The 113,089-nt window shown below is 48.1% G+C and carries 123 protein-coding genes, 1 tRNA gene, 1 pseudogene, 1 CRISPR repeat array, 1 riboswitch and 1 other annotated feature (2 of these 128 running past the window's edge); of the genes and pseudogenes, 14 read left to right on the top strand and 111 right to left on the bottom strand.

The features are described 5' to 3' along the window. The 10 genes from LAJLEIBI_RS12235 to LAJLEIBI_RS12280 all read right to left on the bottom strand — a co-directional run. Positions 1–349, bottom strand: partial view of a response regulator gene (locus tag LAJLEIBI_RS12235; RefSeq protein WP_040434815.1) — the 5' end (the start) only. The gene continues 1,241 nt to the left of window position 1, outside the view; the window shows 349 of its 1,590 coding nt (coding positions 1–349); it begins with the start codon at positions 347–349; its stop codon lies beyond the left edge, outside the window. 189 nt (positions 350–538) lie between these two features. Then, positions 539–1,405, bottom strand: coding sequence for a YitT family protein (locus LAJLEIBI_RS12240; protein ID WP_006442395.1), 867 nt, complete (start codon positions 1,403–1,405; stop codon positions 539–541). Then, complete coding sequence (locus LAJLEIBI_RS12245; RefSeq protein WP_006442396.1) at positions 1,392–3,059, bottom strand: BCCT family transporter; 1,668 nt, start codon at positions 3,057–3,059, stop codon at positions 1,392–1,394. Before LAJLEIBI_RS12245 ends, LAJLEIBI_RS12240 begins: the two co-directional genes overlap by 14 nt. Then, positions 3,025–3,573, bottom strand: coding sequence for a YcxB family protein (locus LAJLEIBI_RS12250; protein ID WP_006442397.1), 549 nt, complete (start codon positions 3,571–3,573; stop codon positions 3,025–3,027). Before LAJLEIBI_RS12250 ends, LAJLEIBI_RS12245 begins: the two co-directional genes overlap by 35 nt. Positions 3,574–3,595: 22 nt before the next feature. Beyond that, the gene (locus LAJLEIBI_RS12255) at positions 3,596–5,032 is read right to left on the bottom strand and encodes an FGGY-family carbohydrate kinase (RefSeq protein WP_040434816.1); all 1,437 of its coding nucleotides are present in this window, start codon (positions 5,030–5,032) and stop codon (positions 3,596–3,598) included. Positions 5,033–5,116: 84 nt separating this feature from the next. Further along, positions 5,117–5,893 (bottom strand): SDR family NAD(P)-dependent oxidoreductase, encoded by a 777-nt coding sequence (locus LAJLEIBI_RS12260; protein WP_006442399.1) that lies wholly within the window; start codon positions 5,891–5,893, stop codon positions 5,117–5,119. Positions 5,894–5,911: 18 nt separating this feature from the next. Then, the gene (locus LAJLEIBI_RS12265; RefSeq protein ID WP_006442400.1) at positions 5,912–6,850 is read right to left on the bottom strand and encodes an electron transfer flavoprotein subunit alpha/FixB family protein; all 939 of its coding nucleotides are present in this window, start codon (positions 6,848–6,850) and stop codon (positions 5,912–5,914) included. Then, complete coding sequence (locus tag LAJLEIBI_RS12270) at positions 6,840–7,640, bottom strand: electron transfer flavoprotein subunit beta/FixA family protein (RefSeq protein WP_040435410.1); 801 nt, start codon at positions 7,638–7,640, stop codon at positions 6,840–6,842. Before LAJLEIBI_RS12270 ends, LAJLEIBI_RS12265 begins: the two co-directional genes overlap by 11 nt. A gap of 16 nt (positions 7,641–7,656) precedes the next feature. Continuing rightward, a complete protein-coding gene (locus LAJLEIBI_RS12275) occupies positions 7,657–8,901 on the bottom strand; it encodes an MFS transporter (RefSeq protein ID WP_243132947.1) in 1,245 nt (414 codons plus the stop codon). Between the two features lie 38 nt (positions 8,902–8,939). Next, positions 8,940–10,409 (bottom strand): FAD-binding oxidoreductase, encoded by a 1,470-nt coding sequence (locus LAJLEIBI_RS12280; protein ID WP_006442403.1) that lies wholly within the window; start codon positions 10,407–10,409, stop codon positions 8,940–8,942. 245 nt (positions 10,410–10,654) lie between these two features. On the opposite strand from LAJLEIBI_RS12280, the gene LAJLEIBI_RS12285 reads away from it, so the two are divergent. Continuing rightward, positions 10,655–11,386: a MurR/RpiR family transcriptional regulator gene (locus LAJLEIBI_RS12285; RefSeq protein WP_006442405.1), complete on the top strand. Its 732-nt coding sequence runs from the start codon at positions 10,655–10,657 to the stop codon at positions 11,384–11,386. Positions 11,387–11,402: 16 nt separating this feature from the next. Here LAJLEIBI_RS12285 and LAJLEIBI_RS12290 read toward each other — a convergent pair whose 3' ends face one another. Continuing rightward, complete coding sequence (locus tag LAJLEIBI_RS12290; protein ID WP_006442406.1) at positions 11,403–11,987, bottom strand: TetR/AcrR family transcriptional regulator; 585 nt, start codon at positions 11,985–11,987, stop codon at positions 11,403–11,405. Between the two features lie 173 nt (positions 11,988–12,160). Between LAJLEIBI_RS12290 and LAJLEIBI_RS12295 the strand changes: the two genes are divergently transcribed. Both LAJLEIBI_RS12295 and LAJLEIBI_RS12300 read left to right on the top strand, forming a co-directional pair. Beyond that, entirely contained in the window at positions 12,161–12,928 is a 768-nt protein-coding gene (locus LAJLEIBI_RS12295; protein WP_006442407.1) for an SDR family NAD(P)-dependent oxidoreductase, read from the top strand. A gap of 50 nt (positions 12,929–12,978) precedes the next feature. After that, complete coding sequence (locus LAJLEIBI_RS12300; protein ID WP_006442408.1) at positions 12,979–13,752, top strand: SDR family NAD(P)-dependent oxidoreductase; 774 nt, start codon at positions 12,979–12,981, stop codon at positions 13,750–13,752. 269 nt (positions 13,753–14,021) lie between these two features. On the opposite strand, the gene LAJLEIBI_RS12305 is transcribed toward LAJLEIBI_RS12300, so the two are convergent. The 27 genes and pseudogenes from LAJLEIBI_RS12305 to LAJLEIBI_RS12435 all read right to left on the bottom strand — a co-directional run bounded on the left by LAJLEIBI_RS12305 (position 14,022) and on the right by LAJLEIBI_RS12435 (position 36,970). Continuing rightward, a complete protein-coding gene (locus tag LAJLEIBI_RS12305; protein ID WP_242654902.1) occupies positions 14,022–14,396 on the bottom strand; it encodes an SdpI family protein in 375 nt (124 codons plus the stop codon). A 48-nt stretch (positions 14,397–14,444) separates the two neighbouring features. Then, a complete protein-coding gene (locus LAJLEIBI_RS12310) occupies positions 14,445–14,789 on the bottom strand; it encodes a hypothetical protein (RefSeq protein WP_006442410.1) in 345 nt (114 codons plus the stop codon). Positions 14,790–14,818: 29 nt separating this feature from the next. Beyond that, on the bottom strand, positions 14,819–15,346 hold the full coding sequence (locus tag LAJLEIBI_RS12315) for a GNAT family N-acetyltransferase (RefSeq protein WP_006442411.1): 528 nt from the start codon (positions 15,344–15,346) through the stop codon (positions 14,819–14,821). Between the two features lie 39 nt (positions 15,347–15,385). Then, positions 15,386–15,730, bottom strand: a complete 345-nt coding sequence (locus LAJLEIBI_RS12320) for a hypothetical protein (protein ID WP_006442412.1) — start codon at positions 15,728–15,730, stop codon at positions 15,386–15,388. 253 nt (positions 15,731–15,983) lie between these two features. Next, positions 15,984–16,094: pseudogene (locus LAJLEIBI_RS19790) on the bottom strand (IS66 family transposase); the annotation flags it as partial. Between the two features lie 97 nt (positions 16,095–16,191). Further along, positions 16,192–16,410, bottom strand: a complete 219-nt coding sequence (gene tnpB / locus LAJLEIBI_RS19795; RefSeq protein ID WP_416390384.1) for an IS66 family insertion sequence element accessory protein TnpB — start codon at positions 16,408–16,410, stop codon at positions 16,192–16,194. 31 nt (positions 16,411–16,441) lie between these two features. Next, positions 16,442–17,548: direct repeats of the CRISPR family, unit length 33 nt; unit sequence GCTTCAATCCACTCTACCCAAATGGGTAGAGAC. A gap of 255 nt (positions 17,549–17,803) precedes the next feature. Further along, a complete protein-coding gene (gene cas2, locus LAJLEIBI_RS12335) occupies positions 17,804–18,094 on the bottom strand; it encodes a CRISPR-associated endonuclease Cas2 (protein ID WP_040435412.1) in 291 nt (96 codons plus the stop codon). Positions 18,095–18,102: 8 nt separating this feature from the next. Next, positions 18,103–19,134, bottom strand: a complete 1,032-nt coding sequence (cas1c, locus tag LAJLEIBI_RS12340) for a type I-C CRISPR-associated endonuclease Cas1c (RefSeq protein WP_006442416.1) — start codon at positions 19,132–19,134, stop codon at positions 18,103–18,105. A 1-nt stretch (position 19,135) separates the two neighbouring features. Next, positions 19,136–19,798 carry a CRISPR-associated protein Cas4 gene (gene cas4, locus LAJLEIBI_RS12345; protein WP_334291267.1) on the bottom strand — a complete coding sequence of 221 codons (663 nt, stop codon included), beginning with the start codon at positions 19,796–19,798 and terminating at the stop codon, positions 19,136–19,138. Beyond that, the gene (gene cas7c, locus LAJLEIBI_RS12350) at positions 19,788–20,648 is read right to left on the bottom strand and encodes a type I-C CRISPR-associated protein Cas7/Csd2 (RefSeq protein ID WP_006442418.1); all 861 of its coding nucleotides are present in this window, start codon (positions 20,646–20,648) and stop codon (positions 19,788–19,790) included. Before cas7c ends, cas4 begins: the two co-directional genes overlap by 11 nt. Position 20,649: 1 nt before the next feature. Further along, positions 20,650–22,614 (bottom strand): type I-C CRISPR-associated protein Cas8c/Csd1, encoded by a 1,965-nt coding sequence (gene cas8c / locus LAJLEIBI_RS12355; protein WP_006442419.1) that lies wholly within the window; start codon positions 22,612–22,614, stop codon positions 20,650–20,652. Continuing rightward, on the bottom strand, positions 22,598–23,347 hold the full coding sequence (cas5c, locus tag LAJLEIBI_RS12360; protein WP_006442420.1) for a type I-C CRISPR-associated protein Cas5c: 750 nt from the start codon (positions 23,345–23,347) through the stop codon (positions 22,598–22,600). The genes cas8c and cas5c overlap by 17 nt, the downstream gene beginning before the upstream one ends. Positions 23,348–23,361: 14 nt before the next feature. Beyond that, on the bottom strand, positions 23,362–25,779 hold the full coding sequence (locus LAJLEIBI_RS12365; RefSeq protein ID WP_006442421.1) for a CRISPR-associated helicase/endonuclease Cas3: 2,418 nt from the start codon (positions 25,777–25,779) through the stop codon (positions 23,362–23,364). 213 nt (positions 25,780–25,992) lie between these two features. After that, positions 25,993–26,664, bottom strand: a complete 672-nt coding sequence (locus tag LAJLEIBI_RS12370) for a YesL family protein (RefSeq protein WP_006442422.1) — start codon at positions 26,662–26,664, stop codon at positions 25,993–25,995. Positions 26,665–26,672: 8 nt separating this feature from the next. After that, positions 26,673–27,653 carry a hypothetical protein gene (locus LAJLEIBI_RS12375; RefSeq protein ID WP_006442423.1) on the bottom strand — a complete coding sequence of 327 codons (981 nt, stop codon included), beginning with the start codon at positions 27,651–27,653 and terminating at the stop codon, positions 26,673–26,675. Between the two features lie 11 nt (positions 27,654–27,664). Then, positions 27,665–28,510: a sugar phosphate isomerase/epimerase family protein gene (locus tag LAJLEIBI_RS12380; protein WP_006442424.1), complete on the bottom strand. Its 846-nt coding sequence runs from the start codon at positions 28,508–28,510 to the stop codon at positions 27,665–27,667. Continuing rightward, on the bottom strand, positions 28,511–29,332 hold the full coding sequence (locus LAJLEIBI_RS12385) for a carbohydrate ABC transporter permease (protein WP_006442425.1): 822 nt from the start codon (positions 29,330–29,332) through the stop codon (positions 28,511–28,513). It abuts the gene before it with no gap. An 11-nt stretch (positions 29,333–29,343) separates the two neighbouring features. Next, positions 29,344–30,225: a carbohydrate ABC transporter permease gene (locus LAJLEIBI_RS12390; protein WP_040434819.1), complete on the bottom strand. Its 882-nt coding sequence runs from the start codon at positions 30,223–30,225 to the stop codon at positions 29,344–29,346. A 56-nt stretch (positions 30,226–30,281) separates the two neighbouring features. Beyond that, entirely contained in the window at positions 30,282–31,577 is a 1,296-nt protein-coding gene (locus tag LAJLEIBI_RS12395) for an ABC transporter substrate-binding protein (RefSeq protein WP_149301922.1), read from the bottom strand. 29 nt (positions 31,578–31,606) lie between these two features. After that, positions 31,607–32,494 carry a PfkB family carbohydrate kinase gene (locus LAJLEIBI_RS12400; RefSeq protein WP_006442429.1) on the bottom strand — a complete coding sequence of 296 codons (888 nt, stop codon included), beginning with the start codon at positions 32,492–32,494 and terminating at the stop codon, positions 31,607–31,609. Positions 32,495–32,690: 196 nt separating this feature from the next. Then, the gene (locus LAJLEIBI_RS12405) at positions 32,691–33,419 is read right to left on the bottom strand and encodes a GntR family transcriptional regulator (protein WP_006442430.1); all 729 of its coding nucleotides are present in this window, start codon (positions 33,417–33,419) and stop codon (positions 32,691–32,693) included. 87 nt (positions 33,420–33,506) lie between these two features. Beyond that, complete coding sequence (locus LAJLEIBI_RS12410) at positions 33,507–34,220, bottom strand: flavodoxin family protein (protein WP_006442431.1); 714 nt, start codon at positions 34,218–34,220, stop codon at positions 33,507–33,509. After that, the gene (locus LAJLEIBI_RS12415) at positions 34,220–34,792 is read right to left on the bottom strand and encodes a TetR/AcrR family transcriptional regulator (protein ID WP_050765481.1); all 573 of its coding nucleotides are present in this window, start codon (positions 34,790–34,792) and stop codon (positions 34,220–34,222) included. Before LAJLEIBI_RS12415 ends, LAJLEIBI_RS12410 begins: the two co-directional genes overlap by 1 nt. A 183-nt stretch (positions 34,793–34,975) precedes the next feature. After that, positions 34,976–35,425, bottom strand: a complete 450-nt coding sequence (locus tag LAJLEIBI_RS12420; protein WP_006442433.1) for a hypothetical protein — start codon at positions 35,423–35,425, stop codon at positions 34,976–34,978. Between the two features lie 17 nt (positions 35,426–35,442). Next, positions 35,443–35,763, bottom strand: a complete 321-nt coding sequence (locus tag LAJLEIBI_RS12425; RefSeq protein WP_006442434.1) for a GNAT family N-acetyltransferase — start codon at positions 35,761–35,763, stop codon at positions 35,443–35,445. A 102-nt stretch (positions 35,764–35,865) separates the two neighbouring features. Continuing rightward, positions 35,866–36,399: a flavodoxin domain-containing protein gene (locus LAJLEIBI_RS12430; protein WP_006442435.1), complete on the bottom strand. Its 534-nt coding sequence runs from the start codon at positions 36,397–36,399 to the stop codon at positions 35,866–35,868. Then, a complete protein-coding gene (locus tag LAJLEIBI_RS12435) occupies positions 36,377–36,970 on the bottom strand; it encodes a TetR/AcrR family transcriptional regulator (RefSeq protein ID WP_006442436.1) in 594 nt (197 codons plus the stop codon). The genes LAJLEIBI_RS12430 and LAJLEIBI_RS12435 overlap by 23 nt, the downstream gene beginning before the upstream one ends. A gap of 326 nt (positions 36,971–37,296) precedes the next feature. Here LAJLEIBI_RS12435 and LAJLEIBI_RS12440 point away from each other — a divergent pair, with 326 nt between their 5' ends. Beyond that, a complete protein-coding gene (locus LAJLEIBI_RS12440; RefSeq protein WP_006442437.1) occupies positions 37,297–37,755 on the top strand; it encodes a GNAT family N-acetyltransferase in 459 nt (152 codons plus the stop codon). Between the two features lie 383 nt (positions 37,756–38,138). Here LAJLEIBI_RS12440 and guaA read toward each other — a convergent pair whose 3' ends face one another. The 4 genes from guaA to LAJLEIBI_RS12460 form a co-directional block, all read right to left on the bottom strand. Beyond that, complete coding sequence (guaA, locus tag LAJLEIBI_RS12445; protein WP_006442439.1) at positions 38,139–39,431, bottom strand: glutamine-hydrolyzing GMP synthase; 1,293 nt, start codon at positions 39,429–39,431, stop codon at positions 38,139–38,141. A 64-nt stretch (positions 39,432–39,495) separates the two neighbouring features. Then, the gene (locus LAJLEIBI_RS12450; RefSeq protein WP_006442440.1) at positions 39,496–40,692 is read right to left on the bottom strand and encodes a coenzyme F420-0:L-glutamate ligase; all 1,197 of its coding nucleotides are present in this window, start codon (positions 40,690–40,692) and stop codon (positions 39,496–39,498) included. Between the two features lie 156 nt (positions 40,693–40,848). Further along, complete coding sequence (locus tag LAJLEIBI_RS12455; RefSeq protein ID WP_147570448.1) at positions 40,849–41,724, bottom strand: helix-turn-helix domain-containing protein; 876 nt, start codon at positions 41,722–41,724, stop codon at positions 40,849–40,851. 147 nt (positions 41,725–41,871) lie between these two features. Next, positions 41,872–42,519, bottom strand: a complete 648-nt coding sequence (locus LAJLEIBI_RS12460) for an HAD family hydrolase (protein WP_006442442.1) — start codon at positions 42,517–42,519, stop codon at positions 41,872–41,874. Positions 42,520–42,775: 256 nt separating this feature from the next. Between LAJLEIBI_RS12460 and LAJLEIBI_RS12465 the strand changes: the two genes are divergently transcribed. Continuing rightward, complete coding sequence (locus LAJLEIBI_RS12465; RefSeq protein WP_006442443.1) at positions 42,776–44,011, top strand: hypothetical protein; 1,236 nt, start codon at positions 42,776–42,778, stop codon at positions 44,009–44,011. 24 nt (positions 44,012–44,035) lie between these two features. Here LAJLEIBI_RS12465 and LAJLEIBI_RS12470 read toward each other — a convergent pair whose 3' ends face one another. From LAJLEIBI_RS12470 to LAJLEIBI_RS12495, 6 genes are all read right to left on the bottom strand, one after another. Next, positions 44,036–45,139 (bottom strand): glycerol dehydrogenase, encoded by a 1,104-nt coding sequence (locus tag LAJLEIBI_RS12470; RefSeq protein ID WP_006442444.1) that lies wholly within the window; start codon positions 45,137–45,139, stop codon positions 44,036–44,038. Positions 45,140–45,295: 156 nt separating this feature from the next. Then, complete coding sequence (locus tag LAJLEIBI_RS12475; protein WP_040435422.1) at positions 45,296–47,038, bottom strand: NADH-dependent [FeFe] hydrogenase, group A6; 1,743 nt, start codon at positions 47,036–47,038, stop codon at positions 45,296–45,298. Positions 47,039–47,053: 15 nt separating this feature from the next. Continuing rightward, a complete protein-coding gene (gene nuoF / locus LAJLEIBI_RS12480) occupies positions 47,054–48,841 on the bottom strand; it encodes an NADH-quinone oxidoreductase subunit NuoF (RefSeq protein ID WP_006442446.1) in 1,788 nt (595 codons plus the stop codon). Positions 48,842–48,860: 19 nt separating this feature from the next. Continuing rightward, entirely contained in the window at positions 48,861–49,235 is a 375-nt protein-coding gene (locus LAJLEIBI_RS12485) for a (2Fe-2S) ferredoxin domain-containing protein (protein WP_040434822.1), read from the bottom strand. A 22-nt stretch (positions 49,236–49,257) separates the two neighbouring features. Continuing rightward, the gene (locus LAJLEIBI_RS12490) at positions 49,258–49,815 is read right to left on the bottom strand and encodes a sensor histidine kinase (RefSeq protein WP_006442448.1); all 558 of its coding nucleotides are present in this window, start codon (positions 49,813–49,815) and stop codon (positions 49,258–49,260) included. Positions 49,816–49,817: 2 nt separating this feature from the next. After that, the gene (locus LAJLEIBI_RS12495; protein WP_006442449.1) at positions 49,818–50,312 is read right to left on the bottom strand and encodes an NADH-quinone oxidoreductase subunit NuoE family protein; all 495 of its coding nucleotides are present in this window, start codon (positions 50,310–50,312) and stop codon (positions 49,818–49,820) included. Between the two features lie 274 nt (positions 50,313–50,586). On the opposite strand from LAJLEIBI_RS12495, the gene LAJLEIBI_RS12500 reads away from it, so the two are divergent. From LAJLEIBI_RS12500 to LAJLEIBI_RS12520, 5 genes are read left to right on the top strand one after another with little or no spacing between them, the layout of a single operon-like run. Beyond that, positions 50,587–50,931, top strand: coding sequence for a DRTGG domain-containing protein (locus LAJLEIBI_RS12500; RefSeq protein ID WP_006442450.1), 345 nt, complete (start codon positions 50,587–50,589; stop codon positions 50,929–50,931). A gap of 3 nt (positions 50,932–50,934) precedes the next feature. Then, positions 50,935–51,357, top strand: coding sequence for an ATP-binding protein (locus LAJLEIBI_RS12505; RefSeq protein ID WP_006442451.1), 423 nt, complete (start codon positions 50,935–50,937; stop codon positions 51,355–51,357). Positions 51,358–51,378: 21 nt separating this feature from the next. Next, positions 51,379–52,761, top strand: coding sequence for a [Fe-Fe] hydrogenase large subunit C-terminal domain-containing protein (locus LAJLEIBI_RS12510; RefSeq protein WP_040434823.1), 1,383 nt, complete (start codon positions 51,379–51,381; stop codon positions 52,759–52,761). 2 nt (positions 52,762–52,763) lie between these two features. Next, positions 52,764–53,093 carry a hypothetical protein gene (locus LAJLEIBI_RS12515; RefSeq protein ID WP_006442453.1) on the top strand — a complete coding sequence of 110 codons (330 nt, stop codon included), beginning with the start codon at positions 52,764–52,766 and terminating at the stop codon, positions 53,091–53,093. Further along, positions 53,090–53,866: a PHP domain-containing protein gene (locus LAJLEIBI_RS12520; RefSeq protein WP_006442454.1), complete on the top strand. Its 777-nt coding sequence runs from the start codon at positions 53,090–53,092 to the stop codon at positions 53,864–53,866. Before LAJLEIBI_RS12515 ends, LAJLEIBI_RS12520 begins: the two co-directional genes overlap by 4 nt. A 203-nt stretch (positions 53,867–54,069) precedes the next feature. On the opposite strand, the gene LAJLEIBI_RS12525 is transcribed toward LAJLEIBI_RS12520, so the two are convergent. The 34 genes from LAJLEIBI_RS12525 to LAJLEIBI_RS12690 form a co-directional block, all read right to left on the bottom strand. Then, positions 54,070–54,762 (bottom strand): response regulator, encoded by a 693-nt coding sequence (locus LAJLEIBI_RS12525; protein WP_006442455.1) that lies wholly within the window; start codon positions 54,760–54,762, stop codon positions 54,070–54,072. After that, the gene (locus LAJLEIBI_RS12530; protein WP_242654903.1) at positions 54,759–56,177 is read right to left on the bottom strand and encodes a sensor histidine kinase; all 1,419 of its coding nucleotides are present in this window, start codon (positions 56,175–56,177) and stop codon (positions 54,759–54,761) included. The genes LAJLEIBI_RS12525 and LAJLEIBI_RS12530 overlap by 4 nt, the downstream gene beginning before the upstream one ends. A gap of 26 nt (positions 56,178–56,203) precedes the next feature. Then, the gene (locus tag LAJLEIBI_RS12535) at positions 56,204–56,857 is read right to left on the bottom strand and encodes a potassium channel family protein (protein ID WP_040434824.1); all 654 of its coding nucleotides are present in this window, start codon (positions 56,855–56,857) and stop codon (positions 56,204–56,206) included. A 16-nt stretch (positions 56,858–56,873) separates the two neighbouring features. Then, on the bottom strand, positions 56,874–58,214 hold the full coding sequence (locus LAJLEIBI_RS12540) for a TrkH family potassium uptake protein (protein ID WP_006442458.1): 1,341 nt from the start codon (positions 58,212–58,214) through the stop codon (positions 56,874–56,876). After that, positions 58,211–58,687: a hypothetical protein gene (locus LAJLEIBI_RS12545; protein WP_040435425.1), complete on the bottom strand. Its 477-nt coding sequence runs from the start codon at positions 58,685–58,687 to the stop codon at positions 58,211–58,213. The genes LAJLEIBI_RS12540 and LAJLEIBI_RS12545 overlap by 4 nt, the downstream gene beginning before the upstream one ends. Positions 58,688–58,797: 110 nt before the next feature. Then, entirely contained in the window at positions 58,798–59,271 is a 474-nt protein-coding gene (locus LAJLEIBI_RS12550; protein WP_040434825.1) for a precorrin-2 dehydrogenase/sirohydrochlorin ferrochelatase family protein, read from the bottom strand. 4 nt (positions 59,272–59,275) lie between these two features. Next, positions 59,276–59,923 (bottom strand): precorrin-8X methylmutase, encoded by a 648-nt coding sequence (locus LAJLEIBI_RS12555; RefSeq protein ID WP_006442461.1) that lies wholly within the window; start codon positions 59,921–59,923, stop codon positions 59,276–59,278. After that, positions 59,920–60,903 carry a bifunctional adenosylcobinamide kinase/adenosylcobinamide-phosphate guanylyltransferase gene (locus LAJLEIBI_RS12560; protein WP_006442462.1) on the bottom strand — a complete coding sequence of 328 codons (984 nt, stop codon included), beginning with the start codon at positions 60,901–60,903 and terminating at the stop codon, positions 59,920–59,922. Before LAJLEIBI_RS12560 ends, LAJLEIBI_RS12555 begins: the two co-directional genes overlap by 4 nt. A 27-nt stretch (positions 60,904–60,930) precedes the next feature. Next, on the bottom strand, positions 60,931–62,553 hold the full coding sequence (locus LAJLEIBI_RS12565) for a peptide ABC transporter substrate-binding protein (protein WP_006442463.1): 1,623 nt from the start codon (positions 62,551–62,553) through the stop codon (positions 60,931–60,933). Between the two features lie 11 nt (positions 62,554–62,564). Then, on the bottom strand, positions 62,565–64,397 hold the full coding sequence (locus LAJLEIBI_RS12570; protein WP_006442464.1) for an ABC transporter ATP-binding protein: 1,833 nt from the start codon (positions 64,395–64,397) through the stop codon (positions 62,565–62,567). A gap of 7 nt (positions 64,398–64,404) precedes the next feature. Continuing rightward, the gene (locus tag LAJLEIBI_RS12575; protein ID WP_167534343.1) at positions 64,405–65,226 is read right to left on the bottom strand and encodes an ABC transporter permease; all 822 of its coding nucleotides are present in this window, start codon (positions 65,224–65,226) and stop codon (positions 64,405–64,407) included. Continuing rightward, positions 65,223–66,143 carry an ABC transporter permease gene (locus LAJLEIBI_RS12580; RefSeq protein WP_006442466.1) on the bottom strand — a complete coding sequence of 307 codons (921 nt, stop codon included), beginning with the start codon at positions 66,141–66,143 and terminating at the stop codon, positions 65,223–65,225. Before LAJLEIBI_RS12580 ends, LAJLEIBI_RS12575 begins: the two co-directional genes overlap by 4 nt. 33 nt (positions 66,144–66,176) lie before the next feature. Continuing rightward, positions 66,177–67,718 (bottom strand): uroporphyrinogen-III C-methyltransferase, encoded by a 1,542-nt coding sequence (cobA, locus tag LAJLEIBI_RS12585; protein ID WP_006442467.1) that lies wholly within the window; start codon positions 67,716–67,718, stop codon positions 66,177–66,179. Continuing rightward, positions 67,702–68,598, bottom strand: a complete 897-nt coding sequence (gene hemC, locus LAJLEIBI_RS12590; protein WP_006442468.1) for a hydroxymethylbilane synthase — start codon at positions 68,596–68,598, stop codon at positions 67,702–67,704. The genes cobA and hemC overlap by 17 nt, the downstream gene beginning before the upstream one ends. Beyond that, positions 68,586–70,112: a cobyric acid synthase gene (locus tag LAJLEIBI_RS12595; RefSeq protein WP_006442469.1), complete on the bottom strand. Its 1,527-nt coding sequence runs from the start codon at positions 70,110–70,112 to the stop codon at positions 68,586–68,588. The genes hemC and LAJLEIBI_RS12595 overlap by 13 nt, the downstream gene beginning before the upstream one ends. 15 nt (positions 70,113–70,127) lie before the next feature. Beyond that, positions 70,128–71,261 (bottom strand): pyridoxal phosphate-dependent aminotransferase, encoded by a 1,134-nt coding sequence (locus tag LAJLEIBI_RS12600; protein ID WP_006442470.1) that lies wholly within the window; start codon positions 71,259–71,261, stop codon positions 70,128–70,130. Position 71,262: 1 nt separating this feature from the next. Beyond that, entirely contained in the window at positions 71,263–72,228 is a 966-nt protein-coding gene (gene cbiB / locus LAJLEIBI_RS12605) for an adenosylcobinamide-phosphate synthase CbiB (protein ID WP_006442471.1), read from the bottom strand. After that, entirely contained in the window at positions 72,225–72,830 is a 606-nt protein-coding gene (locus LAJLEIBI_RS12610; RefSeq protein WP_147570452.1) for a histidine phosphatase family protein, read from the bottom strand. The genes cbiB and LAJLEIBI_RS12610 overlap by 4 nt, the downstream gene beginning before the upstream one ends. Continuing rightward, on the bottom strand, positions 72,827–73,588 hold the full coding sequence (locus LAJLEIBI_RS12615) for an adenosylcobinamide-GDP ribazoletransferase (protein ID WP_006442473.1): 762 nt from the start codon (positions 73,586–73,588) through the stop codon (positions 72,827–72,829). The genes LAJLEIBI_RS12610 and LAJLEIBI_RS12615 overlap by 4 nt, the downstream gene beginning before the upstream one ends. Before the next feature lie 10 nt (positions 73,589–73,598). After that, positions 73,599–74,687, bottom strand: a complete 1,089-nt coding sequence (cobT, locus tag LAJLEIBI_RS12620; protein ID WP_187120280.1) for a nicotinate-nucleotide--dimethylbenzimidazole phosphoribosyltransferase — start codon at positions 74,685–74,687, stop codon at positions 73,599–73,601. Between the two features lies 1 nt (position 74,688). Then, positions 74,689–76,080 carry a cobyrinate a,c-diamide synthase gene (locus LAJLEIBI_RS12625; protein WP_006442475.1) on the bottom strand — a complete coding sequence of 464 codons (1,392 nt, stop codon included), beginning with the start codon at positions 76,078–76,080 and terminating at the stop codon, positions 74,689–74,691. After that, complete coding sequence (gene cbiE / locus LAJLEIBI_RS12630; protein ID WP_006442476.1) at positions 76,080–77,312, bottom strand: precorrin-6y C5,15-methyltransferase (decarboxylating) subunit CbiE; 1,233 nt, start codon at positions 77,310–77,312, stop codon at positions 76,080–76,082. Before cbiE ends, LAJLEIBI_RS12625 begins: the two co-directional genes overlap by 1 nt. Further along, positions 77,305–78,036, bottom strand: a complete 732-nt coding sequence (gene cobJ / locus LAJLEIBI_RS12635) for a precorrin-3B C(17)-methyltransferase (RefSeq protein ID WP_006442477.1) — start codon at positions 78,034–78,036, stop codon at positions 77,305–77,307. The genes cbiE and cobJ overlap by 8 nt, the downstream gene beginning before the upstream one ends. Then, a complete protein-coding gene (gene cobM, locus LAJLEIBI_RS12640; RefSeq protein WP_006442478.1) occupies positions 78,029–78,802 on the bottom strand; it encodes a precorrin-4 C(11)-methyltransferase in 774 nt (257 codons plus the stop codon). The genes cobJ and cobM overlap by 8 nt, the downstream gene beginning before the upstream one ends. Before the next feature lie 5 nt (positions 78,803–78,807). Continuing rightward, a complete protein-coding gene (cobI, locus tag LAJLEIBI_RS12645) occupies positions 78,808–79,545 on the bottom strand; it encodes a precorrin-2 C(20)-methyltransferase (RefSeq protein WP_006442479.1) in 738 nt (245 codons plus the stop codon). After that, entirely contained in the window at positions 79,546–80,700 is a 1,155-nt protein-coding gene (cbiD, locus tag LAJLEIBI_RS12650) for a cobalt-precorrin-5B (C(1))-methyltransferase CbiD (RefSeq protein ID WP_006442480.1), read from the bottom strand. Between the two features lie 21 nt (positions 80,701–80,721). Beyond that, a complete protein-coding gene (locus tag LAJLEIBI_RS12655) occupies positions 80,722–81,504 on the bottom strand; it encodes a sirohydrochlorin cobaltochelatase (RefSeq protein WP_006442481.1) in 783 nt (260 codons plus the stop codon). Further along, entirely contained in the window at positions 81,501–82,367 is an 867-nt protein-coding gene (locus LAJLEIBI_RS12660; protein ID WP_040434830.1) for an energy-coupling factor ABC transporter ATP-binding protein, read from the bottom strand. Before LAJLEIBI_RS12660 ends, LAJLEIBI_RS12655 begins: the two co-directional genes overlap by 4 nt. Continuing rightward, positions 82,364–83,137 (bottom strand): cobalt ECF transporter T component CbiQ, encoded by a 774-nt coding sequence (cbiQ, locus tag LAJLEIBI_RS12665; RefSeq protein WP_006442483.1) that lies wholly within the window; start codon positions 83,135–83,137, stop codon positions 82,364–82,366. The genes LAJLEIBI_RS12660 and cbiQ overlap by 4 nt, the downstream gene beginning before the upstream one ends. Before the next feature lie 22 nt (positions 83,138–83,159). Further along, complete coding sequence (locus LAJLEIBI_RS12670) at positions 83,160–83,483, bottom strand: energy-coupling factor ABC transporter substrate-binding protein (protein ID WP_006442484.1); 324 nt, start codon at positions 83,481–83,483, stop codon at positions 83,160–83,162. A 1-nt stretch (position 83,484) separates the two neighbouring features. Then, positions 83,485–84,234: an energy-coupling factor ABC transporter permease gene (locus LAJLEIBI_RS12675; protein ID WP_006442485.1), complete on the bottom strand. Its 750-nt coding sequence runs from the start codon at positions 84,232–84,234 to the stop codon at positions 83,485–83,487. Between the two features lie 100 nt (positions 84,235–84,334). Continuing rightward, positions 84,335–84,525: riboswitch (cobalamin riboswitch) on the bottom strand. A 23-nt stretch (positions 84,526–84,548) separates the two neighbouring features. Beyond that, the gene (gene cobK, locus LAJLEIBI_RS12680; RefSeq protein WP_006442486.1) at positions 84,549–85,322 is read right to left on the bottom strand and encodes a precorrin-6A reductase; all 774 of its coding nucleotides are present in this window, start codon (positions 85,320–85,322) and stop codon (positions 84,549–84,551) included. 15 nt (positions 85,323–85,337) lie between these two features. Beyond that, on the bottom strand, positions 85,338–86,480 hold the full coding sequence (locus LAJLEIBI_RS12685; protein WP_006442487.1) for a cobalt-precorrin 5A hydrolase: 1,143 nt from the start codon (positions 86,478–86,480) through the stop codon (positions 85,338–85,340). Further along, positions 86,464–86,916, bottom strand: a complete 453-nt coding sequence (locus LAJLEIBI_RS12690; RefSeq protein WP_006442488.1) for a superoxide dismutase family protein — start codon at positions 86,914–86,916, stop codon at positions 86,464–86,466. Before LAJLEIBI_RS12690 ends, LAJLEIBI_RS12685 begins: the two co-directional genes overlap by 17 nt. A 142-nt stretch (positions 86,917–87,058) precedes the next feature. Between LAJLEIBI_RS12690 and pdaA the strand changes: the two genes are divergently transcribed. Continuing rightward, complete coding sequence (gene pdaA, locus LAJLEIBI_RS12695; RefSeq protein WP_006442489.1) at positions 87,059–87,877, top strand: delta-lactam-biosynthetic de-N-acetylase; 819 nt, start codon at positions 87,059–87,061, stop codon at positions 87,875–87,877. Between the two features lie 82 nt (positions 87,878–87,959). Next, a complete protein-coding gene (locus tag LAJLEIBI_RS12700) occupies positions 87,960–88,313 on the top strand; it encodes a hypothetical protein (RefSeq protein WP_006442490.1) in 354 nt (117 codons plus the stop codon). A gap of 63 nt (positions 88,314–88,376) precedes the next feature. On the opposite strand, the gene LAJLEIBI_RS12705 is transcribed toward LAJLEIBI_RS12700, so the two are convergent. The 4 genes from LAJLEIBI_RS12705 to LAJLEIBI_RS12720 all read right to left on the bottom strand — a co-directional run bounded on the left by LAJLEIBI_RS12705 (position 88,377) and on the right by LAJLEIBI_RS12720 (position 91,624). Next, positions 88,377–89,321: a TDT family transporter gene (locus tag LAJLEIBI_RS12705; RefSeq protein WP_187120281.1), complete on the bottom strand. Its 945-nt coding sequence runs from the start codon at positions 89,319–89,321 to the stop codon at positions 88,377–88,379. 13 nt (positions 89,322–89,334) lie between these two features. Beyond that, positions 89,335–89,808, bottom strand: coding sequence for a C-GCAxxG-C-C family protein (locus tag LAJLEIBI_RS12710; protein WP_006442493.1), 474 nt, complete (start codon positions 89,806–89,808; stop codon positions 89,335–89,337). A 143-nt stretch (positions 89,809–89,951) separates the two neighbouring features. Continuing rightward, entirely contained in the window at positions 89,952–90,368 is a 417-nt protein-coding gene (locus LAJLEIBI_RS12715; RefSeq protein WP_040434837.1) for an aconitase X swivel domain-containing protein, read from the bottom strand. 2 nt (positions 90,369–90,370) lie between these two features. Continuing rightward, positions 90,371–91,624: an aconitase X gene (locus LAJLEIBI_RS12720; RefSeq protein WP_006442496.1), complete on the bottom strand. Its 1,254-nt coding sequence runs from the start codon at positions 91,622–91,624 to the stop codon at positions 90,371–90,373. A gap of 150 nt (positions 91,625–91,774) precedes the next feature. Here LAJLEIBI_RS12720 and LAJLEIBI_RS12725 point away from each other — a divergent pair, with 150 nt between their 5' ends. Then, positions 91,775–92,653, top strand: coding sequence for a LysR family transcriptional regulator (locus LAJLEIBI_RS12725; RefSeq protein WP_006442497.1), 879 nt, complete (start codon positions 91,775–91,777; stop codon positions 92,651–92,653). An 83-nt stretch (positions 92,654–92,736) separates the two neighbouring features. On the opposite strand, the gene LAJLEIBI_RS12730 is transcribed toward LAJLEIBI_RS12725, so the two are convergent. The 19 genes from LAJLEIBI_RS12730 to LAJLEIBI_RS12820 form a co-directional block, all read right to left on the bottom strand. After that, positions 92,737–92,807 (bottom strand) — tRNA-Trp (locus tag LAJLEIBI_RS12730). Between the two features lie 80 nt (positions 92,808–92,887). Beyond that, complete coding sequence (locus tag LAJLEIBI_RS12735) at positions 92,888–93,121, bottom strand: hypothetical protein (RefSeq protein WP_006442498.1); 234 nt, start codon at positions 93,119–93,121, stop codon at positions 92,888–92,890. 113 nt (positions 93,122–93,234) lie between these two features. Then, positions 93,235–94,974, bottom strand: a complete 1,740-nt coding sequence (locus LAJLEIBI_RS12740) for a sensor histidine kinase (protein WP_006442499.1) — start codon at positions 94,972–94,974, stop codon at positions 93,235–93,237. Beyond that, positions 94,958–95,737, bottom strand: coding sequence for a response regulator transcription factor (locus LAJLEIBI_RS12745; RefSeq protein ID WP_006442500.1), 780 nt, complete (start codon positions 95,735–95,737; stop codon positions 94,958–94,960). The genes LAJLEIBI_RS12740 and LAJLEIBI_RS12745 overlap by 17 nt, the downstream gene beginning before the upstream one ends. 123 nt (positions 95,738–95,860) lie before the next feature. Next, entirely contained in the window at positions 95,861–97,006 is a 1,146-nt protein-coding gene (msrB, locus tag LAJLEIBI_RS12750; protein ID WP_006442501.1) for a peptide-methionine (R)-S-oxide reductase MsrB, read from the bottom strand. A gap of 161 nt (positions 97,007–97,167) precedes the next feature. Continuing rightward, the gene (locus LAJLEIBI_RS18235; RefSeq protein WP_242654905.1) at positions 97,168–97,359 is read right to left on the bottom strand and encodes a hypothetical protein; all 192 of its coding nucleotides are present in this window, start codon (positions 97,357–97,359) and stop codon (positions 97,168–97,170) included. 120 nt (positions 97,360–97,479) lie between these two features. Then, positions 97,480–97,830, bottom strand: coding sequence for a hypothetical protein (locus LAJLEIBI_RS12760; protein ID WP_006442503.1), 351 nt, complete (start codon positions 97,828–97,830; stop codon positions 97,480–97,482). Between the two features lie 19 nt (positions 97,831–97,849). Then, positions 97,850–98,308, bottom strand: coding sequence for a VOC family protein (locus LAJLEIBI_RS12765; protein WP_040434839.1), 459 nt, complete (start codon positions 98,306–98,308; stop codon positions 97,850–97,852). A gap of 52 nt (positions 98,309–98,360) precedes the next feature. Further along, positions 98,361–98,774, bottom strand: coding sequence for a DUF3788 domain-containing protein (locus tag LAJLEIBI_RS12770; RefSeq protein WP_006442505.1), 414 nt, complete (start codon positions 98,772–98,774; stop codon positions 98,361–98,363). A gap of 62 nt (positions 98,775–98,836) precedes the next feature. Beyond that, complete coding sequence (locus tag LAJLEIBI_RS12775; RefSeq protein ID WP_006442506.1) at positions 98,837–99,295, bottom strand: efflux RND transporter periplasmic adaptor subunit; 459 nt, start codon at positions 99,293–99,295, stop codon at positions 98,837–98,839. A gap of 166 nt (positions 99,296–99,461) precedes the next feature. Continuing rightward, positions 99,462–99,914, bottom strand: a complete 453-nt coding sequence (locus LAJLEIBI_RS12780) for a GNAT family N-acetyltransferase (protein WP_243132951.1) — start codon at positions 99,912–99,914, stop codon at positions 99,462–99,464. Positions 99,915–100,055: 141 nt separating this feature from the next. Continuing rightward, entirely contained in the window at positions 100,056–100,460 is a 405-nt protein-coding gene (locus LAJLEIBI_RS12785; protein ID WP_009273575.1) for a hypothetical protein, read from the bottom strand. Between the two features lie 222 nt (positions 100,461–100,682). Further along, positions 100,683–101,246 (bottom strand): YdeI/OmpD-associated family protein, encoded by a 564-nt coding sequence (locus tag LAJLEIBI_RS12790; RefSeq protein ID WP_040434841.1) that lies wholly within the window; start codon positions 101,244–101,246, stop codon positions 100,683–100,685. A gap of 110 nt (positions 101,247–101,356) precedes the next feature. Further along, complete coding sequence (locus LAJLEIBI_RS12795; protein ID WP_006442512.1) at positions 101,357–101,620, bottom strand: DUF3795 domain-containing protein; 264 nt, start codon at positions 101,618–101,620, stop codon at positions 101,357–101,359. Positions 101,621–101,702: 82 nt separating this feature from the next. After that, on the bottom strand, positions 101,703–102,533 hold the full coding sequence (locus LAJLEIBI_RS12800; protein WP_040434842.1) for a DUF6597 domain-containing transcriptional factor: 831 nt from the start codon (positions 102,531–102,533) through the stop codon (positions 101,703–101,705). A 36-nt stretch (positions 102,534–102,569) separates the two neighbouring features. Further along, positions 102,570–102,773: a hypothetical protein gene (locus LAJLEIBI_RS12805; protein ID WP_006442515.1), complete on the bottom strand. Its 204-nt coding sequence runs from the start codon at positions 102,771–102,773 to the stop codon at positions 102,570–102,572. A 49-nt stretch (positions 102,774–102,822) separates the two neighbouring features. Further along, complete coding sequence (locus LAJLEIBI_RS12810) at positions 102,823–103,110, bottom strand: DUF1905 domain-containing protein (protein WP_006442516.1); 288 nt, start codon at positions 103,108–103,110, stop codon at positions 102,823–102,825. After that, the gene (locus LAJLEIBI_RS12815) at positions 103,091–103,504 is read right to left on the bottom strand and encodes a DUF2200 domain-containing protein (protein ID WP_006442517.1); all 414 of its coding nucleotides are present in this window, start codon (positions 103,502–103,504) and stop codon (positions 103,091–103,093) included. Before LAJLEIBI_RS12815 ends, LAJLEIBI_RS12810 begins: the two co-directional genes overlap by 20 nt. A gap of 198 nt (positions 103,505–103,702) precedes the next feature. Next, entirely contained in the window at positions 103,703–104,524 is an 822-nt protein-coding gene (locus LAJLEIBI_RS12820; protein ID WP_006442518.1) for a MerR family transcriptional regulator, read from the bottom strand. 84 nt (positions 104,525–104,608) lie between these two features. Between LAJLEIBI_RS12820 and LAJLEIBI_RS12825 the strand changes: the two genes are divergently transcribed. Continuing rightward, positions 104,609–105,940 carry an MATE family efflux transporter gene (locus LAJLEIBI_RS12825; protein ID WP_006442519.1) on the top strand — a complete coding sequence of 444 codons (1,332 nt, stop codon included), beginning with the start codon at positions 104,609–104,611 and terminating at the stop codon, positions 105,938–105,940. A 48-nt stretch (positions 105,941–105,988) separates the two neighbouring features. Here LAJLEIBI_RS12825 and queA read toward each other — a convergent pair whose 3' ends face one another. From queA to LAJLEIBI_RS12855, 6 genes are all read right to left on the bottom strand, one after another. Further along, positions 105,989–107,014 (bottom strand): tRNA preQ1(34) S-adenosylmethionine ribosyltransferase-isomerase QueA, encoded by a 1,026-nt coding sequence (gene queA, locus LAJLEIBI_RS12830; protein ID WP_006442520.1) that lies wholly within the window; start codon positions 107,012–107,014, stop codon positions 105,989–105,991. 29 nt (positions 107,015–107,043) lie between these two features. Continuing rightward, the gene (locus tag LAJLEIBI_RS12835; RefSeq protein ID WP_006442521.1) at positions 107,044–107,784 is read right to left on the bottom strand and encodes an RDD family protein; all 741 of its coding nucleotides are present in this window, start codon (positions 107,782–107,784) and stop codon (positions 107,044–107,046) included. Beyond that, positions 107,765–108,742 (bottom strand): signal peptide peptidase SppA, encoded by a 978-nt coding sequence (sppA, locus tag LAJLEIBI_RS12840; RefSeq protein ID WP_006442522.1) that lies wholly within the window; start codon positions 108,740–108,742, stop codon positions 107,765–107,767. Before sppA ends, LAJLEIBI_RS12835 begins: the two co-directional genes overlap by 20 nt. 17 nt (positions 108,743–108,759) lie before the next feature. Then, a complete protein-coding gene (gene pheT / locus LAJLEIBI_RS12845; protein WP_006442523.1) occupies positions 108,760–111,180 on the bottom strand; it encodes a phenylalanine--tRNA ligase subunit beta in 2,421 nt (806 codons plus the stop codon). Between the two features lie 18 nt (positions 111,181–111,198). After that, on the bottom strand, positions 111,199–112,218 hold the full coding sequence (gene pheS / locus LAJLEIBI_RS12850; RefSeq protein WP_006442524.1) for a phenylalanine--tRNA ligase subunit alpha: 1,020 nt from the start codon (positions 112,216–112,218) through the stop codon (positions 111,199–111,201). A 66-nt stretch (positions 112,219–112,284) separates the two neighbouring features. Further along, positions 112,285–112,516, bottom strand: a binding site (T-box leader). Between the two features lie 54 nt (positions 112,517–112,570). Next, positions 112,571–113,089: the 3' portion of a YihY/virulence factor BrkB family protein gene (locus LAJLEIBI_RS12855; RefSeq protein WP_006442525.1), read on the bottom strand. The gene runs 333 nt beyond the window's last position; the window shows 519 of its 852 coding nt (coding positions 334–852); its start codon lies beyond the right edge, outside the window — the gene reads right to left on this strand; its stop codon occupies positions 112,571–112,573.

The following is a 113,089-nucleotide window of genomic DNA, read 5'->3' on the forward strand; positions in this document are numbered from 1 at the left end:
TTTCCATGAGCTTCTCGTCCGCGATCGGTTTTAACAGGTAAGCGTAAGCCCCCAGGTCACACGCCTGCTGTGCGTACTCAAAATCCCTGTACGCGCTGAGTACAACAAACAGGCAGTCCATTCCAAGATTTTCTATCTCTTCCATGACCATAAGACCGGATATCTTTTTCATCCGGATATCAGTCAGAACTACATGGGGCCGCTTTTCTTTTATGACCTCTATGGCCTGCTCTCCGTTCCTGGCGCTTCCCACTACCTCAAAGCCCATCCCGTTCCAGTCGAATGTTTTAAGGAGCCCCTCCAGTAAGATTGGTTCATCATCTACGATCACTAATTTTAATAATTTCATATACATCTCCATTTTTATCGTTTATCACTCGCAGCTTCTGCATTGGCTTGACTACCTCTATCATAACATATGCTCAGAACTTCTACACAAAAAATGTTGTCCGGACAGGTACGTCTGCGCGGCAGTCTGACCGGACAACGCAAAAGCCGGCGCCCTGAGGCGCCGGCCGCATCCATACATTCCTTTCCATTACAAATTCTCATCCGCCAATTTATGAAAGTCCGCATGCTTTCCAAAGACATACATTAAAGGAATCACTCTTATAAAGCAGTCATGATCGTTCCGAGTAATGAACTCCTTTAGCTTAATATATTCCGCCGATGTACACACACAATCCATCTGTACCTTGTTTTCTCCGGAAAACCCTCCCTTTACTGTGTGCAGCGTTAAACTTTTCTGTATATTTTGAATCACAAAGCTCTCTATATCCTCCGTCCAGTCGCTCACGATCTGGATTTCATACATCTTTGGACCCCAGTTAAAAATTACATAATTCATACTATTGACAAAAATCAGCTGGCCAACAAAAGAATAGGCGAGTGAATCGAGCGAATACGCGGACAGCATGATCAGCATGATGACACTGTCCGCCAGGAGCATGATCGTTCGCAGCTCCCATGTTTTAAAGACAGACTTCCTCAATATTTTTCCAAGCGTATCCATTCCGCCATAAGAATAGCCGATCCGGTATGTAATTCCTGATCCAACACCATATATGAGGCCAAACAGCGCCACGGCAATCAGTTTCTCTTCAAAAACAACAGCCAGTCTCACATGGCTGACCGCCCATAATACCGCCGGATAAAGTATTGACAGAAATATAATATTCGATATTTCGCCTCGTCCAAGTACGATCAGCGCTGCCACTAATATTAGAAGGGCAATAAAATACGAAACGGCCGCATAATGTATTCCTGTCAGCTTCTGTACCGTCATTGCCAGCCCGGTGACTCCCGTAACCGCAAATTCATTTGGAACTGCCACCCAGTTTACCGCTATGCTGCACATAATACAGCTGAACAGCAGCGGCACATATGTATGCTTAATCTTTTTCACCAGTTTTACTCCGCTTACCAAATATTTTTTCTAAGAAACTTTTTTTGTCAGGATTATAATTCTCCTCCAAAAGCCTCTCACTTTTGATCGGCCTTCCATCCTCCTCATAGTCCATTTTATTCAAATCATATTTTTTCGGATTTCTCATGATCTTGATCCATCCGACGATACAGAAGATCATTAAAAAGGCAGACGGGAATCCGCCCAGATTAGAAAGTTTCTTTAAACCTTCGACATCAAAGGCAACCAGCATGATGATACACAATGCGCCAATCGTAAGTCCCCACACAATTTTGAGTATCACCGGAGATTCCGTGTCGTCTACAGTCAGTCCCTCGGTACACAATCCACTCATGGCATTCGTATTGGAATCCGCCGCTGTTACAAATGACACAAATACGATCAGGAGAAACAACGGAATCATTATGATCTGCAGAGGCAGACGTTCAAACACTGCATAAGTAGCGGCAGCTGTTCCGCTGTTGACCATCGCTTCGTTCACGCCATATCCGGCCAGCTCGAAATTGATCGCTGTTCCCGAAAAGATAACAAGCCAGATAAAACTGAAGACCGAAGGAAAGAAGAAGATCACTTCAATCGTTTCCTTTACCGAATATCCCTTTGACATTCGTCCGATGAACACTGCAGAAACCGGCATCCATGCCAGCATACAGCACCAGTAGAACGTGGGCCAGTTTTGTGACCATCCGTCTCCATAGCTCGTGGATGTCCATAAACTGAGCTTAAGAAAATCATTTAAAAACAATCCTGCGCTCTCCACCATGAAATCGAGCAGATATGCCGTCGGCCCTGCCAGAAACACAAAAGCTCCCATGATCATATATATTCTGGAATTCACGGTCGATAAAATACGAATACCGTTCATAACTCCTGAAGCCGCCGAGACTACAAATGCCACGATAATGACGATACCGCAGACGAGCCATACACCTGCTGATGATTGAATACCGCCGCCGGAAAGACTCTCCAGGCCGCCGCCAAGCAGTAATACCCCTGATCCAAGAGATGCCGCCATTCCCGCGCACAGAGCAAACAGACAGATGCTGTCTACGACGGGTGTGATCTTTTCCGCCCTTTTTGTTCCGATCGTCGGCGCCAGCATCGAACTGATTGCAAATTTCTGCTTCATATTATAAAATACAAACGCAAACAGCAGCGCCGGCAACGCATAAATTGCCATCGGTGAAAAGGTCCATTCCAACAGAACCGTCTGCATTGCCCATACTACCGCGTCTCCTGAGCCCGGACCGCCGGCTACATTGACCGGAGGCGCATAGAGATGATACATCGGCTCCGCACAGGCCCACAAAAGAATCCCCGCAGCCAGGATCGTACAGAGTATGATCCAGATATAGTTGGTATATTTCATCATTGGCCGGCACTTTGAGCCGCCGAACCGTACATTTTTGATCGGTGTTATATAAGAAATCACGATCACGGCTACTGCTATAAAAGTAACTGAATTAAACAGCCAGGAAAAATTTGTTAAGATCCATTTCGTAATCTTATCCATAACTAAAATAAAAGTGTCATAGTTTGTCAGATTTAAGACCAAAAGTGCAATCAGTAACAGCCACGGTGGTAAGAATACTGCCCATCTAATCTTCTTTACAGTTGTCTGTGCCTCTCTCATAAACTCCCTCTTTCCTCTGAAAATGTTTTATTTTTAGTTTCAATACTTCACGGACAAAAATTATTTCATCAGCATTCATAATTCGTTTCGGGATGCAGAATGTCATCTCCCGATTGGGCCGGATCGCGAAAACCAGCTCTGTTTCACACGCCCGGACATCTTTGTCTCCGTTCAAATAAATCTTCTGTCCTTTTTTTAATTCCAGATATCCCTCTTTTCTCAGCTTTAATTCATAATTCCCGCCTGTGCGGCTGACCTTTCCAGCCCCCTTTTTTGCTTTTAATACCGGAACATACCAGACTCCAAACATCATAAGTACGCATAAAAGGGCCAGGAAAGAGTAGCCGATATACTGTGGCTGCCTGGCATACATCACTGTCGTGCTGGCGGCGCAGACCGCCAATAATAAAAATACAATTATTTTTGACGTTCGGCTTCGGCGGTCCAGTATTGCGTAAAATGTATCATATGCCTCCTGATAATTAATATCATATCGAAACTTTACACTATCCATACCGGCAGACTCTCCTTCCCTGTTATTTATTTAAGATTTCATATGTTGCCTTTAACACTTCATCTGTGTGTTTTGTGATATTACAGTACACCTGTTTATTTAGTCTGTGGTACAGCTCCACATTCTCCTTGATGGGATAAAACACGTCGCGTACTTTTACCATATGTTTTACCGCCTCTTCATAATTGCTGTACTCACCTATGGCGACAGCTGTATTAATGGCCGCCCCGATTCCCGCGGAACCATTCATTACGTTTCTTTTTGCCGGTAGGTTAAACACATCTGCAAAGATCTGCATAAACAGATCGCTGCCGGAGCCTCCTCCTGATATGACAATTTCATTTAGTTCTTTTCCAAGCTCTTCGCACATGGCATCACAATTATTCTTCATCGTATACGCGATCCCCTCCAAAATAGAGCGGTACATAAACGCTTCATTCATATGCGCTCCAAACCCGATCATAACACCTCTTTTATATGGTTCCCATGCGTTAGCAAGCCAGTCCAGAACAGTCATAAGTCCATCGCTTCCCGGCGGGACGGCCTCTGCTTTTTTATTCAGAAGCTCCTCCGGGGTCAATCCCTGTCCGGCAGCTTCCCGGATCAGCCCTTCACCAAATAAGTCTCTGAACCAGCTGACCGTCCACATTCCTCTTCTGATTCCATAGCTTTCGTAAATATATTTATATGGTATGGAGGACAAAATTGCCCAAAGCGCCTTCGGATCCTCCGGCATCTTCTCTCCCTGGATCATAAGCGTAATATATGTCCCGAGAGAGATCACCGCAGTCTCATCGTTGACGAGACCTGATCCCAATCCTTCCACTGCCTTATCACTTGTAGTGCAGACAACAGGGATCCCCTTCGGAAATCCGGCTGCCTTATGTGCTTCTTCTGTCACCATCCCCAGTACACTGCCGGGGAGAACCGGATCAAACAACATCTTACGAGGCAGATTATATTGCTTTTGCATGTCTTCATCTTCCGACCAGTCCCATTTATCATAATCCACTGGCCACTGGCCAAAATTATTTCCGATACAGTCTTTAAAAGCTCCCGTCAGCCGGCATCCGAGATACCCCGACACTGATGTCACATATGCCACGTCAGGATCCGCATGTTCGTACGGTCTTGACGTCCGGTCATCCATCCAGCTGATAACAGGTGCCGCCAGCATTCCGTCCTCTTTTAGTAAAACTCTGCAGCACCTGATCCCACCCAGACCTATCCCGATTATACGGTCAGGACGCCCTGTGAATTTTTTCATGACTTTTTGTCCTGCCGCACAGAGCGCATCCCACAAATCATCATCCGGATGCTCTACGATCCCAGGATCGCTCATATACATTGCCCTTAATTTTTCTCTTCCTTCAGCGATAACGTTTCCATCCAGATCAAATATATAAACTTTCGCACTTTGTGATCCTACATCTATTCCGATGATATATTTCTCCTGCATTACAACCATCCTTTCTATATCCTAATTTACCCTGGCCAGCCTTTACGCTGACCAGGGTTATACTACAAAACAGGTATTGCTTTCTTATCTAGTGAGGAATCCGCCGTCGACAGCAAGAATATGGCCATTTACAAACTGTGACGCCTGGCTTGCCAAAAATACAGTTGTTCCCATGAGATCATGAATTTCTCCCCATCTTCCTTCCGCTGTATGGTCCACGATCCACTTATCCCTCACCGGATCACTTGCGGATACTTCTGCAACCTTCGTTTTAAAATATCCCGGGGCAATACCATTCACCTGAATGTTATACTGTGCAAGTTCGTCACAATACGCTTTTGTCAGTCCTGCTATCCCATGTTTACTTGCGGCATAGGCCGGTGACCATTGTCCTCCGAGAAAGCTGAACATAGAACATATATTGATCATTTTTCCACTTCGCCGGGGTATCATCACCTTTGCACACTCATGGCTCATTTCAAACGCGGCCGTAAGATTAATGCGGATCATGGGATCCCAGTCTTCCCGGCCAAAGTCGAGAACATCTTTGCAGATTACGATGCCGGCACAGTTTACAAGAATGTCGACGGAGCCCAACTCTTTCACACACGCTTCAACTACTTTTTCAGGAACACCCGGCTTCGTGATATCAGCCTCCATATATACGGCTTTTCCGCCTTCTGCTTCGATCAGTTTATTGTACTGCGGGTCATCCGGCATGATACTGGGCATAAAGATATTTGCCCCGCCTTTTGCCAGAGCCAGAGAAAAAGCCTGTCCGAGTCCTGTGTTTCCGCCTGTGACAATTGCGTTTTTACCTTTTAATGAAAAATAATCCATATTAAAATCTGTGATCTGCATAACAAATCCTCTCTTTCTTTATTCCTTTTTTATACGTTCCAATAGCTTTGTTACAAATTCTATCGCGTCTCCTTCTACCACAATATCTGACAGACTGCATATAGGAGCATTTTTGTTTATATTTACAGAAATGATATATGGTATATCTTTCAGCCCTTCAATGTGCTGCATGGAACCATAAATACCAAGTGCAATATACAGCTGCGGACTGACGATCTTACCTGACTGTCCGACTTGTATGCTCCGTGACGCCATACCGCTGTCCACACTCTTTCTGCTGGCGGACACCATTGCGTTCAGACGTTTTGACAGAGGGTACAGCTGGTCAAATCTCCTGCCCACGCCTCCGCCTCCTGAAATAAGGACTTCCGCTTCTCTGATATCTGCCGTCTGTTTCTTGTCTTCTCTCCCCAGCTGTCTGATTCCCGACCGGATCGGTTCCTGAAAAAGATAAGGCTCTGTCTGCATTTTTTTCTGCTGCAGTCCGGTGTACGAAAAAGCGCCGAGCCTTGCACTCATCATGATCACTTGTGAATCCTTACTTGTGATCTTCGCCATTACCTTCCCGCTGAAAGCCGGCCGGATCATCAGTAATTTATCATCCAAAGTCTCAATATCCGTAATGTCGGCAGTGAGTCCGGACTCAAGTTTGACCGCAAGCAGCGGCGCCAGCATTCTTCCTGTCCAGGTAGACGGAATGATCACACAGCAGAACTCATGCTCACGGCACATCTGTTCCAAGACAGAAGCCATCCAGCGGGCATCGTACCGGCTTCTTTCATCCGGCGGCAGCAGCAGTAAATGGTCAAACCAGCACGGCACCTGCTTTTCTTCCACCCACCCGGCCGCATATGTGATCATCTCGTTTTTGTTATATGCTTTTTCAATAATTTCCAGAAGTTGTGCCGATTCATTCGGATATTCCTGATCAAGATAAATCATTATTTTATTCTTCATCGACAAACCCCTTTTCTTTTAAAAACTGATAAACATATTCAATTCCTTCGTCATCGGTACTGACAATGGTCCGCTGTCTTGTTTCCAATGCTTTTGTATAGGTATCAACAACGCGGGTCCTGGAACCTTTGAGCCCGATTCTCTCCTCATGTATGTTCAGCCCTGCATTCGTGACTACCTCTATTTTATCGTCTACATACCGGTCTAAGTCAGCATAACTGACATACGGGGGAGAATATCTGCTCTCTCTGCTGACAGCCAGAAGAGCCGGTAATTCAAGTGAGTAATGTAAGATACATTCATCTGATTCCACACTGCATAAGATTGTATGATCTTTCATGCACTGTTCTTCTAGCTTTGTAATTCCGGAGAGAAAGCTGTAATCGATTCTTTCAGCTATTTGCGCCGGTACATGGGCTGTATCGCCATCGATCGTATGCGTTCCTGTCAAAATGATGTCCGCTTTGGCCTGCCGCAGATAATCTCCAAGAATCAGGCTTGTAGCATAGGTATCGCTGCCAGAGTACGCCGCATCGGAGATCAGCACCGCCTTATCGGCTCCGATCCTGATATAGTCTCTGAGCTTAGGCTTAACTGATACAGGTCCCATAGTGACCAGTTCAACAGAAAGGCCATACTGTTTTTTTAACCGCAGTGTAGCCGCCAGGGCGCTTGCATCATCCGGATTTATTATGGTTTTTACGTTTTCCCGGATCAGCTGTTTCTTTTCAGAGTCGTATTGGAACGCCTCTACATCCGGAACGAATTTAACTAAACAAATAACTCTCACTTGTATCACCAACCAATTATTTCTTTTTGCCTGTCACCTTCATGAATAATACCAACAATACTGCACCGACTGCGCCGGCGATCGCAATACTGATAAAAAATCCGCTGTAACCGCCTTTGTCCCCATATGCTGTAAACATGAAACTGCTGATCATCGGCACAAATATTTCCGGCAGATATCCTATTAATGAAGAAAATCCAATGGCAGTACCGGTTATTTTTGTCTCCACGCCACAGTCTCCTAACAATGACCAGTATGTTCCCCGCACAGCATAAATGAAGAATCCTAATATAAAGATCAGGGCGCAAAAGACTGTCTGTCCGGATGTATATGGTATGACAGAGATCACAACGAGCAGCGCTGACGCACATAGCAGTGTCAGAAGCACGGTTTTTGCCTTCCCAAACTTATCAGCGATAAATCCGCCGATGATACCGCCGATCGGTCTCATCCAAAGCAATACTGTCGCGATCGTACTGACAGCTACCGGACCCACTCCAACATTTGTCTGCAGAAAACCGCTGAAATAGTACACAGTATAGGTAACGGCATATGACATAAAGATGATTCCTGCCATTATAAAAATAGATTTGTTCTTAAATAATGTCCCCAGATCACTGAACCGGAATTTTTCGTTTTCTGCTGCTTCCTTTACTTCGTTATCTGCAGAAGTGTTTTCCTTTACAAAGACCGCTACAAGTATTCCTATTACCAACGCAACGATGCTATAAAGGTAAATGACCGCCACCATAGCACTGCGCTTATCTGCGATGGCAGTTGCGCTTCCCAGAATCCTTGCAAAAATAAATACTGCAACACTGGCAAGTATTGCTTCTACAACACCCCGGCCGCCATCGAGAATACCGAAAAATCTGCCTTCCTCTCCTTTGCTTGCCAACATCTTTACAACCTTCATATGTGCACTCCAGAAAGTCAGCACCGCTGAAAATCCCCAGATCGCATAGATGATAATAACACTGGTATAGCTGGGGATCTGAGCAAACCAAAATCCGCCCACAGCAATCCCGAACAGGGACACTAAAACCAATTTTTTTGCCGAGAATTTATCTGCGATGATCCCGCTTGGAAGATATCCAATGGTGAACGCTATGCCAAGCGCTGACATCACAGTGTTCAGCTGCGGAAGCGTCATATTGAATACTTCCAGCATCGTTTCCTGATAGTTCGTTCTCAAATAGAGCATTGGATAAACAGCTCCTGCCGCCAAGACCATCAGCATAAACTGTAAGTAACGATCCATTTTTTCTTTTTTCATTCCCATACCCCGCATATGTAAAATTATTGATATTTTTTCCCTTCTTCTTGTGGGAAAATAGTTCCAAAATTCATAATTCCATTCGGATCAAATGCTTCCTTTAACTTTTCAAGCATATAGTAAGCAGAGCCATGTTCCTCCTTTGTCCATTCATTCCGGTATTTTCCGATACCGTGGTGATGGCACATAGAACCGCCTTCTTTGAGCGTTTCCTCAACGATGATCCTCTGCAGAGGGTGGTGATATATCCGCATCTCATCTTCCGGATTGCAGTTGATATTATAGTTATAGACAAAATACATGTTAGTACCATTGATATAACTATGTGATGAATGACCGCCCAACATAGTAAGGTCATCTACCCGCGGAAATTCTTTCTTAATACGTTCGATAACGTTATAGTAAATCTTCGGTATTGTTTCCCAATCAGCCGAAACTTCTGTGGTGAACCCATCATGCCGGTCGTTGTCGATCATACTCTGGCGCTCGTCGTCCAGATCCTGCTGTGACCAATTCAAATGATTGAACCATTCCTCTATCAGCGATGCATCTACCGGCTCAATGATTCCGGACTGGTACTTTTCAACTGCCTTTTCAATTTCAGCCCCCGTGGCCTCAACAATACCGGCCGGTCCCTCTGCCATGAAAAGGAGTACACATTTCCCTTTATGGAAATGATAAAAATGCTGCCTTGCATCTTCTTCTGAATAGACTCTGGCCACTGACGGCTTAAACCCATTCACAACTACTTCTCTTAAAACTTTGATCCCGGTATCGATATCCTTTACCAGATATCCATAAAATTTATTATTTTCCGGATAAAACTTGAAGATTTTCACAGTAACTTCTGTGATATAACAGAGAGTTCCTTCATTTCCGATTACAATGTGCCGGATATCCGGTCCTCCTGCCCGCCTGGAAACATTCTTGATCCTGCTGATGTGCCCGTCAGGAAAGACACATTCCAGGCCAGCCACCATATCCTCGATCCCGCCGTAAAGCGTGGAAAACTGGCCAATACTTCTGGTAGCCACAAGCCCTCCAAACTCCGCAACCGGTTTTGACTGCGGGGAATGGCCGGTCGTATATCCCAGCTTTCTTAATTCATCCTCGAGAGTCTGGAGCTGTACTCCTGCCTGAACAGTTGCCTGCATATTGTATGTATCGATCTTTATGATTTTTTTCATTCTGTTTGCATCCACAACAACGGTACATTCTTTCCAGTTTTCCAGGCCACCCTCTGTTGCTGTCTTCCCGCTCCTTGGAATCACATTTACTCCATTGTTATTACAGAACTGCAGTATCTTTTTCACTTCATCCGTTGTATCAGGATAGACAATTGCCATCGGAATCGGAACATCCAGCACTTTTTTTGCCTTTGCATATTTTTTATACCTGTCTGCGGCAGCGTCATACAGCGCCTCTTCATCTAAGTTGATCTGATCTTCCTCCAGAATGCCGCGAAGTCCTTCCAGTAGTTCAGTTTTAGTCATAAAGCCCTCCTTGAATTATCATTAAATAGTTTGCAATTGTTCCACAATTATACTTTAGCCGGCTAAACGCAGTATAATTTGTTTCTTAATCTATTTTTTACTATACATTTCCTGAATCTCCTTGTCAATAATTTTTTGGAAAATTTTTCGCTTTATTTGATATTTATTGTTTTATATGGAAAATTTTCCTTTTCATTGACAGGCAGAAAAAAGTAAGATATAGTTAAGATATCAGGAGAGTCAAAATGCAATATTTTAATACGGATAATCTAAATGAATTTGAAAAAAGAATATTAGAAACTCTTAACTTAGAGTGTAAAAAGAATAAAAAACTGCGTATCATCAACGCAGCTGAGCTTTGCGGATGTTCCACCTCAAAAATATCTAAAACCGTTAAAAAGCTGGGATTTAACAATTATAAGCAATATGTCAACTTTATAAATGACGAATATATCCCGGAGAAACCGGCCTCAAATGAATTTGACAGAATCAGAGATTTTCTGGATAATTTTGATTTGACAATGGTAGATAAGTTTATAGAATTACTGGATAAGCACGACAAGATATTACTGTTTGGTTATGGTCCTTCTCTTTTTTGTGCGCAATATCTGGAATTCAAGTTAAGGCTCTTTATTAATAAGACAGTTATAACCATCACGGATGAATTTTCCGCCGCCTCATTAATTGACGAGAAAACGCTGCTTATCATATTTTCTGCAACCGGCGGGTTCTCTTCTTTTGATAACCTGAAAAAGATCGCCCGGGAGAAAGGCGGCGATTTATTGCTCCTGATCGAGGAATACAATACATCTGCACTGTCTGATGACTGCCAGGTTCTTTTTCTTACAGATACTTTCCAGACTTTCACTACTGTACCATATCAGAAGTCCAGAATTGTCTTCTTCATATTCATAGAAGAAGTGATACAGCACATTATTAAAAGAAATGAGAATAACGCTGTCTCCTCCGGCAAATAGTGTAAAATGCGCCGGCTCACATATTCTTGTCCGGATCAGAGAGGAATATACCCATATATCCTTTACAGATCAGCGTCCCGAGCAGCTTAGACAGCTGCGCGGCAGACATTCTGTCGTCATCCATGATCCAGTTTTTGATGACGCTTGTCCCCCCGCAAGTCGCAAAGAGATATGCTGTTTTTTCTGCGTCGGGATCTGCGCTTCCAAAGCTGCTCCATTCCCGGATGACTGCCTCATTTGCCGCAATCATTTTTTCGGAGAACGCACGGTCACCGTGTTCGCCGAGCAGCGCACGGAAACTGTCTATATTTCGTTCTACGTAGCGGAGGCATGTGCGGACAGAATCAATCACCTCCTGCAGGCCTGTCTCAGGGCTTAGATTCTGGAAACGTACGATCAATTCCTTCAGAATATCATCTTCAATTTCTTCCAGAAGTTCATGCTGGGTGTCATAATATGTATAGAAGGTGCTGCGGTTGATCCCCGCTGTCTCACACAGCTCTTTAATGCTGATCCTGTCCATGTCTTTTTTCTGAAGCAGTTCGATCAGGGCTTGCTTTAGAAGTTCGACGGATAATCTCTTTCTCTTATCATCTTTCATTTTTAATCTCCATTTACCGATAATTTTCTATCAATTCCAACAATTGAGTTTTCTTTTGTCTTAAATCATACATAATTCTGATATCTGATGGTATACATGCAAAGTTATTCTATTTATAATTATAATATAACAAGTACATAGTGTGTCAAGTTGTTCGTACAGGAGGGAACGATATGGAAAAGAAATTAGACAATAAAGTTGTACTTCTGACAGGTGCCAGTAAAGGGCTGGGAAGAGAAATGGCGGTATATCTGGCGTCGGAAGGAGCAAAGCTGGCAATCTGCGCCCGTACACGGGATCAGCTGGAAGAGACTGCAAAAATGTGCACAGATGCGGGCAGTGAAGCGGTTCCGGTAGTCTGTGACGTATCGGACAGAGAGCAGCTTCGTAATTTTGTAAGCACGGCGGCAGAGCACTTCGGCAGGATCGACGCATTGATCAATAACGCGGCTTATAAATATTCTAATGCACCGTTTCTGGAACAAACAGAGGAGGATCTGCTGAATGCTTTTTCCTCAGGTTTATTCGCTGTCTGGGATTCTATGAGGCTCTGTTTTCCATATATGAAAGAAAAGGGCGGGGCCATTGTCAACATACTTTCGGCGACCTATGCAGAAGCGATCTACGGTGAAGCGTCATCCAATGCCGACAAGGGCGGGATCCGTTCACTGTCCATGGCCGCGGCCAGAGACTGGGGAAGACATAATATACGGGTCAATACAATAGCTCCGGACCTCAGAAAGACATTTTATGAAAATGTACCTGAAGAGTTTAATGACTGGGTTCAGACAAGGGAAACTCATTTCGCTACAGCGGCGGGAATAGAAGGAAATCCAAAGAGTGTAGGAGCTGCGGCCGCGTTTCTCATCTCTGATGATTCACAGTGGATCACCGGACAGAATATCACGGTGGACGGCGGCCGGTGTATCCTTTTTATCTGACAGTTGTCTGCTGCCCGAAGTCCGATCGATCAAGTAAGGAGGTTAAGAATATGTTTGAAGATTTAAAGGGAAAGGTTGTTCTGCTCACTGGCGCCAGTATGGGACTGGGCCGCCAGCAGGCTATTTATTTTTATAAGCTTGGAATGAAGGTTTCTATTTGCGCAAGGCGGGAAGAAAAATTGCTCGAGGTTGTGGAGCTGTGCAAGGAGACAGGCGCGGACGGTGAGATCATGGAAGTGCCATGTGATATCAGTAATTATGATCAGTTAAAGAATTATGTGGATAAAACGGTGGAGCGTTTTGGAACTATAGACTTTCTAGTCAACAACGCTAATAAAGAAGCTCTTCTTATGCCACTTGACGAACAGCCGGATGATATACTGAAAAAAGATATATTTGTGGGATGTATGGCCCATTGGAGGCTGATGAAGCTGTGCGTACCTTATATGAAAGGAAAGAAGGCATCGATCATCAACTATGCTTCCGGCAATTACCAGCTCGGAATGGACGGGATGGCTTCTTATGATGCGGATAAAGGCGCGATCAGAGGGCTGGCAATGGTTGCGGCGAGGGAACTGGGACAATACGGGATCCGTGTAAATACAGTAGGTCCCGCGGCGGTCACAGACACCGTGCTCAACAACACCCCGCCGGAGTACAGAGACTGGGTAATACGTTGTTCTTCCTGCAATTCTCTGCGCCGTGTCGGACTGCCGGAGACGGACATACCGCCGGTAGTGGCATGGCTTATGTCTGAGACAAGCGGATGGGTGTCCGGACAGAATATCAATATAGACGGCGGCTCCTGCATCTATGGAATGTAAGCGCTAAAGCGCCGCGCCTTATCTGGCCGCATGTATTTTACGTATAACAAAGAAAAAGTGGAAAAGCTTTGCTATAAGCTTCTTCCACTTTTTCTCTCTCTTGTCTGTATCATCTCTTTTTTCTTTGTCTTGTAGCCTTTGCCTGTGCGTCTGCGTCCATCCCCATCAGAACACCTGCATTACAAGCCTAAAAGTATCGTTCATAAAAGGTTTTTTCACTTTCTTTCCAATATCTTAACTTTTCTGTCACATTTAATAGTTTAATCTCTTCAGCCGTTCTGTTTTCGCCCCCCTTTCTTAGTAAATGTTTTATTCAGTTTAATTTCTGTTGGTATAATCGTAAGTGCCATGATTGCTATCTGGATAAAAACCAAATAAACTATCCATGTCTCAAAATCTGACCAGTCTTTAATATATACAATAAACGCAAATGAAAGCACTGCCAATGCAATACCTGTGGTAAAATTTATTTTCCCCCAAAGTTTATGAGCATAAGACCACGTATCTTGATTTAATCTTGACATAGTGCTTCGGTATCCTGACAGTCCGTTCCTGTCTGCCGGTGGTTTTTTCTCCCACCGTTTACCTAATACAATCATAGAAATTGGAACTAATAGTGAACAGACAAGTAAAAATGCAAACATTCTAATACCTCCTCGTAAACAACTTCAAATGCAAGCTGGAAGTTGTCATCAACTAAAGCCTGCCCATATTCCAACTACTATAAGTAACATACCCAGTATTCTCCCTATAAATTTTGACTTTCGGTATCCAAAAAAAGCAATCGTATCGGGAGTTGTAAACGGCAATAAAACAACAACTATACCCATTAGTATAATTCCAGTTCCTGTTATGAAGTCACTGTTTGATAAAATGCCATAAAGCATAACTAAAAATGCAACAATAATTTCTAAAATAAAATATTTAATTTTGCGGTTATCTTTCTCAACTAACTGTCTAAAATTGTTTTCACATTCGTTACAACAAAATTCAATATGAATATTTAGTTTTTTGCCACAATATCTACATTTTTTCATTAAAAATATACCTCTGCAACTTCAAATTGTCAAAATACACATTTATAAAATCTTCCAGTAGTAATTATATCTCCACCACTACATTCATATGGGACATCCTTCACATAGACAAATCCAAGATTTTTAATAATTCGTCCCGAAGCAAGATTTTCTGTTGCATGAATGGCAATACATTCTTTCACTTTTAATACTTCTTTCGCATATTTCATTACTGTACTCATAGCTTCCGAGATGTACCCTTTACCCCAGAACTTTTTACCGAGATTGTAGGAAATATCCCAATTATTTTCATCCTCATTAAAATATATAAGACAAGTACCTATAATCTTAGATGTTTCTTTTAATATGATGATCCATCGATTCCATTTATCATCCGCTATTTTGCCTAATTCAAATTCTACAAATTTTTTTGTGTCACTTATATCGTTGCTTGCTTTCCAATACATATATCTCGAAACATCTTCATCCTGCATCCAGCAATTAAAAATTTCATTTATATCATCCTGATGAATTTTTCTTAAAATTAATCGCTCCGTTTCCAAGTTAGGTGTATCCATTTTCCCCTCCACAACTTCAAATTTTCTGTTAACCTGCTGTTATTTATCATCTTTTCGTCTTACAAACTCAACAAAGGCGAAGATGATAGATATTACGGTTAAAACGGAAACTATGAGTTCTGACATGTTATCTGCATATTCTGCTTGTGCAGGAACTATGATCCCTAAAAGAAGAAAGTAAGTACACCAAAGTAATCCAATCACAAGCAGCGTAATTGTGCTGTATTTTAATACAACTGCAAATTTATTGAGTAATCTTCGCATAAACTCTACTTGCTTTTGTGAAGGCGCTTTCTTGCGAAATATAGCTTTCAAACCACCAAATATTATACCAACGACTATGCCTATTGATATTGCAATAAAAATATTACGTAAACTGTTCACATCTACTCCCCTTCCTCAAAAATCAAGTTTTATCCTCTTTTGCAATCTTAATATCTCTGCTAGTTGTAAATCTATTGGTTTATCTATGTTAAACATTAAAATTTTGCCTCCGTGTAAAATTGCTGCTATACAAATGGATATTAATTGTTAAAGTTAATTATATCACTCTTATTTGATCACCGTCAAATATGACGGTGTATAGACCCCCATACCCTTCTGTTATTGTTGAAAGGTATGGGGGCGACACATTTTTTGAATGGTTGATTTGCCAGTTCTTACGACCTATGGTAAATGGACGGATACCGTTTTCTGCAAGATTGTTTGGAATGGAGCAGTTACCATCCCAAAGATAATTCATCAGACCGGAGCTTTTCTTCTTCCCTCCTCAAAAAGCACCCTGGACAGGTGTTTCATCAACATGAGGGGATTTCTGTTCCAGCGGTTTTTCTTTCAGCAGCCGGCTACAGAAGAAAACGATTCCCTTTCCAATCAAATGCTTTTATACGATTATATTTACGTCCGCAGAAAAGAGACAGGTTATTTGAAAAAAAATCCAGTTTGAAGTTGTACTGAACGATAGCGGCTAACCCATTGATCACCCTGCCCATATCGGTATATCCCCAGGTCAGATAGAACCTTTCGGCCCGTAAAATGCCACATACAAAAATGGGAAGAGACAATGGGTAAGCCTCAACCAGCTCTAGCTAGAGCGCTTCTATCCATTTTATCCAGATGGATAGAGACCATATCTCACTAGTTTGATAAACACAAAGGTCATGCTTCAATCCACTCTACCCAAATGGGTAGAGACAGCCTCTATGGATATGTAACGTGATGCTTTCAGATGCTTCAATCCACTCTACCCAAATGGGTAGAGACGGCTCCATAGGTGGGGCTGTCGGTCATAGTATCTTCGCTTCAATCCACTCTACCCAAATGGGTAGAGACGTCTCGGATGCTCCTTTTTTCCTAATCCGGTTGTGCTTCAATCCACTCTACCCAAATGGGTAGAGACGGAACGCTGGAAAGAATCCATGTCTGAAGGAGTTGCTTCAATCCACTCTACCCAAATGGGTAGAGACAGAGGAAAAGCAGATATTTGAGCTTACATATCTCGTGCTTCAATCCACTCTACCCAAATGGGTAGAGACAAGAGCACAGTTAGCGTCAGTCAATGCATATGAGTTGCTTCAATCCACTCTACCCAAATGGGTAGAGACACCAGTGAAGAGAGGGTGAGGCTGGCTTATTATGCTTCAATCCACTCTACCCAAATGGGTAGAGACCGGTTAATTCAATGGGGTCACTACCTTCTGAGAAGCTTCAATCCACTCTACCCAAATGGGTAGAGACCAAGGGAATTACGCGAAGAACCAGGGTGAATATGCGCTTCAATCCACTCTACCCAAATGGGTAGAGACACTACTGTGAGAGTGTATGGGACGTGGATCCGGTGCTTCAATCCACTCTACCCAAATGGGTAGAGACTTCCAACTAATGACTTAGATGATTTTGAGAATGGCTTCAATCCACTCTACCCAAATGGGTAGAGACAATGACTTGTTTTAATGGAACACAATTTTTGATGCTTCAATCCACTCTACCCAAATGGGTAGAGACGGAAAAAATTTATTTAAGTGAAAGGGATATTATGCTTCAATCCACTCTACCCAAATGGGTAGAGACTTATAACAGGTTTATTTCCGTCGTAATCCTTGTGCTTCAATCCACTCTACCCAAATGGGTAGAGACACAGGCTGCAATATTTATGAAGGCAGTATGATTGCTTCAATCCACTCTACCCAAATGGGTAGAGACAGCAATTATGCACATTATTCCTCAACATACTATCCGAATACTTGTCACAATTGCATACTATTTGGTAGTAAAATAATATTTTCTATTACATTTTCACTTTTTTATCAAAAATATCTAATACATTTCGGTGCGAATCTCCCGGCATTTTTATGTTCACATACGTTTCGCACCATAGTTACTCTCTCAACAGATTTTGCGCCGCCAGCCACACAACTTATGCCTATACGCGGTCAAAAAGTTTTACTCCCTGATAAGTTAAAAAATCAAAGTATCTGTCACATCGAAGCTTTTCTTTGCCCCGATATGTTCAACCTTGTTTTTATATTTATCTCCCAGATTATAAAATCGGAGGCTGTCTTTACTTTTATCGACAATATCCTCAAGAATTGCCTTTACCTGCCGATATTTCGCCGCATCAAGATTACACTCGAATACGGAATTCTGCACCCGCTGTCCATAATTTACACATTGCTTTGCAACTTTTCTTAATCGCCGCTTTCCAGCTTCTGTTTCCGTATTCACGTCATATGTAATTAAAACAAGCATCTTTTCACCTACTTCCAAAGAAACGGCGGATACTCATCTAAGTCCCCTCGTATATACCTTGCCAGTAACATTGCCTGTACATAAGGAACTAATCCCCATTCCATCTTTTCTGCCAAAAACGGATGTGTAATTGTCTCTTTCTTTTTGTCCTGCCAATGGGACAGAAACTGCCTGCGGGTATCATCATCCATAATCACTGCCCCGCTTTCTTTTTTGGAAAAGCCGGAGGCACCTATGATTTTCTTGTTAATTAATGTGAGAACAAATCTGTCGGCCATTACACTCCTAAGCTCTTCCATAAGATCCAGCGCAAGCGACACTCTTCCAGGGCGGTCCGTATGGTAAAATCCGACATAGGGGTCCAGTCCCACCGACTCTAATGCCGATGCACACATTCCTGTCAGTAATGTGTAAGCAAATGAGAGCATTGCATTAACATTATCAAGCGGCGGCCTCTTATTTCTGCCCCCAAAGGAAAACTCGTCTTTCTGCTGTAATATCAGTTCATCAAACACAGAGAAATATAGAGATGCTGACTCACCTTCAATACCTAACAGTCTCTCTGCATCTTCACATTCTCTGATTTTGGGAAGATTTCCGGACATGAAAGCAGATTTTTCTTTTATTCTGTCCACATCCAGACGCAGCGGATAATCCCTCGCCGCACGTTCCAGAACCCATTTTGCATTATAGACCTTCCCTGTTATAAAATTACGCGCTATCTTTATGCTTTCTTTCTTCTGCTCGCTTATACGGTACTGCTCTTTCCGAAGTGTAACATTTCCTCTGACTTCTCCGGACACACGCGCCAGGAAACGGCCATTACCGCTCATAAAAGACAGATCAATATTTCTTTCTGCACAAGCTCCCATAAGCGCGGGACTGGCGCCTGTATAACCAAATGTCACAATACCTTCCAGATTATGCAGAGGCACCCTCCCGATCTCTTCCTGGTCCTCTAAGATCACTACATTCTCTCCATCTAAAAATAGGTAGCGGTTTGTTGACGTAACATATAAGGTGTTCAATAATTTTTTCACTTTAGTCCTCCTGAGATAACGCTTTATCAATATATGAAGACGCTGATTTTCCAACACCAAGCACCGGAAGACAGAAATCTTTTAAAGAACACGCATTACAGCTTCTTGTCCTTTTTACCCTCGGCGTATACCGCCGTTCATAATATTGATGCATTTCCCGAAATGAGTCTCTGACCTTTTGGCGGATTGATTCCTCAAATACAACCTTGCTCCTGTGCCTTGTCTCCCCATAATAAAGATATCCATACGGTATCTCGCAGCACAACATTTCTTCCAGACACATCGCCTGTGCAGTCAGCTGCAAAATATCAACATCATTTTGTTTGGGACTTCCCCTTTTATATTCTATAGGTACTGCCTCATATGTACCGTCTCTTCCTGACAGGGTAATCCCCGTCCCGCTCCGGTGAAATTCCACAATATCACATTCCCCGCTCACTCCCAGCTCTCTGGAATGTATCGGCATGGCACGGCTGATGATCAAATCTCCCCGTTTCTCTTCACTCGTCACGTCATGTGCTTTTTCATGGAGCAGTTTCCCTTCTACCGTCCTGACATTTTCCGACCATTGCAGTTCAATATATGCAAGCGCCCACTGGCGCCTGCAAAATGCAAAGTGCTGGATCCCTGATAATTGAAGATACTCCTCCTCATTATACAAAATGATACTCCTCCGCTTTTACGCAGCCCTCTGCCGGTTCCAGAGTGATTTTATAATCTGCATATGATTTCGGTCTTTCATTTAATGCTTCTACTTTGACACTACGATGTATCTTCGCGCTGGACACAGCCGGTGTCTTAGCCTCATGCTGCCACCAATATAGATCACATACCTCCATACTTCCTTCCGGTCTGGCCGACGACGCATCATTTTCAAACAAAGTTTTTAAAGATTCCTTCAGGATATCTGCATCTTCCTGAGAAAACCCTGTTTTTTCAGCAAGCTGTACATTAACGCTCCCTTTGATCAAATACAGCCCGAATCCGATCCGGTGCTTCATCCCCATTGTATCTGACGCCTTTCCGCCTTTCCCCGGCTCACTGTTCACACTTTTAGTGATCTGTGTGCTGATGATGTCTACCGGAGAACAGCTGACTGCCTGATGTATGGAAACAGGGCCCCTGATGCCGAGAGAGACATCATTTCCCTTAAATGCAAACACCTGCCCGAATGCTCTTACATCCAGCCATTCTTTACAGGCGATCTCTGCACAGGCTTCTCTGTCAGCGCCTTTTCCATTTTTTATTTCCTTCGCTAACTCTTCACACCCATCTGCACGTTCTTTCAGGCTTTTAAAACCATCATCGGAGCGTTCATCGGACTGAACAAATACTTTTTGTCCCAGATCCTGAAAGCGGTTGCGTATTTTTCTCTTAATACAGACATCCGATATTTCGCCAAAGCCATCATAATTTTCCCTTGGTCTGTTACCATTTAACGGATCCCCATTTGGATTGGCATCTGTTGCTGAAACGACTGCTACAAAATCAATTTTCCCTTTTAAACTACTCATCTTAATCCTCCTTTATCTCTTCCGTTTTCTGATATCTCATTTCATTCAACTGGCTGTGATAGCCGAGCAGATAAATACCTTCCAGCCTGCTATTGTCCGCAAAGCTGTCTATATTAAACATCTCACAGATTTCATCCAGCATCTTTTTGTAATAATTTCTTTCTCTGATATCCAGCTTCTTTAAATATGGATGTATCCTCTGTTCTATCGTCTGCCATGTCCGATATGGATGTTGTGAAAAAGCATTCATCAGTCTGTCCGCATTGGTTTCCCTTCCCGCATCCTCCTCCCGGTCAAAGGTTCTCCGCTCTATCCTGTCTGCAACCGCCAGCAGCCTGCCATAAAGATAATCTCTATTTTTGCACTCCTTATCCAAAGCCATATTCCAGTCCTCCTTTTTCTGCTCCCTTCGTTCCTTCTTCACCATCGCACAAGCAATCCCAAGCACCGCTTCCCAGTTGTACCTTTTCTCATAAACAACCGGAGAAGACGCCTTTTGAACCGCCTGTCTTACCATATCAACCGGTATCTTTCTCCGCTCTGAGATACACGGCAAAATCCTTTTGCAGACCTGGGCATACATTCTTTTATTATTTAATGTAAGTTTCCCATTCTGCTCCGTTCCATAAAGTGCTTCTGCAATTTCATTCACTCCGGCCATCCCCAGGTAGTCATACTTATGGCCTTCTTTATATTTTACCTGCTGCCACCTGCAAGTCTCATACCAATATGTCAGATTCTCCAGGAAACGGCTGCTCTCAAAGGTCTTATACTCTGTCATTGCCAGTCTTCCGGTCGTGGCCGCATCAAACGCCAGAAACACGATCCGGGATGTATCACCAAACTTCTTCCCGTATCCCCTCATTGCACTGCAAAAACCGGACGCCTGGACTTCTCCCGTCTCACTTTCCGGCAGTTCATCTTCATCCCAGTCTTTCTGGTTAAAATATTCATCTGTTATTGTATCTGTATCAGCGCTCCATGTGGGAAGCGGATTCATACCAGACTCCCATATCACGGCATAGAGACCGTCCCAACTGTACCCTTGCTTTCTGATGATCCACTTCAGCGCATTGTGGATTTTCTGCGAGGTTTCGTATCCAATCGCAAACGCCTGTGTTTTATCAGAAAAACGTCCCCTGAACGTAAAATTTGATTCATCGTTTGCTGATATGAGCTTTGCCCCGTCACCCTCATTTCGTATTTTTTTAGGCTGCAGATAAGAAATGGCTTCTCTTTTCCCGGTCAGATAGCATAAGTCTTTTTCCGGAAGCATAGACGTATAATACTGAATATAAGCTTCCTGCAAAGTCTTGTCCAGCCAGCACTCCGCACAATATTGTCCACTGGTATCTGCCAGAATATCTGCGCCGGCATCCAATATGCTTTCTACACGGAAACGCACAAAGGCGTCTGCCTGGGCTACATTCTGAATTTTTTCATCTCCCGTCATCTTTCCTTCATCATCAAGCGCCATAACTCCCTGCGTTGCAAGATCTTTTATCATGCATCCTTTACACACATATGCATAAATAGCATCCACCTTTTTATGAGTAAAAGGTGACTCATGCCATCTCTGAAGCGCCTCCATATATAACCGATAATTCTCCGAATAGTCTTTTTGCTTTTTCCCCTGCCGGTAATATACCATATAATCCCCTGCCAAATATTTCAGGTTGTCACAAAGCGGGTGGGGTTCTGTCCCCGCTGTACGGCTCAGCGATTTTTCTGTGACCGGGATCATCGTAAGATTCTCCGCCTTATCAACCGCCTTTGCACTTAAAAACTCACCGCTCTCGTCGATCGTAACCTCAATCTGTGCCGTAACTGTCGTATGAAAAACCGGCAAAAGGATCAGCGGAATATGTTCTTCTCCTTTTTTCCCTTTTATCGTCTTGTATGTTACTTCTCCGGCAATATCCTGATTTTTCTCATACAGATCAAGCAGCTCATTTGTCCAGTTCACATGCTCCCTCCTCTCCTTCAAATTCTTTTAGCCCTGTAAAATTATGCATATCTTCACCGAAAGATTTCATTTCCATTTCTTTTAAATGACGTTTCTCGGCACATTCTTCCGGCCTTACAAATTCAATGACGCCCTGCTTCATTACTGGATACCAGAACCGCGCCGTCATCTTTCCTTTATCTTCTTCACAGACTGCTTCGTCCGCGTAAGTGATCCCATGATACATAAATCCATATCCGATTTCCCCCGGCACATCATCATAATACCCTTTTCCTTCTCCAAACACGCAAGTGGACACATACCCCTGGCACTCCCTGACGCCCAGGAAAACATCTCTTCTCCCTCCTCTTTCTATCATCCGCTTTGCAATGTTATGATGCTTGTGTTCATTTCGGTCATTTGTAAGCTCCGGGCGGTTCTCATTCCACTCAAAATGTGCTCTTACCTGGTATTTCACCTCTTTCAGATAAGTGTAATAAGACAAATCATTTCCGCCGTTATAATTAATTGGCTTTCTCCCCTTTGTCTCAGTCTGAATGGGATTTAATACGCGCACCGCATCTATGACCCAGATCAGCGTAGGTTTCCAGTATATACTGTGCAAAATCCCTTTCAGCGCTTCATACGTGGGAATGTGATACGAACATTTCTCTCCTCCTACCCTTGTTATCGGGTCTGCAAATAATGCGTAAGCTCCCTCCACTTGAAACTCAACCGTATTTCTGTACTTCATCCTTCTCACCACCTTTAATAATTGATAAATTCCATTACCGGCTCTATAGAAACTCCTGTTTCATGGCTGTAATAGTTCTCACTTAAAACCAATATCTTTCTCTTATCATCGCAGACAGTTGTGACTGCATTACTTAACTGCTGCCTCATCCGATCCGAAATGCCTACGGTATACTTCTGTAACTTTCTCACAGCCTGCTGCTGTTCATCCAGCGTAACATATTGACCGCAGAGTATCCTGATCTGCTCTTTTGCGGCCGTATCATATTCTACGACCACGTCCACCTTCCCATCCTCAGGTATCACTTCAAACAGGTCGCCCGCTGTTTTAAATGCCTGTCTTAAAAAAGTATGTCCGTCTTTATTGTTTCTTTTTACGGCAGACCATACCTTGGAATTAGTGGATAACAGATTCAACAGCGTATCACTCCTGCCGTCTGCCGAAACCAAATAGCTCATTTCTTCTTTCCTGCTGCTCATGTATAAACTATAATAGAGCTCGATCGCTTTTCCTGAGTCCAGGCGGTCATTAAAAGATGACGGCCGCATTTCAAATTGATACAGTACGCTTAGCATAGCTTCCTGCGCCTTTACAATATCCCTCAGCCCCGATACGTTCTCTGCTTCTTTTGACATCTTAATGACGTATACATTTCCATTTTCCACTTCCTTGTTGCGGTTACATCTGCCCGCCGCCTGTACGATACTGTCCAATCCGGCAAGGGAACGGATAACACACCGAAAAGAGATATCCACCCCTGCCTCGATCAACTGAGTTGTGACGCAGATGATCTTCCTGTCTGCCTCAAACAGCTTCTCCTTTATCTCGTTTAATACATCCTGCCTGTTCTGCGGGCACATATTTGTACTAAGATGGAATAACAGGTAATCTGAATCCTTACATTTTTTCTTCAAATATTTGTATGTCGCTTCGGCACATTTCTTCGTGTTCACAATTGCCAATACCCGCTCTTCCTCCTGTGCCCTGTCTAAAATAAACTCCCCCAGTTCTTCTGCCGAAAGGCCCAAATTCGTAAGCTTTGTTTTATCATGTATCGTCGTCCTTTGAAAGGCATCCTCATACTTCTTATCAGGTTCTATCATGTTCTGCGGGCGATTTAAGCTGCACTCCATGATCCTGTCCAGAAGCGGCTGTGTTGCCGAACAGAGCACTACCGTAGACTCTCCAAAGCCGGTGAGAAAGTTAACAGCCAGATTAAACAGTTTTATAGTTCTTACCGGCAGCGCCTGTATTTCATCAAAAATAATCACACTGTTACAGATATTATTCATCCGGCGTATATTTTTTGACGATGAAGAAAACAGGGTGTTCAGAAACTGGACTGCCGTTGTGACAATGATCGGACTGCTCCAATTTTCCGCCAGCAATTCCTTCCTCCGCTGCTCCTCTTCCCCCTCGTAGAAAATATTACTGTGATGCTCCAGCACGATCTCCGGATTTCCCGTCGCTTTTCTTATCTCTTCTGCATTCTGCTCCAAAATACTCGTATATGGCGCAACGTAGATAATATGCTTTTTATGATGTACCCGTGCATGATTCAAAGCAAATCCGAGGGAACTTAACGTCTTACCCGAACCTGTCGGAACCGTCAGCCGATATAACGTCCCGTCCGTTTTCCCCTGAAGCAGACACTGTCTTAAAATCTCTGTTCTCATCCCACTCAGTTTGGAATCTTTTGAAAACCGGCTCATATAAACGTCAAAATACCTTTTGCACTCATCCCATATACGGTTTCTGCCATGATTCTTCTGTATCCGCTCCTCGATCTTCTTATTCTCCATAAAGCAGGCGGTATCTGACCAGTCCGCGTCTATCAGTAAGGACAGCAATATCCGTTCATACATCCCGACAAAAAAATTCTTCTGCAGACTGCGCTCACCTTGCGTCAAAGATTGTGCATACTTATGTAAGGCAGTTAATATCTCTCCAATCTTTTTTCTGCTTTCATAAAACTTATTTTCCAATTCTTGTTTATCGTGAAATTGATAAAATCTTTCCGAAACACACTGAACATTTTCTCTTTGTCTCAATCGCTCATCTATTAATATCTTTCCGTTTCCAGACAAGGCATCGGAAAGACCATGATGACAGTAAACAGGGAATTCCATCATCTGTGTCTCCATGGTTCCAGCCGCAAACTGTTCCAGCAGACAGCCGCCCGCGGTTGAATGATTCACTTCACCCCGGTGCGTCTTTTTGCCTTCGATATTCTTTTCTATATATTGTTGAAAAGCATCCAGATATTTGCCGGCGTCATGGTACGTTCCAATCAATCCGGCAATTGGAGATAATATTTCTATAGAACTGTTTTGTTCTGCCAAGAAAGCAACATTAGAATTATGTTCTAAAACAGACTGGACTGTAATTTGTCCGTTCTCTTCGCGGAAATGTGCAATATAAGGATCTTCCATATGTTCATCCTCTTATCATTGTGTGATAAAATGCAGATGAGGAAAACCTCATCTACATCTTTGACAATTTAGTATAATTACCTTTTTCAATCCACAAATTTTTATTTGACAATTTAATTTTATCATAAGATTAAATATATATCAACACGAATTATTATTTTAGGTATTTATAATAAATAAAATTATAACAATTTTATAAAACACACCCTCTTTTTAAAGATATGGTTCAAAGATCTTCATGATAAGGAAACAATTCACATAAGACAAAAGTGCTGCCCCTATCACACTCCAAATGCCTATCCCGGCTATGATTGTCCGATGATCTAAAAAAGTAAGAAGCACGCATGCTCCTGTCATCACCAGAACCATTACCGCATATGGAAGCCTGGAGGCAGGGATCAGTATAGCATTTTTGATCATACTGCCTGTTGTATTTTCAAACTTTGCAATTAACGGAAATACAAATATGATTTCCATGAAATAAAAAAACACAATGATATAAAATACCATCGTTCCGATAAGGCCCGCGCCTCCCTGCATTCTGTGCAATATCGCGGTATCTGCCAGGAGCAGCATTCCCACCGCCAGCAGCACCATCCATATAACTGTGCTCTGTCTGAAGTTCTCACGGAATGCCTTAAAGAAATCCCGGACTATGTAGCCTTCCTCATTTCTGACGATCTTCAGCATAACCGAATACAAGGCTGTTGTGGAAGCACCTATCGTGATGATCCCAACAGAACACACTAGCCATAATATATTTAATATCATTAAGTCAAATATACGTGTCAGTATCCTTATGATAATATTATTTCCCAATATAAGCACCTCTGCCTGCAGGCCGGGGAACGTACAATATGAGTACGCCCCCGTCCTTGCTTTCATTGTAATATTTAATACTGTACTTTCCACATATACCGGCGTGTCAGGTAATCGATCTTAGTGGCGGCGGAAAGTTTCTTCATATATGTATTGTTCAATATAGGGGAGAATAACATATGGTTGAAATACTCTGCAACAGAATCTTTGAATCTGTTGATCCCTAATTCTTTTGCGTCCAGAATATATATCTTGTCCCCGCCATATTCTCTTAAAAACTTAACCGCCCTTTCGTCTGCCTTTCTCGTCCTGCCCTCCGATACAAGCAGAAAGAATGACTCATTCTTGTCAAGTACCTCAAAAGGCCCGTGGAAGAATTCACAGCAGTTTATCGTTGGCGACTGGATCTGCAGCATCTCCATGATATTACAGATGGAAAAGATATATCCTGCCGCATACGCCGGCCCGCTGGCCATTACACTGATCGTATGCTCCTCTTTATTTTGCTCCGCCCACTTTTCCGCCAGCGGCATACAGTATGCTTTTGCGTCATTATACACCTTATCAAGGATATCATATGCCGCCATGGCATCTTTATAATGTTCATATCCTTCTGTTACATCCACGATATCCATTGCAATGCGCATCCCCAGCGCGGCGTTCGTCTTACTCTGGTCCGATTCGTCGAACATGATGCTGTCATATTTTACATTATAATCACAAGTCTCCGTCAGCAGCGACTCCTGCACATACAGACCGATGGTCGCGGCACCAAGTTCCTTTGCCACTTTGGCTGCTACACATGTCTCCGGTGTCCCTCTCATCGATGTTACAACTGCTATCGTATTTTCTCCGACGAACTTCGGCGGGGCATATACGAACTCGTTGCTCGTAAACATCTGGGAACGGATGCCTTTTGCTTCCCGGTCCATAAAATACTGCGCCGGATAATTTCCTCCGTTTGAACCGCCTGCTGCCAGCCAGACTACATTTTTGATCCCTCCGCATGCTTCTCTGTCTTTTACAATTGTTTCAATAATCTTTCTGATCTCCATAACTTATCTCCTCAACAGTTATTTATATATTCTTTTAGTCTTTTAAAGGATGTCTCCATAGCCTCGTGAGGCGTGCGTATATATTTATCATTCAGTATCTCCAGGCTCAGCGGGCCCTTGTACGCGGCATCGTCCAGCTTCTTGAGCATATGCTGTATATCAAGCCGGCCTTCTCCTAAGACAAGATGACCGTTCGGAATTCCATCTGCCACATGGACATGGGCTAATTGTCCCTCCAGGTCTTCTACCGCCTGTTCCATTGTCTCCCCTGAAAAGCCCAGTGTTGCCGTATCTATCATACCTTTGACAGCAGAGGAGCCAGTTTCATGAATCATCCGGACAACATCCTTAGAATTATGTGTCGTCGTGTATTCTCTTGGCGAGGTTTCCAGCACGAGCTTCACGCCACAGCTTTCTGCCAGATCACCCAGTATACCAAGCGATTCTGCGGATCTTCTCCATGCACAGGACTCCTCCTCGTCAAGCGTCCCGTAACCTGCCAGAGTAACTACAAATTCCGCCCCCATCTCAGCCCCGTACCGGATCGATTTTTTAAATATATCCAGGCTTCTCTTCCTCGCGTTCACATCCAGAGCTGCAATATTGACAGGATACATGCATTGTTCCGGAGTAAAGCAGACGACATTCAGTCCGGCGTCCGCCAGCTTCTTTGTGATCCGCTTTACATCCCAATAGCTCACATCATCCAGATGAAAATGAGGATAGCACGCATAGAACTCGATCGGTCCGGCCCCCATCCTCTGCAGAGACTTCAACGAATAATCCAATGAATATTTATAATAAGGATAATTAGATGTCAATATCTGTGACTCTTTCAAATGCTTCACTTCTGTCACCTATCCTTTCACACTTCCCGCCGTTAACCCCCGCACAAACTGCTTTTGCAGCAGTAAAAAGGCTATCACTAACGGCAGCGAAGCTATTACCATACTTGCGACCACCAGAGTCCAGTTCGTCGTCGTCATACCCTGAAAGTTCATAAGTCCCACCGGAACTGTCTTTTTCGCCGTGCTCTGCAGCATTATATTCGCGAACATCAGCTCGTTCCACACGGCCCGGAAGCTTACGATAGCGCAGGACGCAATGATCGGCTTACTGAGCGGCGCAATGATCTTGCAGAAAATCTGCCATGTGGTGGCCCCATCCATGTATGCAGACTCATCCAGACTGTAGCTGATACTTTTATAAAATGTCATGATCAAAAATGTTGCAAATGGGATCCTAAACGCTGCGTCGATCAGTATCAGACTTGTTCTCGTATCATAAAGCCCTGCGATCTTGACCATCTTAAACAGCGAGATAACTGAAGACTGGGGCGCCAGCATCAATCCTCCCAGAATAATATATATCCACAGCTTCTTTGCCTTAAAGTTGAGGCGTGCCAGCGGATATGCCGCCAGACAACTGACGAACGTAGACAGTACCGTAGCTGCCACCGTAATGATCACGCTGTTTGACAGGTAAATGCCGATCCCCTGTTTCCACGCATCCACGTAGTTCTCCCACATCCACTGCCCGGGCAGAGAAAATGGGGACAGGAACAACTCCTGGTTCGTTTTAAAACCTGTGACGATCATCCAGACAAGAGGGAGTATGATAATGATCGCAAATAGGACGAAAAATATATATGCCGCCGCATGTGTAACTGTTTTTTTCATGATTCTTCCTCCTACTGCTGGTCGTCCAGACGATATCCTCTCATCTGAGCCAATCCTATGATAAATGTTACAATAAAGATAAAAAACGCGAGCGCCGATGCATACCCCATCTGGTCATTTCTAAATCCTGCCTTATATAAATATGTCGCCAAGGTTTCTGACGCATATCCCGGACCGCCGTTGGTCGTAACGAACACCTCATCATATTCCCTGATAGATCCTGTCACTGTAATGATCGTATTGATCAGTATTGTATCCTTTATCTCCGGAACAGTAATATAGAAGAACTTCTTTACTGCATTTGCTCCGTCAATATCTGCCGCTTCATACAACTCTGCCGGTATATTCTGTATCGCCACGATAAACAGGATCACCGTGTAACCCACATACTGCCACTGGGACATTGCCGCAATGGCAAAGGTGGCGCTCCCCGCATTTCCCAGCAGGTCGATCTTGGACGCATCGATGCCGATCCATTCAAGAAGTGGATTTATAACCCCGATAGAGGGGCTTGCGATCATCTTAAATGCGATCCCCACAACCGTCACCATCAAAAGGGATGGGACGAAATATATGGACCGGAAGAAATTCTGCGTCTTTCTCATGAATTTACACTCCAGCACATTGGCAATAATGAGCGCTATACCGATCTGGAATATGACCGACATCACCGTAAAGATCAAATTGTTCTTAAGAGCCACATAAAATACTTCATCTTTAAACATCTTGATGTAATTCGCAAGCCCGACAAAATCATGCCTCGTACTCATAGCGCCCCAGCTGAAAAAGCTCTCATACAGGTTAATGAATATCGGGAGATACAGGATCACGATCACCATGAGAAGCGCCGGAAAAAGATATAGACCTATAGTCTTCTGGTTCTTTTTTCTCACGACATTATCCTCCTCTTCTGATAAGGGGCGGGGTGAAAAACACCCCATCCTCCTTGCTATTTACTGGAATCTGCAGCATCCTTTGCCGCCTTTTGCACGTCCTTTACAATGTCCTGTGCAGACTTGCCGTCCAGGCCCTCCTGCAGACTTGCCATATATGTATTTGCCACATTTCCGTCCACACATTGATCCAGCCACTCGGCGATCGCGGTATAATCTTCTGCCGTCTCATATGCTGCCGCGATCACAGGATCTGAATTTTCTGCTGTGATACCTCCGATCAGCGCATTCGGAAGTCCGGTTTCTTTCGTCTGCTTCAGCGCCTGTTCCTTGGATGTCATAAACTTCAGAAACTCAACAGCCTCATCGGGATGCTTGCAGTCTGCCGAGACCGCGTAGTTCTCAGATCCGCCCGTCACGATCGTAGATGCTTCATCACCTGCCGCATCAGTCGGAATTGGAATCTTAAAATATCCATAGCCGTCATCGCCCATAGCGTCCGTATAGAAAGAAAACTGGCTTGTCGCGTCAAGGATCATTCCATACATTCCTGCCGCAAATTCTTCACGCACCTGATAATAATCTTTGGAGTTGACATTCGTTCCAAGATACCCATTATCATTCAGATCGAGAAAAGTCTGTACGGATTTGACATAGCCAGGATCTGTAAATTCTCCGGATGAAGGATTGTAGTCGTCTGTCCTCGTCCCGGCATCTACGTAGCTGGCATTAAACTGGCCCACATACCACATGGTATACCATTTGTCAGAGTTGCCAAATGCGATCGGAGTGATATCTTTTCCCTTTAATGTGTCGCATACATTAATAAATTCATCCCATGTTTCCGGTACTTCCAGATTATTATCCGCAAACACTTTCTTATTATAAAGCATGTACAGCACAGAGCTTCTATATGGAACCGCATAGTTTTTATCTTCGTATACACTGCTGCTTAAAAATGACGGAAGAAAACTGTCTCTCCACTTGGGATCTTCCTCCATATACGGCGTCAGGTCTAAAGTCCTTCCCGCGCGTGAAAAACGGTTCAGACATTCTCCGCCCCAGGCAAAGAAGATATCCGGCAGATCTCCTCCTGCCGCCAGCACGCTTAACTTCTCTTTAATTGCCTGATCGCTGATATTCTCATATTCAATGTCAACATCCGGGTGGGCCTCTTCAAAATCAGCGACTGCCTGTTCAAAATATCCCTTATATTCATCTTCCGGATGCTTGTCCAGGAACGTCAGCTTGATCTTACCGTCCCCTGCATCTTTGTCTTTACCGCCGCACCCGGCGATCAGGGAAACTGTCACAGCCATCATCATAACTACTGCTAAAATCCTTCTCTTCATCTTCTTTTTCTTCCTTTCCTTTTAACCTGTTAAAGATTAATGATTTTCGACAGATCATTCGGGTCGACGTCATAACCCACACCTAATGAACCGTCTTTTACTACCACTGCAGCGGCAAATTCTGCCGCTTTTTTTAATGAAGCAGTTATCTTATCCTCAGCAGTGAAAGACTCGTCAGCCTCTGCCGATAAATAATTCGTCAAAAACGCACTAATATAAGAATCTCCTGCGCCCATAGTATCCTTAGCCTTGACCCTAAACACCTCCTGCGTATAGAATCTGGATCCATCACAGGCAATGGCAGGCTCCCCTCCTCTTGTCCCTACCGCGATGCGGACGCCAAGCCGGACACATGCTGCTAATATATTTTTTGTTTCTTCTTCACTCATATGACTGCATGAGAAAAACGCGAATTTTATATATGGAGAAATACTGTCTATATCTTCCGCTGTAAAATTATCATAAAAGTCGTAACAGATCGGTACGCCTGCTCCTGCCAGCTTTTTCATTCTGGACTTATCTACCCTGGCTCCCCAGCTGATGCAGGCAATATCGTAAGTCTTGATATATGTGATCTCTTCCTCCGTAAAGGTAAAGGGATACAGGTCTGTCACCCCTTTCTTATTCCAGTCGAGAAATACGCGGTCACCGTCCTTCAGATCTACGAGCGCATATCCGCTGGATCCTTTTTCATGGTGGGAATGACTCGTATCGATACCGGCATCCAGCAAGGTCTGCTCCAGTATACTACCGGCCATATCATCTGCAAATACACCCATGAAACCGGCGTCTGCTCCCAGAAGACCAGCATTATAGGCAATATTGTATTCATTTCCGCCCGGATACATCCTTCTCTGATGGCAGTAGATATCCATCGTCGCGATTCCGATTCCCAATATTCTTGGTTTATCTCCCATATCGTCTCCTCATATTTAATATGTATTAAGTCGTCTTATTAATACTATAATTATAACATAGCGTTTTGTCAATATAATTATTACATCAAAATCTTTTTTTGTGCAATAATTATAATTTCACGCTCCTTTTTCAGAAAAAAAATAGGCCTTCCTTATGGAAAACCTATAAAATCATTTTTGCTTGTATCAACTTATATTACACATACCATGTCAGAAACCGGTCATTGTCCCCTCTGACTATATCTTTCACAGTATGGATCGCGTCACCATTCATATCAAACACACACATCTCAGATTCGATCACAGGCGTCCCGAGAGACAGATCCAGATACTCTGCCGCCTCTTTGTCGGCAAATGTGATCCTTACACTTCTGCGCCCTTTATTGGAAGGTATCATGTGATACTTATTTATCAAAATATCGTAATACGACCCTGTCAGATCTTCCTCTTTCATATCTATCAGATCCGGAGACATATGATTCTCCTCAATTGTGACAGGCACACCGTCCGCACTTCTCACCCGCTTAAGCACAAGTATCCTGCCATCTGTTTTATCGCCGAAAAACCTGCGGTCCAGCTCCGTCTGAATGTCTTCGATCCCGAACTTGATCACCTTGGATGTCAGGGTTATGCCCTGCATCTTGGCGTCTTCTGTAAAGCTCGTCACCCCGATCGGAAGCCGGAGCATATCGGTATGCGCGACAAAGCTGCCCTTTCCCTGTACCTTTATGATATACCCCTCTCCGGTCAGTTCCTCCATCGCATTGCGGACGGTGACACGGCTCATATTGTACTCCTGCTGCATCTGTGATTCGGACGGAAGCTTATCCCCGGGCTTTAATATTCCTGTCCTTATTTCTTTTTTTATCTTATTTTTTAACTGAAGATATAGCGGCGTCGCATTTGCTTTTTCAATTGCACTCATTAATCACTTCTCCCAATAACTCGTATTATAACCTGTATTATAATCCCATCATATACCAACATTAATGTAATTGCAACCTTATTTTTATTACCACGGTCTGCCGCTATCGAGCCACCCCTGCTGCGCCCAATATTTTCCATCAAGATATTCGGGATCGGATTTATGTAGAGATTTTTGCATAATGCGGCAAAAAGAAAATTTGCATTTAGTAATCAAGTTCGTGTGTGCAGGTTTTGTATAATCTATGTGGGCAAACTTACGGGATAGTTTCTGAATCTTTCCCGTAAGCTTGGCTCGCTTCTTTTGGGAAAGTTTTTCCCAAACAATATCGCCCATCAAAGCACCGGTAAATATCCCGATTTTGGAAATCCCCCACCAGGATAAACTATGCTTAATATCTTTCGCCGCAGATTTTGCTCCGCTGCCCAAGCATTGTGTTATGATGACTGCACGCTTTCCAAACATTTCAGAAGCAGGGCGATGCGGCATCCACCGATAAGCAAAATGGTCAAGCAATGCTTTCGTTGCTCCCGTAGCGTGAAACACATAGGAGGGGGATGTCATTACAATCAAGTCTGCTTCCAAAAGTGATTGATCAATTCTACCAATATATTCTGCGTCCTTGCAAGAGTCTTCCCCCTTTAATGTACAACTCACGCAGCCAGTGCAAAAACCCGGACAATCCTTTGGAAGATAATATTCTGTAATATTCGCTTTATCCCTAAATGCTGCTAAAAACAGCTCTTTCAAACGATAGGTAACGCCGTGTTTTTCTGTCCCGTTTATAACTGTAATATTCATTATACCTCTAAAATATCGTGTAAAACCTGTGTATGAAAGCTCCTGCGATTTTCTTTCTGGGTAAGGTCGATCCCCAATGTTTGCGATATGATTTCGTATCGCAGGAACAGTTGCTGCATAACGGTAATCAAGTACAGCGTCTTTCGCTTTATCGCCGCTTCATCAAGGTCTGGGCGACAGGCGGCAACAAGCGGAAGATATGCCGCATAAGTCCTATGGGTATTGTCATTTTCTTTCGGAGACTGCATATCGGTAAGAACGGAAATCTTGGAAACGGCATAATGTTCAAACAGAAAATCAAGTGTCATATTGCCAAGATACTCCAACTTCTCAAAAGGAGTAAAACCGTCTGTTTTTTCTCGTATATTCTGAAAATGCTCAACTGTTCCGTTTATCATACACTCAATACATTGCTCCATCAGTTTGTCCTTGTTTCCAAAATGATAGTTCACAAGTCCTAAACCGACATTTGCTCTTTTGCATATCTCACGGACTGTAATTTCTTCTAAGCGTTCCCCTTTTTCCTCAATAAGTTTCATTGCTGCCTGTATGATTGCTTCTTTATTATCCACACTACACCTCCGTTTGAACATTGTTCAAACACATTATACTGAACAGCGTTCAAAAAGTCAAGAAATTGCGGTAGATTTTCAAAGCTTTTGTAAATTTGCTCTACTGTCTTTCCTCTATTTCTGATTTAACACATCAATGCCCATCCTTCCTTTTTCATAATCCTCTATCCACCTCGCTAATATTCAGATAATAAAATTTACCACCCCATAAATCAAATGGCAGATTGTAAAAACACAACCAAAACTAACTGCTATTATATTTTTTCTATCAATAGCGAAAAAGATAAATGCCAAACACGGAGCAAGCGTTAATCCCAGTATAATAATTTCATTGACCATACCCGCATAATAGCCTATCCAGCTTGAAAAATATAGCAAGCAACAAATTATCACAAAGACTATCAAAGGTGTAATATGGAATTTGGAACGGTTTCTATTCACCAAAACACAAAGAGCAATAACCATAAATACTTGAAATACCGAAGCAATGATATCAAGCATTGCTGTAACCGAATCTGCTCGCAGCACATCGTTTGATGCAGGTATAGCAAACCAAATAAAATTAGGTATCATAATAATTAGGAACAATAGCAATCCCCAAATATCAAAACTAAGCTTATATTTTTTCAACATCAGGATAGCCCCTTTCGTTATCCTTTCAATAAGGAATACCTCTTCATATCAACAATTTTCCCATTCTTCACAGCGTTATTTCTCAATGTACCCTCATACTGAAAGCCTGCTTTTTCAAGTACTCTGCAAGACGCTGTATTGTAGGCAAACGGCTCTGCGTAGATACGGATAATATCACTTTTTTCAAAAACATATTCACAAATTTGTTTGACGGCATTAGTCATAATGCCACGCCCCCAATATTCCTCAGCATCCTTTTCCGTATAAGGATATGGTAAGCCATCACGCAAATTATTTTGTATCTTTGGGTTTGAGATAGCGTCAGTCAAATCTTTCACATCTGTGAGCTTTCATTTTCTTATTTCACAATTCAATTTTCATTCCTCCCCGTAAATTCTATAAATTCCTTCTGTACATTCACACTATCTCCCGATATAATATTACCTATCAGTCATATTGTTAAGATATTTTATAATCGGTTCAATATATTTCTTGTCAGAAATATCATAGGACGAAGTAATCATTTTTATCATTACCTGTTCTTCTTCCGTTTTATCTTTTTTTGCTTTGAGAGTTTTTACAAACATTTTCATCATAAGTTTGGAGGTCACAGACATCTTTTCGTAGTTGAATCCCCCCGGGCAATAAAATGTCTTTACTTTTTCTTGGTCTGATCCGTTAAAAATGTGTTTAAGAGCCGTTTCAATTTCTGGATTATCTATCGGACTTCCGCCAACACAAAATGTAATCAGTTTCTTATCTGCCCATCTACTTATATTGCTCTTAAACCAACCGATTTTGCTAATACTGCCGGCACACGCCCAACCGCCGAAAATAATTGTCTCATAGATAGACAAATCTTTCTTTTTTGCAACTGATAATTCAAAACAGTCTGCTCCAGTTGCCTCCGCTATCCATTCGGCATAACGCTTTGTAAAACCTGTTTGCGAATTATAAATGATTACTGTTTTCATTGTTTATCTCTCTCTTTCTCAATGTATCGTTCATAAAAATTTGGTACGCTTGCTCTTGTTGCAAAAAAATTTCGTCTATGGGGATTCCCGGCGAAGATACGGAAAAAATCGTACCAAGACCAATCGTGTAAATTAGCATATTCAAATGTAGTTGCTTTGCACACTCAACGCTTATATCCAATCCTTTTGCAATTACTTCTGCCATTTGCGGGCTAGTTTCTGTTTCATATATATCTTTCAAAGACAATATATTTTTGCGTTCCTGCATAATAAAGATTTTCAAAATATAAGGTTCTTCTTTTGCAAGCTGAATATAGGCTTTACCTGTGCTACGAAACAGGTCGTTTTTATCAATATGGGAAACGATATATTCTCCAATGAAGCTCCTTGCTCTATTGCCGACATCCTCTCGAAGTCCATCCATATTTGTACAATAACTGTAGATAGGCTGCACCGAACAGCCGAGTTTATCTGCAATGCTCTTGACCATTACTTTCTCCATACCGCCTTTACGGGCAATCTCAAAAGCAACATCTACAACCATTTCTTTTGTTATCCGCTGTTTTGGCATTTTTACACCTCCGTATAATCTATTTATATAAACTTTTTATATAAATAGATTATATTGCTGTGCCCATAAAAAGTCAATATTTTCTGTTTCCATTTTCCGTAACCCCATACATGTGATACCCTTGATGGATTACGCTTATGCTTACCGATTGTGACGCCGCTTTTTTCTAGGTTTAGACAACAGCTTTTTATTTGCTATACTTTTTAATATAGGCTTATCTTGATAGTTTCTATATATTTATGCTATATTAAATTCATTGATCAAGCCGCATACAGTGGTCAAAAGTTTACCAGACGAACAAATATAAATTTGGTGGAGATACAAAAATGAGTATAAAACAAGCTGTTTTAGCGGATGCGAATGTAGTAAAAATAATTTCAGAAGAGACAATCGCGGAAATATATCCACATTACTACCCTAAAGGCGCAGTGGATTTTTTTCTTGCACATCATGATGAAGCCAATATTATCAATGATATTAAATTAAACCGTATTTTTCTTTGCGTTGATATAAAACAAAATGTCGTAGGCACAGTTACAATAAAGGCTAATGAAATATGTCGGTTATTTGTACTGCCTGCTTATCAATATAATGGATATGGCACAGAAATGCTTGATTTTGCAGAAACAATAATCTCACAGCAATATTCAAAAATTGTATTGGCCGCCTCGCTGCCAGCTAAAAAGATATATCAAAAGAGAGGCTATAAAGCTATCGAATTTAACATCATTCCAACAGAATGTAATGATTTTTTGTGCTATGATGTTATGGAAAAGCAAATATAAATATCCATTTATCTAGCTTGTCACATGCAAAAAACGCTCGTTTTTAGTGATATACAGGCCGATGTCCGTATCGCACAATATAACCAACAGCGTTATACTTACTCTCAGATGGACACTGTAAAATCTAAGAAAAATCTTAATGTCCTACATACTGAACGAAACACCAAGACACAGAATGACAGCGAATAAACCTTTCAATGTAAAAAAGTCTTACTAAATTGATTTCACTCAATTCAGTAAGACCTTTTTTAGTTGGTTTAAAATATCTTCACTTTCTAACCACTGACACATTTTTTGAGTAAATGCATTTTCCACAGTGTTATCAAATAGAGCCTTGAAACGCCTTAAATACTCTGCTTATACGGGTTTCACAAACACTTCTTTTATTCAAATTCTATCGTTGCCGGTGGCTTCGGTGACATGTCATAACATACCCTGTTCACATTCCCCACTTCCGCCAGTATCCTGTTCGTTATCTTTTCCAGCACTTCCCAGTCCACCTTCTCCACAGTAGCTGTCATGGCATCCACTGTATTGATGGCGCGGATAATCACCATATAATCGAAGCTTCTTTCATGGTTCTTCATACCGACAGACTTAAAGTCCGGCACTACTGTAAAATACTGCCATACTTTCCCGTCCAGCCCTGCAGCAGCAAATTCCTCACGCAAAATGGCGTCTGACTCTCTCACTGCTTCCAGCCGGTCTCTTGTTATCGCGCCGAGGCAGCGCACACCAAGGCCCGGGCCGGGGAACGGCTGACGGTATACCATATGTGCGGGCAGTCCAAGTTCGATGCCGCAGGCGCGTACTTCGTCTTTAAAAAGCTGCTTCAGCGGTTCCACAAGTTCAAACTGCAGATCCTCAGGCAGTCCGCCTACATTGTGATGTGATTTGACCATTTTGGCTGTCTTTGTCCCACTCTCAATGATATCCGGATAAATCGTTCCCTGTCCGAGGAATTCGATGCCGTCCAGCTTTCTTGCCTCTTCTTCAAACACACGGATGAATTCACCGCCTATGATCTTTCTCTTCTGCTCAGGGTCGGAAACGCCGTCCAGCTTACCGAGGAATCTCTCTGTGGCGTCTACATAGATAAGATTGGCGTGCAGCTGGTTTTTAAACACCTCAACCACGCCCTCTGATTCGTTCTTTCTCATGAGCCCGTGATTTACATGGACACAGGTGAGCTGCTGCCCAATCGCCTTCAGAAGCATAGCCGCCACAACGGAAGAGTCAACCCCTCCTGACAGCGCCAGCAGAACTTTTCTGTCTCCGACCTGACGCCGGATCAGCTCTACCTGGTCTTCTATAAAGTTCTTCATATTCCAGTTCGTCTCTGCCTTACATTCGTCAAAAACAAATGCCTTCAGCGTCTCCTTATCCGGGAGACCGGCAAGCTTCTGTTCACAGCGGGCTGTCGGATGGTCTGCGGCCATCACCGGGATCTTGCAGTCATATATTTCCGGCCTTACTTCAACGGCCTGGCCGTCCACAACACGGTTCTCTCCGCCGTTTAATATAATACCTTTTACATTGTCAAGCCGTCCAAGTTCCGCCGCCGTGATATCATGCGGGTGTATCTCGCTGTACACGCCGAGCTCGCGGATCGCCCTTGCAAGTACGGTGTTTTCGGTGCTTCCCATATCCAGAATCACTATCATGTCCTGTTTCATCTTTTGTCTCCTTCTCTCACATTCATAGTTCCTTTTAAATGTTACCTGCAGAAAATACGTGCGCTTATGATGTATAGTTATCAAAATATCCCTGTACAAGGATTACCGGTGTCCCTTTATCGCCGGAGCCGCTTGTAAGGTCACAGAGCGAACCGATCAGGTCCGTCAGCCTTCTGGGCGTCGTCCCTTGGGCAGCCATATCGCCGACCAGGTCTTCCTTCTTTTCTTTGATGCGCGCTGAGACTGCATCCTTTAAAGCCTGCCCGGACAGTTCCTTAAAATCATTGTCCGCCAGATATTTGAGCTTCACCTCATTCGGAGTCCCTATAAGCCCTTCTGTGTTGGCAACGGACACACACGGATCCGCCAGCTCCCATATCTTTCCTACCGGATCCTTGAACGCTCCGTCTCCGTATACCATGACTTCTACATGCTTCCCCGTCTTATCGAGAAACTGCTTCTGAATATTTAAAACAAGTTCCATACACTTTGCGGTCCTTGGGAAAAGCTTGACTGCTTCTTCCGTAGACTTGTTGGATCCGAGAAGACCGTAATCTTCGTTGCATCCGCTTCCGTCCACCGGAGCTGTCAGGATATCATCCATGCCGCAGACGACCTCCGCTCCATTTTTCTTCAACAATCGTTTCGTCCTTTCACGGCTGTGAATATCGCAGTTTAATACTTTCTTCGTATAATTAAGGATTTCCTTCGGATGGTTTGCGAAGATAACCTCGACCTCTGCCCCCTCGCTCTCGATCAGATCACTGTAATACTGCACATAATCCACGCCGGTGAACGGATGCCTGTTCTCACCGAACAGCTCTCTGTAGCGTTTTACATCCAGCACGTCGCTGTATGGGTTGACACCTGCCTCATCGAGCTGATCCAGAGATACAAGTTCATTTCCCACTTCGTCGCTCGGATAACTCAGCATAAGCACAACCTTCTTCGCTCCTCTGGCAATACCCTTCAGACAGATGGAAAACCGGTTCCTTGACAGGATCGGAAAGATGACCCCGACCGTCTCCCCGCCCAGTTTATTCTTCACGTCCTGTGCAATGGCATCTACAGAAGCATAATTTCCCTGTGCCCTTGCCACGATTGATTCTGTGACTGCTACTACGTCTCTGTCACGTATGTCAAAGCCCTCGCTTTTAGCTGCCTCCAGAACATTTTCTACAATAATATCCGCAAGGTCGTCCCCCTCCCGTATGATAGGGCATCGGATTCCCCTTGATACAGTACCCACTCTTCTTTCCATACCAGTATTCTCCTTAATATATTTTCATTCGTCTTTGTTTATTGTACCTTATTTTCCCCTTCCGCTCAATACTGCTTTTTCATAAATATACAACAAAAGGCCGGGCCTTTTCTGCCCTGCAGAGCATAAAGACCCGGTCCTTTAGATATGTCCTTCCTAACTTTCTTTTGTCAGCAGAATACTGACAATACCGCAGAGAATTCCACCTGCCGGAAATACGACCCACAGCGTGCCCCAGCCGTCCGCCCAAAAACCTCCGAGCATATAGATAAGTACAGCAGCCATCATGATAGTGCCGCAGAGCTTTCCGATCTTTTTCTTCTCGGGGCTTGAGGCATTTTCACTGTTATATTCGTATATGCTGTATTTCTTTTTCTGCAGTCCCGCATAGACCAGAATTGATATGGAAGCTGCAATGAAAAGCATGAACACCCCATGCACGGCATCTTCATTGAGCTGCGGCGGCAACGCCACGCCATCCATCCCAAGCTCCAAAATGAACCCGCAGAATATAAGTCCGATTCCGACAGCACACATGGTAATATACCTTTTATGAAACGATTCTATTTCTTTTTCCGTATATACGTTTCCAACCATTGGATATCTTCTCGCAAACTCACTGTGCTTTAATCCCTGAACAACAAATATGAGCACTGCGCCGACCACAAAAAACATAAAGAGCATATCGCAGATCTTCTCAGCTGTATACACCCCCGCCAGCAGTTCATACACCGCAACCCCGAGCAGCAAAAGCCCGACTCCAAAGCTTATGGCCCTGCTGTATTCATTCATATGTTTCTCATATTCATCATGTTCCTCCACATATGAATTCCTTGCGTCTCCCTGCACGAGCACATCCATACCGCACTGGAACATCTCACTTAACTGGAGCAGCTTATCCATCTCAGGAAAGCTGCCTCCTGACTCCCATTTTGAAACAGACTGTCTGGACACCTGTAGCTGTTCGGCTATCTGTTCCTGTGTATATCCTTTTTTCTGTCTGAGAAACTGTAAATTTTCTGCAAAGCCCATTTTGGTCTCCTCCTTCAACTTTTATGGCCTTATCATACGATTGCACAGTGTAAACCTCCACCAATTCTCTGTTGCGTTTGGCTAATTTAAGCGCAACCGGTATTTGCGCGCCTCATTTTTCAGTATATTTACACTGTTTTTCCATTCTCAGGACAGAAACTTTTTTATTTCTTCTACATTCTCCACAATATAATCTGCACCGGCCTTTTCAAGCTCTTCACGGCTTCCATATCCGTGCAGGACACCCATGACGTCGACTCCCGCCTCATGCGCCCCGATAACATCGTGTTTCCTGTCCCCTATCATGAGCACCCCGGACAGATCACTGATGCCGCAGCTCTCCAGCGCGTATGCGATCACTTCCGCCTTTTTCACCCTTTTTTCATCCATGGTGGCGCCTGCCACAAAGGAAAAATAGCTGTCCAGATGAAAATGCTCCAGTATCCGCTCTGCGAACACTTCAGGTTTCGAGGTGGCTATTATGAGCTTTCTCCCTTGTCTGTTCAGCGCTGCCAGCAGTTCCTCCATACCTTCGTATACCTCATTTTCAAAGATACCCTTATCCGTAAAGTATTCTCGGTAATACTCAATTCCGCGGGCGGTCTCTTCCTCAGAAAACTCATAGAACTGCCGGAACGAATCTGCCAGCGGCGGTCCGATAAATTTGTACAGCCTGCTCCTGTCTTCTTCTATTATGCCGAATTTCCTCAGTGCATGCATGACTGAATTAGTAATGCCGATGCCCGGGTCGGTGACCGTGCCGTCCAGGTCAAACAAAATGTATTTATAATCCATGAAACTCTCTCCTTAACCGTATTTATCCCGTTGTGCTATATTGTACCATAAATCATTAAAATGAGTTATTTTAATTTATAAACCATCGACAAGAAAACATACGGCTGTATAATAGTATATATAGCCAACTTTATTATATGAGCTGCGGCAGCGAATACAAAAGTTACAGAAGCGCCCGAGATTGGAGGAGGTAAACTTGTATACATATGAAGCAAAGAAAGTTCCGTCCAAAGACTGCAAATCACAAAACAGATTAATGTATGCACAAAAGACGCCGGCATTTTCAAATAAACTGCCCATTCAGAGAGCGCCGATTCCCCGGCATCTGATCCAGGCAATCTTAAGCTACGACCATGGCGGAGCTGTCACGGATGAACTCCGGCAGGCGGTAGTTGCGATGGATCACACGGTTCTGTCACATATCTCGGATGATGTGATCAGCAGAAACGCCCTGGACATTAAAAGTTTTATGACCGGTAAACCAGTGAGGACCGATAAGGTACTGCCGGATCAGTCTCAGGCCTATGACATGCCCCCTTCTGAGTCGGGAGGTGAGCCCCGCTCATCATCCCTAGGACAGGTTCATGGCTTCAGCAATGTTCAGGTTGGTCTCACCCAGTTTGATCATATGCAGGTAATCCGCGAAAACAGCGCACACCGAACGCCCATGGGCGAGTATAAAACAGATACCGCAAGACTGGACAGGAGAATGGCCCGCATTGCTGAATTGACGATCATAGATACTTTGACATGGTTATTTGCTTCATTGTCAGAACAGGAGAAGGGAATATTAAAGGAACAGACCATCCGGCTTGAGTTCGTCGTAGGCAGCATGCTCAACAAGCAGCAACAGTCTGCATGGACATTTAACGGCGGGGTACATTATGTAAGGATCTTTTTAAAATCAAAACAGTCTGTGGATCCTTCAAGTGTGCCAACGCTCCTCTCAGGCAAAACACCGGGGCTTGAGCTAAAGGATTTCAGTGATGATGAGGCGGAAAAGTATTTCAGCTATATCATATCTCATGAAATGGGACATGTTCTACATGCATTACTGCATCCGGCTAAATTTAAAGTATTGTCAACCATCCTTAATACTCCTTCCCTTGAAACAATGAAGGTACCTCCAGAGATTCGCGGATTACTTGACTCAGCTCTTCCCGGAAGTTCCGGCTATGCCAAGGCGAATATACGGGAAGCCGTTGCGGAAATATATACCGCGTTGGTAAATGGTATCCAAATCCCCTCCACATTGTATGAGTGGTATTTAGAAAATGGAGGCATCTCCGTAAATCAAAATACGATCAATAAGGCAGGCACTCCTGTTCCAGCATTTATTGCCCGATTTATGAACACTTCCCTGCCCGGAAAAAATCACGTAGGACAGCCGGTAAAAGAAGCTGTCCTGGAAATATCCAAGGCTCTGGAAGCCGGAGAAGATATTTTACCTGTTCTGCGTACCTGGTATATTTCAAACGGAGGCCATGCTTAACTGCCAATGACCAAAGGGACTGGATTATACTCCTTCCTCTGCATAATGCCTTCCGATGGCATCTGCCGCCATGATCGCCGCATATACGTCTTCCGGTGTAACCTCAAACGGCATATTGCCAAGCGTATCTCCTTCTGCCGCGGCAAGCTTTGCCACTTCCATGATCTGATCCGGCTTCACTTCTTTTATCCCGAGCTGAGAAAGTGTGGTCGGAAGCCCTACGGCGCTGCAGAAATCCACCACCGTCTCAATCTCCTCGGAATCCGCGTTTTCAAGCACAAGCTGTACGAGTGTGCCGAAGGCTACTTTCTCCCCGTGGTACAGGGCATGTGTCTCTTCGATCACCGTCAGCCCGTTATGGACCGCATGGGCGCCGGCCAGGCCGCCGCTCTCAAATCCGATCCCGGACAGGTATGTATTCGCCTCGATCACATGCTCCACTGCTTTTGTACACACATTTTCCGTCACTGCCAGCGCCGCGCTGACGCCGTTCTCCAGAAGCGTCTCATAGCAGAGCCTGGCGAGCGCCATGGCTGCCAGCGTGCTCTTTCCGCCCACACAGTTCGCTGCGGAAGACTGCATGCACGCTCTCGCCTCAAAATATGTTGCCAGCGCGTCCCCCATGCCGGCCACGAGAAGTCTCGCAGGCGCCTTGCTCACCACTTCTGTATCCACGAGGACTACATTCGGGCTCGCAGGAAGGAAGAGATATTTCTCAAATACACCTTCGTCCGTATATATGACAGAGAGCGCGCTGCACGGCGCATCAGTAGATGCGATCGTCGGCACGATGATGACAGGCTTCCCCATGTAATGTGCAACTGCCTTTGCGGTGTCGTGGATCTTTCCGCCGCCGACACCGGCTATCATATCGCAGCCTGCTCCTTCTGCAGCCTTCATCACGCGGTTGATTTCATTCATACTGCACTCGCCGTTAAATACTTCGTAGACCGTTTCTACCCCTGTTCCTTCCTTTCCCGCCTGTATGGACGGCTCCACCCGCTTCTTTCCGGACGGACTCGTAAGGATAAACAGGCGGCTGCCGTAGCTGGCCGCATATTTGCAAAGGTTGTTAAGTTCTCCTTTTCCCTGAATATATCTGCCTGGACTGCCTATGATCTGTGCCATGGTATGTACCTCCTTTTAATGCTTCGTTATTTTTTTAACATATAGTAATTATACTGCTTCTCACAGATTTGTCAATATGATACATCCTGTCCTCTAAAAAAAGAACAGTGCTGAATGTGTCTCCACATCAGCACTGTATTGTTAACGTTATATTCTTTAATTTACTGTACGTTTCACATAGCTCGTATGTAATGTCTCATGAGCCTTATGGCTGCCCGGCTCGCCGAGGTATTCGTCATACAGCTTCTTGATGGCCGGATTTTCATGTGACTTACGGATCGGTTTTGCCGCATCATTGTTATACAGCACACTTGCGCGGATCCCGCGCACATCTGTGAAATTGCGCACATCGCCGGATACCTGGGGCTGTCCGCCTCCGTTTACACATCCGCCCGGACATCCCATTATCTCTATAAAGTGGTAGTCCGCTTCCCCTGATTTTACTTTGTTCAGAAGCGTCCTTGCATTGTTAAGTCCGGATGCGACTGCCACCTTCACATCCATGCCCGCCACATTGTAAGATGCCTCTTTGACACCTTCTGTACCGCGGACATCCGTAAAGTCCAGATTAGCCAACTCTTCGCCTGTGAGAACTTCAACTGCAGTACGCAGCGCAGCCTCCATAACACCGCCGGTAGCGCCGAAGATCACGGCCGCACCTGTCGATTCTCCCATCGGGTCGTCGAATTTTTCATCCGGCAGCACCGTAAATTCTATACCGCAGCGCTTGATCAGCCTTGCGAGCTCTCTGGTCGTGATCGCGATATCCACGTCCGGAACTCCGGCTGCATCCTGATCGTCACGTCCGATCTCAAACTTCTTGGCCGTACATGGCATCACGCTGACGGAAACGATCTTCTTCGGGTCAATGCCCTCTTTCTCCGCAAAGTATGTCTTCAGCATAGCGCCGAACATCTGCTGCGGTGATTTACAGCTGGACAAATGCTCTGTCATATCAGGGAAGTAATGCTCGCAGTATTTGATCCATCCGGGTGAACAGGATGTGATGAGCGGCAGTACCCCGCCGTTTTTCACTCTGTCGAGAAGCTCTGTGGCTTCTTCCATGATCGTGAGATCGGCCGCCCAGTCAGTATCAAAGACCTTGTCAAATCCGACTCTTCTGAGCGCTGCTGCCATCTTGCCTTCTACATCCGTACCCATCGGGTAACCGAACTCTTCACCAAGCCCCGCCCGGACAGAAGGAGCTGTCTGTACAACAACATATTTGTCAGGATCTGCGATGGCATCGAGGATCTGCTGTGTGTAATCCTTCTCATATAAGGCTCCGGTAGGACAGACTGCGATACACTGTCCGCAGGATACACAGCTCGTTTCTCCGAGTCCCATCTCAAAAGCAGAACCGATCATCGTATCAAATCCACGGTTATTGGCGCCGATAACGCCGATTCCCTGTGTCTTTTCACACGTTGCAACACAACGGCGGCAGAGAATACATTTATTGTTGTCACGTACCATATGGGCTGCGGATTCATCCAGATCATAATGCGTCATATCGCCCTCATAATAATCTGCATCATCCACGCCGTATTCTTTACATAACTGCTGAAGTTCACAGTTACCGCTGCGCACACATGACAGACATTTCTGGTCATGGTTGGAAAGCAGCAGCTGAAGTGTTCTTCTTCTGGACGCGATGAGCTGAGGAGTGTTTGTAAACACTTCCATCCCTTCATTGACCGGGTGCACACACGCCGCGACCAGGTTTCTTGCTCCCTTCACCTCAACGATACACATACGGCAGGCTCCGATCTCGTTGATCTCCTTCAGGAAACACAGCGTCGGGATCTTGATTCCGGCCAGCCGGGCTGCTTCAAGGATAGTAGAACCGGCAGGAGCGGATACGTCGAGTCCATTAATTTTAAGATTAATATTTTCCATATTCTCCATCCTCCATTACTCTTTGTAAATAGCACCGAAACGGCATTTTTCCATACATGCTCCACACTTGACACATTTATCCTGATGGATAACATGTGGTTCTTTGACCGCGCCGCTGATCGCATCATTCGGACACGTTCTCGCACATAACGTACATCCCTTACACTTGTCGGCATCGATCTTGTAAGAGAGAAGCGCCTTACAGACACCGGCCGGACATTTCTTATCTACGATATGCGCCACATACTCGTCTCTGAAATAGCGCATTGTAGAAAGTACAGGGTTCGGCGCCGTCTGCCCAAGTGCACAAAGAGAATTGGTTTTCAGATGGGCTGCCAGCTCTTCCAGCTTATCCAGGTCTTCCATTGTTCCCTGGCCGTTCGTGATCTTTTCCAGTATCTCGAGCATACGCCTTGTGCCTACACGGCATGGCGTACATTTGCCGCATGACTCATCGACCGTAAATTCAAGGAAGAACTTGGCGATATCTACCATACAGTTATCTTCGTCCATGACGATCAGTCCGCCGGAACCCATCATAGAACCGATGGCGATAAGATTGTCATAGTCGATCGGCACGTCAAAATGTTCCGCAGGGATACATCCGCCGGAAGGTCCGCCCGTCTGCGCGGCCTTGAACTTCTTCCCGTTCGGGATGCCTCCGCCGATCTCTTCTACTATTTCCCGGAGGGTAGTTCCCATCGGGATCTCTACCAGTCCTGTGTTGTTTACTTTACCGCCGAGGGCAAATACCTTTGTACCCTTTGACTTCTCTGTTCCCATGGAAGAGAACCACTCGGCCCCGTTGAGGATGATCTGCGGTATATTCGCCAGTGTCTCAACGTTGTTTAAGATCGTAGGCTTCTGGAACAGTCCCTTAAGCGCCGGGAACGGCGGACGCGGACGCGGCTCGCCCCTGTTTCCTTCGATGGATGTCATAAGCGCCGTCTCCTCACCGCAGACAAAAGCACCGGCTCCAAGCCTGATATCAATATCAAAATCAAATCCTGTCTCAAAAATATTCTTACCTAACAGACCGTATTCCCTTGCCTGCTCGATCGCGATATTCAGACGTTCTACAGCGATCGGGTACTCCGCACGCACATAGATATATCCCTGGGAAGCGCCGATCGCGTATCCCGCGATAGCCATGGCCTCCAGCACTACATGCGGGTCGCCTTCCAGCACGGAACGGTCCATAAATGCGCCCGGGTCGCCTTCGTCTGCATTACAGCAGACATACTTCTGATCCGCCTCGTTGGCAGCCGCAAACTTCCACTTCAGTCCTGTCGGGAATCCGGCGCCGCCCCGCCCGCGCAGTCCGCTGTCCAGGATCACCTGGATCACTTCCTCCGGCTTCATGCTCGTAAGTACAGTTCCAAGCGCTTCATATCCGCGTGTTCCTATGTATTCCTCAATATTTTCCGGATTGATGACGCCACAGTTGCGCAGTGCGACTCTGTGCTGCTTCTTATAGAACTTCGTCTCCTGCAGCGGAAGAACTTCTTCGTTCTTCACTGTCTCGTCATACAGCAGACGGGTGACAACTCTTCCTTTTAATAAATGTTCTGATACGATTTCCGGAATGTCTTCTTCTTTTACCATCGCATAGAAAGAACCTTCCGGATAAACGATCATGATCGGGCCGAGCGCGCACAGACCGAAACATCCGGTCTTAACTACGCCTACTTCGTCTTCCAGCCCGTTTCTTTTGATTTCCGCTTCCAGCCTTTCCCTGATTTTCTGGCTGCCTGAGGAAGTACATCCGGTTCCACCACAAACCAATACGTGTGAACGATACATAATTCGTATACCTCCCTTTCTATTTTTGTACAGCGCCTAATGTATATTTCGCGACTACCTGGCCTTCTTTCAGATGAAGTCTGAACACTTCCATCGCTTTATCAGGTGTCATCTTTACATACGTCACTTTTTCCTTGCCTGGTTCCAATACTTCTACGATCGGCTCATACTGACACAGTCCGATGCATCCGGTAGGTGTCACGCTGATCTTCTCAGACAGGTGCTCCTCCTGGACCGCATTGGAAAGTGCAGTGAGTACAGGTCTCGCACCGCTGGCTATCCCGCATGTTGCCATGCCGACAACCACTCTCGTCTGTGATGCACTCTCAGACCGCACGCCGACTTTACTTTCATTCTTCTCTCTTATTGCCTTCAGTTCTTCCAGAGATTTCATATGCATCCTCCATTCCCGCTATTTAAACTGATCTGCCATTGTCTGTTTCTTTTTTGTTCTCGTCCAGATATTCCTTGATAAATCCGGACACTTCCGCGTCTTTGAACGACACGCTGCCTAATATTTCTCTCATTTCCTTCGTATCCAGCACAAATTCCTTCTCGTCATAAGCATATCTATAATGAAAGTCGACAGGTTCATTGAATACGATGAGCGTATGCATCGTCGTATTGATATCACCTAACGGCATTCTGTCTATATGGGATAATCCAAAAACTGCTTCTACTCTTGTGCCAATTCCTTTTCCGGATGTAATTGTAAACCTTCCGCCCGTACTCTCCGCAGCCTGCTTGAAAAACGGGATCCCAAGCCCTACCTTTCGCGTAGTTCTCGTCGTATAGAACGGGTCTGTGACCCGCTTCACCTGTTCCTCATCCATACCGCATCCGTTGTCGTCGATCACTGCGGTGAGTGTATCGGCCTGCGTGCTTATGAGCACCTCAACGGTTATGTAGTCCGCGCCTGCGCGGATGGAATTCTCCGCCACATCCAGAATGTTCAGAGATATTTCCGTCATCATGGCTATTCATATTTGGCCAGAATGTCGTCGATATCGTCTACCGTAAGCCTTCCGTACACTTCATCATTGATCATCATGACCGGTGCCAGACCACAGGCACCTACACAGCGGCAGGCATCCAATGAAAACTTTCCGTCCGGTGTACATTCACCCCCGACGATGCCAAGCTTCTCCATGAGTTTGTTGTAAATGTCCCCGGAACCTTTTACGTAACAGGCTGTGCCAAGACAGACTGAAATGCGGTATCTGCCTTTCGGGCTTAAGTTGAACTGGGAATAAAAGGTGGTGACTCCGTATATCTTTTCAAGCGGAATCCCTGTCTCATTAGAAATGATCTTTTGAACCTCGATGGGCAGATAGCCGTAGATATCCTGAGCTCTTTGCAGTATAGGCATCAGGGCGCCTTTTTCATCTTTCAATTCATTGATCACTCCTAACAGTTCTTTTTCCTGTTCTTCTGTTCCGGTGAACTGAACTGTTGTTTTCTTAGAAAGCATTTTTTTACCTCCCTTTACTGTCTAATTTAGTCATGTGACTATTACGTTGAATTACCATTTCATTCTAACATACAAAAACACAAAAATCTACACCTTTTTATTGTGTATTTTGTTAAATGAAAACCATTCTTGTTTGTTATTTGACTAACATCCTGTTAAAAAACACACAAATAAATGCCGTGTTTTTTAGTTGTTTTCCACAATACGTGTTGATTTCCTTTTTTCTCAATGCTATACTGTATTTATTAAAATAAGAAGTGTACAGGAGGAAGATATGATAATCAGAAAGATAAAATCCTTACTGGAAGCAGATGTTTTGTGCGGGGAAGAATACCTGGACGAAGAAGTAAATTATGCCTTCTCATCCGACATGATGAGCGACGTCCTGGCATACGCCGAAGAGCAGTCTCTTCTTCTCACGAGCCTGTGTAACCCGCAGGTGATCAGGACCGCGGAGATGCTGGATATTCTCTGCATCGTCTTTGTCCGCGGAAAGTATCCGGACCCGAACATGCTGAAGCTGGCCGAGGAGAGAGGCATTGTCATACTCGCCACTTCCCGGGGCATGTTTACGACCTGCGGATTATTATACAGCAACGGACTACTTGGAGGTGCATGATACATGGACGAAAACTTGACTTTCCACTACATAATATCCGGTGACGACTTCACGAGAGCCGGGGAGGCAAGCAGTGATCTGAAAAACAAGCTCAAGATGATAGGAGCTGACAATAATGTGATCCGCAGGACGGCCATCGCCATGTATGAGGGCGAGATCAACATGGTCATCCACGCCGGCGGAGGAGAGATAACCGTCGAAATATCTCAGGAGAACATACGCATCATACTGGCAGACAAAGGACCCGGTATTGCAGATGTGGAAAAGGCGATGCAGAAAGGATACTCCACGGCGCCGGAGGAAGTGCGCGCGCTCGGTTTCGGTGCAGGCATGGGACTTCCCAATATGGAGAAATATTCCGACTGCATGAATATTGACTCAGAACTGGGAGTCGGAACTACGGTAACGATGGACATTCACATGTAACTTGACAAGGAGGGGTTCCGGTTGGATAAATCAGATAAATTTTTTCATTCCGTACATTTAGATGAGGATGCCTGCAAGGGATGTATCAACTGTATCAAATACTGTCCCACACAGGCGATACGTGTTCATAACGGCAAGGCCAAAATAACGCCTGAATTCTGCGTGGACTGCGGCCGCTGCATCCGCTATTGTCCGCATCACGCGAAGGTGGCGCTGTACGATTCCCTTGAGGAGATCAAAAACTACCGGTACACGGTCGCGCTTCCCGCGCCGTCGCTCTACTCGCAGTTCAACAATCTCACAAATGTGGATATCGTACTGAATGCGCTGATATCCATGGGCTTTGACGATGTGTTTGAGGTGAGCGCGGCCGCCGAGCTCGTATCTGAGGCCACACGGAAATACATAAGCGAACACCGGGACGACGCCCCGTTTATCAGCACGGCCTGTCCTGCCATCGTAAGGATCATACGGGTCAAATTCCCTACTCTGCTGCCCCGCCTGCTTCCTCTGAAGCCCCCGGTAGAGATCGCGGCAGAGATCGCCCGTGCAAAAGCAATAGAAAAAACCGGATATCCATCGGAAGACATCGGAATCTTCTTTATTTCTCCCTGCCCGTCCAAGGTGACTTACGCCCGCTCGCCGCTCGGTGTAAAGAAGAGCCAGATCGACAAGGTCGTTGCCATGAAGGATGTGTACCCGGTACTTCTGCAGCATATGACCCACGACGAGAGCAAGCTTACTCCTATCGCTTCTTCCGGGCGTATCGGCATCGGATGGAGCAATGCCGGCGGAGAATCCGCCGGTCTTATAACAGACAATTATCTGGCCTGCGACGGGATCATGAGTGCCCTCCGGGTGCTGAGCGATCTGGAGGATGAGAAATTCTACGGCCTGAAGTTTGTGGAGCTTAACGCCTGTAACGGAGGCTGCGTCGGCGGCACCCTGACCGTAGAAAATCCATATATCGCCACCGCAAAGACGAAAAAGCTTCACCGCTATCTGCCCGTCGCGCAGACACATGCCAGTTCCTATGAGGATATTGACTATCACTGGTCCGCATATGTGGAATATGAGCCTGTGTTCCGCCTCGGCAATTCATTCCGTGAAAGCCTGGAACTGATGGGCACGGTGGAAGATATCACGGAACAGCTCCCCGGGCTCGACTGCGGCTCCTGCGGAGCCCCTACATGCCGGGCACTTGCCGAGGACATCGTCAGAGGTGAAGCGACAAGGAACGACTGTATCTATGCATTCCACGAGTATATCAACAATCTGTCCAATGAGATCGGTTTCCTGACCCGCTCCCTCAACCTGTCCTGTGGGAACAACGACGAGTCAATGAAGATACTGGAAGATTATATAAAGAAACTTACAACCGAATTAGAGCGAAAGGAGCGTTAGTTATGACAGTTCAGACATTGATCGACTCCGGTCTGTTTAAGGTGCAGGTGCCGGGCGGCACATCCAGGGAGATCAGCAAGGTATTCTGCTGCGACCTCCTGAGCATCGCCATGAGCAAAGCGCCTGAGAACGGCGCCTGGGTCACGGTAATGGGCAACAAGAATACACTGGCGGTCGCGTCACTTGCAGACATTTCCTGCATAATCCTGGCGGAAGGCATACAGTTCCAGGAAGAAGAACTCGCATGCGCAAGGTCGGAACAGATCGCCGTATTCACCACGGAGCTTTCCATCTTTGATGCAGGTCTCAAGATCCAGGAGCTGCTGTCATGAAAGGGCTCTACTATGACCTTCACATTCATTCCTGTCTCTCCCCGTGCGGAGACGACGATATGACTCCCGCCAATATCGTCGGCATGGCGGCCGTCAAAGGACTGGATGTCATCGCGCTCACGGACCACAATTCCTGCCGGAACTGTCCGGCGGCGCTGATCCACGGTGAAAGCTACGGCGTCACCGTTATTCCGGGCATGGAACTTACGACCGCCGAGGAAGTCCACGTCGTCTGCCTCTTTCCCTCACTGTCAGACGCCATGGCCTTTGACGACTTCATATACGGGCATATCCTTCCTATAAAAAACAAAGAGGATATCTTCGGAAAACAGCAGATCATGAACGAAGAAGATGAAGTGACCCAAACCGTAGAGCGGCTGCTCATAAGTGCAACCGACATATCCTTTGACAATGTATTTGAACTTGTGGAGTCATATCACGGCACAGCCTTCCCGGCCCATATCGACAAGACAACGACAAGCCTGCTGTCCAACCTCGGCTTTGTGCCGCCGGACAGTACCTTTTGCTGTGCAGAGATCCACAACTTCAAAAACCTGCACCGTATTCAGCAGGAACATCCTTATTTTCTGAACTGCCGAATGCTGAGCAGCTCCGACGCCCACTATCTCCCCGACATACATGAGCCCGAATACCAGATCCACCCCGCCGGCAAAACGGCGGCCGACATAATCGAATATCTGCGCACAGACATACCCGCCGCAGATAACTCACACGGAATGACAAAGGGGTCAGGCCCCTTCCAAAACAAGTAAATCCATAACCATATTCTCACACGGAACGGCAAAGGGGTCAGGCCCCTTCCGAAGCAAGTAAATCTATAACCATATTCTCACACGGAACGGCAAAGGGGTCAGGCCCCTTCCGAAATAAGTAAACCCATAACCATATACTTACACGGAAGGGGCCTGACCCCAGTGTCCATCCCTGCCAACATCCCCACATCCCCACAGAAACATCATTCACAGAACCGGTACCCCACTCCAATCTCTGTCAGTATAAATCTCGGATCGGCGGGGTCTTTTTCTATTTTTCTTCTAAGTGTTGCCATAAACACGCGGAGATTTCCCGCGTCGATCTCACCGGAATAACCCCATATCTCTCTTATGATATAGTTGTGCGTGAGCACCTTTCCCTGGTTGGCGATGAGCAGCAGAAGTATCTTGTACTCGATGGGCGTCAGATGTACTTCTTCCCCTCCTACCGTCACTTTCCGCTTCCCATAGTCTACCAGAAGTTCTTCCTTTACAAATACGGTGTCTGTCTCTCCGGCACGGATATTCCCAAGCTTGCGCATTCCGACCCGCACTCTTGCCATGAGTTCCCCCATATAGAACGGTTTCGTCACGTAATCGTCAGCGCCTGCGTCGAGCGCCTCGATCTTCTCCTTTTCTTCCTGTCTGGCCGAGACGACGATGATCGGTATCTCGGACACTTCCCGCACATTACGGATGACCTCCATACCGTCCCCGTCCGGCAGACCGAGATCCAGAAGAATCATATCCGGCCGGTTGGCATAGAACAGACTCTGCGCTTCTTCCACCGTCCTTGCGACATAATAACCGTATCCCTCTTTTTTTAACGTCATGGAGATAAAGTTCAGTATATATTTGTCATCTTCTACTATCAATATTGTAATATTTTCACTCATAATACATCCGCCTGCTCTGCAGGCAGCCAGAATGTAAATCTGGCTCCCCCCTCACTTCTGTTTTCCGCCCATATCTCTCCGCCGTGGGCGCTTACAACCTGACGGCATATGGCAAGACCGAGGCCGATCCCCCGCTTCTGGTCCATGCTTTCCCCCGACAGGGATACAAATTCATCAAAAATCTTCTCTTCCATTCCCTCCTCGATGCCGGGGCCGTCATCTTCGATACTCACATACAGCCGCTTTCTCCGAAATGATGCAGTGAGGATGATCTTTCCGCCCTCCTGTGTATGCTTCACCGCATTGTCCAGTATATTTACAAGCACCTGCATGATCATCTTGCCGTCCATCTGCGCCATGATCACCTGCTTTGGAAGCACGACATGATAATCACGCTGGCCGAGACCGATGACGTGACGCTCCGCCCCATTGATGACATCGTCTATCACCTCACCGCTCTTTTCCACAAACTGCTGGCCGCTCTCTATCTTTGTCATATTCAGAATATTGACGACCATCTTCATAAGCCACATGGACTGCTCCATAATATCTTTTAGAAGCTGCTTCTCTTCCTCCCTGCCCATCTCCTTGGAATCTATGATGAGGCTGCAGTCGCCGAGGATTCCCGTAAGAGGCGTGCGGAAGTCGTGGGATATGCTCCGCAGCATGCTGCTCTTCATATGTTCCCGCTCCATCTCTACTTTCGTCCGCTCCTGCTCCGCATAGATGAGCTCTCTGTCCAGCGCAATGCCTATCTGGTTCGACGCCGTCTTCACAAGCAGGTCCTGCTCCACCGTAAATCCCTGATTGTGGTTGAACACCTTCAATATCCCGATCTGTTTTACAATGCCGATGATAGGAAACATCACATAGTCCTTGGAAGTATATTCAACAGCCGAATCCGCTCCCTTCTCTTCTCCGAGCAGTTCCACCACGCTCTCATATCCCGTATGCTCATAGATATACCGGATCCCGAGCTCTATGATATTCTCCTTGCCCGTGACATTGATGAACTTCTCCGACATTTCATAAAGCTGCCTTGCCGTCTCCTCATTCTTTTTGGAAATGAGCATCTGCTTCTGAAAGCGCACGGTCAGGCTGGACGATATCACGGCGGCGATAAGAAAGAAGCCCATAAGTGCCACATCGTTCGGGTTCATAATGGCAAACGTATGGACAGGCACTGTAAAAAAGTAGTTGAACATCATAACGCTCACGACCGCGCCGACGATCCCGTACTCATACCCCTGTGTACACGTACTTATGATGAGCACACCGACCATGAAGACCATCAGTACATTTTCTTTCTCCACACCTACGCTTTTCAGCACAATGCAGACAATACTGGCGGTCAGTACGATGAGCATCGTCCGCACCGTATATATGAACTTTTTATTTTTCAGTATCTTCTTCATCTTTTCCATGCACCTATCATAGCACCCTACTTAATATTTGCCAATATTTTATCCACGTCTTTCTTAAGCCCCACGACCATCAGATGGTCGTCCGCCTCCAGCTTCCGGTCTGCCCGCGGCAGGATCTGCAGATGGCCGCCGGACTTTATTCCGAGTATGCTCACATGATATTTCGTACGGACAGCCAGGTCCTGTATACTTTTCCCGACCCAGGCCGCCACCGGCGGAATCTCAAAGATAGAATACCCCTCCGCCAGCTCCACATAATCAAACACGTGGTTTGCACTGTGCTTTACCGCAAGACGTTCCGCAATGTCCCGGTCCGGATAAATCACTTCATCCGCACCGTTGCGCAAAAGAAATTTGGCATGTATGTCTCTGTTTGCTTTACTCACGACGTACCTGGCCCCAAGCTCTTTCACAAGACTTGTTATCTCAAGACTGCTCTGGAAGTTGGAACCGATACATACGAAGCAGATGTCAAAATTACCTACCCCAAGACTCTTGAGCACTTCTTCATTCGTACAGTCTCCGATCTTGGCCGCCGTCGCAACCGGAAGCAGGTCTTCCACATTCTTCTCTTCCTTGTCTACGATCATCACTTCATTGCCGAGCCTGATCATGTTTTTACAGAGATGATGTCCAAATCTTCCCAATCCTATAATCAATACTGATTTCATTTTACATTCCCCTTTATTATCCTATTATAATGCGCTCCACCGGTTCCTTCACCGGGGCCTCCGTCTTATGCCCCCGCAGCGACAGTGCAAAAGTGAGGCTTCCGACCCGCCCGCAGTACATAAGGAAAATCAAGATGATCTTAGAGGCATCTGCAAGCCCCCGCGTGATACCGGCGGACATGCCGACCGTACCGATGGCGGACACCACCTCAAACGCCGCGTCTATGACAGGCTCTGCCTGGATCGTAATGATTGCCAGCACTGCCGCCAGAACGAGCAGCAGGTTTGTACAGAGCACGGTACTTGCCTTCCGCACGGCGCCGTCATCCAGCCTCCTGCCAAATACATTACAGTACATCTGATTTCGGAGATTCGCCTTCATATATACAAGCAGCACGACAAAGGTCGTCGTCTTTATGCCTCCGGCTGTGGATCCCGGGCTTCCGCCGATAAACATAAGTATTACCGTCAGGAACTTGCTGCTGTCTGTCAGCGCCCCTGTGTCGACGGTGTTAAACCCCGCTGTTCTGGCCGTCACTGAACCAAACAGCGAACAAAGTATCTTTCCGGAAGTGTCCATGCCCTGCAGCGTATTGTCTTTTTCAAACAGATACAAAAGAACCGCTCCCCCGAAGATCAGGACGACCGTCACCGTGAGTACGATCTTCGTGTGCAGACAATATCTGCCGGCATGCCACTTATGTATCGATATGTCATTCCATACGAAGAAACCGATCCCCCCGATAATTATGAGCAGCATGATCACAAGATTGACCGTCCAGTCGTTATAATATCCGGTGAAGGAAGAATATGCCTCTTCCTGTCCCATCAAATCAAACCCTGCGTTACAGAATGCGGAGATGGAATGGAAGATGCCGTAATAGATTCCCTTCACCCAGCCGAAATCCTTCTGGAAGCGCAGCGCCAGAATGACCGCGCCCGTCCCCTCAAATATGAGGGTCCCTATGATGATCTTCTTCGCCAGGCGCACGACGCCGCCTATCTGGAGTATATTGACACTCTCCTGAAGCGTGCCGCGCGTCCACAGCCCGATCTTCCTCCTCAGGACAATGGCAAAAAACACACCGATCGTCATGAAGCCGAGTCCGCCTATCTGTATAATAGACAGGATCACCACCTGGCCGAACATGGTCCATTTCTGCCACGTATCTGCAATGACAAGCCCGGTCACACAGACTGCGGAGGTGGACGTGAACATGGCGTCAACGAACGGCGTCGTCTGTCCGTCTTTACTTGCCGCTGGCAGCATCAGAAGCATTGTTCCGCAGAGGATGATCAGGAGGTACCCGAGGACGATCATCTGCGTATGAGTAAGTTTTTTCATCATCACGCTCATGCTATTGAGACCTCTTTTCCCATCAGCAGTGCACCGAGCTGTGCCTCCACTTTTCCGTCCGCTTTCAGGATCTGTATATGGAACCTCTTGTACACGCTCTCATTTTCCGCGTCATTGCACACGCTGAACAGGTATCCTGTTCCGTACATCTTTCTCATCAGATTGCAGAGCGAAAGATTATCGGCATCCGAGCCGGACAGCGCGATTATATACTGTACATTCTCCCAGTTCTCCCTGACACAGACATCTTCTATATAAACGGCCGCCACCCCTCTGCCGGACAGCCATGCTTCCACCTGTCTCCTTAAGCTTCCGCTCCCAAACACAACGGCCCGGGGCAAAGGCTCCTGCTCTTCCTCTTCCTTCTGCAGATTCCGCTCTTCTTGTGCAAAATGGTCGATACGGAACATAAGATACATTCCGTAAGCCATTCCTCCCAGTACGATCAGCCCCAGTAAAATATTTGCCAACATATCATCACCTTCTTTTCTTACCTTAAGCATATACAATTTCTCGTTAAGACGGTAATAATATTCATATATCCGGTATTAAGATTGTATTTAGACTAAATAGACAGATGGGGTCAGGCCCCATCTGTCTCCTCCAGCTGCTTTCTTATTTCTTTCACCTTCCCGGGATTCTTTCCTCCCGAATTTATCCCGATCACGATCTCATCCTTCTGCACCACAGCCGGGAAATAAAAGTCACACAGCGACCTGTCGTCCGCCGCGTTGAACAGAATGTGTCCGCCGCATTTTTGTCCGAGCGCCCTGCACTCTTCTTTGACGCTTCTGTTCACTTCACGGTCGTCTGTCGCGGCCAGAACGAGGTGCGCCTCATTTATATCACCTTCTCTGTATTCTCTGTGCAGGCACGTGATCTTCCCTTCCGTCTCAAGCTTCACAAGCGCCGCCTGAAGCTTTGGCGCTATGACAGTGATATGTCCCGCAAACGTAAGAAGTGTCTCCACCCGCCTTGCCGCGACAGTTCCGCCTCCCACCACCACGATGTTCTTTTCCGAAAGGTCCACAAACAAAGGAAAATAAGCCTTCTCCATTTCTTTACCTCCGCTCATCCAGCATGTACAGAAGCGCATTGCAGATGCATGCCGCTATATTGCTCCCGCCTTTTCTGCCCCTGGCGACTATGGACGGCACATCCTTCAATTCGAGAATCAGTTCTTTGGAACGCACTACATTCACGAAGCCTACAGGCACAGCGATAATAACCTCCGGCTTCAGCGCGCCGTCTCTGACCAGCTCATGGAGCCGCACGAGCGCGGTCGGAGCATTGCCCACCGCAACTATCATTTTTCTGTCCAGCGCCGCGGCCTTGTCCATGCTTGCCGCCGCCCGGGTCGTCCCATTTTCCTTTGCGGCAGCCGCCACATCTTCATCCGACATAAAGCAGATCACCTCTGATCCGTACTCTGCCAGTTTCTTTTTGTTGATCCCGGCCTTTCCCATCTGCGTGTCCGTGACGATAACAGCGCCTTGCCGCAGCGCTTCCAGCGCCCGTTCTATGACACCGTCGGAAAACACAAGATTCTTTGCATAATCAAAATCTGCGCTCGTGTGGATGCACCGCTTTACAACAGGTTCTGTCCCCGGGACAAGCGGTGTATCTCCCAGCTCTTCTGTTATGATCTCAAAGCTTCTCGCCTCGATCTGCGCAGGCAGAACATTCTCAAGCCCAATATGTTCCATCATCTGTCCCCTCCTTTTAATGTCACGCCGATGCCGCATATGACCCGGTCGACCCGGCCCGCCGCCCGGGCAAGTTGTGTACATATGCGCCCCGTCTGTTCTCTGCAGGCGCGCTCAAACTCATCCACAGGCACGAGCCCGCAGCCGATCTCGTTCACAGTTATGACGATGTCCGGATTCCTTACGGCAATCTCCCTTGCAAGTGCTTCCGTACTCACTCCTGCCTCCATCATACGCCGAACGAGCCGCTCAAAATGACGTACCGCCTTACATGTATATATGTCGTCAAAGCCGCAGCTGCCGCCGTCCATCCAGCGCTTGACACCGAATACACGCTCTGCATAGGCCGTCTTTCCCTGACACGCCCCTCCGGTTATTACTTTCATATGCGCGCCTTCCTCCTTTTCCGCCGTGCTGCTCTTTACAGCAGCAGGAATCCCACACACTACTTCCGTCACCTGTCCGGCCATCTTTGCCAGCCGCCGGTTGATCTCTCCGAGCGTCTCCCGGTATTCCTTCATGCCGCCGGTCCCCGCTTCCCCTTCGCCGAACACATCGTTTGTCACGACCACAAGAACCCGGCACCTGGAATACAGTATCTCGATTCCTCGGAGCACCGCATCCACAGTGTCCGGGCCCGCCCCTTCCGGAGCGTACATCTCATTGGCCGTCAGGTTGGACATACATTCCAGCAGAACATACGCGTCCGCTCCCTGCACAGCCGCCTCATATACGGGTCCGCCTTCTTTTGCAGGCGTCTCGATGGCCGTGTAACACTCCACAGTCTCAAACCCCTTATCCCGGCGCATCGTGCGGTGCCGCCGGATCTTCTGCCTCGTCTCCGCGCCGAACGGCATCATTGCCGCTATGTAAAATAACCGGCCGGGCTTTTGCCCGTTGTTTTCCGCGTGAAGTCTGCAGATGAGATCTTCCGCAAATGCAGATTTCCCGCTTCCGCTTCCTCCTGTCACAAGATACAGCATCTTATGTCCCTCCTGTGCCTATCGTCCTCAATTGTCTGCCGTCTCGATATCCGCATATCTGTACTCCAGCGCTCCTGTCGCCGGTATCTGGGCGATTCCTTTAATGTCCGGCCGGATCAGATTACAGCTCTTCATCGCGTACAGCGGTATGATATAAAACTGTCCGCCCACCGCCAGCTGCTCCGCCTCATGCATAAGCGCTGCCCTGGCCGCGGGATCCGTCTCCGTATCAGATTGTCCTACCAGCCTGTCGTACGCCTCGTCCTGTATGCCGCTGCAGTTGTATGTGCTGTTGGATAATAGCATGGAAAGATAGGTGTAGGGATCTGCGAAATCGGCTGTCCAGTTCATTCTGCAAAGCTCAAAATTACCGGCCCGCCTCTCCGTATAATTTACCTGCAGCTCCTGTGCATTCAGCTTGATATCAATGTTCAGGTTTTTCTTAAGCTGCTCCTGAATGACCTGCGCCGTATCGGAATCCATCTCGAGCGCGGGATAATTATAAGTAAGTTCTGGAAACCCTCTGCCGTCCTCATATCCCGCCTCTTTAAGGAGACGCCTTGCCTCTTTCACATCCTCTTTGAACGGCTTTTCGGCTCCGTCTACAAAATATTTGCCTGTCTGTCTGTCTTTCATATATTTTGCAACAAAGTTTACCGTCGGGGACGTATCCGCCCCGACGATCTTGCAGAGCTCCTCCCTGTCGATCGCCAGATTGATGGCTTTTCGCACCCGCACGTCGTCCAGCGGCCTGACGTTCAGATTCGGATAAATATATCTCGTCGCGATCGTATCTGTGACCTGCAGATCCTCTTTCCCCTCATACAGTTCCATCACCGACGACGGAAGTCCTGTCGCCACATCCACCTCCCCGGTCTCGTAGGCGTTGGCCATGGACTGCTGGTCGGCAAAGAAGCGGTACGTGATCTTATCAAGCTTTACCGCATCCGCGTTCCAGTATTTTGTATTCTTTTTCAGCACAAAGTACTGCTCCGGCACGTACTTTGCCAGATAGAACGGTCCGTTGGACACACTCGTCTTGGGGTCTTTATCCCAGCCGCTGGACGCGTCGTCCGCATATGCGCAGCAGGAAGGTGTGTACACCGGCAGTCTGAGCAGATCCAGAAAATATACACAAGGCTTTTCCAGTGTGAACGTAAGGGTATGATCGTCGGGAGTATCCACCCCCAGACTTGCGGCGTCTGCCTCGTTATTGTACACCGCCTCCGCGTTCTTGACCGGGAAGAGATAATTTGCATATCCGCTCCCGCTCTCCGGCTTTAACGCTCTTTTGATCGTATTCACAAAATCTGCCGATGTGACCGGCGTTCCGTCCGACCAGACCGCGTCTTTCCGCAGATGGAACGTCCACACGGTGGAATCTGCGTTCACCTCATAAGACTCTGCCGCCCGGTACTCGATATCGCCGTTTTCATCGAAGGTCAGAAGTTCGTCGAGGGCAGAGACCGAATACGCCAGATACGTAAGCGCTATCATCCCGGCCGGATCCAGTCCTCCCGTCTCACTGTTCACTGCAACTACGATCTCCTTTGTACTGCCTGCCGTCTCTTTTTCCTGTCCCGCGCATCCGCTCAGTGCGAGCACCCCGATCAGGCACAGCACGGTCAAAACGCTCACTGTTTTCTTCATGTGTTTTCTCCTTATATCTGTGATGTCATCCTGTAATCTTTGCTCCGCTTTCCTGTATACGCTTCCGAGTAGAGGAAGCAGGAGACCTCGCGCCCGCCGAACCGGAAACGCTCCGGCCTCTTTTTAAAGCAGCACCCCATGGCATAACCGCACTTCGGCGCAAACGGACATCCTTCCCCCGGATACGCCTCTGCCGTCTGTTCTTCCCTGCGCAGGACTCCCTTTTTCCTTCTGGCCTTCAGCGGATCCGGAACGAGGATTGAGGAAAGAAGCGCTTTCGTATATGGATGCCACGGGTCACGGTAAACTTCTTTCGTACGCCCCACCTCCACCAGGCTGCCCGCGTACATGACCCCGGTCCTTCTGCTGATCCGTTTCACCACATTCAGGTCGTGAGAGATGAACAGGCAAGAGATTCCCCGGTTCACCTGCAGTTCCTCCAGAACCTCCAGTATCTGTTCCTGGACCGCCATATCAAGTGCAGAGACCGGCTCATCGCACACAAGCAGCCCGGGCTCCGACATGAGCGCGCGGGCAATGCCGATCCTCTGGCGCTCGCCACCGGAAAAAGCCGCCGGGTATTTCCGGGCATCCTCACGCTTTAATCCCACGTAAGACAGCATCTGTTCCACCCTTTCCCTGCGCTCCTGACGGGTACAGCCCGTATGCAAAATGAGCGGCTCTTCTAGCATGGACTGCACGGTCATCCGGGGATTCAGGGACGTGTACGGATTCTGAAAGATCATCTGGACCATCCGCTTTGGCGCTCTGCCCCGTCCGTCCGGTTCTCCGCCGTCATACAGGACTGTGCCCCGGGTCGGCTTCAGAACACCGGCGATGATGCGGGCCAGCGTTGTTTTCCCGGAACCGCTTTCGCCCACAAGACCGAAGATCTCACCCTTTTCTATATGAAAAGAGACATCCCGGACAGCCTCCGTCGCCGCCCTCTTACTGAAGTTTCCCGCTTCCGGATACTCTTTTCCCACATGCGACACGTTAAGAAGCGTGCCCTCCCCTGCCCGCACATCAGACAGCTTCTGAAGTTCCCCTGCCCGGGCAAGCAGTTCCTTCGTGTAAGCATGCTGGGGATAATAGAAAATGTCTTCCACGCTCCCCTCCTCTGCCAGCGCCCCGTCATGCATAACGAGAACTCTGTCACAGAGCGAAGCGATCACCCCGAGATCATGACTCACAAAGAGGACTGCCGTCCCAGTCTCACGCCTGACGCGGCGGAACAATTCCAGCAGCTGCTTCTGCACCGTCGCGTCGAGCGCGGTCGTAGGCTCGTCTGCGATGAGAAGCTCCGGTTCACACGACAGGGCGATAGCGATGGCCGCCCGCTGGCACATGCCTCCGGACAACTCAAACGGATACTTCTCCATCAGCGCCGCGCCGTCACAGATCCCGGCCATGTCAAGAAGCTCCAGCGCCCGCTCCTTTGCCCGGGCACGGCTGCACTGCCGGTGCGCGCGTATCGTCTCTGTGATCTGGCGGCCGACTTTTACGGTCGGATTCAGACTCGTCTGCGGATTTTGAAACACCATGGCAATTTTATCCCCACGCACAGAGGCCATCCTCCGCTCATATTCCTTCTTCCCCTTTCCCCGGGACGGCGGCGTGATATCAGTCCCGCCGAGCTCCATTCTCCTGCAGACAACCTGCGCGCTGCCGGGCAGAAGCCCGAGGACCGCTTTCATAGCCGTACTTTTACCGGAACCGCTTTCGCCGACAATGCCGACGATCTCCCCGGACGCAGCTTCAAAAGACAGATGCCTTACCGCTTCCTGCCCTTTCTGTCCGTCATAAAACTGTACATTCAAATCCTGTATCTTCAGCAGACTCATCTTACCGTTATCCTTCCTCTGCCCGGCGGACGGCCTTCTCAAGCCCCGCGCCGATCAAATTTACTGAGAGTATCAGTATGCACAATACGAGGATCGGATACAGCATCTGGGCCGGCGCCACCTGTATCTGGCTTCTCGCATCCTGTATGAGTGTCCCGAGGCTTGCGGCCGGCGCTGAGATGCCGACTCCCACAAAGCTTAAGAACGCTTCTGTGAACATGGCTTTCGGTATGAGAAAGGTAAGGTTCACAATGATGGCCCCGGCGGCGTTCGGCAGCAGGTGCACAAAGAGTATCCGTCCTGTTCCTGCGCCGAGCAGACGGGCAGCTGTACAGAAGTCTTCCGATCTAAGCCTCCTGATCTCGCCTCTCACAATGCGCGCAAGCCCCACCCATCCGCCGATGCAGAAACCAAGCAGTATGCTGCCCGCGCTTGCTCCCATGACAAGCATGATCAGGATCACATAGAGAAGTGACGGGATCGAATCGATCACATCCGCCGCGCGCATAAGGAGCATATCCGTCTTTTCTCCCCCGCAGCCGGCAGCGCTTCCGTACAAGATCCCCACTGCGCCGCATATAACGGCGCTGCCGATACCGATGGAAAGGCTGATCCTCGTCCCGCTGAACACGCGCACGAAAATGTCCCTGCCGAACTTGTCCGTCCCAAAGAGATGGGCCAAAGAAGAAGGGGCATTGCGCAGTCCTGCGTTCTGAGCAGTATCCGTGTAAGGAGACAATACCGGGATAAGGACAGCCAGCGCTGTCATGACCGCAAGCAGAATGACCCCTGTGACAAGCAGCGGATTTTTCCTTAGATAAGTTTTCATCTGCACGTCCTCCTTACTCTCGGGTCCAGCCATGCTCCCACCAGGTCTGTTATGAGGTTGATGCCGATAACCACCGTACCCATGAATACCGTAAGCCCAAGGATGAGCGTATAATCCCGGTTCGCGATGGAAGTGACGAACTCGCGCCCAAGCCCCGGAATTGTAAAAATACTCTCTGTCACAAAGCTGCCCGTCAGCAAAAACGCGGCGGCAGGCCCGATATAGTTCAGAACCGGAAGCCAGGCATTTTTCAGCACATGCATAAAGAGGATCCTGCGCCTTCCAAGTCCTTTTGCCCTGGCCATCACTACATAGTCCCGTTTCATCTCCTCCTCTGCCGCATTGTGTATCATCCTCGTGATGACAGAGGCGGGATACACGGCAAGTGAGACGACCGGAAGCACATAGTTTGCCGCCCCTGTAAGCCCGGCAACCGGAAGGAACTTAAGCTTAACGCCAAACAGCAGCGCAAGCAGGAGGGCGATGACAAAGTTGGGCATTCCAGTCCCAAGCATCGTGCCAAGAAAGATGCCCCCTTTCACCGCCTTCCTTTCGGTGACTGCCTGCCAGACTCCCATAACCGTGCCGAGCACGACCGCCAGAAGTATAGCCAGAAAACCAAGGAAAAATGTGACAGGCCACGCCCGGGCGATCACCTCCGCAACGGACGTGCCCGGTTTTTTGTAAGACATGCCCAGATCTCCCCGCAGGAGGTTGCCGAGATAGGTCACATACTGTCCGCCCGCCGGTTTATCGAGACCGTATTCTCTTTCCAGTGACCGAAGCACAGATTCCGACACATTCCCGCTCTGGAACGGACTGCCCGGTATCATCCTTGTCAGAAAAAACGCAGCTGTAACAAGCACAAAAAGAGCAAGGATACCAAGCAATATCCTTCTGCGTGTGTATCTTCCCATGAAGCTTCCTCCTTCCGTACGCCGCACGTCTCCCTACCGGCCGTGCCTCCCCAGTTCTTCCAGTATCTGTTCCGTCATGCTGTCCATGGAAGCCTCTTTCGCTGTGCTAATATGCATGCCGAACTTTGCTGCCTCCTCTGCCGTCTGCGCTCCGATACAGAAGGCATGGATGCTTTGAAAGTCCAGTTGTTCCATCGTCTGCACAAATCCTTTGACCGTCGATGCGCTTGTAAAAGTCACGGCATCTATCCCGCCCTCTTCAAATAAGGACTGTATCTTCTCCTTCACCTGCTCATGCGTCTCGTATACCGTCTCATACAGCGGGATATCGTCCACTTTAAGCCCCGCTTCGAGAAGGGGCGGCAGAAGTTCCTCAGAACCGGACATGGCACGGACCGCCGTGATCCTGGCGCGCGGCTGCGCACAAGCGGCGACCGCCTCTCCAAGCCCGGCGGCGCAGTACACATCCGGCACGACGTCGGCCAGCAGACCGTAACCTCTGAGCGCTTTCTCTGTTGCAGAGCCGATGGCTGCGATCTTCACTCTGGCGGACCTGCCGAATATATGTCTCACATCCATCTTAAACTCTGCCAGCTGTTCAAAAAATATCCGGACGCCGGCCGGGCTTGTAAAAAGCAGCCACTCTTCCCCGGCCCGGTCTCCAAACTGCTTCATCGCGCGCTGCAGCGCGAAATTAGGCGATATGGACCTCGTTGAAATAGCCGGAAGTTCTATGACCTGTGCCCCGAGACTTCTCAGCTTTCCCGCAAGGGCAGAGCTGCTCATCCGGGGACGGGTAATGAGGATCTGCCGTCCTCCGAGCGGCCGTTCTTCCGCCCAGCAAAACTGCTCTGACAGCGCACACACTTTTCCGACGAGGATGACTGCGGGAGTCCCGATGCCGGCCCGTCCCGCATCCTCTGCAAGACGTCCCGCGGCAGAGACGACACGCCTCTGCGCAGCGAGCGTCCCCTTTTCAAGCACAGCTGCCGGGGTATCCGGGTCAAGTCCTGCCTCTATGAGTCCATTCAAGATGCGCTCCATGGAAGTAAGACCCATGAGAAAGACGAGCGTCCCCTCCACATTCACAAGGGAATCATAATCAAGCGTTTCCGTCCCGTCCTGCCTCGGATGTCCTGTGACAACGTGGAAGGAGGAGGCATGATCCCGGTGGGTGACAGGTATGCCCGCATAGGCGGGCACCGCTGACGCCGACGTGATCCCCGGAACGATCTCAAACGGAATGTGGTGTCTTACCAGAAGCTCCAGTTCCTCTCCGCCGCGCCCGAATACAAAAGGGTCTCCCCCTTTGAGCCGCAGTACGTTTTTCCCTTTCTGCGCTTCCCGGAGCAGAATCTCATTGATCTCCTGCTGCATCATAAGATGATGGCCCGAGCGTTTCCCTACGTTTATCACTTCTTTCCCGGGCGGTATAAGACTAAGTATCTCCGCACTGATCAAAGCGTCATAGACGATCACATCCGACGATTCTATCAATTCCCGTGTCTTTACGGTGAGCAGTCCCGCATCTCCGGGACCCGCCCCCGCAAGCCACACCTTACCTGACTGATCCATCCTCTTCCTCCCGTCTCATTTCTTCTGCCAGAGCCGCGCCGAGCTGTCTCGCTCTGTCCGTCTCCCCTGTCCTTGTTCTGGTCCGGTATATATCTCCTCCGCAGTAATAAAGTCCCGTGAGCTTAAGCTCCGCTCCCTGCGCCTGCGCATGTGCCGCGACGGGAGACGTGCATCCGCCGCCAAGCGCAGCCGCAAACTCGCGCTCGGCCTCTGCTTCCGCTCTGCTCTTTCCACACGCAAAGGAAGTAAGCCAGGAATAATCCCTCCCTTTTCTTCCCTGCACAGCCAGAATCCCCTGGCCGACAGCCGGAATGATCTCATCAACGCTAAACACTCTCCCTGCCACTTCCTCCATATGGAGGCGCTTCAGGCCTGCCGCGGCAAGCACTGTCCCGTCAAACCCTTCCTCTGAAAGCTTTCTGAGCCGCGTCTGTACATTGCCCCGAATGCTACGGAACGTGCACGACGGATACAGCCGCTTCAGTTGAAGTTCCCTGCGCCTGCTGGAAGTGCCGATGACACCGCCCTCCGGTATGGAGGTCCGCCCCGGCTTGTAGATGAGCACATCCCTCGGGTCCTCCCTCTCGCCGAATGCAACGACAGGCAGGTCTTCGGGCACTTCCATCGGCACATCTTTCAGGCTGTGCACGCAGATATCGATCCGACCGTCCAGAAGGGCCTTCTCCAGCTCCTTGACGAAGAGTCCTTTCCCCCCTGCCAGCTCCAGCCTTCTGTCCAGAATTTTATCCCCCTCCGTCTTCATCGTCACGATCTCTGCCTTTATGTCAGGACAGTTTCGCTCCACGGCCTGCTTTACGATCTCCGCCTGTTTTACGGCCAGCCGGCTTTCCCGGCTTCCGATTCGTATTATAGACTGCATGCTGCCTCCTTTCCATTCTCCAGAATGTCATATACTGCATCCATATCCAGACTTTCCCTTATGACCGCCGCCAGCTTATCATACTGTTCTTCCTTGTAAGCCGCAAGATCGCGCGGCTTTACTGCGCTTAAACCAAGTCCCTTTGCCGTAAGAAGCGAACGGACAAAACCGGCCGATGTCTCCGTCAGGTCGAACAGACCGTGCACATAACAGCCGTACACATTTTTGCATGCAGCGCCGTCTCTTATCACCGCGCCGTTCTCTTCGTTCTCGATCTCAAGAAACGGCCGCACCCCTTCTTCACAGACCGTGCGTCCCATATGTATCTCATATCCTTCGGCCGGCAGCCGGCTCATGCCTTGCAGAATGCCGTCCACAGAACAGATCCTTCCTCTGACCCTCGTTCTTGTTTTTTCCCGTTCAAACACGGTGCGCACCGGCAGGAGGCCGATTCCGGCCACAGTTCCCTTACGCTCCACTCCTTCAGGGTCACAGATCTCCTGCCCGAGCATCTGATAACCGCCGCAGATCCCGAACACCGTCTTCCCTTCGGCAGCGTGGCGTAAGACCTTTGCCTCAAGCCCGTTTTGCCTCATCCAGAGCAGGTCCTCTATCGTATTCTTGCTGCCAGGAAGGAGGACCGCATCGGGACGCCCGAACGCTCCCGGCGCGGACACATAACGCACGGATACTTCCTCCATGCACTCCAGCGCCATAAAGTCCGTAAAATTCGAGATGCGCGGAAAACGCAGTACAGCGATGTCGACGAGACCGCCGGATTCTTTCTTCTCAAACCGCTCAGTCAGACTGTCTTCCTCGTCGATGTCCAGATGAAAATAAGGGATCACACCTCTTACCGGCACGCCGGTGCGCTCTTCAAGCATCTCAAGCCCCGGAAGGAGAATATTTTTATCTCCCCGGAATTTATTGATGACCATTCCTTTGATCCGCTGTCTTTCCTCCTCTTCCAGAAGCTCCATCGTCCCGACAAGCTGGGCAAACACGCCGCCTCTGTCGATGTCGCCCACGAGAAGTACAGGCGCGTCCACAAGCCTGGCCAGCCCCATATTCACGATATCCCCGCTTTTCAGGTTGATCTCGGCCGGACTCCCCGCCCCTTCTATGACAATAACATCATATGCATCCGAAAGCTTGTTGTAGGCATCCAGAATGTGGGGGACGAGCTCTTTTTTGCGCCGGTAATACTCCGCGGCCGGCATCACCTCCGTCACTTCTCCGTTTACGATGACCTGAGAGCCCATATCGCTCGTAGGCTTGAGAAGAATGGGGTTCATCAGGACCGAAGGCTCCACGCCGGCAGCCTCCGCCTGCATCACCTGGGCCCTGCCCATCTCAAGCCCCTCCCGCGTGATAAAGGAATTGAGCGCCATGTTCTGAGATTTAAAGGGCGCGGTCCTGAACCCGTCTTGGGCAAATATCCTGCACAGTCCGCCGGCCAGGATACTCTTTCCCGCATTGGACATCGTCCCCTGTATCATAATGCATTTTGCCATGCTCTACCTCCTCCTTTACAAACGCCCTGAAGTGCCTTCCTTGTATATTTCCCGCAGCGCCTTAAGCAGCATATCATTCTCTTTACGCATCTTCACCGCTATGCGGTAATATCCTTTCCTCAGCCCCTCATAGTTAGAACAGTCGCGGATCAATATGTTATGTTCCTTCAGAAGCGCGGACAGATCGTATCGGCTGTATAAAAGTATATAGTTCACAGCAGACGGATAATACGTGATGCCCATATGCTCCAGTTCTTTTTCGATCCTCCTGCGCTCCCGCGCCACATACGCTCTTGTCCTTTGGACCCGCTCCGTCTCCGACAGCGCTGCAAGCCCCGCGGCCTGGGCGGGCACCGACACATTCCACGGCTGCGTCACAAGCTCCATCTTCTCAAGAAACGCCCGGTCGGAACAGATGCCGTATCCGAGCCGCAGGCCCGGCATGGCATGCATCTTAGTAAATGCACGGAGAAGCAGGACCCACGGCTTGTCAAGAACCGCTTCTACCGGAAGGATACTGTACGACCGCTCGAGAAATTCGCAGAAACACTGGTCTATCACTGCCCGTATGCCAAGTTCACCGCACCGGCCGATAATGCGGTCAAGCAGCGGCAAGTCAATGACCTGGCCGGACGGATTGTCCGGCGAGCAGAGAAAGATCATATCCACATCCTCTGTCAATTCCTCCATATACCGTTCGGTCAGCCGGAAGCTTTCTTCCTCCTCCATATAGTGGTACACGACTTCACAGCCTGCCGCCTCAAGCGCCATGGCATATTCTGCAAAAGACGGCGCAGTGAGTACCGCCCTGCGGGGACGTCCGGCAAAGGCCGCAGAAAAGATGAGTTCCGCAGCTCCGTTCCCGAAGATAAAATTCTCTTCCGAAATGCCGTACCGCTCTGCCAGCGCACATCTGAGCTTCCTGCATCTGCTGTCCGGATAAGCGCCGATATGCGCGGCTTCCGTGCGCACGGCCTCAAGCACCTGGCCGCTTGGCCCAAACGGGTTGATATTGACAGAGAAGTCTGTCATTCCTTCATATGTATAGATATCACCGCCATGTATATATTCCATCATACCTCCTGCTGTGATGCGGGGCAGTCCGCTCCCCCGTATCCGCGCCGCTTTGCGGCGCATACCTTTTGTCATGTCAGCCTGTAAGCACCGCCGCCAGCCTGAGCATCCCAAATAGGAGGAACGACAGGATGGCGGTGGCGTACATAAGCTTTCCGGCTCTGACGATATCCTCCGCCTCAGCCGGTCTTATATCATCGCCGATATATGCTTTGGGGTAGCGCACACCAAAGTACCACGCGTCCCCCGCAAGGCGTATGTTCAGGGCGCCCGCGCATACCGCCTCTGTCTGCGCCGCGTTCGGACTGGCATGCTTTTTTCTGTCCCGGCGGTAGATCCGCCACGCACTGCGGCCGTCCATCCCGAGAAGAAATGCCGCGGCGGTCATAAACAGAGCCGACAGCCTGGCCGGCACGTAGTTGAGCACATCATCCATCTTCGCGGCGCATCTTCCGAGATACAGATAGTTCTCATCCTTATACCCGATCATAGAATCCATCGTATTGACCGCCTTATAAAAGAACCCGAGAGGCGCTCCTGCGATCATCATATAAAGCAGCGGCGCTGTCACTCCGTCCGACGTATTCTCTGCCACAGTCTCGACTGCCGCTCTTATCACGCCCGCCTCGTCAAGCTTTGCCGTATCCCTTCCCACGATCATAGAGACGGCCTTTCTCGCCTCCGGCAGACTTCCTTCCTTTAACTTCCCGTATACTTTCCTGCTCTCCTGCCCAAGCGATCTGGCCGCCAGAAGCTGGTAACACCAGAAGCTCTCCAGTACAAAACGAAGCGCCGGATGAACGGCCCCCGCCGCGTAAAGCAGCAGACACGGAACGGCCGCCGACAGAGCGGCCACTGTGATCCACATGAGCACTCCCGCCGTTATGAGCCGGCGCTTGTTATCCCTGCACACTTTTCTGGACAGATGTTCCAGAAAGGAGATAAACCGGCCTATAAGCCTGACCGGATGGTACAGCCATATCGGATCGCCGCATATGAGATCTAGTATAAATCCTGTCAGACAGGCCATCAATGTAATCATAAAACCTCTATCTCCGTAAACACAATTCTTCCCTGTTTCCATTCATCTTCGTCCAGGGTGACTGCATAGCCTCCGCCGTTCTCCGGCTGCCATTCGTAAAATCCCCGCTGCTTTGGATCAAAACGGGACAGGACCGCCATTATCGTACCCCCGTGCACGACCATGCCGGCGCGCGCGCATCCTTTTCTTATCAGACAGTCCGCCGCCCGGGAAAAGCCGCTGACACAGCGGTCCTTAAAGGCGTCATGGCTCTCGCCGCCCGGAAAGGGAAGTTCTCCTTTTGAGGCAAGCCACTCCCGGTAAACAGGCAGGTCTTTCAGTTCCTCATAATTGTGCCCTTCAAACAAACCGAAATCACACTCCCGCAGCTCGTCAAAAAGCAGGGGAGCTCTGCCCGCAAACAGCAGGGCGGCCGTCTGCACACACCGCTTCATCGGGCTTGCCGCCACATACTCCACACTGCCGTGGTCTTTCAGCCGCCCGCGCACTGTGCGCACCTGTATCTCCAGGTCTTCTCCGGCAAGTTCCTCGTCTGTCCGCCCCACATACCGCTTCTCTATATTGCCCGGCGTCGGAAAATGCCGGATCATCAAAATCTTCATAATATCCTCCCTGCCAGCACGATACACGTAAGCATGGCCAGTTCACAGACCTGCAGAAAATAACCGGCCAGATCTCCTGTGATGCCGCCAAACTGCCTGTCGCACACAGATCTGTAATAGAGAAAGCTCAACAGACCGGCCAGCACGGACGCTGCTCCCATCTTCTCGTCCAGTACAAGGGAAAGAACGGAAAACATAAGGATCAGCACGATCATCACGATGCGCACTCTCTTCCTGACAGCCGCAGCCTGAAAGGTACTGGCAAGGCCGGTATCTCTTGCCGCCTTAAATGTCACGACCGACAGTCCGCTGAGCGCTCTGGAAATGACATAACCGCAGCCGATCACCGGAAGCATGTCCGCCTCAGCCTCCGTCCACACCGCCACACTCCACAGAAGATAGCAGCACAGTCCGAGAATGGCGAATGCGCCTGTATGCGGATCCTTCAAAATGGCCAGCTTCTTCTCCCTGTCACCGTAGGAGCCAAGCGCGTCCAGCGTGTCCATGAAACCGTCCATATGAATCCCCCCTGTCACAAGTACAGGAAGCAGTGTCATCACGACGGCGAACAGGAACGCCCCCGCTCCCGCCCGCAGCAGAAGCATCCCGGAGACAACTTCAAAAACCCCGGATACCATGCCCACTGCCGGAAAAAAACACATAGCATACTTCATATTTTTCTCCTGCCACTCCACCCGCGGTACAGGAATTTTAGAATACATGGAAAACGCAATGAAGAATGATTCTAATATATACATAATGGTTCCTCTATTTTAACCTCTCATACTGTTCCACATTGATTTCTTCAAACGTGCTCATCCGGCTGTAAACGCTAAGGCCCATGTCGAGAAGCGGAAGCACCGCCACGGCGCCGCTTCCTTCTCCGAGGCTCATATCGCACGTCAGAAACGGCGACAGATGGAGCGCGTCGAGCAGCATTTTCCCCGCAGGTTCCTTTGACACGTGGGACGCAAGGATGTAATCGGCCGCCTCAGGAACGAGGCGTACCGCGCAGAGAGCCGCCACGGCTGAGATAAACCCGTCCACTACCACCGGCACATGCAGGAGCGCCCCGCCTAGATATACCCCTGTAAGGCCGGCGATATCCAGTCCGCCCACCTTGGAGAGCACATCGGTGACATCCTTTCTGTCCGGGCCGTGCAGGCGGATGGCACGGCTGATAACAGAGATCTTCCGTTCCAGCCCCTCGCTGCTGAGTCCTGCCCCCTTCCCGGTCACTTCCTCCACCGGTCTTTGAAGCAGCACCGACGCTACGGCGCTGCTCGTTGTCGTATTGCCGATCCCCATCTCTCCCGTAGCCAGTATGTCATACCCGAGCGCTTTCAGGCGGGATACCATATGTACGCCGACAGACACGGCCTGCCAGACCTGCTTTGGCGTCATGGCGGGCTCCTTCAGCATGTTCCTCGTCCCATACGCCACCTTCTGCTTCGGATCTGTGACAGAGGGGACATCTGTGACCATTCCGATGTCCACCGGAAACAAGTCTGCCCCCGCCACCTCGCTCATAAGCGCCACGCTGGCCGCTTTTTTTGTGAAATTATCCGCCACGATGGCCGTCACTTCCTGCCCGGTCTGCGTCACGCCTTCCTCGACCACACCGTTGTCCGCGCACATGATCACAAGTCCCTTTTTCTCCAGGGTAAAGAGGGGCTCCCGCTTCATGCCCGCGATCTTCACGATGGCATCCTCAAGCTTCCCGAGGCTGGACAGCGGCTTTGCCACAGACGTCCACCGCTTCCCGGCCGTCTCCATGCTTTTTCTGTCCGCCGGTTCTATTGCATTTTGGAGATACTCCGGTGTCAGCCTGTCCGGTATCTGTATTGTCTGCTCCATATCATCCTTCCTTTCCTGTCCACGTCCTGCAGCATGCGGCAAACCGCCGGGCGAACGAAGGATTGGAATAGAAATGCACGTGGGGAAAGCCTGCAAACAGATTTCCCTCTGCATGAACGCACTTCCACGACCGTTTCTTATCCGGCTTCACCGCCGTGCATCCGTTCCCGTTGTCCGTGCTGTCATAATAATGGAACTCATGCCCTCTTAACACCTCGCCCTGGCCGAGGAAACTCCCCGCTTTGCCGGCGGACAGCTCCATATACCCGAACCTTACGAGCCGCTCCTTCCTTCGTGCGCTTGCCTGTATCACATCCGCCATCGGGTACATACTGCCGTCGGCGCCTTCCATCTCCGTGTGAAGATACAGAAAGCCGCCGCACTCTGCCAGACATGGCAGACCGGCTTTGACCGCGCTGCTGATACTTCGGCACATATCTCTGTTGCCGGACAGCTCTGCCGCGTAAAGCTCCGGATATCCCCCTCCGAGTATGAGACCTGAGATCCCCTGTGGCAGCGACGTGTCATGCAGAGGGCTGAATTCCACAAGTTCACAGCCAAGCTCTTCTAACAGCTCCAGATTATCCTTGTAATAAAAACAGAATGCCTTATCCCTCGCCACGGCAACTTTTACAGAATGTGATGCCTGGATCCCTTCTTCCGCCTCTGCTTCACAGCCTGCTTCTTCCCCTGCTTTTCTTCCGATCTCCAGCAGCAGATCCAGGTCGACGGTCTCAGCCAGGAGCTTCCCGGCTCTGCGAAGCTGTTCCTGAATGTCCTGAACCTCCCGGGGAAGCACAAGCCCCAGGTGCCGGCTCTTTAGCCGGAACACCTCGTCTTCCGGCACATAACCGATCACCGGTACCGGAAACCCTCTCTTTGACAGCTCTTCCTCTATCATCTGCTTCATGCGCGGAAACAATCCGCCCGATATGCGGTTTAACAGAATTCCCCGGATATTGCTCTCCTCACGGAAGGTAAGGGCACCGAGAATAAGTGGAACGAGGGACAGCGCCGCCCCCTTACACGGGACTACAAGAATGGCTGGCACGTCAAGGGTCCGGGCCACCTCAAAAGAACTTGCCCGGTCGGTGTCAAGCGACATGCCGTCATAATATCCCATCACGCCCTCCAGCACCGTCACTTCTGCCTGCCGTGCATGTCTTAAAAACAACGTTCTTAAGACATCCCCGGACAGGAAAAACAAGTCCAGATTCTCTGATTCCACACCGAGCGCTTCCCGGTGGAACATCGGGTCAATATAATCCGGACCACATTTGCAGGCCGCCACTTTAAGCCCCCGCCCGGAAAATGCCGACATGAGGGCCGCCGCTATGACCGTCTTCCCGCTTCCGCTTGACAGAGCCGTTATCATAAACCTTGCGTTTTCCATCACCTCTGCCCCTTTCCGTCCGACACGACGTACACTGGATTCTGCGCCGACATCATATGATATCTTCCAAGCTTCCTGGCACGTGACGCTGCGATCTGCACGATCTCCGGATCGAAAAGAAGTCCATCCTCTGCCGCCTTCATCACTTCCCCCACCGTCTCAAGCGACGCGGCATTGATCACGATACCGGCGCCTGGGTTCTTCTTTCTCACCGCGCTCAAAATCGCCTTCAGATTGCCGGAGCTTCCCCCGACAAACACATGTGTCGGCGCCTCAAGCGCATGCACTGCATCCGGCGCTGTGCCCTCTATGATCTCGATATTATCGCACAGGAACCGCCTCCGGTTCTCTTCCAGAAGACGGACCGCCTCCGGATTCTTTTCTATGGCATACACTTTGATCTCCCCGGAGCAAAGCGCTGCCTCCACGGAGACGGAGCCTGTGCCCGCCCCGATGTCATACAGCACCGCATCTTTCGTAAGGCCAAGCTTTCCAATGCTCACAGACCGCACTTCCGACTTTGTCATCGGCACCTCTCCCCGGACAAACGCGTCGTCCGGCAGATGGACCGCCACCCTTTTATCCGGCGAAGGATTCCGCACAAATGCCACGTCAAGCCCTTCACAGTCTTCCGGCTTAAGCTCCCTTCCCGTTCTGTGTACTATGGTCTCGTCCTCATAAGAAAGCTGTCTGCCGATCCAAAATTCCACGTCCGCCAGTCCATAATATCTTATCTTTTCGCAGAGCGCTTCTGCGCACTGGGTTCCGCCGAGAAGCAGGAAGGTCTTTTCGCTGCGCGCGATCGAGTAAATATAGTTCTGGCGCCTGCCGTGGGCGCTCATAAGCGCCGCGTCTTCCCAGCTCACGCCTAGTCTGGCGGCAAGGTAGGCGACAGAAGAGACGCCAGGGATCAGTTCCGTCTCATATTCCTCCAGTTCCCCGGCCAGTGTCTTTGCCCCGCTGTAAAATCCACAGTCCCCGGACAGAGCGACTGCAATATGTCTGTACTCGCTGTGTTCCTCTATGATCTCTTTGATTCTTTCTGCCTTATAGGCATGGTACGACGGCTTCCCAAAACGGGACAACGCCTCCGTCATGCGGTCCGCGCCGATGATACAGTCACAGCGCTCAAGCGCTGCCTGCGCCTCCCCGGTGAGAGAGGCGCCAGCCCCCATGCCGATGCCGGTCAGGCTGATCTTCCGTCTGTTATCCTTATGCATTTCCTTATACATTGCGGTATCCTCTCGGCGTTACCATACTGCCGTCTATCTGTTTTGTCTGCTCGTTGCCGATATATACGGTCGTGAACATGTCCGCCTCTGTATCCTTAAGCTCCGCCAGCGTCATGACCTGCCGGGCCTCTCCATCTCTTCCGATATTCCGGACAGTTCCGCAGACTGTATCGTCTCTTTTATACTCCAGCAGTATCTCGCATGCCCGCTTCAGATGATCTTTCCGCTTCCTGCTGGACGGGTTATACAGGCAGATGACAAAGTCTGCCATGGCGGCTGCGCGGAGTCTGGCCTCTATCTTCTCCCACGGCGTGAGCAGGTCGCTTAAACTGATCACCGCAAAATCATGCATGAGCGGAGCGCCGAGTACAGCCGCGCCGCCGGTGGCCGCCGTGATCCCGGGGACTACCTTGATATTGACGTGCGGGTATGCGCCTTTTATCTCATACATGAGCCCGGCCATTCCATACACGCCGGCGTCGCCGCTGCACACAAGACTTACATCCCTGCCCTGTTCTGCCTCCTCAAACGCCATCCGGCACCGTTCTGCTTCCTGTGTCATAGGCGTTGTCAAAAATGTCTTGTCCGGATATTGCCCGCGTATGAGGTCAATATATACCGTATATCCGATGATAATGTCACAGCTCTCCAGCGCCTTGCGGGCTTCGCCTGTCATCTGTTCACCGCCGCCCGGACCGATTCCTACCACATATACACTATTCATGCTCCTGCCCTCCGGCCGCCGCTTTGCGGAATTCAGTGCCAAATGCCGGATCGTACAGTTTTGAATGCTCATAGCTGCCATCCAGCACTCTGCCGACAACGATGAGCGCTGTCTTTATGATTCCTTCCTCTTCCGCGGTCTCTGCCAGCGTCTCCACCGTACAGCGGCATACGTTCTCCTCCGGCCACGTCGCTTTATAGACAACGGCCGCCGGAGTATCCCCGTCATAACCGCCCGCCATGAGCTCCTCCTGAAGCGCAGGGAGCATGCCCGTGCTCAGGAATATGACCATCGTGGCCCCGTGCGCCGCAAAGCTTCGGATCGACTCTCCTTCCGGCACCGGGGTCCTGCCTGCCATTCTCGTGATGACGACAGACTGGGAGACGCCGGGCAGCGTATACTCTGCCTCAAGGGCCGCCGCCGCGCCGCAAAAAGAACTTACGCCCGGACACACCTCATATGGTACCCCTTTTTCCGCCAGGGCGTCCATCTGCTCCTTCACCGCCCCGTACAGACACGGATCGCCCGTGTGCAGACGCACAACTTTTTTTCCGGCCGCCGCGCCGTCTACGAGCACTTCCAGCACCTCGCCGAGCGTCATGCGGGCGCTGTTGTATACCTCGCATCCCTCCTTCTTCACATCGAGAAGCGCGGGATTGACAAGAGAACCCGCGTACACGATAATATCGGCCTCTTTCAGAAATTTCTGTCCCCTGACTGTGATCAGATCACTGGCTCCGGGACCTGCTCCTACAAATACGATCATCTGTCTCACTCCTTAATAATCATCAATGAATAATAACCTGCGTCGTCCGGGATATCCTCCACATCCTCATATATACGCTCATCGGGCATACCGCAGTTTTCCGCCATCCGCGCCTTAAGTCCTCTGTCCTTTACCGCCTGTTTTACAGCGGGCATCTTCTTCCCCGCCTTCATGAGCACCTTCGTCCCGGGAAGCCCGAGACTCTCTTCCACGCCGTAGGACGCCGGGATGATGTGGATCTCTTCCCTGTTTTCGGCAAGGCCTGTGTCCATCCTGGCGGCTGCCGCGCAGAAGGAAGGTATTCCCGGAACAAGGCATGTTCTGTACCCTTGTCTTTTCAGACGCTTGTGCACATACAGACACGTTGAATATATGCTCGGGTCACCGAGTGTGATAAACGCGATCTTTTTCCCCTGCGCCAGGATCTCTCCGGCCGCATCGGCACATTCGTCGTGGATCTTTTTCAGCTTCTCTTTTTCCTTGATCATAGGCATGGGCAGATAGAGCATTTCTTTTTCCTCCATGCCGGGTACCGAAGGGAGCGCGGTCTGATAGGCAGTGCACCTTTTCAGATATCCGCCGTGTTCCTCCCTGCGTACAGCGTCATACACCGGCCTGTCCGCCGATTTGTCCGACACTGCCACCGCGATGACCTCGCACTCCTGTATGATCCTGACTGCTTTGAGCGTAAGAAGCTCCGGATCCCCGGGCCCTACGCCTACTCCGTAAAATATCCCTTCCATCTACACAGTTCCTTTCCGTATCTGTTCCAGTATCTCTGCCGCACGTGATGTCTGTCCAAGTATCCCCTCTTCTGCGGAAAACACGATGGCGCCGGTCATCAATGTCTTTCCGGCGCGCTGCTTAAGATGGACATCGATCTGTTCCATAATGGTCTGCATGACAGGCTCCAGCATATTGCTGGCTTTCAGAATATCCACCGCCCCGGCCGTAGTCACACATTCCATCAACTGCCGCACCGTATCCCGAGATGCCCCGGCGAGGGCAGCGTGGGCGGCAAACACTTCCATCCGGCAGTCCGCCTGTCTGGAATGGGTATTCATCACACCGGCGGCTATCTTGACCAGTTTCCCGATATGCCCGACGAACAGGATCCCTTTCATGCCCATCCTGACGGCATCATCGATCGTCTCTCCGATATAGTTGCTGCATTTTACCGCAAGTCTGCCGTCATATTTCAGTGTCTCTGTCAGAAAATCACTCCCGTAATTGCCGGGCACGATGTAGCACCATTCATGACCGTTTTCTTTCAGCACTTTCATTTCGAGACAGATCGTATCCGTGAGCGCCCGCTCACTCATCGGCTCCACGATCCCGCTCGTCCCTAGCACAGAGAGCCCCCCTTCAATTCCAAGTCGGGGATTGAACGTCTTCTCTGCCAAAGCCTCCCCTTCCGGTATGGATATGATGATGTGCAGGCCAAAGGTACATCCGAACTTCCGTCTCTGCTCCTCCACCGCCTCCACGATCATACGGCGCGGCACTTTATTGATGGCGGCCGCCCCCGGCGGCTGATCGAGCCCTTTCTTCGTGACTCTTCCCACGCCTTTTCCTCCGTCCAGACTGACTGACGTCCCCGCGCGCCTTGCCACTTCCGCAAAGACGAGCACACCGTCCGTCACATCCGGGTCATCCCCGCTGTCCTTGCGGACTGCGCAGCTTACACGGTCTGCTCCCATGTCAATACACTCCACGGCCAGATAGAGTACGGCCCCTTGCGGAGTCTTAAGAGACACCTGATATACCGGCTCTTTCGACAGCAGCATGAAAGCCGACGCCTTCGCCGCAGCAGCCGCGCAACTTCCGGTCGTATAACCGGTGCGCAGCAGCTTCTGATCTTTCCATACGGTCTGTGTATTCCTGCCGTCTCCTTTCATCCGGATGCTCCTTTCTCCAGGCTACATGACAGCCTCTATGTGCTCTGCATAGATATTTCGGATCCCTTTCATCTCGCCAAGCCCTTTCACAAGCGTTCTCACCTCATAACCGGCCGCCTCAAGCTCTGTCTTCCACGAATCATCCTCCCCCGCCATGTCATTTTTGGCATGGTCTCCTGCCACTACCATGAACGGCATGAGCATGACTTTTTTCATGCCCGAGATCTCCAGTCTGGTCATCACATTGCGCAAGTCCGGGAAACCTTCCACCGTCCCTACAAGTACCTGACTGTACCCGAGGGAATGAAAGGTATACTCAAGCGTAGGATAGGCGGCATTGGCGTGATGATCCGTACCGTGCCCCATCAGGACAAGCGCCTCCCCCTCTTTTAGCTCCACTTCCGCCATCACTGCATGGATCGCCTTCTTATAATCATCCACACTTGTCAGCAGCGGTCTGCCGGCCCGGATTTTCTTAAATCTGTCTGTATATTCCATCAGGTCTTCCATCATCTTGTCATTTTCGATCCCGTTTATGATGTGGGTCGGCTGGACGATGACTTCCTCCATCCCGTCTGCCGCCATCTGCTCCATGGCGCCTTTTACCGTGAAAATATCCAGGTGCTGCGTCCTCTTTAATTTCCTCAATATCATCTGACTTGTAAACGCACGGTATACGCGGTATGTGGGAAATGCTTCTTCTATATGCCGCTCCACCTGCTCAATACTCTTTTTCAGCGCATCCATATGGCTCGTTCCAAAGCTTACCACAAGTACCGCCCTCTTCGTCTTTCCTTCCATCATCTTCCCTCCGCTATATATTGTTCCAGCTGCTCAAAATTCACAGGCGGCCTCAAGTCTTTCTCCAGAACACCCTTTTCCTCGAGACGCCAAAAAAGCCGGAGTACGGCCGGCGCCTCCTGGTTCGCAAGGGCCAGCTCCTCCCTGCTGCCGCACACCGTTACAGGGTCCGCCTGAAGCAGTACCCTCCCCTCATGCATGAGCACGATCTCATCCGCCCATTCAAGCGCATAGCCGATGTCATGTGTGGCCATCAATATGGTGATCCCCTCCATTGCCAGTCTGTCCACGATCTCGTTCATGAGCTTCGTATGCTTTGCGTCAAGCGCAGACGCAGGTTCATCGAGAATGATGACATCCGGGTGCATGACAAGAACATCCGCGATGGCCACCTGTTTTTTCTGCCCTCCGCTCAGTGCATGCGCCGGACGGTCCCGGAACGGCGTGATCTCCAGATCATCCATCACCCGCTCTATCTCACTTCGCACCTCAGCCTCCGGAAGTCCCAGATTCATAGGTCCAAAAGAGATCTCCTGGTATACGCTCGCCAAAAACAGCTGATCATCCGGGTCCTGAAATACGATCCCGACTTTGCGTCTTACATCCATCAGTCCTTTTCTGGAATAGTCCAAAGGCCTGCCTCCAATGAATATCGTCCCACTGTCCGGTTTATGGATCCCATTGCAGCACAGAAAAAATGTAGACTTTCCCGAGCCGTTGGCCCCTAAGAAAGCGACCTTTTTCCCTCTTGCGATCTTCAGGCTGACGCCGTTCAATGACGGCCGGCCGCCGTCCTCGTACGAATAATAAACATCCTTCGCTTCTACAATGATATCTTCAGCCGTCTCTTCCGCTTCTTTCCTCATACGGTTCTCCTCCATATCACAAGTGCCAGCAGTATAAGTTCAAATAATACGATGCCTGCTATTTCCGCCGGCCGCGCCGGCCTCTGTTCCTCCAGCACCCGGATCGTCCCGTCATAGCACCTTGACTCCATTGCGTCGTATAAAGCGCCGGAACGGCGGAACGCTTTGATCAAAAGCCCACAGCCCATCTGTCCGAAGGATCTCACCGATGTCCTGAGATCCCGGTTTCCAAGTCTTGCTTTCTGAGATACGAGTATGGCGGACGCAGTCTCCATCAGTACAAATATATACCGGTAGATCAGAAGCATCAGTTCTATGATCACCCTCGGGCACCGAAGCCGGTTCAATACCGACATAATGTCTGTCATCGTCGTGTTGAGCGACAGAAAGTACAGACAGGAGACCGCCGACATGGCTGTCACGATCAGGCGCACGCCAAATAGGACCGAATCCCGGCTTCCCGTGATAAAAAAGGCGCCCACCGGTACCGCATAGGCATCCAGTGGGACTTTGGAAATATTCACGATAATGGCAAGTGTACTTAAGATAACAAACGCAAGAGGAACCGCCATAAGCCGTATATAGTGCCCCGGGGCGATACCGCCCTTCCTCACGGTCAGAAAGCTGTTTACGGCAAGTACGGCCGCTGAAATTAGAAACATACGGCTGAGAATGCAGAACAACAATGACAACATGGAAAAGGCAAATTTTTCTCCCGCATTTACATACCTGAGCTTTGACTGGTAGCAAAGCTTGTCAACAACGATCATATACTGCTCCTCTCACCGGTGTCTATTCCTTCTTTGCCTCATCGCCTCTCAGCCATTTTCTGCGCTCTACAAAGCGTCCCATGAGAAAGGCGATTATGCCGACACCGATCCCCGTCTGAACACAGAAGACCAGACTCTCTATTTCACCCGGCAGTTCTCCTCCGAGCGCTGTCTCCAGCACCGGGGTGAACCACGGTGTATATTCTCCGTTGATCTCTTCCACCATCACGCTTCCCGCATCGTCTGAACCGCCGAACTCGGCTCCCTTCAGGGCAAATAACGGAATAACTGCTATCAATACCGCAGCAGCCAATAATATGATCACTGTCTTTGTATTTTTCGTCATCTTACCTTGCCTCCTTCAAAAAACCTATTGCTTTCAGTTCCGGTCTTGCATAGGATTCCAGGCCGATCACTATGACAACGGTCAGAATCCCCTCGATCACGGCGAGCGAAAGCTGGGTGGGCGCGAACACTCCGAGGAATTTTACAGCGGAAGCCGCAGCCCCGCCGGACTCGGAAGGATACGCAATCGCAAGCTGTATGCTCGTCACGCAATATGTAAAGATATCCCCGAGACACGCCGCCAGAAATACGGAAACTTTTCTGTTCATTTTACATTTGGAACAGAGCTTATAGATACCAAACGAAAGCAGCGGTCCTGCAACCGCCATGGAAAATGTGTTGGCTCCGAGTGTCGTGAGGCCTCCGTGGGCAAGCAGAACTGCCTGGAACAGCAGCACGATGACGCCGAGCACGCTGACCGCAGAAGGGCCGAACAATATAGCCCCAAGGCCTGTCCCCGTCATATGTGAGCAGCTTCCTGCCACGGATGGGATCTTCAGGGAAGATATCACAAAGATAAATGCTCCCGCCATCGCGATCAATGTTATGGATTTTCTGTTTTCTTTTAGTCTTTTTTTCAGTGAGATCAGTCCGGCTGCCAGAAACGGGATACAGATAACTCCCCATGCAACGCAGAAAGCTGCAGGGAGATATCCCTCCATAATGTGCATTGCATTTGCAACCGGTGTGACGGCAAACATAAGCGCAAAGGCTATGGCTGCCTTGAGTAAGATTTTTTCTTTTTTTGACATGTTTTTCTCTCTCCATTCGTGGTTTTTTCTGAAAATATTCCAGGCTTACCACAAAGTCAAAAGAGATTCGCAGCAAACACCCGGTCATATCCCCGTAACCATCCAAATCCATCTAAAAGCGGGTGTTCTGACTTAGGCATCCTCACGGTATTCCGCCTTCCCATAAGTATACTTACAGTGACCTAATGGAATACCACTCCTCCAATACAGCAACGGGTATTGTGCAGGATTCTCACCTGACTTCCCCTGCCGCCTTTTTTCAGACGGCCTTCTTTTAAATTGTCTGCCGGATTTGAACTAATTCATTATGAATTCTAACATAATCCTTCCAAATAAGCAATCAGATATGACTTCGTTTCTTCCAGGCTCAGGCCGCTCTCTTTTGGCCTTCCTACGACAACGAGCACAGCCCCGGTCTCCCCCGCCGCCTCTTTTTTCTCTTCATAGCCGCCGGCCTTCCCGGACTCCTTTGTCACAAAATACGCGGCGTCCGTATACTTCAGCATGGCGGCATTCAGTTCTGTGGAAAAGGGGCCCTGCATGGCCATGAGATGCGCGCCCGTAAATCCAAGCGCTGTACTTTCTTCCACAGCCTCCTTCGTGGACAGAACACGGGCGTAACACCGTTCCCGGTAATCCGCGATCTCTGTGTAGAGCTTAAGTTCCTTACTCCCGGTGGATATAAAGATATTGCCCTCTGTCTCCTTCAGATAGTCCACCGCTTCCTTTACAGAAGCAACGTACACGACCCCGTCCTCGTCTTCCGCTGAGGACTGCCTCTTTCGCACACACCGGATATATGCGGTACCGCACGCCTTGCAGGCGCGCCTTATATTCTCTGTGGCCACTCTCGCGAACGGGTGGGTGGCGTCGACCGTCAGCGCGATATCGTGTTTTCTGATAAACCAGCAGATCTCTTCCTCATTCATTCTTCCTGCGCATACGGTGATGCTTCCGCCCTCTCCCACACATTCTTTCCCATATTCTGTAGCGGTACTCACATATGCCTTCGCCCCCTGCCCCCTTAAAAGCTCCGCCAGTTCTCTTCCTTCTGTTGTCCCTGCAAACAGCAGTATCTTTGCGTCCATCCTTTTCTCCTTCTCTTAAAAAGACAGTCTGCACCTGTCTCTGACGAGGGCAAACGTGGCTCCCTGTGCGCATATCTTAGGCTGGATAAGCTCTCCGTCCTGACAGAATCGAAGCGCCGCCCGCTCGCATACATTGTCCACGCCCGTCACCCGCTCCACAAATTCGGAATGGGAGCTGACCGCTGATACCGTACTGAGCTGCTCTGCCGTAAATGTCTGAAACGGCACGCCGTATTCCGCCGCCAGCGCGATGAGCCCCGGCTCCTCTTTTTTGAGCTCTATGCTGGCAAAGGCCGCCAGCTGGCCGGGCAGGATCTTGTTTGCCTCAAGCACCTCCGCAAGTCCGGCTGACAGCTGCCCCTTCTCTGTCCCCTTCCGGCACCCGACGCCTGCCACAATACGGGGCTTGTGTCTCAGCCGCAGAACCGTATCTTCTGCCGTTTCTTCCCTGCTGTCCGACTCGTCCACGACCGCCACCGCATACGGGTAATACTTAAGTTCCCCGGGGGCTTTGCACAGACGCAGCTCCTCCGGCACAGGGCCGTCCACAGGGAAGGTACTGTAAAATCCGATCTCCTCCTGTTCCAGCACTGCCGCGGATATCTTCTTCGCAAGTTCCCTGCTCTCGATCACAAGCCCGTTCTTAAGCGCAAACATATCGACGGCAAACTTTCCCTGCACATCGGTCGCAGTGGTGATCACCGGCACACCCCCGGTATATCCGGCTAGCTCCCGCGCAAGCTCCACTGCTCTTCCCGCATGTCCCGAAAGAAGCGGGATAATGTACTGTCCTTTTTCATCCATCACAATGACCGGAGAATCTGTGAATTTATCCTGGACATACGCGGCAATAAAGCGCACCGCGATTCCCGCCGCTCCGATGAAGAGCAGCGCCTCCTTCTCCCAGAGTTCCCCTATAAGCCCCTTCGCATCCTCAGGGAGCGGGCGCAGCCCATACCGGCCGGCGAACAATTGCGGCGCATAACAGGCGCAGGCCGTCCGCCCTTTGGCATACTGCCTGCAAAGTGCGGCGCTCAGCCTGCTGCCTGCATCTGTAAAACTGATTATCGTTAAATTCTTATCTTCTTTCATGGCTGTATTGTAAGTAAAAATGCTGTGAAAGTCAAGTGCGCCGGCGCGGTCATCCTTCCCAGACAACGATCTCTCCGCACGCGATCTTCGCGCCTGAGCCGCCGGAGGGCTGCGTTCTGAAATCATCCGGCATATCGTGGACGATCACCGTTCTCCCGATCACCTCTTCCGGATAAAAACGCCCCGTATATACAGCCATCCAGGCGATGCCTCCCTTCACGAGCAGACTCGGCAGATCTCCCGCGTGTCCCGGATGCTCTTTCTTCCCCGGATTATAGTGTCCTTTTGCCCCTGCGAAGGCATCCTGCGCGTTTCCCGTACAGGATGTGCCCTCGTGAATGTGAAAGCCGAGAAACCCTCCGGAAGCCTGTTCCGTTTTTTCCGGTATGCCGTAGACTTCCGCCACGACTACCGTGCCGCCGTATGTACTGTAAAAATAAACATTGCCCCTGATATCCTCAAGTCCCGGCGCCCCTTTAAGCTTTGCGCGGGCTGCCGGCATTTCTCTTATAAATTCTTCCAATATTATAACCCTCCACTCCTGTCAGATATTGAGCCTGCTTCAATATGATATGCCTTAATGGGCATAATGTTTCCCGTTTTGAAATATAATTACACAAATCATCGTACGATACGGAGCCGTTATGAAATATCTCTCATCATACAAAAAATGGGGAAAAGTTCTGTTTATCTTTGCAGCAGCCTTTCTGGCCGGTACGCTGGGCGCAAAGGCAGCAGAACATTTTACAGGAGAAAGCGTGCAGACCGCGGCGGACGGAAACTGGGGATTAAGCTTTCAGGAGGACGGACAGCCGCCGGCCGGCAATGCGACAGCCGATGAACTGAAGAAGTTTGACGCTTTCTTTAAAAGCGACACGGAAGACAAAGTGATCTACCTGACTTTTGACTGCGGTTATGAAAATGGAAACACCGCCCCCATTCTCGACGCGTTAAAAAAGCATAAAGTGCCTGCCACTTTCTTTGTCGTCGGCAACTTTATATCTGAAAATCCGGAACTGATCAAACGGATGAAGGAGGAAGGACACATCGTCGGAAATCATACATACACGCATCCCGACATGTCCAAGATCTCCACGAAGGAAGCATTTTCAGACGAACTTGGAAAAGTAGAGACTCTCTATAAAGACATCACCGGAGAAGAGATGACAAAATATTACCGGCCGCCTCAAGGGAAATACAGCGAAGGCAATCTGCAGATGGCTAAAGACATGGGATATAAGACCTTTTTCTGGAGTCTCGCCTACGTGGACTGGTACCAGGATAAGCAGCCGACCAAAGAAGAGGCTTTTGACAAACTGCTGAAGCGGATCCACCCCGGCGCTGTCGTTCTGCTTCACAGCACCTCTTCCACAAATGCGCAGATTCTTGACGAACTGCTCACGAAGTGGGAAGAGATGGGCTACAGTTTCCAGCCGCTTGACAAACTGTCAAAGACAAAATAACTCTCCCGCGCCAGTTACAGGCATCCTTGCAAAGCAGCCGCATCTCTGTTATTGTAATAACAGATGAGGAGGTATGTGTATCATGTTGGAACGTTTGTTAAAGTATCCGGGATTTATATACCGCATAGACGGAACCTTTTATTATCTCGGAAAATGGATCTGTAAAGAATGCACGGATACAGAGGCGTCAGATTGTGTGCCAATGTATGAGATGTGCCGCTCGGAGAAGGAAGATGCCGAGGCGGGAATGTATTTCCATAAGATCCGCGCCTACAGTGATTTCGCCCTGGATATCCCGTACGATCCGGCGCTCATCCGGGAACATATGACTGCTCTTGTGGACGGACTTTCCCCGGATGCCAGAAAGGATCTTTCCGGCCAGATTGAGCGCTTTGAGGAAGATCACGGAAAATACTGCGGGAAACTGCCTGCATAATAAAAACAAAAGAATCCTGCACACGATACAGTATGTGTATTTGTGTGCAGGATCTTATTTTTATTAAGTTGTTGTCTCTACATGGGCCGCTTTCTGTTCCCCGGGCTGTCTGCAGACTGACGCGATATAGCGTATGAGCGCATATATAGTCAGCACAGCAGCTATTATCGTCTCTATGAGCACTACATAGTTTAGAAACGGCAGCGGTGTCCCCATATTTGCAAGACATGCCGCCGTCATCTTCATGCCAATGGCGGTAATGACAAACGGGAACGTAAATGCCGCGTAACTTGGATAAAATCTCATCTTCAGAAAAGCCGGGAGCCTGACGAGCACCACCAGATAGATCAGCGTGGAAAGTATGGCCAGAAAGCTTATCATCACAACAGATTTCGGCTGTACCGACTGTATATATCCCGCCAGACAAAGACTTGCCGGCGCTGTATAAATACAAAACAGCGGCTGTACCGGTTCCGGCATATTTTTATACTTCATATAACGGTATGTAACGAGGGCCAGAAGCACAAGCAGCGCGGCAAAACCAAACCAGAATAAAACCGTTCCGGTCCCCGTCCTTCCAAATGCCGGCGCTGTAACGCTGGCCACTACAATTCCGACATATACAATGTAATAGCTGGCAAATACTTTCGTCATATCAAGATGAACCATAAACTTTGCCGTAAAATAGACGATCAGCACAATATGCAGTACAATAGCGGCATACCAGATAATGTCCGCACCACTGTTAAGGTACGGCTTAGCATAGCCCGCCAGAAGCATGAGCGCCATCGTAAAAGTACCGGACACGCTTGCCGTGACCGGATTCTTCATATCTTCCGCAAACTGTTTCGGATACAGGATCACTTTCAAAAGTACAAGAAGTCCTGTCACAGCGGCAATGGCCCCGCAGACAAGCCGCACCCCTTCGGAGTAAGACTGGAGCAGATTTCCAAGGGCCGCCATACCAAGCATGACGCCTGTCACAGGCAGAGGGATTCTTTTTATCACAACTCTTCCCTCCCTATTCGTCTGTATTCTTGAGGCCTTTTTCGCGGATGATCATCTCCGCGACTTTTCCGGCCACCATTCCTGTAAAACGTACACACTGCTCTTTGTGCTCTCCCTGCCCCATATCAAATTCTTTTGTCAGGATCCTGCAGCAGATTGCATTCTTCCCGCTTGCCTCTTTAAACCAGTCGTGCAGTTCCTTAGACAGCCTCATCGTCTCTTCCACCTGCGGGTCTTTCTGTACCGTTCTCCCGAACACAAGGCCGATCGCCATAACTCCGCCTGAAACTGCTCCGCACAGACATTTTGACCGCCCGATCCCGACCGGAAATCCGGATGCCATAGATATGACGGCCTCCGGTACATCGATCTCAAAATTGCTGCGGATGGAACTTACGACAGCCTCCGAGCAGAAAAATCCGTTTCTGAACAGATCTTCCGCATCTTTCGTGATCTTTGCCACACTCACTTCACTCTTTACATTCATAAATCCATTCCTCCTGCTGCGTTTTTTATCATTTGTATTACAGCATTTATTCTACCGTATCAGAGCCTGGCTGTCTTATTGATTTCTCATACGTACGGATGGATTTATTGATTAATTCTATACGTTATGCATCAGGAAACGTTTTATTCCCCTATACAGATACTGTCCTTCGTGAACGTGACGATATCCCCTGATCTCAGCAGCGTATACTCTTCTTTTGAGACGGTGCGCAGCGCCATGCCCCGTCCATACATTTTCTGTCCGATCAACGGCCCCAGCGCCAGTACCGGTTCCGCTTCTATGCATAAGATTGCCGCCGGAGCGGTGCCTGTCTTTACCATTTCTATGAGCACACCGGAACCGGAGCAGGATCCCCTGTCATAGGGGATACACAGTATCTTCCCCGTAAGATTCTCTCCGCGCAGGTCGTGATGGACGTCAATGATCTCTCCTGACGCAGGATCTACCCCGCCCCAGAAGCTCAGAGGGTCCTGTGAGACAAGCGCCTCCCCTTTTACTTCCCCTTCCAGCAGCACTTTAAAGTCTTTTATCTCCTTCATGATCACGCCTCCTTTGGTTTTTTTCCTGTGACGGCTGCCTCTACACAGCCTGCCATATCCGCCATCGTTATCTTCACGCCATTGATCGCAGGTGCATATTGAGCGGCTTTGCCCGAATTCGTGACAAAATGCTTGCCCCGCCAGATGCCGTTATATTCCATCTCCATCAGACAGGTGTCTCTCACAAGCATGGCGCCGGCCTTTTCTATTACCTCCACATACCCGGCAAGTGACGCAAGCTCATAGATCGGATGACTCGTCTGGATCCAGAATTCGGTTCCTTCATGCACTTTTTTTCCTTCTATCCCGCACGCAATTTCTTTGATCTCCTGGAAGGACAGATGCGGGCATCCCATCAAAACCATATCCACCTTTTCCGTATCCCCGGTGTTGAGCCTGGCCCTCATCTGCGCGACTTCTGCAGGCGTGATCTCTACTGTCTCATATGTTGTCTTTCCATGGAACGCCGCCTCAAGAGTGGGCGCCTCGGGTGTCAGGCCCACTGCATGGAAAAGACTGGTCGCCCCTCCCGACGCCGCGGCGGCTGAAAAAGCCTTCAGCTGATCGGGCATAGTGCTTTCCGGAAGCCCGAGCACAACAGGAACCCTGTTGACCGCAGTCTCCCCGACCAGATAACCTAATACCGCGTAATCGACCGTGTCCCGGAAAGCGCTACCGTCAAACCCCTTTAGTGTGAAGAGAATCTCCCCGGCCCGGTTTTCTTCCAGATACAGCCCGTACTCCGGTACCCGTCCGGCCACGGCGCAGCACACGTCCACCAGATCCGGCAGGCGTTCTGTCCTGGCTCCTACGACTGAATTCACATAGTTTACTGCATTTGATTCCGACCAGCTTACATTTTCGCCAAAGACAGGAACGTTCGTGCACTGGTATGGCGCGCACGTCCAGGTCGGGTTTACGCCAAGTTTCATATATGCCTTTCTGAGCCGTTCACATTTTTCCGCAAATGCTTCGGAGGTATACTGTTCCCTCCATCTCCTTGTATCCATGGACATCGGATTGATGGTCGTGGGAACCGAAACCTTTGCCCCTTTGTCCGCTAAATATTCCACAAATTCAGTCCCTGCATCCCAAATTGTCGTGTAGGCCGCCGCATCAATGTGCGCGTTCTTTACCGGCAGAAATCTCTCTGCCCCGTAAAGTCCGCCCATCTTGACAAGAATTTCAATTGCAGCCTGCATGCCTTCTCCATATCTGCCGTCCAGCATTTCCTGTTCATATTCCGTTAATTGCATTCTTCCATCTCCTTTTCTTAAAATATCTTGCCGTACAGAAATAAAACCTTTATATTATTAATCATACAAGGTTTTTCTGACTTTGCAATTTAAAGAAATTTAAGGAGCTATTGATATTTTTAAAGGATAAAAATACGAGGTCACTATAAAATGAACAAATACAGAATCATACTGGACGTATATAAGACACACAGCATATCAAAAACTGCCGGAAGACTGAATTATACGCAGTCGGCGATCAGCCAGGCGATCAAAAACTTTGAAAATGAACTTGGGTTTCAGATATTCCGCCGCTCCAAAGCAGGTATGGAGCTGATCTCCGGCATGGAAGAGATCATACAGTCTCTGGAGAACATCTGCCATGAAGAAGACAAGCTCAGCAAGTTCGCCAAAAACCTGACGAGTCTGGACAGCGGTTACATACGCATCGGCTCTGTACAGAGCGTCTCCTACAACTGGCTGCCCAATCTGATCAAGGACTTTTCCGACAAATACCCGAATATCCGCTTTGAACTCATGATCGACGGAATCGCTCCTCTTAAAGCAAAGCTTGACAATGAACAGCTGGACTGTGTCTTCACTTCCAAATATATGCTGCCCGGTTATCCGTTTAAACAGATGGACGAGGATGAAATGATGCTCGTCATGCCGGAAAACCACAGGCTGGCGGGAAGAGAGACCATCTCTGTGTCAGAGATCGATTATGAGAATTTTGTCATGTCGGCAAACGGACTTGATGAAGAGGCAGGTATCATATTTGAGGAAAATCACATTATCCCAAAAGTACAGTATGAGCCGACGGAGGATTTTGCCGCGCTGAAAATGGTGGAACTCGGATTCGGCCTCACGATCATTCCGAAGCTTTTTTTGACCGGCACCACCTTCCGCGTATATGCCTGTCCGTTTGAAGAACATTACTCCAGAATACTTGGGATCGCGTACGCTCCGGACAAACCGCTCTCTCCCGCGACCCGGAAATTCCTGGATTACATAAAAACGTGGGAGCTGCCGCGGCAGTACAGAACTTAGGACGTCTGATCCTGCATATTCTGCAGTGAACAAAAAAGTCCCGGACCGCTTCTTGTTAACAGCTGTCCGGGACTTTTTTTATACAGGGGATGAGGGAATCGAACCCCCGCCAAAGGTTTTGGAGACCCCTATCATACCACTTGACCAATCCCCTAAGTGATATTGCTCACTAAATATTTATATCATATGTCAGGCTCGTTTGTCAATGAAAATTTGTGCTCACTGGGCACTCGCTTACTCTTCCATTTCTACGAGCAGATAAAAACCTTTTTCTGTCTTCTCGATCTTCCTGATAATTCCGCTGCGGGACTTGATTCTCTCGGATGTCCTGTAGATGCCTGACATAGCGATGGACGGCTCCACCAGGTATGTGTACTGTCCGGTCACCGCACTTCTCTCGCTCACCTCTACTTCCTGGCCCTCTTCGACCAGACCTTCTCTTTCCATTTTAAAACGCTCTGTTCTCATATGGGGTCAAACTCCTTTTTCACATATTAATATTTTTAATGTCCGCAAGATTATATTATACTCTTTCGCACATTTTTTCAACTTTCCTTCTGTACAGATACGACAGACCAGAGTTACCTCACACTTGGAACACTTTTGACCTGCCTGCCGACCGTAAGCCGCACGGTGCACCCCGCGCCCGGAGCAGAGTCGACCGTGACTCCATAATCCGGCCCATAAAGGAGCTTGAGGCGGCCGTCCACGTTTTGCAGGCCTACCCCATTTTTCCGGGACGCATCCTTGCCGGCCGGCGCAGCAGTATCGAAGCCCACGCCATTATCCGCCACGGTAAAGACAAGACGGTCTCCGTCCTCCTGCACCGTCACAGTGACCTTCCCGGGTCCGTCCATCGGCTTGATACCATGGTAGATGCTGTTTTCCACGACCGGCTGGAGAATGATCTTTGGTACGGTGTAGTCCATCAGTTCCTCCGGCGCGGATATTTCATAGCTGAGCTTCTCCTCATACCGCTCTTTTTGGATATACAGATACTGGCGCACATGCTCCAGCTCATCGGCCACGGTGACCATCTCCCGGCCGCCGCCGAGGGACAGACGAAAGAAAGCGGCCAGAGACTTGGTGAGGGCGATGACCTTTCTGCTGTCGCCAAACTCTGCCATCCAGACGATGGTATCCAAAGTATTGTAGAGAAAATGAGGGTTGATCTGGCTCACCAGGACATTGAGCTCCGACTGCCGCAGCGTCTTTTCCTTCTCCGAGACTTCTTCCATCAACTCCCGCACACGGCGGATCATCCGGTTGTAATTCCCGGCAAGCAGCTCCATCTCGGTAAATCCGTGCCTGTGCACGCTGATCTCCGCCAGCTTTTCGATCTCATTCATACCCCGTTTCAGATCAGCTACGGGCGCGGCCAGCCGGCGGGTAAAGAGAACGCACAACAGCAGCACAGCGCCAAAAAGCAGTACGCCGGTCAGCAGCACCGCCTCAAACAGCTGCTGTTCCAGCATGCGCAGAGTATCCAAAGACACCACGCCCACCATGGTCCAGCCGGCATTCTCGATCCGCGTCTGGTAGGTGAGCATATTCTGCTCTTTGTCGTAACTGTCGCCTTCTGCCAGAACCGCCTGCAGCTGTTTCTGCTTGTCCGGGTCGGAAAAGTAGCTTGTGTCTTTGTCATACACCAGTTCACCTTTGTCATTGAGGAGGAACACGTAGCCCTCCGTCCCCAGATCCAGGCGGCTCAGATGATCCTCAACAACACTGTATTTCATATCCATCAGCAGGACGCCCAGATTTTCACCGGCGGCTCCGGTGATCTCCGTGCTGATCGAGATCACCCAGTTATCCTTGTCGTCGGAAAAGCTCTGCATCCGCGCTCCGGTGAGGACGGGCATCGTGTTGTGGATGGATTCTATGTACCAGTCCTCCTTCATCATATCCTCCGAAACCGACATATCGAGGTCCGCTTCGTTGGAGAGGATGCGCCCATCCTTGGAGACCACGACAACTGACTTAATGGCGCCGTCATTGTGAAGCAGGGCGCCGATACGGGACAGCAGACCTTCCCTCGGGCCTTCATCGTTCCCGGAAAGGTATTGCCGGAGCGTAGGGTCGCTGGCAAAGACGTTAGATTCTCCTTTGACGCGCGCGATATAGGTGGAAAGGTTCGTTCCGCTTAACTCCAGCAGCTCATGGGTTTTGGAAACAGTCTCATCCATCAGCAGATTGACCGAGAAGAAATAGACTGCCCCGCTCAGAATCAGGATGACTGCCAGTCCCGTGCCCAGAAAAAACAGAGGCAGCTGCACGCTGAACCGCCGGAGCCAGCCGTGAATGCTACGCTTCTTTTCCATGTCCCGCCTCCGTTCTGAACGCCGTAGGCGTTTTCCCATATTTGCGCCGGAAGCATACGCTGAAATAGTTCGGATCATCGATGCCCACTGCCGCCGCGATCTCGTAATTTTTCATCCGTGTGGACAAGAGCAGGATCTTTGCCCGTCCAAGCCTGAGGTCCAGAAAATAATCCCTGAAATTTGCGCCGAAATGCTTTTTAAACAGAGTGCTCAAATAGCTGATGCTGTACCCCAGCTCGTCCGCCATAGCGCTGAGAGAAAACCCGGCGTCGGTCAGATGCTCCTCCAGAGATTTGGCCATCTGCGCACGTACACCGGCATCACCGCCGGCACCCGCGCCCGCCGCCAGCTTATTTACTTCCTGCCGCACAGCCGCCAGACTGTCCGCTTCTTTCTTTTTCTCCACCAGACGGAAAAGAAGCGTCTGGATGTCGTCCCGGGAGAGCGGCTTTAACACATAATCGTCCACCCCCACCTTGATGGCGCGGATAGCGTAATCCAGATAATCATACCCTGTTATCACAGCAGCCTTGACGGAAGGATCCCGCTCCTTTGCACGGCGGCAGAATTCCAGGCCGTCCATTTTGGGCATGTTGATGTCGGCCAGGATCAGATCGATCTGTTCTTCCTCTAAAATGGCGATGGCTTCCTCACCGTTTTCGGCCTCAAAAAGCCTGCTGATACCAAGGCCGTCAAAATCGATAAACGTCCGGATCCCCCGGCGGATGATGCTTTCATCGTCCACGACCAGCAGCTGATACATTCCGCCGCCCCCTTTCCTTTCCGGCTCTGTCTACGCTCCTTCGCATCGGGCCGGTCACTTTATTTTTTATTATACAGCACTGGAACCCACAGAACAAGTCTGTGAGTCCCGGTGCCTTTTCCACTATTCAAAAATCTGAAGCAGATATCCGTATCCCTCGGCCTCTAAGTCTTCATACGGAATAAAACGGAGGGAGGCGCTGTTGATGCAGTAACGCAGTCCTCCTGTCTCGGCGGGACCGTCTTCAAAGACATGGCCCAGATGGGAGTCTCCGGCGCGGCTTCTCACCTCTGTCCGTGTCATGTTGAATTGTGTGTCGGTTTTCTCCGTCACTACCTCTGGAATGAGCGGCTTTGAAAAGCTGGGCCAGCCACAGCCGGACTCAAACTTGTCCTCTGAGCTGAACAGCGGCTCTCCTGTGACCACATCCACATAGACTCCCTTGTCGAATTGGCCTGTATACTCGTTCGTATAAGGGCGCTCTGTGTCCCCTGACTGGGTGACGCTGTATTGAATATCTGTCAGCTTCTTTTTCAGATCTTTGTCGCTTGGCGCCGGGTAATCTTCCGCTTTGATGAGGCTGGACAGATCGGTCTTACCCAGACCCTCTTCTTCAATGAATTCATCGGCATCGCCGAGATTGATGTGGCAGTATCCCCCCGGATTCTTATCCAGATAGTCCTGATGGTAATCTTCCGCCAGATAAAAGTTATCGAGCGGCATCACTTCGGTGGCGATCTTCTTTTTATAGTTCTCCTGCTGTCTGGCAACTGCGGCGTCAGCAACATCCTTATCGGCTTCATCCGTATAGTAGATGCCGGAGCGGTACTGGCTCCCTCTGTCATTTCCCTGCCTGTCGACACTGGTAGGATCCACCACCTTAAAAAATCCGTCTAAAATCTGTTCCGTCGAGATGCGGGACGTGTCATAAACTACCTTGACTGTTTCCGCGTGGCCTGTGTTCTTGTAACACACTTCCTCGTAGGTCGGATCTTCCGTCGTTCCATTTGCATAGCCCACATCGGTGTCATAGACGCCGGGCAGCTTTTTCATGTAGGCCTCAAGCCCCCAGAAGCAGCCGCCGGCCAGATAAATCGTATGCAGATCTTCTTCTTTTACCGTCATTTTTTCTTCCTTTCCTGCCGGCGATCCCCCGGCGTCTCCTTTTGTGTTCGTTGTATTATGGGGCGCGGCGGAACAGCCTGCCAAAACCGTCATAATGATAGCCAGTATTCCCACGCCCGGCGATATCATCCATCTTTTTTTCATAACGTTCTCCTCCTTTCTGCCTTTATTCTACGCCCGGCCGGGAGAGATTGTAATGGAATGGCTTTCGATGTTCCTTTGATTTCTTGTGAGTGTACCGCCGTGGTCCTGACATATAAGCCGCCTACACCCACCCGTAAAACGGGCTGCCGGCGAACCGGCTCTTAACTATAGTATTTCCTTCTTTTTTCCGTTTCTTCAGGTTCTTCTTCATCAAGTTCTTGAACCTGCACACTCCCTTTTCCCGATAGGGTCTCCAGCACCTTACGTATTTCATTTTGGGCTGCGGGACCCGAAGTCAGGGAAAGACTTACCATTAGAATGAGAAATAATTTATATATCTTTTTTTTAATCATATTCCTCCAGTTCATGCCTATTTGTATACGAAAATAAAGCCATTCTTTGTTCTAAAATGACTTATAATCCTCATGTCAGCATATATTTACATTTTGTACATGATCTGATATAGAATTGATTCAATTGTCCAGACGTACCTTCTGATTAATTAATGTCCATCCATCAGGCAATAATATAGATGAAGTCAGAACATAAAAAAGAAAAGCTATAATAAGAAAAGGAAGCAAACGGATTCCCTTAGGGATAGCTGTGGTCAATGGGGCTGCGCATATATTCCTCGTTATAGTTTCATTATAAGGATTATGTTCTGAAACCGCCCATGGCTCATTTACAGTTGTCTTATCTGATAATTCATAAAAATTATAAGCACTGCACAAGAACACATTCATAGTTAAGCACACAGCAAAAAGAAGCATGAGGAAAGAAACTCTAATGCGAGACAGATGATTTTTCATATTATTCTTTTCCATTATACATACCTTCTTTTATTCACAGACACTGCTGCACAAATTCCACAGGGTGTTGGATGATCTCTGATACCTCCTCAACAGAAAGTCCTTGAGATAAATAACGTTTTGCAATCACTTCCATTGATTCACCAATCTCGATCATATGATAATCAGGGTCATAGATCCTGACGACTCTTTGCTGCCATTCATGCTTCTTAGGAGAATGTACTAGCTCAACTTCTTTATGCTTCTCCAAAAGGTTTAAAAACTCATCAAAATCATCTACTTCAAAATACAACTCCATATTATGTGAATTTCTAATAACAGAGTCAGGGTCGATATCAGTAAGCCATGCAAAATCTTGTTGTATCGCAAACCCACCGCTAAAAGTCACATTTCTGCCTAAATCTAACACAACTTCCTGCTCAAAGAGCTCTTTGTAAAATTTTTTGGACACTTCAACATCCTGGACCGCCAATAAAGGTAATTCAAATTTCATTTTATACATCCTTCCATTTAATAAATAATCTTCCGTTCAACAGTGACAGTATTTATGATGCACACTTTATTTCCAGCATCTTTTGTATATCGCAATAATGAGCTTCACCGGTAACTCGATAATGAAGCCAGCCGCCATCCCCACAAGGATATTTATTGTCGATACATTCTTTCGTTTCCTTCTCCATCTGATCATATATCAAATGATATTGTTCATTTGACAATCGGATCATAACGGTAAAGGCGCCATTCTCCGCAAACACATTGCAGATCAACTTTTTCTTCTTTCTGTGGGCAACTGCCCAGCCATAGTTATTTCCATAGGGAAAAGAAATCTCCTGCGTAGTATTACATACATTTAACAACCATTCATTTATTCGGACAAACCGTTCCATACCTTTGCCGCAGTACGCGGCCATGTCATCAAATGCCGGTCTATTCTGTTTGTCAAGCATTCTTTCATACATGATCTTCCCCCTCTGTCCCTTAAGGTGTCACTTTTGCCTTTCGCTTTCAAAAATGCAGTTTTTCAGATGCGCTCGGCATGTATCTGTGCATTTATATACCATTCTCCATCATCTTTTACCGTAACATTCTGCCAATGAAATTTATCATCATCGATCTTGACAAAAACCCACTTTCTTTTTTCATCATTTATGTAAGTAAGAACTATCATTTCGTCTTGTTTTCTTGCTTCAAGCCGTATTATTTTCCCAGTATAACCGTAAGCTACATCCCATGTATGCGTATCAGGATTGTAGATACGAAGTGAGGTTCCATATTCATAACCGGGCAGGATAATGACATCCTGCACTGCCATTCCTTCAAGAACCCATGCAAAATGCCATTCACCTTCGATTGTACGGGAATTATCACTCTCAACATAATTGATCTTCCAACTGCCGATGAGTTTTCCAAAATAATTAAACTCTTCGGGCAGTGCTGTGTTTTTTCTTTCGCTCGTGAGAGCTTCAAAAAAATCTTTCATATACTAACTCCCTTTCATATTCAAATTTCCGGATAAATTTTAGTTTATCGAGCACGTTCTATCCGCAAAAGCCCCCTTATTTAATAAGGTAATGCGTAGTTCAATCAGAACGACAAGCTAGAAGTTGACTGTCTTCTATTAGAGCAGATCTTTCCTTACTTAATATTCAAGGCAAAAGTTTTACATAGATCTCTTTTTCCGTGTCAAGTACAAAGCCACAGGACAGCAGCAGACCGCAGGACGCCTTATTTTCCGGCTCCGGTTGCACCACAATTCTTTTGGCATCAGGATGGTGAGCAATCCTGTTTGTCAATTCCGCCACAATCATTTTGCCAAAGCCATTGCGGAGGCAGTCGGATTCCCCAATCATGTAGTCTATGCTGTAAGACCCGCCCAACTCTGTGTAGCCCTCCCACAGCTCGTCGCTGTCTTTGCAGGCGTAATACTGGCAAAATCCGATGGGCTGACCTTCATGTTCCACAATGAAGTGGTGAATCCAGCAAAACTCACCGTCCTGCTCCTCAACTTCATCGATCCAATCCAATGGATCGTGGTACCACCTGGCAACGTGTGGCGTATACAGCCATTTCTTGAAAATGGGCAAATCCGTCTGTTCCATTTTTCTAAGTTGAATCATATCTTCCTTCACAACCTTTCTCATCCTGTCTTACCCTGTTGTATGGCTTCCTGTAGGTACATGACTGCCTTATTTCAATAAATCGTACTCAAACGACCCTGCAAACTGGAATTTGTATATAACTTAACTTTCATCATGGATATTTTCTAATCCATATTTATTTACTAATAACAAGTAACAAAAACCTAGTAAAGTTCCAACTATACCGTATATAGCATCTATTATATCAGTTGTGTTCATAAAACCCATTACTGTTTCACATATAATATTTGCGATAATAATAAACAAGCCCAATATAATTATTTTTTTAAATGTCATTTTTTGCAAAATCCAAGTAAAACCAACACCTAAATAGAATATTAAACTTAATGCAAAATTTGAAATATGAGAATTTATTTCTGCATTGATAACTACTATCTCATTATTGAAAGCACTTATCCAACGTATGATTGCTAGTATAGCAGCAAATAAAATTAAACAATTATACATGATTTTTATTATCTTTTTGGGCTTTAATTTATCGTTCATTATCTTACTTTGCTCCCTTAACAAATTCATATTTTCTCCTTATTCCTCATCCACCTCGACAAACTGAATATAGGAGAGTATATTTAAAAATGATTCATATTGCTCTATAAAATTTATACCAGAGGTAATCAGCCATACTGAACAGTGCCCATAGAAATACCAGATGTGATAGAATGTCTGCGGCATCCGGTACTTCGTTTTCAAATCTGTTTTATACCTGATTCACATTGGTTTTAAATTTCTATTGAGCCTGTCCACCATCCAAATAATTCTCTTTTCACGTCCAGCGTCTGTCTTTGCATCAAGGTATGCCCGTGTATAAGTTTTCTTTACAGATGGAGACATAGCCTGAAAATTTGTGTAAGCGGGCTCGTACCCTTCCAACAATGCGGACAGGCAGGCAATCTGTTCCTCTGTAATGATTGCCAGAGGGTTTGAAGCCTCCCACTGACCATTCTTCTTGGCCTCATCTATCTTCTTCCTGCCAAAATCAGTCATAAGCCCTCGTTCCTCAAGGTTTTTCACCAATGCTTTATTCTTTTCTGACCATTTACTGTTCTTTCTCCGCAGTGAAAAATATTTCTTATAAGTCTTATCATCAATCTTTTCCATCTGTCCGTCGATCCAGCCAAAACAAAGAGCTTCTTCCAGGGCCTGCCCTGCTTTTATAGTTTTTGGCCCGCCAGCCTTACCGAACAAAAGCCAAATGCCATCATCTGTAAGACAATGCTCACGGAGCCATTCACGAAATTCTTCTCTGTTGGCAAATTTTATTGTTTCGTTTATGATAATCCCTCCTTATCGTTTGCCGCGCCATCACAGGCAGGCGATGCTCCCGGCACTGCCGATCTGATCACAGACATATTCTACAAATTCCAGATTTGAAGCCATAATAATCAACTGCCTTTTACCCAGCGTTCGCACTGTTCAATCCGCTTGCCGCCATCGCCCTGCTTTTCGTCATAGGCAAACTGTTTCAGCAGGGCGCAGGGGAATTCACCGCACTGCCCGCAGTGCTCATGCCCTCTGGTCTCACAGCAGTCTTTTACAGGACAGCTGTCTCCCCAAAATGGCTTGTCAATATGTACACATCCCTTACAACCCGTTTTTTCCCTATATCCGCACTCACCGCACAGAATACCACATCTTGATTCAATCATAATACAATCCTCCAATTCCTGTCTTTTTGTGTATCAATATAGCATGAATTCATGGATCTGTATTGAAGAAAAACGACATGGATCATCTGCTCTCCAGCGCTTCCAGTCTCGCCTGGGACGGCCACAGGCCGTGGAAGCGCTTAAACTCATTGAGCAGATGGGACTGATCCGCATAGCCATATCTTTCCACAGCCTCCTGTACGTTGAAATGCTCTTTTAGGATAACCTCCCGCCACACATTCTGATAACGAACCAGACTGGCCGTCCGCTTGATAGAAATGCCAACCTCCTGTTTGAACATCCGCTCCATCTGACGCTGGCTTACGGCACTGTATCCGCAGATATCACTGACCCGGGCCCGGCCTTTTGAACGCAGCAGGTATTCGATGGAGTTATACAGATTCGGATTATATCCTTCCGGCTGAAAAATGCCCAGCAGGTACGTTTCCATACATGCGATCAGCTCCTCAAGAGAGCGGCAGTAAAGCAGTTTTTCAAACTCAGTATTGCACCCGGGCATCAGCAATTCCAAATCCAAGGCCTGATTACATAAACCATTCATATCCAGTTTCAGAAACCGCCGCACCGCCCAAAATGGAAAGCGGACCGCGAAGCGTAAGACTGTCTCCTTCTCTTTTCCCTGTCCTACCATAACAGTATCATCCTGAATCCCATACAGCATACTTTTGACAGTCTGCTTCGTGTAGTTCATGTCGATAATAATATCCATGCATGTATCCGGGATCACTCGGATCAGCTGTTCATCTCTGTCTCCTTCTGTACCTTCCGACGACCAGAAGCAGCGTACATAGGGCCGCAGCGGTTTACAGGGGATATGTTCCTCATAGGTCCTGTTTCGGAGGAATGGCCGGGCGGTCAGCGGGCAGTATTGCGTTATGAATTTTGGCGTCATCTATTTGTCCTCCTATTCCTAGCCCGCCGATGGCTTTTAAACCAAACATATTAAAATAATTATATCAGGAAGCTGCGGTTTACGATACCTTTCATTCGTCTTTTCACTCTGCACTTTCATTCCTAAAGCGTAAAAATAAAGCTGTGCCTCCTCCCCGGCTGCTGTCAAATATATTCTTCCATCGTCTCCGGCACAGACCTGCAGAAATGGTTCTGATTTTATTCTTAAATGTTCTTCCACACTTTGGACAACGCCACATATCCTTACTCCTCTCAAAGATAATGTACATTCAATCCAGCGCTTCTACGGTAACAACAACGCTGTCGCCAGGCTGTTTTCCAATCTTCTCCCGGATATCCCTGCGTATCCCGATGATATAGCAGATGGATCCGTCCTTATTTTTAATCCCCATATTTACAATACTGCCGTGATAGATCACACCGTCAAAGGTGATTTCCGCTTTCACCCGGCCTCTCCCGAATTCTTTCCGGATATCATACGGGAAACGCACATAGGCCCCGCCCTTATCGGGAACGGGCTCAATCACTGCATCAAATTCATAAACCTTTCTGTCCATCACTTATTTTCTCCCTTCCTTCTGCAAGCCTTTCCCTTTGCTGCGGCGTACGTAAGATTTTTTCCATAGGTTTTCCTTTTGCCAATTCATCAACGAGTTTGTCCAGATACCGTATCTCCCGCATCAGCGGCTCTTCAATATCTTCTACCCGGACACCGCAGACAGTTCCTTTAATCATGTATCTGTCCGGATTTGGCCGCGGCGCGTTCCTGAAAAAGTCCCCATAGGTCATAGAAGACGCCGCGGCTTTCTTAATCTCTCCAGCCGAATAACCGGTCAGCCAGTTGATGACCTGGTCGACCTCATTCATGCTTCTCCCTTTTTTCTCTGCCTTACTTACCAAGAGCGGATAAATTTTTTTAAAATCCATATTGTATATCTTTCCTTTGTCCATCAGAATGTCTCCTTCTTCTTAGTCTCTTTCCTATTCTGTCTAAAGTGTTTAATAAAAAATAGTTGTTTTTCCAGCTGGTTATAAAAACAATATAAAGGTTTGTAGAGACAAGTAACAGTTTTTTACTATGCCACTCTTAATTTGACCCGTACGAGGCGCAGCTTTAATATACCTTTGGCGAAGAAGGCGCAGACCGTACTATTCCAATCTAACAGGTATCTCAATTTGTGTAATATATTCGTCTATGGTGTCAATGACAAATTCATTGATACCCGTTTCATACGCAAACCCATATAAAGAAAATCCTTGCTTATCTACATAAGCAAGAATTTCTTTATATTTGTCAGAAATTTTATCCCAACTGCCTTTATAAAAGGCACGAAGATAAGTTCCGGAGGGCTGTAAGTGAAGCCCCTTTTTAGAAATAGGATAGGGTATTTCAATGTAAAGGGAGGTATATTCGTCAAATTTTCTCTGATAAAGATTTTCAACAGGAAGCATTGAACCATAGGAAGCGTCATGCAAACGGCGAAGCTGATACTTTTTTGTTTCGGTAATGACTTGCTCGATCTCTTCGTCAAAAGATGAATCTGGTGTTACAGGAACCGTCACAAGATAACAGCTTTGTTTTTGTACAAGGCTGATGGTGGATATATCCAAGGAACGCAGCATTTCCATATCCTGTTGATGATTACATAAAACCTTTTGCATGGACTTCAAATGAGAAATGGTCTGGCTTAATTCCGCAATTTTGCTTTTCAAGAGATAATCGAAACTTTCAATGGTGCGATGGCCCATAAAACGTTTGATTTCGTCCAGAGATACATTGAGTTCACGCAGCATCAAAATAGTTTCCAGTGTGGCGCTTTGCTGATAGCTGTAATAGCGATAGCCATTTTTCTTAATGCAGGCAGGTTTCAGCAAACCAATTTCATCATACCACATTAATGTCTTTTTATTGATTTCATGGAGGACGGCAAATTGTCCGATTGTAAACAGTGTATTTTTTTCTTTTAGCATTTTTGAAAAACTCCCTTGACCGTACAGTAACTGTACGGTCTATTATATGCAATATACAAAAGAAAAACAAGGAGGATTTTCTTTATGCAAAGCGAAAATGCCTACAGTCAGCCTGTTACGTTAAAAAATGTTTTGAAGTTTGCCATTCCAACCATTGTTATGACAGCCTTTATGTCTTTTTACACAATGGTAGATGGTTTGTTTGTTTCTAATCTGATCGGAACAGACGCTTTATCTGCCGTCAACCTTACAGCTCCTATTATTGCACTGGTAACGGCGGTTTCTACCATGCTTGCCACAGGTGGAAGTGCGGTTATTATGAAAAAAATGGGGGAACAAAAAACAAGAGAAGCAAAGGAAGATTTTACATTTTTAATCATAGTCAATGTGATTGCAGGGTTTGTCATGTCCTGTTTAGGCTATCTGATGATGGACACGATTTTTAAAAGTCTGGCTCTGTCACCGAAAGTATTTTCCTACTGTCAGCTTTATTTGAGCCGATATTTGATTTTTACTATTCCAATTCTTTTGATGAACAACTTTACCCTCTATATGATTGCCGCCGGAAAGTCCGCACTTTCTATGGTGTGCTCCATTGCGGGCGGCATTTTAAATATGATGCTTGATTATATATTTATTGCTCTGCTGGATATGGGTATTGCAGGAGCAGCCATTGCAACCGGCCTGGGATATTCTGTAACAGCAGTTGTGGGTATAGTGATGTTCTCCAATAAGAATTGTCTGCTTCACTTTGTAAAACCCGTATACCGTTCCAAAACTTTGCTCCATGCTTCCACAAATGGCAGTTCGGAAATGGCAACTGCGTTGGTGACAGGTATCGTTACCATGATGTTTAACTGGACAATGCTGAAATATGTGGGCGAAAATGGCGTTGCAGCAATTACAATTATCATGTATGTGCTGATGTTCGCAACTTCTCTGTACACAGGGTATTCTTACGGTGTTGCGCCTATGATTAGTTTCTACTATGGTGAACAAAACCATGAGAAACTGAAAAAACTGATACGAATGAGTTTAAAAATCATCGGCGCCATTGCCGCTGTTACTTTGGTGGTTTCCCTTGCAGTTACGCAGCCGCTTGTATCGGTATTTGCCCGCCCGGATAATCCGGTTTATGGATTGGCAGTTACAGGAAATCGCATTTGCTCCTTTGCCCTCATTGTTATAGGCTTTAATGTATTTGCAAGTGGAATGTTTACGGCATTGTCCAACGGACTTATTTCTGCTGTCCTTGCCTTTTCCCGTTCCTTTGTATTCATGGTCATTGCTATGCTGATACTTCCGGCTATATATGGGGTTACAGGCGTATGGCTGGCAACACCTGTTGCAGAAGTTATGGCTATTTGCCTCTCTGGCGTTATGTTTGTAAAATATAGGAAAAAATATCAGTATTGAATTAGCAAACCACGCCTTTGTGGGTTCTCTTCCCGTCAGATTTTCAACTTATCCAATATACATGGCGTCCCCAAAGGAAAAAAATCTGTACCGTTCCTTCACGGCTTCCTCATAAGCCGCCAGCACATGCTCTCTTCCCGCCAGCGCGGACACGAGCATGATGAGTGTAGACTCCGGAAGATGGAAATTCGTGATAAGGCCGTCCAGAAGCTTAAACTCATAACCCGGATATATGAAGATATCCGTCCAGCCGCTTTTTGCCGTGATATGCCCTGTCTTATCTGCTGCCGATTCGATCGTCCTGCAGCTCGTAGTTCCCACACAGATGACCTTTCCGCCGGTATCTTTTGCCTTGTTTATCTTCATGGCGGCGGCCTCATCTATCTGAAAAAACTCTGAGTGCATGTGATGTTCGAGAATATCATCCGCCTTAACGGGCCGGAAAGTGCCCAGCCCCACATGCAGCGTGACCCTCGCAATGTCCACACCCTTTTTTTGAATCTCCTCCAGAAGCTCCGGGGTAAAGTGAAGACCCGCCGTGGGCGCCGCGGCAGAGCCGCTGTGTTTGGCGTAGACAGTCTGATACCGGTTCTTGTCTTCCAGCTGGTGTGTGATATAGGGGGGAAGCGGCATCTGTCCGAGGCGGTCCAGTATTTCTTCAAAAATGCCTTCATAGGAAAACTGTATGAGACGGTTCCCTTCTTCCACCACATCAATGACTTCACCTGTCAGTATCCCTTCCCCGAAACTGATCTTCGTACCGATCTTTGCTTTTTTCCCCGGTTTTACGAGTGTTTCCCATATATCATTTTCTTTCCGCTTCAGCAGCAATACCTCTATCCTTGCATCGGTCCCGATCCTGGAACCTACGAGCCTCGCCGGAATTACTTTCGTATCATTGATGACGAGGCAGTCTCCCCTGTGAAGATAATCCGTGATATCTTTAAATACATGATGAGAGACCAAACCAGACTCCTTGTCTAATACAAGGAGTCTGGAACTGGAACGGTCCTCAAGCGGATCCTGCGCGATCAATTCTTCCGGCAATTCATAATAAAAATCCTGACGTTTCATAATGAATCCCTTCTAAAACTTATTGTTATTTACTGTTTGTCTTCTCCCTGGCCGGCCTGCGGATCCTGCTCCGGCTCCACCATGTGGTAACCGGTCTGCACTGGTTCCTTTTGGTACGGCGGCCGCTGCTGTGATAACGGCGGCAGCTGTTTGGACTCATGCGGCGGCGCCTGTCCCGGCTCACACGGCGGTTTCTGCTCCTGCACAGAGGGCCCCGGTCCCGGCGCGGGCATTCCCTGTCTCTGATATCCTCCGGGCCCCATCGGGGCTGCCGGCGGGACAGGTCTTTGATAGACCGGATATACTTTCACCCTGCGGCCGTAAATCACCCTCGTATCACAGAGTATGTCATGCAGCGCCCGCTTCTGCGGATCAATTCCGGCGATGATATAGCCGATATGGAGAATGATGGCGCTTAAGAATCTTCCGACCGTCTCCCTGTACACGACATTAAAAAAAGTCAGCTTCTTCTCTCCCTCTGCCACCACACGCAGATTCATGGCACGTTTGCCAAGCGTTGTGCCTGTATAATAAGTACATAAGATAAAGTACAATACCTGCGCAATGTAGAGCGCAATATCTTTTAACGTATACTGAAACAGAATATCTCCGCTCAGGACAGTGCCTTCTGTCAAAGACATGACTCCGCTCATGATGAGCCGTACAATGAGAAGGCCGAAAAAGACGAGAACACTGTCGATCACATAGGCTGCTGCCCTTACCCAGAATCCTGCGTAAGTCACCTGACCATTATTGTAGCTGTTCTGCATAATACATCAGCCCCCCATTTTCCTTTTCACTGGCCGTCTCTGTCAGTACCTGCGCCTCAGACTTTGGTACGAGTTCTTTCACACTGCCAAAGAGGGAGGCAAGCGCTGATGTCTTTGACTTCAGTTCATAGAACACATTTGTTCCGAGTTCACTTCCCATATCTGCTTTTATATCCTCATAGAGCGATATATTGTCTATAAGTCCGTTCTCTTTTGCCTGCTTTGCGGTGTACGTCCTGCCGTCCGCAAGTTTCTTCACTTCATCGGATGACATGTCTCTCCCGTCTGCCACGATATCCACAAACCGGCCAAAAGATTCGTCCACCTGTGTCTGGTAGATGGCTATCTGATCTTCGTCGAGCTTGCTGGAATCTTTGTTTTTCCCGCTCGTTATGCTCACATACCTGATCCCAAGCTTTTCATAGAGTCCGCTCATATCATAGCCTGCCATAATGACGCCGATGGAGCCTGTCACGGTGTTCGGATTTGCGTATATATTGTCCGCAGCCATGGACACATAGTATCCGCCGGATGCCGCATAATGGGCCATGTATCCCCATATGGGACGGCCGGTCGCATCCTTGTATTCGTTCAGCTTCTGGTACAGCTCTTCGCTCTCATATACGGTTCCGCCCGGGGAATCCACATAGAGAAGGATCCCTGTATTGTCGGAGTCACTCATAAGAAAATCAATGTATTCCATCGTCGTCGTGTGCTGATATCCTTCCGCAGTCTCAAACAGAGACGAGGCTGTCTGTTCCTGGATCGTCCCCTCCACTTTCACGACCGCTATATAGTCGCTGTTCGGAGCGTTTAATTCATACCCTCCGGTCAGGATCTCTCCCGCCACATCCGCAAGCCGGTTCTGTGCCGTTACGTTTGTCAAAACACTGATAACTCCTGTTGCGATAAACAGGACGACGGCCAGGATAAGGCCGCCCATCTGCTTTTTATTCATCTTCCGTCCTCCTGCGCTTATTTGCGAAGTTCAATTCCCATTCCTTCCAGTGCCTTCAAAATACGGTTCATGGCTTCGCTTACTTCCGCGTCTTCCAGCGTCTTGTCTTTTGCGCGGAACACGATGGAATATGCCACCGACTTATATCCCTGCTTGATCTGAGCCCCCTCATAAAGGTCAAACAGCGCATAGCTTTCCAGATATGACCCGCCCTTATTTTCGATGACTTCCTCGATCTGTCCGGCCAGGATCTCCTTTGGCATGACCATACTGATGTCGCGCGTCACGGCCGGGAACCTTGCAATTCCCGTATACTTGCGGTCAAACGTCGCACGCTCTACGATCTCTGGCATATCGATCACTGCGATATAGGCTTTCTCCCCGATACCGTACGTATCAGCCACATCCGGATGTACTTCCCCGATATAGCCGACCCGTGTGCCGTCATAGAAGATGTCTGCCTGACGCCCTGGATGAAGATACGGTCTGCCGGCATCCGGACGATATGTTTCCTTCTTGTGAAGCCCGGCTTTTTCAAAGAATTCCTCCACCACGCCTTTCATGCTGAAGAAATCTCCGTCCCCGTACATACCGAGTGTGAACTGCATGCGTTCCTCCGGAAGTTCTGTCGGTGGAAGCGATTTCGGCAGATAGATATTGCCCAGTTCATACAGCCTGACATTTTTATTTCTCCGGTTATAGTTTGTCGCCAGTGAAGTGAGCATGCCGTTCAATGGCGTTGTCCGCATAATACTGTAATCTTCCCCGAGCGGATTCATGATCTCCACCGTATTTCTAAGGGGAGAATCCGCAGGAATCATCAGCTTGTCAAATACCTTCGGGCTTTCAAAAGAGTAGTTCATTCCCTGGCTGAATCCGCAGAATTCCGCGACATCTCTTGCCACTTCCTCCACGCGCAGTTTAAAAGACAGCTTTCCGGTCGTCGCCTCGCCGTGCGGAAGCGTCGTCGGGATATTGTCATAGCCGTAGAATCTGGCCACTTCCTCGGCAAGGTCAGCCATGCGGAAGATGTCATGACGGAAGGTCGGCGCGATTATCTCCCCGGATGTCTCGTCATATATAAGGTCTACCCTCTTCAGATAACGGATCATATCTTCTCTGGAAATGTCTGTGCCGAGCAGGGCGTTGATCTCATCTGCATCAAATGGAACACGTACCGGCTCTTTTTTCTTCCCGTATACGTCCACGATGCCTCCGACTACCTCTCCGGCTCCCAGTTCTTCCACAAGCTGGCAGGCGCGGTCTATCGCTGCCTGTGCATTGTTCGGATCAAGCCCTTTTTCAAACTTGCCGGACGCATCGGTGCGCAGTCCGACTTTCTTGCTTGATTTCCGTATATTTGTACCGTCAAAGCAGGCGGCCTCAAAAAGCATCGTCTTAACGTCATCTGTGATCATGGAATTCTCGCCGCCCATGATGCCCGCAATACCGATAGATTTCTGTCCGTCGCATATCATGAGTACCGACTCATCCATCTGGCGTTCCTGCCCGTCCAGAGTTGTGAACTTTTCATCTGCTCCGGCTGTGCGCACGATGATCTCCCTGTCCTCGATCGTGTCCAGGTCGTATGCGTGCATCGGCTGTCCGTACTCTTCCATTACATAGTTAGTTATATCGACCAGATTGTTGATCGGGCGGATTCCTACGGAGGCAAGTCTTCTCTGCATCCATTTCGGAGAAGGTCCTATCTTTATATTCTTGACTACCCTTGCGCAGTATCTCGGACAGAGGTCTGTGTTCTTTACGGTCACTTTGATATAGTCATTTACATCTTCTTCATTCCCCGTCGCTTTCACCTCAGGCGGTACAAACTCTTTGCCGAATGTAGCTGCCGCCTCCCTGGCGATGCCTATGACACTGTAGCAGTCTACTCTGTTGGACGTCACTTCGTACTCAAAAACAACATCGTGAAGGCCGAGCAATTCCACGGCATCTGCTCCCGGCTCTGCCTCTTCGGAAAAGATATAGATGCCTTCCTCCGGCGCCTCCGGGTACATGTCCCGGTTGGAACCCAGTTCCTCGATGGAGCACATCATACCGTCGCTCTCCACCCCGCGCAGCTTTCCTTTCTTGATCTTAATTCCGCCTGCTACGCGGGTTCCCGGCTCATGTCCGCCAGCCACGCGCCCGCCTGCAAGCACTACAGGAACCTTGTCGCCTTCCTGCACGTTGCTGGCGCCCGTGACGATCTGTACGGAGCCATCCCCGATATTCACCTGACAGATAATAAGCTTATCCGCGTCAGGATGCTTTTCTATCTTGTCGATCTGCCCGACGATGATTTTATCCAGATCCGCATCCAGTTCTTCGTATCCTTCCACCTTCGTCCCGGACAATGTCATCGCATCGGTATATTCCTGCGCATCTGCCTCAAGCCCCGGCACATACGCTTTGATCCATGATAATGATGTATTCATTCCTATCTCCTTTCAGCATTAAAACTGCTTTAAAAATCTTATATCATTTTCGTACAGCAATCTCATGTCGTCTATCTCATATTTCAGCAGAGCGATCCGCTCCAGCCCTACTCCAAAGGCAAATCCGCTGTAAGTTTCCGGATCGATGCCGCACATTTCAAGCACATGCGGATGTACCATACCGCAGCCGAGGATCTCGATCCAGCCGGAGCCTTTGCAGAAGCGGCATCCCTTTCCTCCGCACTTAAAGCATGACACATCCACTTCCGCGCTTGGCTCTGTGAATGGGAAATGATGCGGACGGAATTTCGTTTTTGTCTCTGCTCCGAACAGTTCTTTTGCAAATACCTCCAATGTTCCCTTTAAATCTGCAAAGGAAATATTTTTGTCAATGACAAGCCCTTCGATCTGGTGGAAAGAAGGAGAATGTGTCGCATCCACTTCATCGGAACGGAAAACACGTCCCGGCGCGATCATCCGTATCGGAAGCTTACCCTGCTCCATGACACGCGCCTGGACAGGCGACGTCTGCGTCCGCAGCACAATGTCTTTATTTATATAGAATGTATCCTGCTCATCCTTTGCCGGATGGTCGGCAGGAATGTTCAGTTTTTCAAAGTTGTACAGGTCGTATTCCACTTCCGGTCCTTCTACTACTTCATATCCCATGCCTACGAAGATTCTCTCCACCTCTTCCAGCGCGATCGTATTCGGATGCCGGTGTCCGGCCATATTCTTTCTCGACGGCAGTGTAACGTCGATCACTTCCTGCTTCATCTTCTCTTCCCGGATGGCTCTCTCCATCTTCTTCCGGGTGTCTTCCATCACTTCTTCGATGGCTGCTCTTGTCTCATTCACAAGCTGCCCCACCTTCGGCCTCTCTTCCGGGGCAACATCCTTCATCCCCTTCAGCACAGCGGTAAGCTCCCCTTTCTTTCCAAGGAATCTTACACGCACATCATTCAGCTTCTCCGGCATATCGGCTGCTTCGATCGCTCTCAGCGCTTCTTCTTTGATGCTTTGTAATTTCTCTTTCATCTCTTCTCTCCTTTATTAAACAGATTATAGGACGAAACTTCCTATACAACAAAAAAACCCCGTCCCCATAGGGACGAGGTTACAACTCGCGGTACCACCCTGATTCCCGCCCATACAGGCGGACACTCAAATGCGTAACGTGCATGCACGGCATCTCCTACTAGACTTATACGGAAATTCAAAGATGCAGCTCGCGCGGGAAATTCGATCGCCATCTGAACCAAAGGAAACTTTCAGCCCGGTGGTTTCCTCTCTCTTGTGGAAGATGGGTCTCTACTGACACGGTCATAGCTTTTGTCAATTTATATTAATATATTCTAACACAACAAATACGTATGTCAAGGATAAAACTTTAAGATCTTGCTTTCTTTCCGGACGAACCGGTCAATATCTTGTCATACATGAGTATGTTGATCTCCCCGCCGAGCAGTATACTGTACATACAGAAATACATCCAGAGCATGATAAGCACGATCGTCGTCAAGCTGCCGTACATATCCGAAAAACCTTTAAAAATATCGACGTACACGGAGAATATCCATGATACGATCATCCACCCGATGGCCGCAAAAACAGCGCCCGGTATCTGCTTCTTCAATGAATCTTTCCGGTTCGGAAGAAACTTGTATATCAGAAGCGAGAATACCACGAGCACGACCGGCATGATATACACACGCGTTCTGATCAGCCAGTCTGCAAGTCCGGACAGGATCGGTATGTGCTCTGCGATAAAGATATTGAGTGTGTTGCCAAACACGGACAGCACAAGCAGAAAAATGATCACAAGGATAAACATTACGGTATACAAGGTCGCGCGTATGCGCAGAACTAAATAATTTCTCGTCTCACGGCAGTTGTATACACAGTTCAG

It is taken from the genome of [Clostridium] hylemonae DSM 15053 (genome assembly GCF_008281175.1).
Lineage (GTDB): Bacteria > Bacillota > Clostridia > Lachnospirales > Lachnospiraceae > Extibacter > Extibacter hylemonae.

Excerpts from the sequence above, each read along its gene's own strand:
- LAJLEIBI_RS12245 (WP_006442396.1), bottom strand. The coding sequence starts at position 3,059 with ATGAGAGAGGCACAGACAACTGTAAAGAAGATTAGATGGGCAGTATTC.
- LAJLEIBI_RS12250 (WP_006442397.1), bottom strand. The coding sequence starts at position 3,573 with ATGGATAGTGTAAAGTTTCGATATGATATTAATTATCAGGAGGCATAT.
- LAJLEIBI_RS12255 (WP_040434816.1), bottom strand. The coding sequence starts at position 5,032 with ATGCAGGAGAAATATATCATCGGAATAGATGTAGGATCACAAAGTGCG.
- LAJLEIBI_RS12260 (WP_006442399.1), bottom strand. The coding sequence starts at position 5,893 with ATGCAGATCACAGATTTTAATATGGATTATTTTTCATTAAAAGGTAAA.
- LAJLEIBI_RS12265 (WP_006442400.1), bottom strand. The coding sequence starts at position 6,850 with ATGAAGAATAAAATAATGATTTATCTTGATCAGGAATATCCGAATGAA.
- LAJLEIBI_RS12275 (WP_243132947.1), bottom strand. The coding sequence starts at position 8,901 with ATGGATCGTTACTTACAGTTTATGCTGATGGTCTTGGCGGCAGGAGCT.
- LAJLEIBI_RS12280 (WP_006442403.1), bottom strand. The coding sequence starts at position 10,409 with ATGACTAAAACTGAACTACTGGAAGGACTTCGCGGCATTCTGGAGGAA.
- LAJLEIBI_RS12285 (WP_006442405.1), top strand. The coding sequence starts at position 10,655 with ATGCAATATTTTAATACGGATAATCTAAATGAATTTGAAAAAAGAATA.
- LAJLEIBI_RS12290 (WP_006442406.1), bottom strand. The coding sequence starts at position 11,987 with ATGAAAGATGATAAGAGAAAGAGATTATCCGTCGAACTTCTAAAGCAA.
- LAJLEIBI_RS12295 (WP_006442407.1), top strand. The coding sequence starts at position 12,161 with ATGGAAAAGAAATTAGACAATAAAGTTGTACTTCTGACAGGTGCCAGT.
- LAJLEIBI_RS12300 (WP_006442408.1), top strand. The coding sequence starts at position 12,979 with ATGTTTGAAGATTTAAAGGGAAAGGTTGTTCTGCTCACTGGCGCCAGT.
- LAJLEIBI_RS12305 (WP_242654902.1), bottom strand. The coding sequence starts at position 14,396 with ATGTTTGCATTTTTACTTGTCTGTTCACTATTAGTTCCAATTTCTATG.
- LAJLEIBI_RS12310 (WP_006442410.1), bottom strand. The coding sequence starts at position 14,789 with ATGAAAAAATGTAGATATTGTGGCAAAAAACTAAATATTCATATTGAA.
- LAJLEIBI_RS12315 (WP_006442411.1), bottom strand. The coding sequence starts at position 15,346 with ATGGATACACCTAACTTGGAAACGGAGCGATTAATTTTAAGAAAAATT.
- cas2 (WP_040435412.1), bottom strand. The coding sequence starts at position 18,094 with ATGCTTGTTTTAATTACATATGACGTGAATACGGAAACAGAAGCTGGA.
- cas7c (WP_006442418.1), bottom strand. The coding sequence starts at position 20,648 with ATGAGTAGTTTAAAAGGGAAAATTGATTTTGTAGCAGTCGTTTCAGCA.
- cas5c (WP_006442420.1), bottom strand. The coding sequence starts at position 23,347 with ATGAAGTACAGAAATACGGTTGAGTTTCAAGTGGAGGGAGCTTACGCA.
- LAJLEIBI_RS12365 (WP_006442421.1), bottom strand. The coding sequence starts at position 25,779 with ATGGAAGATCCTTATATTGCACATTTCCGCGAAGAGAACGGACAAATT.
- LAJLEIBI_RS12370 (WP_006442422.1), bottom strand. The coding sequence starts at position 26,664 with ATGAAAGCAAGGACGGGGGCGTACTCATATTGTACGTTCCCCGGCCTG.
- LAJLEIBI_RS12375 (WP_006442423.1), bottom strand. The coding sequence starts at position 27,653 with ATGGAGATCAGAAAGATTATTGAAACAATTGTAAAAGACAGAGAAGCA.
- LAJLEIBI_RS12385 (WP_006442425.1), bottom strand. The coding sequence starts at position 29,332 with ATGAAAAAAACAGTTACACATGCGGCGGCATATATATTTTTCGTCCTA.
- LAJLEIBI_RS12395 (WP_149301922.1), bottom strand. The coding sequence starts at position 31,577 with ATGAAGAGAAGGATTTTAGCAGTAGTTATGATGATGGCTGTGACAGTT.
- LAJLEIBI_RS12400 (WP_006442429.1), bottom strand. The coding sequence starts at position 32,494 with ATGGGAGATAAACCAAGAATATTGGGAATCGGAATCGCGACGATGGAT.
- LAJLEIBI_RS12405 (WP_006442430.1), bottom strand. The coding sequence starts at position 33,419 with ATGAGTGCAATTGAAAAAGCAAATGCGACGCCGCTATATCTTCAGTTA.
- LAJLEIBI_RS12410 (WP_006442431.1), bottom strand. The coding sequence starts at position 34,220 with ATGAATATTACAGTTATAAACGGGACAGAAAAACACGGCGTTACCTAT.
- LAJLEIBI_RS12420 (WP_006442433.1), bottom strand. The coding sequence starts at position 35,425 with ATGTTGAAAAAATATAAGCTTAGTTTTGATATTTGGGGATTGCTATTG.
- LAJLEIBI_RS12430 (WP_006442435.1), bottom strand. The coding sequence starts at position 36,399 with ATGAAAACAGTAATCATTTATAATTCGCAAACAGGTTTTACAAAGCGT.
- LAJLEIBI_RS12435 (WP_006442436.1), bottom strand. The coding sequence starts at position 36,970 with ATGCCAAAACAGCGGATAACAAAAGAAATGGTTGTAGATGTTGCTTTT.
- LAJLEIBI_RS12440 (WP_006442437.1), top strand. The coding sequence starts at position 37,297 with ATGAGTATAAAACAAGCTGTTTTAGCGGATGCGAATGTAGTAAAAATA.
- guaA (WP_006442439.1), bottom strand. The coding sequence starts at position 39,431 with ATGAAACAGGACATGATAGTGATTCTGGATATGGGAAGCACCGAAAAC.
- LAJLEIBI_RS12450 (WP_006442440.1), bottom strand. The coding sequence starts at position 40,692 with ATGGAAAGAAGAGTGGGTACTGTATCAAGGGGAATCCGATGCCCTATC.
- LAJLEIBI_RS12455 (WP_147570448.1), bottom strand. The coding sequence starts at position 41,724 with ATGGGCTTTGCAGAAAATTTACAGTTTCTCAGACAGAAAAAAGGATAT.
- LAJLEIBI_RS12460 (WP_006442442.1), bottom strand. The coding sequence starts at position 42,519 with ATGGATTATAAATACATTTTGTTTGACCTGGACGGCACGGTCACCGAC.
- LAJLEIBI_RS12465 (WP_006442443.1), top strand. The coding sequence starts at position 42,776 with ATGTATGCACAAAAGACGCCGGCATTTTCAAATAAACTGCCCATTCAG.
- LAJLEIBI_RS12470 (WP_006442444.1), bottom strand. The coding sequence starts at position 45,139 with ATGGCACAGATCATAGGCAGTCCAGGCAGATATATTCAGGGAAAAGGA.
- LAJLEIBI_RS12475 (WP_040435422.1), bottom strand. The coding sequence starts at position 47,038 with ATGGAAAATATTAATCTTAAAATTAATGGACTCGACGTATCCGCTCCT.
- nuoF (WP_006442446.1), bottom strand. The coding sequence starts at position 48,841 with ATGTATCGTTCACACGTATTGGTTTGTGGTGGAACCGGATGTACTTCC.
- LAJLEIBI_RS12485 (WP_040434822.1), bottom strand. The coding sequence starts at position 49,235 with ATGAAATCTCTGGAAGAACTGAAGGCAATAAGAGAGAAGAATGAAAGT.
- LAJLEIBI_RS12490 (WP_006442448.1), bottom strand. The coding sequence starts at position 49,815 with ATGATGACGGAAATATCTCTGAACATTCTGGATGTGGCGGAGAATTCC.
- LAJLEIBI_RS12495 (WP_006442449.1), bottom strand. The coding sequence starts at position 50,312 with ATGCTTTCTAAGAAAACAACAGTTCAGTTCACCGGAACAGAAGAACAG.
- LAJLEIBI_RS12500 (WP_006442450.1), top strand. The coding sequence starts at position 50,587 with ATGATAATCAGAAAGATAAAATCCTTACTGGAAGCAGATGTTTTGTGC.
- LAJLEIBI_RS12505 (WP_006442451.1), top strand. The coding sequence starts at position 50,935 with ATGGACGAAAACTTGACTTTCCACTACATAATATCCGGTGACGACTTC.
- LAJLEIBI_RS12515 (WP_006442453.1), top strand. The coding sequence starts at position 52,764 with ATGACAGTTCAGACATTGATCGACTCCGGTCTGTTTAAGGTGCAGGTG.
- LAJLEIBI_RS12520 (WP_006442454.1), top strand. The coding sequence starts at position 53,090 with ATGAAAGGGCTCTACTATGACCTTCACATTCATTCCTGTCTCTCCCCG.
- LAJLEIBI_RS12525 (WP_006442455.1), bottom strand. The coding sequence starts at position 54,762 with ATGAGTGAAAATATTACAATATTGATAGTAGAAGATGACAAATATATA.
- LAJLEIBI_RS12530 (WP_242654903.1), bottom strand. The coding sequence starts at position 56,177 with ATGAAGAAGATACTGAAAAATAAAAAGTTCATATATACGGTGCGGACG.
- LAJLEIBI_RS12535 (WP_040434824.1), bottom strand. The coding sequence starts at position 56,857 with ATGAAATCAGTATTGATTATAGGATTGGGAAGATTTGGACATCATCTC.
- LAJLEIBI_RS12540 (WP_006442458.1), bottom strand. The coding sequence starts at position 58,214 with ATGAGCGTGATGATGAAAAAACTTACTCATACGCAGATGATCGTCCTC.
- LAJLEIBI_RS12545 (WP_040435425.1), bottom strand. The coding sequence starts at position 58,687 with ATGTTGGCAAATATTTTACTGGGGCTGATCGTACTGGGAGGAATGGCT.
- LAJLEIBI_RS12550 (WP_040434825.1), bottom strand. The coding sequence starts at position 59,271 with ATGGAGAAGGCTTATTTTCCTTTGTTTGTGGACCTTTCGGAAAAGAAC.
- LAJLEIBI_RS12555 (WP_006442461.1), bottom strand. The coding sequence starts at position 59,923 with ATGATGGAACATATTGGGCTTGAGAATGTTCTGCCTGCGCAGATCGAG.
- LAJLEIBI_RS12560 (WP_006442462.1), bottom strand. The coding sequence starts at position 60,903 with ATGCTGTATCTTGTGACAGGAGGAAGCGGAAGCGGGAAATCTGCATTT.
- LAJLEIBI_RS12565 (WP_006442463.1), bottom strand. The coding sequence starts at position 62,553 with ATGAAGAAAACAGTGAGCGTTTTGACCGTGCTGTGCCTGATCGGGGTG.
- LAJLEIBI_RS12570 (WP_006442464.1), bottom strand. The coding sequence starts at position 64,397 with ATGAGTCTGCTGAAGATACAGGATTTGAATGTACAGTTTTATGACGGA.
- LAJLEIBI_RS12575 (WP_167534343.1), bottom strand. The coding sequence starts at position 65,226 with ATGAAAACTTATCTAAGGAAAAATCCGCTGCTTGTCACAGGGGTCATT.
- LAJLEIBI_RS12580 (WP_006442466.1), bottom strand. The coding sequence starts at position 66,143 with ATGGGAAGATACACACGCAGAAGGATATTGCTTGGTATCCTTGCTCTT.
- cobA (WP_006442467.1), bottom strand. The coding sequence starts at position 67,718 with ATGGATCAGTCAGGTAAGGTGTGGCTTGCGGGGGCGGGTCCCGGAGAT.
- hemC (WP_006442468.1), bottom strand. The coding sequence starts at position 68,598 with ATGCAGTCTATAATACGAATCGGAAGCCGGGAAAGCCGGCTGGCCGTA.
- LAJLEIBI_RS12595 (WP_006442469.1), bottom strand. The coding sequence starts at position 70,112 with ATGGCAAAATGCATTATGATACAGGGGACGATGTCCAATGCGGGAAAG.
- LAJLEIBI_RS12600 (WP_006442470.1), bottom strand. The coding sequence starts at position 71,261 with ATGACAAAAGGTATGCGCCGCAAAGCGGCGCGGATACGGGGGAGCGGA.
- cbiB (WP_006442471.1), bottom strand. The coding sequence starts at position 72,228 with ATGATTACATTGATGGCCTGTCTGACAGGATTTATACTAGATCTCATA.
- LAJLEIBI_RS12610 (WP_147570452.1), bottom strand. The coding sequence starts at position 72,830 with ATGAAGATTTTGATGATCCGGCATTTTCCGACGCCGGGCAATATAGAG.
- LAJLEIBI_RS12615 (WP_006442473.1), bottom strand. The coding sequence starts at position 73,588 with ATGTATATATTAGAATCATTCTTCATTGCGTTTTCCATGTATTCTAAA.
- cobT (WP_187120280.1), bottom strand. The coding sequence starts at position 74,687 with ATGGAGCAGACAATACAGATACCGGACAGGCTGACACCGGAGTATCTC.
- LAJLEIBI_RS12625 (WP_006442475.1), bottom strand. The coding sequence starts at position 76,080 with ATGGAAAACGCAAGGTTTATGATAACGGCTCTGTCAAGCGGAAGCGGG.
- cbiE (WP_006442476.1), bottom strand. The coding sequence starts at position 77,312 with ATGTATAAGGAAATGCATAAGGATAACAGACGGAAGATCAGCCTGACC.
- cobJ (WP_006442477.1), bottom strand. The coding sequence starts at position 78,036 with ATGAATAGTGTATATGTGGTAGGAATCGGTCCGGGCGGCGGTGAACAG.
- cobM (WP_006442478.1), bottom strand. The coding sequence starts at position 78,802 with ATGATCGTATTTGTAGGAGCAGGTCCCGGAGCCAGTGATCTGATCACA.
- cobI (WP_006442479.1), bottom strand. The coding sequence starts at position 79,545 with ATGGAAGGGATATTTTACGGAGTAGGCGTAGGGCCCGGGGATCCGGAG.
- cbiD (WP_006442480.1), bottom strand. The coding sequence starts at position 80,700 with ATGAAAGGAGACGGCAGGAATACACAGACCGTATGGAAAGATCAGAAG.
- LAJLEIBI_RS12655 (WP_006442481.1), bottom strand. The coding sequence starts at position 81,504 with ATGATGGAAGGAAAGACGAAGAGGGCGGTACTTGTGGTAAGCTTTGGA.
- LAJLEIBI_RS12660 (WP_040434830.1), bottom strand. The coding sequence starts at position 82,367 with ATGAGGAAAGAAGCGGAAGAGACGGCTGAAGATATCATTGTAGAAGCG.
- cbiQ (WP_006442483.1), bottom strand. The coding sequence starts at position 83,137 with ATGATCGTTGTTGACAAGCTTTGCTACCAGTCAAAGCTCAGGTATGTA.
- LAJLEIBI_RS12670 (WP_006442484.1), bottom strand. The coding sequence starts at position 83,483 with ATGACGAAAAATACAAAGACAGTGATCATATTATTGGCTGCTGCGGTA.
- LAJLEIBI_RS12675 (WP_006442485.1), bottom strand. The coding sequence starts at position 84,234 with ATGTCAAAAAAAGAAAAAATCTTACTCAAGGCAGCCATAGCCTTTGCG.
- cobK (WP_006442486.1), bottom strand. The coding sequence starts at position 85,322 with ATGGACGCAAAGATACTGCTGTTTGCAGGGACAACAGAAGGAAGAGAA.
- LAJLEIBI_RS12690 (WP_006442488.1), bottom strand. The coding sequence starts at position 86,916 with ATGCCGGCAGCCCGCGCAAAGCTTAAAGGGGCGCCGGGACTTGAGGAT.
- pdaA (WP_006442489.1), top strand. The coding sequence starts at position 87,059 with ATGAAATATCTCTCATCATACAAAAAATGGGGAAAAGTTCTGTTTATC.
- LAJLEIBI_RS12700 (WP_006442490.1), top strand. The coding sequence starts at position 87,960 with ATGTTGGAACGTTTGTTAAAGTATCCGGGATTTATATACCGCATAGAC.
- LAJLEIBI_RS12710 (WP_006442493.1), bottom strand. The coding sequence starts at position 89,808 with ATGAATGTAAAGAGTGAAGTGAGTGTGGCAAAGATCACGAAAGATGCG.
- LAJLEIBI_RS12715 (WP_040434837.1), bottom strand. The coding sequence starts at position 90,368 with ATGAAGGAGATAAAAGACTTTAAAGTGCTGCTGGAAGGGGAAGTAAAA.
- LAJLEIBI_RS12720 (WP_006442496.1), bottom strand. The coding sequence starts at position 91,624 with ATGCAATTAACGGAATATGAACAGGAAATGCTGGACGGCAGATATGGA.
- LAJLEIBI_RS12725 (WP_006442497.1), top strand. The coding sequence starts at position 91,775 with ATGAACAAATACAGAATCATACTGGACGTATATAAGACACACAGCATA.
- LAJLEIBI_RS12735 (WP_006442498.1), bottom strand. The coding sequence starts at position 93,121 with ATGAGAACAGAGCGTTTTAAAATGGAAAGAGAAGGTCTGGTCGAAGAG.
- LAJLEIBI_RS12740 (WP_006442499.1), bottom strand. The coding sequence starts at position 94,974 with ATGGAAAAGAAGCGTAGCATTCACGGCTGGCTCCGGCGGTTCAGCGTG.
- LAJLEIBI_RS12745 (WP_006442500.1), bottom strand. The coding sequence starts at position 95,737 with ATGTATCAGCTGCTGGTCGTGGACGATGAAAGCATCATCCGCCGGGGG.
- msrB (WP_006442501.1), bottom strand. The coding sequence starts at position 97,006 with ATGAAAAAAAGATGGATGATATCGCCGGGCGTGGGAATACTGGCTATC.
- LAJLEIBI_RS18235 (WP_242654905.1), bottom strand. The coding sequence starts at position 97,359 with ATGATTAAAAAAAAGATATATAAATTATTTCTCATTCTAATGGTAAGT.
- LAJLEIBI_RS12760 (WP_006442503.1), bottom strand. The coding sequence starts at position 97,830 with ATGGAAAAGAATAATATGAAAAATCATCTGTCTCGCATTAGAGTTTCT.
- LAJLEIBI_RS12765 (WP_040434839.1), bottom strand. The coding sequence starts at position 98,308 with ATGAAATTTGAATTACCTTTATTGGCGGTCCAGGATGTTGAAGTGTCC.
- LAJLEIBI_RS12770 (WP_006442505.1), bottom strand. The coding sequence starts at position 98,774 with ATGTATGAAAGAATGCTTGACAAACAGAATAGACCGGCATTTGATGAC.
- LAJLEIBI_RS12775 (WP_006442506.1), bottom strand. The coding sequence starts at position 99,295 with ATGAAAGATTTTTTTGAAGCTCTCACGAGCGAAAGAAAAAACACAGCA.
- LAJLEIBI_RS12780 (WP_243132951.1), bottom strand. The coding sequence starts at position 99,914 with ATGGAACAGACGGATTTGCCCATTTTCAAGAAATGGCTGTATACGCCA.
- LAJLEIBI_RS12785 (WP_009273575.1), bottom strand. The coding sequence starts at position 100,460 with ATGAACGATAAATTAAAGCCCAAAAAGATAATAAAAATCATGTATAAT.
- LAJLEIBI_RS12795 (WP_006442512.1), bottom strand. The coding sequence starts at position 101,620 with ATGATTGAATCAAGATGTGGTATTCTGTGCGGTGAGTGCGGATATAGG.
- LAJLEIBI_RS12800 (WP_040434842.1), bottom strand. The coding sequence starts at position 102,533 with ATGACGCCAAAATTCATAACGCAATACTGCCCGCTGACCGCCCGGCCA.
- LAJLEIBI_RS12810 (WP_006442516.1), bottom strand. The coding sequence starts at position 103,110 with ATGGACAGAAAGGTTTATGAATTTGATGCAGTGATTGAGCCCGTTCCC.
- LAJLEIBI_RS12815 (WP_006442517.1), bottom strand. The coding sequence starts at position 103,504 with ATGGACAAAGGAAAGATATACAATATGGATTTTAAAAAAATTTATCCG.
- LAJLEIBI_RS12820 (WP_006442518.1), bottom strand. The coding sequence starts at position 104,524 with ATGCTAAAAGAAAAAAATACACTGTTTACAATCGGACAATTTGCCGTC.
- LAJLEIBI_RS12825 (WP_006442519.1), top strand. The coding sequence starts at position 104,609 with ATGCAAAGCGAAAATGCCTACAGTCAGCCTGTTACGTTAAAAAATGTT.
- queA (WP_006442520.1), bottom strand. The coding sequence starts at position 107,014 with ATGAAACGTCAGGATTTTTATTATGAATTGCCGGAAGAATTGATCGCG.
- LAJLEIBI_RS12835 (WP_006442521.1), bottom strand. The coding sequence starts at position 107,784 with ATGCAGAACAGCTACAATAATGGTCAGGTGACTTACGCAGGATTCTGG.
- sppA (WP_006442522.1), bottom strand. The coding sequence starts at position 108,742 with ATGAATAAAAAGCAGATGGGCGGCCTTATCCTGGCCGTCGTCCTGTTT.
- pheT (WP_006442523.1), bottom strand. The coding sequence starts at position 111,180 with ATGAATACATCATTATCATGGATCAAAGCGTATGTGCCGGGGCTTGAG.
- pheS (WP_006442524.1), bottom strand. The coding sequence starts at position 112,218 with ATGAAAGAGAAATTACAAAGCATCAAAGAAGAAGCGCTGAGAGCGATC.